The sequence below is a fragment of the Yoonia sp. SS1-5 genome, assembly GCF_038443705.2.
Classification (GTDB): Bacteria; Pseudomonadota; Alphaproteobacteria; order Rhodobacterales; family Rhodobacteraceae; genus Yoonia; species Yoonia rhodophyticola.
Map to the genome: position 1 here is coordinate 1,479,628 of NZ_CP151767.2, position 113,976 is coordinate 1,593,603.

Annotated in this window: 107 protein-coding genes, 1 tRNA gene, 1 other RNA gene and 1 pseudogene (2 of these 110 cut by a window edge); 68 read left to right on the forward strand and 42 right to left on the reverse strand. The window is 59.2% G+C overall.

From position 1 onward, the window contains the following. The 3 genes from carB to AABB31_RS09005 all read left to right on the forward strand — a co-directional run. Positions 1-1,257, forward strand: the 3' portion of a protein-coding gene (carB, locus tag AABB31_RS08995) for a carbamoyl-phosphate synthase large subunit (protein ID WP_342078465.1). The gene continues 2,061 nt to the left of window position 1, outside the view; the window shows 1,257 of its 3,318 coding nt (coding positions 2,062-3,318); its start codon lies beyond the left edge, outside the window; the stop codon is at positions 1,255-1,257. Between the two features lie 4 nt (positions 1,258-1,261). Beyond that, a complete protein-coding gene (locus AABB31_RS09000; RefSeq protein ID WP_342078464.1) occupies positions 1,262-1,993 on the forward strand; it encodes a hypothetical protein in 732 nt (243 codons plus the stop codon). A gap of 206 nt (positions 1,994-2,199) precedes the next feature. Beyond that, complete coding sequence (locus AABB31_RS09005; RefSeq protein ID WP_373635655.1) at positions 2,200-3,318, forward strand: beta-ketoacyl-ACP synthase III; 1,119 nt, start codon at positions 2,200-2,202, stop codon at positions 3,316-3,318. On the opposite strand, the gene arsH is transcribed toward AABB31_RS09005, so the two are convergent. Next, a complete protein-coding gene (gene arsH, locus AABB31_RS09010; protein WP_373635656.1) occupies positions 3,315-4,022 on the reverse strand; it encodes an arsenical resistance protein ArsH in 708 nt (235 codons plus the stop codon). The genes AABB31_RS09005 and arsH overlap by 4 nt on opposite strands. A gap of 4 nt (positions 4,023-4,026) precedes the next feature. Further along, positions 4,027-4,476, reverse strand: a complete 450-nt coding sequence (locus AABB31_RS09015; RefSeq protein WP_373635657.1) for a hypothetical protein — start codon at positions 4,474-4,476, stop codon at positions 4,027-4,029. A gap of 237 nt (positions 4,477-4,713) precedes the next feature. Between AABB31_RS09015 and AABB31_RS09020 the strand changes: the two genes are divergently transcribed. Then, positions 4,714-5,307 carry a thymidine kinase gene (locus AABB31_RS09020; protein WP_342078463.1) on the forward strand — a complete coding sequence of 198 codons (594 nt, stop codon included), beginning with the start codon at positions 4,714-4,716 and terminating at the stop codon, positions 5,305-5,307. 54 nt (positions 5,308-5,361) lie between these two features. Here the strand turns inward: AABB31_RS09020 and AABB31_RS09025 are convergent, their stop codons facing one another. Further along, positions 5,362-7,551, reverse strand: coding sequence for a primosomal protein N' (locus AABB31_RS09025; protein WP_342078462.1), 2,190 nt, complete (start codon positions 7,549-7,551; stop codon positions 5,362-5,364). A gap of 89 nt (positions 7,552-7,640) precedes the next feature. On the opposite strand from AABB31_RS09025, the gene fsa reads away from it, so the two are divergent. The 4 genes and pseudogenes from fsa (at position 7,641) to AABB31_RS09045 (ending at position 10,853) form a co-directional block, all read left to right on the forward strand. Further along, positions 7,641-8,294 (forward strand): fructose-6-phosphate aldolase, encoded by a 654-nt coding sequence (gene fsa / locus AABB31_RS09030; protein WP_373635658.1) that lies wholly within the window; start codon positions 7,641-7,643, stop codon positions 8,292-8,294. A gap of 175 nt (positions 8,295-8,469) precedes the next feature. Then, on the forward strand, positions 8,470-9,150 hold the full coding sequence (locus AABB31_RS09035; protein WP_342078460.1) for a DUF484 family protein: 681 nt from the start codon (positions 8,470-8,472) through the stop codon (positions 9,148-9,150). Between the two features lie 110 nt (positions 9,151-9,260). Beyond that, positions 9,261-10,072: pseudogene (locus tag AABB31_RS09040) on the forward strand (tyrosine recombinase XerC). Between the two features lie 82 nt (positions 10,073-10,154). Next, positions 10,155-10,853: a CDP-alcohol phosphatidyltransferase family protein gene (locus AABB31_RS09045; RefSeq protein ID WP_342078459.1), complete on the forward strand. Its 699-nt coding sequence runs from the start codon at positions 10,155-10,157 to the stop codon at positions 10,851-10,853. On the opposite strand, the gene AABB31_RS09050 is transcribed toward AABB31_RS09045, so the two are convergent. The 3 genes from AABB31_RS09050 to ileS are packed head-to-tail and all read right to left on the reverse strand — an operon-like array spanning position 10,850 to position 14,612. Then, positions 10,850-11,299 (reverse strand): methylated-DNA--[protein]-cysteine S-methyltransferase, encoded by a 450-nt coding sequence (locus AABB31_RS09050; RefSeq protein WP_342078458.1) that lies wholly within the window; start codon positions 11,297-11,299, stop codon positions 10,850-10,852. The genes AABB31_RS09045 and AABB31_RS09050 overlap by 4 nt on opposite strands. After that, the gene (locus tag AABB31_RS09055) at positions 11,296-11,733 is read right to left on the reverse strand and encodes a PaaI family thioesterase (RefSeq protein ID WP_342078457.1); all 438 of its coding nucleotides are present in this window, start codon (positions 11,731-11,733) and stop codon (positions 11,296-11,298) included. Before AABB31_RS09055 ends, AABB31_RS09050 begins: the two co-directional genes overlap by 4 nt. After that, on the reverse strand, positions 11,733-14,612 hold the full coding sequence (ileS, locus tag AABB31_RS09060) for an isoleucine--tRNA ligase (protein WP_342078456.1): 2,880 nt from the start codon (positions 14,610-14,612) through the stop codon (positions 11,733-11,735). Before ileS ends, AABB31_RS09055 begins: the two co-directional genes overlap by 1 nt. 215 nt (positions 14,613-14,827) lie before the next feature. On the opposite strand from ileS, the gene AABB31_RS09065 reads away from it, so the two are divergent. Continuing rightward, on the forward strand, positions 14,828-16,009 hold the full coding sequence (locus tag AABB31_RS09065; RefSeq protein ID WP_373635659.1) for an FAD-dependent oxidoreductase: 1,182 nt from the start codon (positions 14,828-14,830) through the stop codon (positions 16,007-16,009). 2 nt (positions 16,010-16,011) lie between these two features. Here AABB31_RS09065 and AABB31_RS09070 read toward each other — a convergent pair whose 3' ends face one another. From AABB31_RS09070 to AABB31_RS09085, 4 genes are all read right to left on the reverse strand, one after another. Continuing rightward, on the reverse strand, positions 16,012-16,290 hold the full coding sequence (locus tag AABB31_RS09070) for a zf-TFIIB domain-containing protein (protein WP_373635660.1): 279 nt from the start codon (positions 16,288-16,290) through the stop codon (positions 16,012-16,014). A gap of 67 nt (positions 16,291-16,357) precedes the next feature. Then, a complete protein-coding gene (locus AABB31_RS09075) occupies positions 16,358-17,002 on the reverse strand; it encodes a hypothetical protein (RefSeq protein ID WP_342078453.1) in 645 nt (214 codons plus the stop codon). 73 nt (positions 17,003-17,075) lie between these two features. Further along, positions 17,076-17,462 carry a Cu(I)-responsive transcriptional regulator gene (gene cueR, locus AABB31_RS09080; protein ID WP_342078452.1) on the reverse strand — a complete coding sequence of 129 codons (387 nt, stop codon included), beginning with the start codon at positions 17,460-17,462 and terminating at the stop codon, positions 17,076-17,078. Further along, the gene (locus AABB31_RS09085; protein WP_342078451.1) at positions 17,459-19,657 is read right to left on the reverse strand and encodes a heavy metal translocating P-type ATPase; all 2,199 of its coding nucleotides are present in this window, start codon (positions 19,655-19,657) and stop codon (positions 17,459-17,461) included. Before AABB31_RS09085 ends, cueR begins: the two co-directional genes overlap by 4 nt. Before the next feature lie 250 nt (positions 19,658-19,907). On the opposite strand from AABB31_RS09085, the gene AABB31_RS09090 reads away from it, so the two are divergent. The 11 genes from AABB31_RS09090 (at position 19,908) to AABB31_RS09140 (ending at position 33,075) form a co-directional block, all read left to right on the forward strand. Beyond that, entirely contained in the window at positions 19,908-21,290 is a 1,383-nt protein-coding gene (locus AABB31_RS09090; RefSeq protein WP_342078450.1) for an aminotransferase class III-fold pyridoxal phosphate-dependent enzyme, read from the forward strand. A 141-nt stretch (positions 21,291-21,431) separates the two neighbouring features. Beyond that, positions 21,432-22,919 (forward strand): PLP-dependent aminotransferase family protein, encoded by a 1,488-nt coding sequence (locus AABB31_RS09095; RefSeq protein ID WP_373635661.1) that lies wholly within the window; start codon positions 21,432-21,434, stop codon positions 22,917-22,919. A 204-nt stretch (positions 22,920-23,123) separates the two neighbouring features. Then, positions 23,124-24,896, forward strand: coding sequence for a sulfoacetaldehyde acetyltransferase (gene xsc / locus AABB31_RS09100; protein ID WP_342078448.1), 1,773 nt, complete (start codon positions 23,124-23,126; stop codon positions 24,894-24,896). Next, complete coding sequence (locus tag AABB31_RS09105) at positions 24,893-25,645, forward strand: sulfite exporter TauE/SafE family protein (RefSeq protein ID WP_342078857.1); 753 nt, start codon at positions 24,893-24,895, stop codon at positions 25,643-25,645. Before xsc ends, AABB31_RS09105 begins: the two co-directional genes overlap by 4 nt. A gap of 1 nt (position 25,646) precedes the next feature. Further along, on the forward strand, positions 25,647-26,582 hold the full coding sequence (locus tag AABB31_RS09110) for a phosphate acyltransferase (protein WP_342078447.1): 936 nt from the start codon (positions 25,647-25,649) through the stop codon (positions 26,580-26,582). Further along, positions 26,579-27,643: an acetate kinase gene (locus tag AABB31_RS09115; RefSeq protein WP_342078446.1), complete on the forward strand. Its 1,065-nt coding sequence runs from the start codon at positions 26,579-26,581 to the stop codon at positions 27,641-27,643. Before AABB31_RS09110 ends, AABB31_RS09115 begins: the two co-directional genes overlap by 4 nt. After that, entirely contained in the window at positions 27,644-28,408 is a 765-nt protein-coding gene (locus AABB31_RS09120; protein ID WP_342078445.1) for a sulfite exporter TauE/SafE family protein, read from the forward strand. It begins immediately after the preceding gene. A gap of 11 nt (positions 28,409-28,419) precedes the next feature. Then, positions 28,420-31,245: a molybdopterin oxidoreductase family protein gene (locus AABB31_RS09125; protein WP_342078444.1), complete on the forward strand. Its 2,826-nt coding sequence runs from the start codon at positions 28,420-28,422 to the stop codon at positions 31,243-31,245. After that, positions 31,242-31,445 carry a hypothetical protein gene (locus AABB31_RS09130; protein WP_342078443.1) on the forward strand — a complete coding sequence of 68 codons (204 nt, stop codon included), beginning with the start codon at positions 31,242-31,244 and terminating at the stop codon, positions 31,443-31,445. The genes AABB31_RS09125 and AABB31_RS09130 overlap by 4 nt, the downstream gene beginning before the upstream one ends. Further along, positions 31,442-32,203 (forward strand): 4Fe-4S dicluster domain-containing protein, encoded by a 762-nt coding sequence (locus tag AABB31_RS09135; protein ID WP_342078442.1) that lies wholly within the window; start codon positions 31,442-31,444, stop codon positions 32,201-32,203. The genes AABB31_RS09130 and AABB31_RS09135 overlap by 4 nt, the downstream gene beginning before the upstream one ends. Further along, a complete protein-coding gene (locus tag AABB31_RS09140; protein WP_342078441.1) occupies positions 32,203-33,075 on the forward strand; it encodes a DmsC/YnfH family molybdoenzyme membrane anchor subunit in 873 nt (290 codons plus the stop codon). Before AABB31_RS09135 ends, AABB31_RS09140 begins: the two co-directional genes overlap by 1 nt. Before the next feature lie 32 nt (positions 33,076-33,107). Here the strand turns inward: AABB31_RS09140 and AABB31_RS09145 are convergent, their stop codons facing one another. From AABB31_RS09145 to AABB31_RS09155, 3 genes are all read right to left on the reverse strand, one after another. Beyond that, positions 33,108-34,325, reverse strand: a complete 1,218-nt coding sequence (locus AABB31_RS09145; RefSeq protein WP_342078440.1) for a threonine ammonia-lyase — start codon at positions 34,323-34,325, stop codon at positions 33,108-33,110. A 70-nt stretch (positions 34,326-34,395) separates the two neighbouring features. After that, a complete protein-coding gene (locus AABB31_RS09150; protein WP_342078439.1) occupies positions 34,396-35,457 on the reverse strand; it encodes a sn-glycerol-3-phosphate ABC transporter ATP-binding protein UgpC in 1,062 nt (353 codons plus the stop codon). Positions 35,458-35,460: 3 nt separating this feature from the next. Beyond that, positions 35,461-36,264 carry an IclR family transcriptional regulator gene (locus AABB31_RS09155; protein WP_342078438.1) on the reverse strand — a complete coding sequence of 268 codons (804 nt, stop codon included), beginning with the start codon at positions 36,262-36,264 and terminating at the stop codon, positions 35,461-35,463. A 165-nt stretch (positions 36,265-36,429) separates the two neighbouring features. Between AABB31_RS09155 and AABB31_RS09160 the strand changes: the two genes are divergently transcribed. The 9 genes from AABB31_RS09160 to AABB31_RS09200 all read left to right on the forward strand — a co-directional run bounded on the left by AABB31_RS09160 (position 36,430) and on the right by AABB31_RS09200 (position 47,179). Further along, positions 36,430-37,692, forward strand: a complete 1,263-nt coding sequence (locus AABB31_RS09160; protein WP_342078437.1) for an ABC transporter substrate-binding protein — start codon at positions 36,430-36,432, stop codon at positions 37,690-37,692. Positions 37,693-37,832: 140 nt separating this feature from the next. After that, on the forward strand, positions 37,833-38,753 hold the full coding sequence (locus AABB31_RS09165; RefSeq protein ID WP_342078436.1) for a sugar ABC transporter permease: 921 nt from the start codon (positions 37,833-37,835) through the stop codon (positions 38,751-38,753). A gap of 93 nt (positions 38,754-38,846) precedes the next feature. Continuing rightward, complete coding sequence (locus AABB31_RS09170; RefSeq protein ID WP_342078435.1) at positions 38,847-39,695, forward strand: carbohydrate ABC transporter permease; 849 nt, start codon at positions 38,847-38,849, stop codon at positions 39,693-39,695. 114 nt (positions 39,696-39,809) lie between these two features. Beyond that, positions 39,810-41,891, forward strand: coding sequence for an alpha-galactosidase (locus AABB31_RS09175; protein ID WP_342078856.1), 2,082 nt, complete (start codon positions 39,810-39,812; stop codon positions 41,889-41,891). A gap of 37 nt (positions 41,892-41,928) precedes the next feature. Next, positions 41,929-42,840, forward strand: a complete 912-nt coding sequence (locus AABB31_RS09180) for a 2-dehydro-3-deoxygalactonokinase (RefSeq protein WP_342078434.1) — start codon at positions 41,929-41,931, stop codon at positions 42,838-42,840. A gap of 3 nt (positions 42,841-42,843) precedes the next feature. Beyond that, on the forward strand, positions 42,844-43,449 hold the full coding sequence (locus AABB31_RS09185) for a 2-dehydro-3-deoxy-6-phosphogalactonate aldolase (protein ID WP_342078433.1): 606 nt from the start codon (positions 42,844-42,846) through the stop codon (positions 43,447-43,449). Then, positions 43,446-44,273 carry an SMP-30/gluconolactonase/LRE family protein gene (locus AABB31_RS09190; RefSeq protein WP_342078432.1) on the forward strand — a complete coding sequence of 276 codons (828 nt, stop codon included), beginning with the start codon at positions 43,446-43,448 and terminating at the stop codon, positions 44,271-44,273. The genes AABB31_RS09185 and AABB31_RS09190 overlap by 4 nt, the downstream gene beginning before the upstream one ends. Before the next feature lie 39 nt (positions 44,274-44,312). Further along, positions 44,313-46,214: a beta-galactosidase gene (locus AABB31_RS09195; protein ID WP_373635662.1), complete on the forward strand. Its 1,902-nt coding sequence runs from the start codon at positions 44,313-44,315 to the stop codon at positions 46,212-46,214. Beyond that, positions 46,211-47,179, forward strand: coding sequence for an aldose epimerase family protein (locus AABB31_RS09200; protein ID WP_373635663.1), 969 nt, complete (start codon positions 46,211-46,213; stop codon positions 47,177-47,179). The genes AABB31_RS09195 and AABB31_RS09200 overlap by 4 nt, the downstream gene beginning before the upstream one ends. A gap of 32 nt (positions 47,180-47,211) precedes the next feature. Here the strand turns inward: AABB31_RS09200 and uraH are convergent, their stop codons facing one another. Then, positions 47,212-47,556: a hydroxyisourate hydrolase gene (gene uraH, locus AABB31_RS09205; RefSeq protein WP_342078430.1), complete on the reverse strand. Its 345-nt coding sequence runs from the start codon at positions 47,554-47,556 to the stop codon at positions 47,212-47,214. Between the two features lie 179 nt (positions 47,557-47,735). Here uraH and AABB31_RS09210 point away from each other — a divergent pair, with 179 nt between their 5' ends. The 4 genes from AABB31_RS09210 (at position 47,736) to AABB31_RS09225 (ending at position 51,801) form a co-directional block, all read left to right on the forward strand. Further along, positions 47,736-49,124 carry a cytochrome ubiquinol oxidase subunit I gene (locus tag AABB31_RS09210; RefSeq protein WP_342078429.1) on the forward strand — a complete coding sequence of 463 codons (1,389 nt, stop codon included), beginning with the start codon at positions 47,736-47,738 and terminating at the stop codon, positions 49,122-49,124. Between the two features lie 4 nt (positions 49,125-49,128). Beyond that, positions 49,129-50,139 (forward strand): cytochrome d ubiquinol oxidase subunit II, encoded by a 1,011-nt coding sequence (locus AABB31_RS09215; RefSeq protein WP_342078428.1) that lies wholly within the window; start codon positions 49,129-49,131, stop codon positions 50,137-50,139. A gap of 106 nt (positions 50,140-50,245) precedes the next feature. Further along, a tRNA-Met gene (locus AABB31_RS09220) sits at positions 50,246-50,322 on the forward strand. A 69-nt stretch (positions 50,323-50,391) separates the two neighbouring features. Beyond that, positions 50,392-51,801, forward strand: a complete 1,410-nt coding sequence (locus AABB31_RS09225) for an FAD-binding oxidoreductase (protein WP_342078427.1) — start codon at positions 50,392-50,394, stop codon at positions 51,799-51,801. Here the strand turns inward: AABB31_RS09225 and AABB31_RS09230 are convergent. Next, a complete protein-coding gene (locus tag AABB31_RS09230; RefSeq protein WP_342078426.1) occupies positions 51,798-52,175 on the reverse strand; it encodes a VOC family protein in 378 nt (125 codons plus the stop codon). The genes AABB31_RS09225 and AABB31_RS09230 overlap by 4 nt on opposite strands. Before the next feature lie 40 nt (positions 52,176-52,215). Between AABB31_RS09230 and AABB31_RS09235 the strand changes: the two genes are divergently transcribed. Beyond that, the gene (locus AABB31_RS09235; protein WP_373635664.1) at positions 52,216-52,767 is read left to right on the forward strand and encodes a winged helix-turn-helix transcriptional regulator; all 552 of its coding nucleotides are present in this window, start codon (positions 52,216-52,218) and stop codon (positions 52,765-52,767) included. Here the strand turns inward: AABB31_RS09235 and hemC are convergent. Beyond that, on the reverse strand, positions 52,764-53,705 hold the full coding sequence (hemC, locus tag AABB31_RS09240) for a hydroxymethylbilane synthase (protein WP_342078424.1): 942 nt from the start codon (positions 53,703-53,705) through the stop codon (positions 52,764-52,766). The two genes, AABB31_RS09235 and hemC, sit on opposite strands and share 4 nt — an antisense overlap. A 94-nt stretch (positions 53,706-53,799) precedes the next feature. Here hemC and hemE point away from each other — a divergent pair, with 94 nt between their 5' ends. Further along, positions 53,800-54,834 (forward strand): uroporphyrinogen decarboxylase, encoded by a 1,035-nt coding sequence (hemE, locus tag AABB31_RS09245; RefSeq protein WP_342078423.1) that lies wholly within the window; start codon positions 53,800-53,802, stop codon positions 54,832-54,834. An 89-nt stretch (positions 54,835-54,923) separates the two neighbouring features. Continuing rightward, positions 54,924-55,319, forward strand: a complete 396-nt coding sequence (locus AABB31_RS09250) for a hypothetical protein (protein ID WP_342078422.1) — start codon at positions 54,924-54,926, stop codon at positions 55,317-55,319. A 113-nt stretch (positions 55,320-55,432) separates the two neighbouring features. Here AABB31_RS09250 and hemF read toward each other — a convergent pair whose 3' ends face one another. Beyond that, a complete protein-coding gene (gene hemF, locus AABB31_RS09255) occupies positions 55,433-56,311 on the reverse strand; it encodes an oxygen-dependent coproporphyrinogen oxidase (protein WP_342078420.1) in 879 nt (292 codons plus the stop codon). A gap of 116 nt (positions 56,312-56,427) precedes the next feature. On the opposite strand from hemF, the gene AABB31_RS09260 reads away from it, so the two are divergent. Then, a complete protein-coding gene (locus AABB31_RS09260; RefSeq protein WP_342078419.1) occupies positions 56,428-56,814 on the forward strand; it encodes a hypothetical protein in 387 nt (128 codons plus the stop codon). Here AABB31_RS09260 and AABB31_RS09265 read toward each other — a convergent pair whose 3' ends face one another. Genes AABB31_RS09265 through clpS form a run of 3 tightly spaced genes read right to left on the reverse strand, consistent with a single transcriptional unit; the run spans position 56,815 to position 58,977 of the window. Beyond that, positions 56,815-57,618, reverse strand: a complete 804-nt coding sequence (locus AABB31_RS09265; protein ID WP_342078418.1) for an SDR family oxidoreductase — start codon at positions 57,616-57,618, stop codon at positions 56,815-56,817. 15 nt (positions 57,619-57,633) lie between these two features. After that, the gene (locus AABB31_RS09270; RefSeq protein WP_373635665.1) at positions 57,634-58,611 is read right to left on the reverse strand and encodes a class I SAM-dependent methyltransferase; all 978 of its coding nucleotides are present in this window, start codon (positions 58,609-58,611) and stop codon (positions 57,634-57,636) included. Positions 58,612-58,635: 24 nt separating this feature from the next. Continuing rightward, positions 58,636-58,977: an ATP-dependent Clp protease adapter ClpS gene (gene clpS, locus AABB31_RS09275; protein WP_342078416.1), complete on the reverse strand. Its 342-nt coding sequence runs from the start codon at positions 58,975-58,977 to the stop codon at positions 58,636-58,638. 390 nt (positions 58,978-59,367) lie between these two features. Between clpS and AABB31_RS09280 the strand changes: the two genes are divergently transcribed. Beyond that, a complete protein-coding gene (locus AABB31_RS09280; RefSeq protein ID WP_342078855.1) occupies positions 59,368-60,756 on the forward strand; it encodes a D-alanyl-D-alanine carboxypeptidase family protein in 1,389 nt (462 codons plus the stop codon). A gap of 285 nt (positions 60,757-61,041) precedes the next feature. On the opposite strand, the gene AABB31_RS09285 is transcribed toward AABB31_RS09280, so the two are convergent. The 5 genes from AABB31_RS09285 to AABB31_RS09305 form a co-directional block, all read right to left on the reverse strand. Next, entirely contained in the window at positions 61,042-62,637 is a 1,596-nt protein-coding gene (locus tag AABB31_RS09285; RefSeq protein ID WP_342078415.1) for an ABC transporter ATP-binding protein, read from the reverse strand. Further along, positions 62,634-63,818, reverse strand: coding sequence for an ABC transporter permease (locus AABB31_RS09290; protein ID WP_342078414.1), 1,185 nt, complete (start codon positions 63,816-63,818; stop codon positions 62,634-62,636). The genes AABB31_RS09285 and AABB31_RS09290 overlap by 4 nt, the downstream gene beginning before the upstream one ends. Continuing rightward, complete coding sequence (locus tag AABB31_RS09295; protein ID WP_373635666.1) at positions 63,815-64,894, reverse strand: microcin C ABC transporter permease YejB; 1,080 nt, start codon at positions 64,892-64,894, stop codon at positions 63,815-63,817. The genes AABB31_RS09290 and AABB31_RS09295 overlap by 4 nt, the downstream gene beginning before the upstream one ends. Before the next feature lie 8 nt (positions 64,895-64,902). Then, the gene (locus tag AABB31_RS09300) at positions 64,903-66,819 is read right to left on the reverse strand and encodes an extracellular solute-binding protein (RefSeq protein ID WP_342078413.1); all 1,917 of its coding nucleotides are present in this window, start codon (positions 66,817-66,819) and stop codon (positions 64,903-64,905) included. A 169-nt stretch (positions 66,820-66,988) separates the two neighbouring features. Beyond that, positions 66,989-67,522, reverse strand: coding sequence for a cytochrome c family protein (locus AABB31_RS09305; RefSeq protein ID WP_373635667.1), 534 nt, complete (start codon positions 67,520-67,522; stop codon positions 66,989-66,991). Between the two features lie 109 nt (positions 67,523-67,631). On the opposite strand from AABB31_RS09305, the gene AABB31_RS09310 reads away from it, so the two are divergent. Beyond that, the gene (locus AABB31_RS09310; protein ID WP_373635668.1) at positions 67,632-68,474 is read left to right on the forward strand and encodes a prephenate dehydratase; all 843 of its coding nucleotides are present in this window, start codon (positions 67,632-67,634) and stop codon (positions 68,472-68,474) included. Between the two features lie 12 nt (positions 68,475-68,486). Here the strand turns inward: AABB31_RS09310 and AABB31_RS09315 are convergent, their stop codons facing one another. Beyond that, entirely contained in the window at positions 68,487-68,951 is a 465-nt protein-coding gene (locus AABB31_RS09315) for an SRPBCC family protein (RefSeq protein WP_342078412.1), read from the reverse strand. Between the two features lie 47 nt (positions 68,952-68,998). Beyond that, on the reverse strand, positions 68,999-69,946 hold the full coding sequence (gene nudC, locus AABB31_RS09320) for an NAD(+) diphosphatase (protein ID WP_373635669.1): 948 nt from the start codon (positions 69,944-69,946) through the stop codon (positions 68,999-69,001). Positions 69,947-70,047: 101 nt separating this feature from the next. Between nudC and AABB31_RS09325 the strand changes: the two genes are divergently transcribed. The 3 genes from AABB31_RS09325 (at position 70,048) to rsgA (ending at position 73,265) form a co-directional block, all read left to right on the forward strand. Next, complete coding sequence (locus AABB31_RS09325; protein ID WP_373635797.1) at positions 70,048-71,910, forward strand: bifunctional 2',3'-cyclic-nucleotide 2'-phosphodiesterase/3'-nucleotidase; 1,863 nt, start codon at positions 70,048-70,050, stop codon at positions 71,908-71,910. 38 nt (positions 71,911-71,948) lie between these two features. Beyond that, an RNA gene (gene ffs / locus AABB31_RS09330) (signal recognition particle sRNA small type) lies at positions 71,949-72,046 on the forward strand. Positions 72,047-72,194: 148 nt separating this feature from the next. Next, the gene (gene rsgA / locus AABB31_RS09335) at positions 72,195-73,265 is read left to right on the forward strand and encodes a ribosome small subunit-dependent GTPase A (RefSeq protein WP_373635670.1); all 1,071 of its coding nucleotides are present in this window, start codon (positions 72,195-72,197) and stop codon (positions 73,263-73,265) included. 18 nt (positions 73,266-73,283) lie between these two features. Here rsgA and AABB31_RS09340 read toward each other — a convergent pair whose 3' ends face one another. The 3 genes from AABB31_RS09340 to AABB31_RS09350 form a co-directional block, all read right to left on the reverse strand. Next, the gene (locus tag AABB31_RS09340; RefSeq protein ID WP_342078408.1) at positions 73,284-73,427 is read right to left on the reverse strand and encodes a hypothetical protein; all 144 of its coding nucleotides are present in this window, start codon (positions 73,425-73,427) and stop codon (positions 73,284-73,286) included. 90 nt (positions 73,428-73,517) lie between these two features. Continuing rightward, complete coding sequence (locus AABB31_RS09345) at positions 73,518-74,006, reverse strand: protein-tyrosine phosphatase family protein (protein ID WP_342078407.1); 489 nt, start codon at positions 74,004-74,006, stop codon at positions 73,518-73,520. Continuing rightward, a complete protein-coding gene (locus AABB31_RS09350) occupies positions 73,993-75,489 on the reverse strand; it encodes a hypothetical protein (RefSeq protein WP_342078406.1) in 1,497 nt (498 codons plus the stop codon). Before AABB31_RS09350 ends, AABB31_RS09345 begins: the two co-directional genes overlap by 14 nt. Positions 75,490-75,723: 234 nt before the next feature. Between AABB31_RS09350 and AABB31_RS09355 the strand changes: the two genes are divergently transcribed. The 5 genes from AABB31_RS09355 to recR are packed head-to-tail and all read left to right on the forward strand — an operon-like array spanning position 75,724 to position 79,892. Next, on the forward strand, positions 75,724-77,469 hold the full coding sequence (locus tag AABB31_RS09355; protein WP_342078405.1) for a DNA polymerase III subunit gamma/tau: 1,746 nt from the start codon (positions 75,724-75,726) through the stop codon (positions 77,467-77,469). After that, positions 77,445-77,840: a hypothetical protein gene (locus AABB31_RS09360; protein WP_342078404.1), complete on the forward strand. Its 396-nt coding sequence runs from the start codon at positions 77,445-77,447 to the stop codon at positions 77,838-77,840. The genes AABB31_RS09355 and AABB31_RS09360 overlap by 25 nt, the downstream gene beginning before the upstream one ends. Positions 77,841-77,853: 13 nt before the next feature. Next, the gene (locus AABB31_RS09365) at positions 77,854-78,198 is read left to right on the forward strand and encodes a YbaB/EbfC family nucleoid-associated protein (protein WP_373635671.1); all 345 of its coding nucleotides are present in this window, start codon (positions 77,854-77,856) and stop codon (positions 78,196-78,198) included. A 52-nt stretch (positions 78,199-78,250) separates the two neighbouring features. Beyond that, positions 78,251-79,255, forward strand: a complete 1,005-nt coding sequence (locus AABB31_RS09370) for a hypothetical protein (protein WP_342078402.1) — start codon at positions 78,251-78,253, stop codon at positions 79,253-79,255. Between the two features lie 43 nt (positions 79,256-79,298). Continuing rightward, entirely contained in the window at positions 79,299-79,892 is a 594-nt protein-coding gene (recR, locus tag AABB31_RS09375; protein ID WP_342078400.1) for a recombination mediator RecR, read from the forward strand. Here the strand turns inward: recR and AABB31_RS09380 are convergent. Beyond that, positions 79,889-80,455, reverse strand: coding sequence for a DUF4453 domain-containing protein (locus AABB31_RS09380; protein ID WP_342078399.1), 567 nt, complete (start codon positions 80,453-80,455; stop codon positions 79,889-79,891). The genes recR and AABB31_RS09380 overlap by 4 nt on opposite strands. Before the next feature lie 119 nt (positions 80,456-80,574). After that, the gene (locus AABB31_RS09385; RefSeq protein WP_342078398.1) at positions 80,575-81,336 is read right to left on the reverse strand and encodes a cell cycle transcriptional regulator TrcR; all 762 of its coding nucleotides are present in this window, start codon (positions 81,334-81,336) and stop codon (positions 80,575-80,577) included. Positions 81,337-81,466: 130 nt separating this feature from the next. Between AABB31_RS09385 and AABB31_RS09390 the strand changes: the two genes are divergently transcribed. Both AABB31_RS09390 and ispD read left to right on the forward strand, forming a co-directional pair. Further along, positions 81,467-82,096 (forward strand): ribonuclease T2, encoded by a 630-nt coding sequence (locus AABB31_RS09390; protein WP_342078397.1) that lies wholly within the window; start codon positions 81,467-81,469, stop codon positions 82,094-82,096. Positions 82,097-82,110: 14 nt separating this feature from the next. Continuing rightward, on the forward strand, positions 82,111-82,803 hold the full coding sequence (gene ispD, locus AABB31_RS09395) for a 2-C-methyl-D-erythritol 4-phosphate cytidylyltransferase (protein WP_342078396.1): 693 nt from the start codon (positions 82,111-82,113) through the stop codon (positions 82,801-82,803). A 2-nt stretch (positions 82,804-82,805) separates the two neighbouring features. On the opposite strand, the gene AABB31_RS09400 is transcribed toward ispD, so the two are convergent. Further along, positions 82,806-83,558 carry an alpha/beta hydrolase gene (locus AABB31_RS09400; protein ID WP_342078395.1) on the reverse strand — a complete coding sequence of 251 codons (753 nt, stop codon included), beginning with the start codon at positions 83,556-83,558 and terminating at the stop codon, positions 82,806-82,808. A gap of 63 nt (positions 83,559-83,621) precedes the next feature. Between AABB31_RS09400 and AABB31_RS09405 the strand changes: the two genes are divergently transcribed. Then, positions 83,622-85,100: an NAD-dependent succinate-semialdehyde dehydrogenase gene (locus AABB31_RS09405; protein ID WP_342078394.1), complete on the forward strand. Its 1,479-nt coding sequence runs from the start codon at positions 83,622-83,624 to the stop codon at positions 85,098-85,100. Positions 85,101-85,128: 28 nt separating this feature from the next. On the opposite strand, the gene AABB31_RS09410 is transcribed toward AABB31_RS09405, so the two are convergent. Then, complete coding sequence (locus tag AABB31_RS09410; protein WP_373635672.1) at positions 85,129-86,304, reverse strand: Hint domain-containing protein; 1,176 nt, start codon at positions 86,302-86,304, stop codon at positions 85,129-85,131. Positions 86,305-86,440: 136 nt separating this feature from the next. Between AABB31_RS09410 and AABB31_RS09415 the strand changes: the two genes are divergently transcribed. Both AABB31_RS09415 and AABB31_RS09420 read left to right on the forward strand, forming a co-directional pair. Continuing rightward, on the forward strand, positions 86,441-86,977 hold the full coding sequence (locus tag AABB31_RS09415) for an RNA polymerase sigma factor (protein ID WP_342078392.1): 537 nt from the start codon (positions 86,441-86,443) through the stop codon (positions 86,975-86,977). Further along, on the forward strand, positions 86,974-88,995 hold the full coding sequence (locus AABB31_RS09420; RefSeq protein WP_342078391.1) for a von Willebrand factor type A domain-containing protein: 2,022 nt from the start codon (positions 86,974-86,976) through the stop codon (positions 88,993-88,995). Before AABB31_RS09415 ends, AABB31_RS09420 begins: the two co-directional genes overlap by 4 nt. A 16-nt stretch (positions 88,996-89,011) precedes the next feature. Here the strand turns inward: AABB31_RS09420 and AABB31_RS09425 are convergent, their stop codons facing one another. Beyond that, positions 89,012-89,770, reverse strand: a complete 759-nt coding sequence (locus AABB31_RS09425; RefSeq protein ID WP_342078390.1) for a TIM barrel protein — start codon at positions 89,768-89,770, stop codon at positions 89,012-89,014. A gap of 164 nt (positions 89,771-89,934) precedes the next feature. On the opposite strand from AABB31_RS09425, the gene AABB31_RS09430 reads away from it, so the two are divergent. Next, positions 89,935-91,125, forward strand: coding sequence for an LLM class flavin-dependent oxidoreductase (locus AABB31_RS09430; protein ID WP_342078389.1), 1,191 nt, complete (start codon positions 89,935-89,937; stop codon positions 91,123-91,125). Positions 91,126-91,259: 134 nt separating this feature from the next. Further along, the gene (locus tag AABB31_RS09435; RefSeq protein WP_342078388.1) at positions 91,260-91,721 is read left to right on the forward strand and encodes a YHS domain-containing (seleno)protein; all 462 of its coding nucleotides are present in this window, start codon (positions 91,260-91,262) and stop codon (positions 91,719-91,721) included. Positions 91,722-91,736: 15 nt separating this feature from the next. Here the strand turns inward: AABB31_RS09435 and AABB31_RS09440 are convergent, their stop codons facing one another. After that, positions 91,737-92,312, reverse strand: a complete 576-nt coding sequence (locus tag AABB31_RS09440) for a DUF1285 domain-containing protein (protein ID WP_342078387.1) — start codon at positions 92,310-92,312, stop codon at positions 91,737-91,739. 69 nt (positions 92,313-92,381) lie between these two features. On the opposite strand from AABB31_RS09440, the gene AABB31_RS09445 reads away from it, so the two are divergent. From AABB31_RS09445 to AABB31_RS09465, 5 genes are all read left to right on the forward strand, one after another. Then, positions 92,382-93,389 (forward strand): MoxR family ATPase, encoded by a 1,008-nt coding sequence (locus tag AABB31_RS09445; protein ID WP_342078386.1) that lies wholly within the window; start codon positions 92,382-92,384, stop codon positions 93,387-93,389. Beyond that, a complete protein-coding gene (locus AABB31_RS09450) occupies positions 93,386-94,255 on the forward strand; it encodes a DUF58 domain-containing protein (RefSeq protein WP_342078385.1) in 870 nt (289 codons plus the stop codon). Before AABB31_RS09445 ends, AABB31_RS09450 begins: the two co-directional genes overlap by 4 nt. A gap of 64 nt (positions 94,256-94,319) precedes the next feature. Continuing rightward, positions 94,320-97,073, forward strand: a complete 2,754-nt coding sequence (locus AABB31_RS09455) for a DUF4159 domain-containing protein (protein ID WP_373635673.1) — start codon at positions 94,320-94,322, stop codon at positions 97,071-97,073. Beyond that, positions 97,070-99,136: a hypothetical protein gene (locus AABB31_RS09460; protein ID WP_342078384.1), complete on the forward strand. Its 2,067-nt coding sequence runs from the start codon at positions 97,070-97,072 to the stop codon at positions 99,134-99,136. Before AABB31_RS09455 ends, AABB31_RS09460 begins: the two co-directional genes overlap by 4 nt. 39 nt (positions 99,137-99,175) lie before the next feature. After that, positions 99,176-99,889: an acylneuraminate cytidylyltransferase family protein gene (locus AABB31_RS09465; RefSeq protein WP_342078383.1), complete on the forward strand. Its 714-nt coding sequence runs from the start codon at positions 99,176-99,178 to the stop codon at positions 99,887-99,889. Here the strand turns inward: AABB31_RS09465 and AABB31_RS09470 are convergent. After that, the gene (locus AABB31_RS09470; RefSeq protein ID WP_342078382.1) at positions 99,886-100,593 is read right to left on the reverse strand and encodes a tyrosine-protein phosphatase; all 708 of its coding nucleotides are present in this window, start codon (positions 100,591-100,593) and stop codon (positions 99,886-99,888) included. The genes AABB31_RS09465 and AABB31_RS09470 overlap by 4 nt on opposite strands. A 121-nt stretch (positions 100,594-100,714) precedes the next feature. Between AABB31_RS09470 and AABB31_RS09475 the strand changes: the two genes are divergently transcribed. Next, positions 100,715-101,746, forward strand: a complete 1,032-nt coding sequence (locus AABB31_RS09475; protein WP_342078381.1) for an N-acetylneuraminate synthase family protein — start codon at positions 100,715-100,717, stop codon at positions 101,744-101,746. Next, positions 101,739-102,524: a glycosyltransferase family 25 protein gene (locus AABB31_RS09480; protein WP_342078380.1), complete on the forward strand. Its 786-nt coding sequence runs from the start codon at positions 101,739-101,741 to the stop codon at positions 102,522-102,524. The genes AABB31_RS09475 and AABB31_RS09480 overlap by 8 nt, the downstream gene beginning before the upstream one ends. Before the next feature lie 86 nt (positions 102,525-102,610). Here the strand turns inward: AABB31_RS09480 and AABB31_RS09485 are convergent, their stop codons facing one another. Next, positions 102,611-103,585, reverse strand: a complete 975-nt coding sequence (locus AABB31_RS09485; RefSeq protein ID WP_342078379.1) for a glycosyltransferase family 8 protein — start codon at positions 103,583-103,585, stop codon at positions 102,611-102,613. 92 nt (positions 103,586-103,677) lie between these two features. On the opposite strand from AABB31_RS09485, the gene neuC reads away from it, so the two are divergent. Genes neuC through AABB31_RS09500 form a run of 3 tightly spaced genes read left to right on the forward strand, consistent with a single transcriptional unit; the run spans position 103,678 to position 107,324 of the window. Next, complete coding sequence (gene neuC, locus AABB31_RS09490; protein ID WP_342078378.1) at positions 103,678-104,802, forward strand: UDP-N-acetylglucosamine 2-epimerase; 1,125 nt, start codon at positions 103,678-103,680, stop codon at positions 104,800-104,802. A gap of 1 nt (position 104,803) precedes the next feature. Next, positions 104,804-106,039 (forward strand): 3-deoxy-D-manno-octulosonic acid transferase, encoded by a 1,236-nt coding sequence (locus AABB31_RS09495; RefSeq protein ID WP_373635674.1) that lies wholly within the window; start codon positions 104,804-104,806, stop codon positions 106,037-106,039. Next, positions 106,029-107,324, forward strand: a complete 1,296-nt coding sequence (locus AABB31_RS09500) for a 3-deoxy-D-manno-octulosonic acid transferase (RefSeq protein ID WP_373635675.1) — start codon at positions 106,029-106,031, stop codon at positions 107,322-107,324. Before AABB31_RS09495 ends, AABB31_RS09500 begins: the two co-directional genes overlap by 11 nt. Here the strand turns inward: AABB31_RS09500 and modC are convergent. The 4 genes from modC to AABB31_RS09520 are packed head-to-tail and all read right to left on the reverse strand — an operon-like array spanning position 107,321 to position 111,008. Beyond that, entirely contained in the window at positions 107,321-108,382 is a 1,062-nt protein-coding gene (modC, locus tag AABB31_RS09505; RefSeq protein ID WP_373635676.1) for a molybdenum ABC transporter ATP-binding protein, read from the reverse strand. The two genes, AABB31_RS09500 and modC, sit on opposite strands and share 4 nt — an antisense overlap. Beyond that, on the reverse strand, positions 108,383-109,075 hold the full coding sequence (gene modB, locus AABB31_RS09510) for a molybdate ABC transporter permease subunit (RefSeq protein ID WP_373635798.1): 693 nt from the start codon (positions 109,073-109,075) through the stop codon (positions 108,383-108,385). Beyond that, positions 109,075-109,812 carry a molybdate ABC transporter substrate-binding protein gene (gene modA / locus AABB31_RS09515; RefSeq protein ID WP_342078372.1) on the reverse strand — a complete coding sequence of 246 codons (738 nt, stop codon included), beginning with the start codon at positions 109,810-109,812 and terminating at the stop codon, positions 109,075-109,077. The genes modB and modA overlap by 1 nt, the downstream gene beginning before the upstream one ends. Positions 109,813-109,850: 38 nt before the next feature. Next, positions 109,851-111,008 (reverse strand): acetoin utilization protein AcuC, encoded by a 1,158-nt coding sequence (locus AABB31_RS09520; protein ID WP_373635678.1) that lies wholly within the window; start codon positions 111,006-111,008, stop codon positions 109,851-109,853. A gap of 33 nt (positions 111,009-111,041) precedes the next feature. Here AABB31_RS09520 and AABB31_RS09525 point away from each other — a divergent pair, with 33 nt between their 5' ends. The 4 genes from AABB31_RS09525 to AABB31_RS09540 all read left to right on the forward strand — a co-directional run. Then, positions 111,042-111,551 (forward strand): NUDIX hydrolase, encoded by a 510-nt coding sequence (locus tag AABB31_RS09525; protein ID WP_342078371.1) that lies wholly within the window; start codon positions 111,042-111,044, stop codon positions 111,549-111,551. 27 nt (positions 111,552-111,578) lie between these two features. Further along, positions 111,579-111,983 carry a DUF1178 family protein gene (locus AABB31_RS09530; protein ID WP_342078370.1) on the forward strand — a complete coding sequence of 135 codons (405 nt, stop codon included), beginning with the start codon at positions 111,579-111,581 and terminating at the stop codon, positions 111,981-111,983. Then, on the forward strand, positions 111,983-112,633 hold the full coding sequence (locus AABB31_RS09535) for an SDR family oxidoreductase (protein WP_342078369.1): 651 nt from the start codon (positions 111,983-111,985) through the stop codon (positions 112,631-112,633). Before AABB31_RS09530 ends, AABB31_RS09535 begins: the two co-directional genes overlap by 1 nt. Before the next feature lie 108 nt (positions 112,634-112,741). After that, positions 112,742-113,976, forward strand: the 5' portion of a protein-coding gene (locus AABB31_RS09540) for an aspartate kinase (RefSeq protein ID WP_373635679.1). Its footprint extends 19 nt past the window's final position; the window shows 1,235 of its 1,254 coding nt (coding positions 1-1,235); the start codon lies at positions 112,742-112,744; its stop codon lies beyond the right edge, outside the window.

Genomic DNA, 113,976 nt, shown 5'->3' on the forward strand with positions numbered 1-113,976 from the left:
GATCGTGAACGTTTCCAGCAGCTTGTGCAGAAACTCGACCTCAAGCAGCCCCATAACGGCATCGCCTCAACCGACGAAGAAGCACTGAACATTGCCGAAGGCATCGGCTTCCCGCTCGTGATCCGCCCGTCCTTTGTGCTGGGTGGGCGCGCGATGGAAATCGTGCGCGATATGGATCAGTTGCGCCGCTATATCTCTGACGCCGTCGTCGTCTCTGGCGACAGCCCGGTGCTGCTCGATAGCTATCTATCTGGCGCGGTTGAGGTGGATGTGGATTGCCTGTCAGACGGCAAAGACACCCATGTGGCCGGCATCATGCAACATATCGAAGAGGCGGGCGTGCATTCCGGCGACAGCGCCTGCTCCCTGCCCCCCTATTCACTCTCCGACGCGGTGATTGCGGAAATTCGCAGCCAGACCGAAAAACTGGCCAAGGCGCTGAACGTCGTCGGCCTGATGAACATCCAGTTCGCCATCAAGGACGAGACCGTCTACCTGATCGAGGTGAACCCGCGCGCCTCGCGCACCGTGCCTTTCGTGGCCAAGGCGACTGACTCAGCCATCGCCTCCATCGCCGCGCGGCTGATGGCGGGGGAACCACTGTCAAACTTCCCGCTGCGCGACCCCTATCCGCCCGCCGAGGACCCAATGACCGTCCTGCCATTGGGCGATGCCTTCACCCTGGCCGATCCGAAAACACCGTGGTTCTCGGTGAAAGAGGCGGTTCTGCCCTTCGCCCGCTTCCCTGGCGTGGACACGATCCTTGGGCCGGAAATGCGGTCAACGGGTGAGGTCATGGGATGGGACAGGTCCTTCCCGCGCGCATTCCTCAAGGCGCAAATGGGGGCGGGGACAGCGCTGCCAACATCCGGCACCGTGTTCATCTCGATCAAGGATATGGACAAAACCGCCGAGATGTCCGCTGCCTGCAACAGCCTCATCGCGCTTGGATTTGACCTCCTGGCGACACGTGGGACGGGCGCATGGCTCAGCAAAAACGGGATCGCCTGCGAGGTGGTCAATAAAGTCTACGAAGGCGGGTTGACCATCGTTGACCGGCTCAAGGACGGGCATGTGGCGCTGGTGTTCAACACAACCGAGGGCCAGGCCGCCGTCGACGACAGCCGGTCCATCCGGGCCGTCGCGCTCTACGACAAAATCCCCTATTTCACGACCGCCGCCGCGTCACAGGCAGCCGTGCTGGCGATGCAGGCACGGGAAGAAGGGGATGTTGGGGTGAGATCGCTACAGGGGTAACGCATTGGATGACGCGGAAAGAAGGGCTGAGCAGCTCCTAGCCTCGTTCGATATTGGAACCTTTGCATATGAGCCCTTGGGACAGCGCAGCCCTGATTTTGGCCTTGATGATCGTATAGCAGTCGAAGTTACACGACTGACAAAAGAGACAAATGTAGAACGCGAGCACATCATAATTGATTCTGATGAGGTACCAATTCGCCAAATCGTCGGAACTGCAATTAGTAGTTTCGACGGCTCCGCGTGCACCAGGTCGGCTTTCGTCAACTACCGGTTTAGACGCCCGCTTCAGCGGCAGGACTTACGCACGACGCTGCGCGACTTCTTGGACAATGCGCTAAAGCACGAAATAGCGGAAACACATCCTACTCAAGTTTGCCGCGGCTTTTGGGTCGATCTCAAGCGAGGGAAACATCGACCTGGCCGACCATTCATCGAAGGTGCGTCAAACGACAGCGATAGAAGTGGCTGGCTAGTACCGGACATGCTGCGCAACGTTTCCAGAATTGCTGCGATTAAGCAGAATAAGGCTATGGATGCCCAACGTCAGTACCTCGAATGGTGGTTGTTTTTGGAGAACCGTCTCAGCTACCGACTAGACGTAGAAGCACTGAGCGAGTTTCGAGCAACCATTCGTCCAAACAGCTTTTGGACGAAGTGTGTTGCGTTCGACCCGCGCGATCCGCTGCAATACGAATTCCTATGGGATCTTTCCGATCAACATATCAGAACATAGCAGGCCGGTGCCCGGACCTCGGGGTGGGTGCGAAGCGCCCTCCCCATGGGGGAGGTTCGGGCGCTGCCCGGCTTTGCCGGGCGCAGTGCGGGATAGGCCATGGGTCTGCCCCTCCCCCCGCGTCACATTCTGCGACCACAAGCGTGCGGTGTGGACATCCCCGACCCATGCGCCATAGGGTGTCCCGGGCAGACCGGGGGTAAAATATGCACAACGTCGCCATTACCGGAACCGGGGTCTATACCCCCTCTCAGATCATCACCAATGATGAGCTTGTTGCCGCGTTCAACGCCTATGCCGACCTGTGGAATGCCGAAAATGCCGATGCCATCGCTGCAGGCACGGCAGAGGCCAAGCCCCATTCATCCTCTGATTTCATTGTTGCGGCCTCGGGCATCGAACAGCGTTATGTGCTGGACAAGGATGGCGTGCTGGACCCGTCCCGCATGTTCCCCCATCTGGCCGCCCGCGCGGATGATGAACCGGGCTATATGGCCGAAATCGGGGTTGATGCCGCGCAAAAGGCGATGGCGGTTGCCGGTGTTGATGCGGCTGACATTGATCTGGTGATTTGTGCGGCTTCGAATATGGAACGGGCCTACCCGGCGATCGGCGTCGAAATCCAACAGCTGATCGGCGCGGGTGGCTTTGCATTCGACATGAATGTCGCCTGTTCCAGCGCCACTTTCGGCATCCAGACGGCCGCTGATATGATCCGCGCAGGCTCTATCCGCCGGGCGCTTGTGATCAATCCCGAGATTTGTTCGGCCCATCTGGAATGGCGCGACCGCGATTGTCATTTCATCTTTGGCGATGTGGCCACGGCCACCCTGCTTGAACGGGACGAGGGCCTGAAGCCGGGGCATTTCAAGGTTCTCGGGACCCGTTGCGCCACGCAGTTCAGCAATAACATTCGCAACAATAACGGCTATCTGCGCCGCACCCATGACCAGATGGAAGACCGCCGCGACATGCAGTTCATGCAAAATGGGCGGAAGGTCTTCAAGGAAGTGCTGCCGCTTGTCAGCAAGCATATCGCCGCCCATATGGCGGATGCGGGCGTCGCTGCCGCCGATCTGCGCCGTCTGTGGCTGCATCAGGCCAACAAGACGATGAACGATTATATCGGGAAAAAGGTGCTGGGCCGCACCCCAGAGCCGGGTGAGCAACCCAATATCCTGCAGGATTACGCCAATACATCCTCTGCCGGGTCGATCATTGCGTTTTCGAAATACGCGGACGACCTGTCGCCGGGGGATTACGGGCTGATCTGTTCTTTCGGGGCGGGCTATTCGGTCGGATCGGTGATCGTGCAGCGCGCCTAGCTGCTGACCCGCTTGTGCACATCCTCGCGCGATTCGACCCGTTCAGAGTACCGATCTGTCAGCATCGCGCTGCGCCCCCGCGTCATGACTGTGAACCGCGCCAGTTCCTGCATCACATCCACGATCCGGTTATAGAGTGATGATGGCTTCATCCGCCCATCCTCGAACTCTTTCCACGCCATCGGCACGGATGACTGGTTGGGGATCGTGATCAGCCGCATCCACCGGCCCAGAATACGCAACTGGTTGACCGTGTTGAACGATTGCGACCCGCCTGACACCTGCATGACGGCCAATGTCTTGCCCTGTGTCGGGCGAATCCCGCCGATGGGCGACAGCGGGACCCAGTCGATCTGGTTTTTCATCACCGATGTCATGGCCCCGTGACGTTCGGGGCTGGACCAGACCATCCCCTCGCACCACAGCACCAGTTCGCGCAGGGCCACCACCTTTGGGTGCGTTTCATCCGCATCCCCGGGTGGCGGCAGGCCAGAGGGGTCAAAGAACCGTGTTTCACATCCTAGTGCGCGCAAGACCCGCGCGCCTTCTTCGGCGCATCGCCGGGAATAGCTGACATCCCGTAACGAACCGTAAAGCAGCAGAATACGGGGCGGGTGCGTCGGCCCATCCGGCCCGGCCAATGCGGCCATATCCAGGGGGGCAAGCGCGTCTGGCGCGATATTCGGCAGATCAGACAGGTCCATATGTCTAGGCGGTCTCTTCCAGATGCAGCTTCATCTCGATCAGAACCTTTTGCAGTGCTGTGGTTTCCCGCAGCAACCGCTTGGCCTCATTCACTGATATCACGCCGTCTTCCATGGATCGGTTATATTCTTCCATCAACAAAGCAAACCGTTGTGACAGCATGATGACATCGGAATTCACCCCGCCGGTACTGTTCCGGGGGCTGTCATCATATGACATGGTGATCCCACGCATTTCCGACAAGGCCCCCGTGACATGCGGATAACTTGCTTCGGCCTCAAGCGCTGCGACCGCGTCCACCGGGATGAACCTGTCCGCGTGTTCCTCGGCATCGGAATAGTACCGCCCCAGGGTTGCCTTGGACCGACCGGTCAGCAAACAGGCCTTTTCAATACCGACATCCTTGACCAGCGCCTCGGTATGCTTTTTCAGGTAACTTTCATGTCCAGCCATTACAGTTTTCCTCTATTGCAATGGGCCGCAATCGGCACCCAAATTGACGTTGCGTTAACGTTAACGATTTCGGGAACGTATGTCATTGATAAATATGTGCGTTCTCATACCCGGACCGGCGCATTTGGACAGAGCCATGTAACAAACCCATATTCCACTGGGCACAACTGCATCAAAGTCGCAAATCGGATCACGCGACGCTTGCAATGACCCGTTGCGGGGCGATAAAGATCAGCCATGGCCAAGTTGTATTTTAATTATTCCACGATGAATGCGGGCAAGTCGACTGTCTTGCTGCAAGCGTCACACAACTATATCGAACGCGGTATGAAGACCTACCTGATGATTGCCCAGCTGGACAATCGGGCCGGGGATGGCCGGATCGGCAGCCGTATCGGGATCGGCGCGAATGCAGATACTTTTGGACCGGGCGAAGATCTCTACGTCAAGGTGCAGAAACGGCTCGGGGAAGGCCCTTGCGCTTGTGTGTTTGTGGACGAGGCCCAGTTTCTAGAACGTCAGCAGGTATGGCAGCTTGCGCGCGCGGTTGATGATCTTGATGTGCCAGTGATGGCTTACGGGCTGCGGGTTGATTTCCTGGGCAAGCTGTTTCCCGGATCAGCCGCGTTGCTGGCGCTGGCGGATGAAATGCGCGAGGTCCGCACGATCTGTCGTTGCGGAAAGAAGGCCACAATGGTGGTCCGCAAGGACGAATATGGGCAGGTCCTAACAAGTGGCGAACAAATCGCCATTGGCGGCAATGACCGTTATGTCTCGCTCTGCCGCAAACACTGGCGCGAGGAAATGGGCGAACCCAAACCCGAAAGCTAGGGTCAGGACCAACGCCGAAACGCCTTCCGCGCCTGACGGGCGATTTTCAAAGCGTCAGTAGAAACTCTGCGGGTCGATATCTATCGACAGGCGCAGATTGGTGGGCAGGCGAAACTGACCAGCCCATTGCGCCAGCGCCTTTTGCAAAGGGGCCGCTTTGTCTGCCTTGACCAACAAGCGCACCCGGTGACGCCCGCGCACCCGAGCGATAGGCGCGGGTGCCGGGCCAAAAACCTGTGCCCCGATCTGCCGCAACGGCCCATCCCGGCGGGCCATGTCCGCCCCCAGATCAAAGACATCCTGCACGTTCGGACTGCTCAGGATGATGCCCGCCATACGACCATAAGGCGGGACACCTGCCGCCTTTCGCTCGGCCGCCTCGGCCGCCCAGAAGCTTTCCTCGTCACCGGCCAGAATGGCCCGAATGACCGGATGTTCGGGCTGATACGTCTGCAACATGGCTTCGCCGGGGGTTTGCGCACGCCCGGCCCGCCCGGCAACCTGCCGCATCAGTTGGAATGTGCGTTCCGCGGCCCGCAGATCGGATCCTTGCAGGCCCAGATCGGCATCTATGACACCGACAAGCGTCAACAAGGGAAAATTGTGTCCCTTGGCCACAAGCTGGGTCCCGATGATGATATCCGCCCCGCCTTCTGCAATTTCCGCAATATGCGCTTTCATCGCACGGGCCGAACCATAAAGATCCGATGACAGCACGGCGATACGGGCATCCGGGAAGAGGGTTTCAACCTCTTCCCCCATCCGTTCCACACCGGGGCCCACCGCGCTTAGCCGGTCTGCCGCCTCGCATTTCGGGCAGACGGTGGGCAAAGGCGTGGTTTCGCCGCATTGATGGCACATCAGACGTTTGAGGAACCGATGCTCGACCATCCTTGCGTCACACTGCGCGCAGCCGATTTGATGGCCGCAGGCCCGGCAAATTGTAATCGGGGCATAGCCCCGGCGATTAAGAAAAATCAGCGATTGCTCACCCCGCCCGATCCGGTCGCGCATGGCGTTCCGAAGTGTGGGCGAAATCCAGGTATTGTTGGGAATATTCTCAACGCGCATGTCAATCGCCGTCATGGTCGGCATGACCGCAGCACCAAACCGGGATGTCAGCGTGATCCGCTGGTATTTGCCCGCCTCCACATTGGCCCAGCTTTCCAGCGACGGCGTGGCCGAGGCCAGAACAACCTGCGCCCCGTTGATGGCCGCGCGCAAAACCGCCATGTCGCGGGCGTTATACAGGACCCCGTCTTCCTGCTTGTATGAGGTATCATGTTCCTCATCCACAACGATAAGGCCCAAATTCTGATAGGGCAGAAACAGCGCGGAACGCGCACCCACGACCAATTGCGCGTCGCCCTGCCCGACCATCCGCCAGCAGCGTCGCCGCTCGGTCATTGTCACCCCGGAATGCCATTCGGCGGGCCGCATCCCGAAACGGGCCTCCACCCGGGTGATGAACTCGCCCGACAGCGCGATCTCGGGCAACAGGACCAGCGCCTGCCGCCCCATGCGCAGGCATTCTGCAACGGCCTCCAGATAGACTTCGGTCTTGCCGGACCCGGTCACCCCTTTCAACAAGGTGGTCCCATAGGCATCGCTGCGCAGGGCCGCCCGCAACGCCTCGGCCCCTGCCGTCTGATCCGGGCTCAGCGTCTTACCGCCATAATCAGGATCAAGGGCCGGATAGGGGCTGTCGCGCGGCGCCTCTTGTTCGAGGATCGCATTCTGCCCGACCAGCCCCTTGATCACAGAGGTTCCCACATCCGCCATCTCGGCCAGCTCCCTTAAGGTAAAGGACAGCCCCCCGTAATCCCGCAAAACGGTGAGGACCTTCTGACGGGCCTTTGTCATCCGATCAGGCTCTGCCGCGCCGAGCCGGTAGATCTTGCGCATGGCGGGCGGATCGCCAAGGCCCGGGGAACGGGTTCCCAGACGCAGCATGGCCGACAACGGGGTCAGCGTGTATTCGGCCGCTCTGGTCAGAAAACTGCGCATTTCTTCGCGCATCGGGGCCACATCAAGAACCCGAAAGACCGGTCTGATCTTGGCCCGATCATAGTCGCCAACCCCCGGCCCCCAGATGACGCCCAGCACCTTGCGCGGCCCAAGCGGGACCTCCACAAATGCGCCCAGATGGCAGCCACCTTCGGGGGCTTTGTAGTCCAACAGGCGATCAAGCGGTTGGGTTGTCAGAACCGCAACCAGATCACCATGGTGGAAAAAATCGCTCATGTTAGCGCCAACGCTTTTGGGTTTCCGCCGTCTTCCCCTTGAGGTAAACGAGGCCCGAGCAAACGCCAACCCATCCCCGGAGGACTGTGATGAAGTTTTTTGTAGACACTGCCGAAATTGATCAAATCAAAGAGCTGCATGAATTGGGCATGGTGGACGGTGTCACCACCAATCCGTCGCTGATTGCAAAATCAGGCCGGGATATTCTTGAGGTCACCAAGGAGATTTGCGACATCGTGGACGGCCCGGTATCCGCAGAAGTGGTCGCACTCGACGCCGACACCATGTTGGCCGAGGGGCGCAAGCTGGCAAAGATTGCGCCAAATATCGCGGTAAAGGTCCCGCTGACATGGGCCGGGTTGCAGACCTGCAAGGCCTTGTCTGACGAAGGCACGATGGTCAACGTGACCTTGTGCTTTTCGGCCAATCAGGCACTTTTGGCTGCAAAGGCAGGTGCGACATTCATCAGCCCGTTTATCGGACGTCTGGACGATCTGAACCTTGACGGGCTGGAACTGATTGAAGACATTCGGACCATCTACGACAATTACGGGTTCGAGACGCAAATCCTTGCCGCCTCGATCCGGTCGGCAAACCATATGAGCGATTGCGCAAAGATCGGCGCCGATGTGGCAACAGCCCCGCCCGCCGTGATCAAAGCCATGGCCAATCACGTGCTGACGGACAAGGGGCTGGCTGGTTTCATGGCTGATGTCGAGAAGGCAGGCATCAAGATACTCTAGCTGCGACGGCGTAGGATGGATTTAAATCCATCTTACGACCTGACCGCCAACAATAAGGCGTCGGGCAAAAAAGCAACGCCCGACGCCCCCATCCAAAATAGTTGAAGAAATGGTCACAAGCCCCTGTTAGTCTGTCACAAAACAACAGTTGAGCAGGCAAATGACCAAACATCAGATGGAGAAAGATCTCCGCACGGCGATTATCGAAAACCCTTCGGTACTACTCGAAGATCATGACGTGATGCGCGCCCTTGTCGGGGCAAACGAAAATGACGCGGGCAACAATGTCGTTGACCTGCGTTCCGTCGCGATGGAACGGCTCGAGGCGCGCTTTGACCGGCTGGAAGACACCCACCGCAATGTCATCGCAGCGGCCTACGACAATCTGGCAGGCACCAATCAGGTTCACCGCGCCATCCTGCGCATGATGGATGCAACCGACTTTGATGCTTTCATGCGCGATCTGGCCACCGATGTTGCCGATACCCTGCGCGTTGATAATATCCGGCTGGTGCTCGAAAGCACGACCGAGACCGTTTCAGATGGCATGGGTCCTGTCGTCACTTTGGCGCCGCAGGGATTTGTCGATGACTATATTACCGCCGGTCGCAATACGCCGGTTCGGAAAATCACACTCCGCCCCTGCATCAACGGTGCAGCTGACCTGCATGCTGACAAAAGTGTCGACATCCAGTCAGAGGCCTGCCTGAAACTGGACCTCGGCCCCGACCGCCTTCCCGGGCTGCTCGTTCTGGGCAGCACGGATGCGGCACAGTTCACGGCCCAGCAAGGCACCGATCTGTTGACCTTCTTTGCCGGCGTGTTCGAACGGGTCATGCGCCGCTGGCTGGCGTGACCACCGCGATCTCACCCGCATTGACGCAGGCGCTGGCCACGTGGCTGGACCAGCAGCGCGCGTTGGCGGGGGCTGCGCAAAATACGATTGTCGCGTATCAGACGGACCTTCTGGGCTTTCTGGCCTTCATGACGCAGCACCATGGCCAACCAACCGGCTTGACCCCGATTGCACGGATTGGCACCCGCGACATGCGTGCATGGATGGCACATGAACGCGGACGCGGGATCAGCGCCCGGTCACTTGCCCGCGCGCTGTCGGCAGTCAAATCCTTCTATCGGTGGCTCGCTGCCAAAGAAGGGTTCGAACCGACCGCAGTCCTTTCAACGCGCGCGCCCAAGTTTCAGAACAAGCTGCCGCGCCCCCTTGCACCGGACAATGCGGCTGCAATTATCGACACGGTCGGACTGCAGACCAATGAACCATGGGTCGGGACCCGCGACATGGCTGTTCTTACACTTCTCTATGGCTGCGGCTTACGCATATCCGAGGCGCTCAGCCTGACGGGCAAGGACAATCCGCTGAAAGAGGTGCTGCGGATCACCGGCAAGGGCGGCAAGGAGCGGATCGTCCCTGTTATTCCGGTCGCCCGGAATGCGGTTGCCGCTTATGTCAAGCAATGCCCCTATGACTGCGCCCCGGATGAGCCGTTATTTCGCGCCATCCGTGGGGGAAGCTATCCCCGCGCGCGATCCAGAAAGTCATGGCGCAAGCCCGCATGCAACTTGGACTGCCCGCGACAGCAACCCCACACGCGATGCGACATTCTTTCGCGACACATCTGTTGTCGGCGGGCGGGGATTTGCGAACTATTCAGGAACTGCTGGGCCATGCATCCCTTTCCACCACGCAGGCGTACACGGCCGTCGATGCGGCCCGTTTGATGGAAGTCTACGACAAAGCCCATCCCAAGGCGCATTGACACATGCCCGCCCCGAAAAATTGCATGCATACCGGCCAAGCCCGGCATTGCCTCCCATCGGATTATACATCATGAAAGCGCAATGACCCTTCGTGCCAAAGCCCTATTCGTGCATCTGCTGACCGCAACAGGTGCGGTATTTGCCATGCTTGCGATGCTCGCCGCGGTCGAGGAAAAATGGGACCTGATGTTTCTTTGGCTGGTCGTGGCCTTCGCGGTCGACGGGATCGATGGACCGCTTGCCCGCAAATACGATGTCAAAACCAATGCCCCGGCATTTGATGGCGTATTGCTCGATCTGATCATCGACTATCTGACCTATGTCTTTGTGCCCGCCTATGCCCTGTTCAAATCGGGGCTTTTGCCCGGGTGGACCGGCTGGTTTGCGATTATCATCATTACCTTTGCGTCCGCCCTGTATTTTGCCGACACCCGGATGAAGACCAAGGATAACTCTTTTTCCGGTTTCCCGGGATGTTGGAACATGGTTGTGCTGGTGATCTTCGCGTTAGAGCCCAATTTCTGGGTCTCACTGATCCTGGTGGCAACGCTGGCGGTTGCGATGTTCGTGCCGGTAAAATTCGTCCACCCCGTCCGGACAGAAAAATGGCGTGCCGTCACATTGCCGATGGCCTTGGCCTGGACGATCATCGCCGGATGGGCCGCCTGGGTCGATTTCCACCCCGAAAGCTGGGCGCATTGGGGTCTGGTGGTGACATCGGTCTATCTGCTGTTTGCCGGTGCCGCACAGCAGGTTCTGGCAGGCGGCAAAGCCGGCTAGATCAAGAGACCCGCCGCACCTTCCAGCCGCAACAGCGCGACTTTCGCCTCGATCCCGCCATGGCCGGAATACCCCCCAAGCCCATTTGCGGCCAAAACCCGGTGGCAGGGGATGAAAATGGCAATCGGATTGGCTCCACATGCCTGACCAATCGCCTGCGCAGATACGTCCAGATCGCCAGCCAGATCGCCATATGTCCGGGTCTCGCCAAATGGGATGGCACATAATGCGGCGTAAAACGCTTGCTGAAAGGCCGAACCGCGCGGCCGCAACGGCAGATCAAATGACTTGAGCTGTCCTGCGAAATAGGCCGCCAATTGCTGCTGTGCTTTTTCAAAAAGCGGCCCGTCCTGCAATGTCCCCGCATGCCCCCAGATCAGCCGCGTAATCGCGCCATCCTCTGCATCCGCGCCAAGCGGGCCGACCGGCGATGTTGGGCAGATCATCCGGTCTTGCCACGAACTGCCATCATCGTGGCTGTCATGGTCGCGACAGTTTTTTGCGTCCCGTCATCCAGTGCAATTGCGCGGCCTTGGGTAAAGGTAAGGGTCCGGCCCGCCTTGATCACCTCGCCCTCGAACCGGAAAGACTGGCCTGCGGCGGGCGACATGAAGTTCGATTTGAATTCCACGGTCAGCACTTCGGCGTCAGCGTCCATCAAGGTGAAGGCCGCAAAGCCGCAGGCGCTGTCCATAGCGGTCGTGATCACGCCCGCATGCATGAAACCGTGATGCTGGGTGAACGCAGCACTGAATGGCATGGTCAACACAACCCGGCCCGGCGTCACATCGGCAACCGAAATCCCCATTGAGGCCATCGCACCCTGCCGATCAAAATCGGCTTTCAGTCGCGCAACGGCCTCGGGGTTTCGAAACTGCATCAGCTGAGCGCGGCGTCGCAGCGGCTGCAGACGCCGTCATGGCTGTGGCTGCCGACATCTGGCAGGATCTTCCAGCAGCGCTGACATTTATCACCTGTTGCGGGTGCAAACACGACAGCGACATCCGCCACATCATCCAGCGTGAAGGCCGTTGCGGGCCCGGCATCGGTGCTGACGGTGATGCCGGACGTGATGCAGAGATCGTCAAAGCTGACGGTTTGCAACACCGCTGCGGTGTCAGCGTCAACATAGACGGTCGGGGCTGCCTCAAGTGATGCACCGATGACCTTGTTCGTGCGTTCGACTTCCAACGCGCCGGTCACCACCCGGCGCACCTTGCGCACCGCGGCCCATTTCGCGGCCAAGGCATCGTTGCGCCATGCGGCGGGCGTCTCGGCGAAGTCTTCCAGATGCACCGAACTATCATCCCCGGGGAACCGCTCCAGCCAGACCTCTTCCATCGTGAAGACAAGCACAGGCGCCAGCCATTTTGTGATCCGATGGAACAGGATATCCAGCAGCGTGCGCGCCGCCCGACGGCGCAGCGTGTCACCGTCACAATAAAGCGCGTCTTTGCGGATATCGAAGTAGAAGGCCGACAGATCAAGCGTGGCAAAGTTGAACACAGCCTGCACCACACCTTGGAAATCATAAGCCGCATAGCCTTTGCGCACGACCTCATCCAGCTCAGCCAGCCGGTGCAGCATCACCTGTTCAAGCTCAGGCATATCTGCCGGATCAACACGGTCGGCTTCGCTGAAATCATTCAGCGATCCCAGCATGAAACGCAGCGTGTTGCGCAACCGGCGATAGCTATCGGCCACGCCTTTGAGGATTTCATCCCCGATCCGCTGATCGTTTTCATAGTCCACCTGCGCCACCCACAGACGCAGGATATCCGCCCCATATTGGTCAGCGATCTTCTTGGGTGCGATGATATTGCCCAGCGATTTGGACATCTTCATGCCCTTGGCATCCAGTGTGAAGCCGCAAGTCATCACACCCCGGTAAGGCGCGCGGCCAATCGTGCCGCAGCCTTGCAACATCGACGAATGGAACCAGCCGCGATGCTGGTCGGTGCCTTCCAGATAAAGATCGGCCAACCCATCGTCCGACCCATCAGGCCGGTCGCGCAGGGTAAAGGCATGGGTCGACCCGCTGTCGAACCAGACGTCCAGCACATCCATCACCTGATCGTAGTGATCGGGGTTCACATCATCGCCCAGGAACCGGGCCTTGGCCCCATCGGCATACCAGGCGTCCGCGCCTTCGGCCTCGAAGGCCGCAAGAATGCGGGCGTTGACGGCGTCGTTTTGCAGCAGGTAATCGGGATCGTCGTAGCTGGCCCCTTTCTTGACAAAGCAGGTCAGCGGCACGCCCCAGGCGCGCTGGCGTGACAACACCCAGTCAGGGCGCGCCTCGATCATGGAATAGAGCCGGTTGCGCCCCTTTTGCGGGGTCCAGGTGACCAATTCGTCGATGGATGTCAGCGCACGTTCCCGGATCGTCGTGCCGTATTGGTCGTTGCCGTCACCCACGGGCTTGTCGATCGCGACAAACCATTGCGGCCGGTTCAGACGGATCACCGGCGCCTTCGACCGCCAGGAATGCGCGTCCGAAATCGTGATGCGCTTGGTTGCGATCAGGGCCGAGACCTCTTTCAGCTTTTCAATGACGACCTTGTTTGCACCGCCGGGTTTGCCATTGGGTTTCAGTATCGCCTGCCCGCCAAAGAACGGTAAATCCGCGCGATACGAACTGTCATCAAGGATGTTATAGGTCATCGGCAGATCATATTTGACGCCAATGGCATAGTCGTCGTCCCCGTGCGACGGCGCTGTATGCACAAGGCCCGTACCCGCATCACTTGTCACGTGATCACCGGGCAGCAATGGGACATCAAAATCCCATTCGGGATCAGCACCAGCCAGTGGATGCGCACAGACAATCTGTTCCAGCTCCGCCACTGGCACATCCCCGGCACGCGTCCACATGTCGTCTTCGAGACGCGCCATGCCCATCACCTCAACCGCCAGATCATCGGCAAGGATATAGCGATCACCCACTTGCGCCCATGAGACCTCTGGCGTGCCAGTGACCTCATAGAGGCCATATGAAATAGCCGGTCCAAAACAGACCGCGCGGTTCTGCGGGATCGTCCATGGTGTGGTTGTGAAGATCACAACCTGCGCACCGTCAAAACCGCCCGATTTCACCGGAAACTTCACCCAGATCGCGTCTGTCTGGCGGTCATGATATTCGACCTCCGCCTCGGCCAGCGCGGTCTTTTCAACCGGCGACCACATCACAGGCTTTGAGCCCTGATAAAGCGTGCCGTTCATCAGGAATTTCTGGAATTCCTCGGCAATCACCCGTTCAGCGTGGAAATCCATGGTCAGATAGGGATCGTCCCAATTGCCGGTCACGCCCAAGCGCTTGAATTCCTCGCGTTGGATATCCACCCAGCCATCGGCGAACTTGCGACATTCCTGCCGGAAGTCGACGATATCCACGTCATCCTTGTCGCGGCCCTTGGCGCGGTATTGTTCCTCGATCTTCCATTCGATGGGCAGGCCATGGCAGTCCCAGCCGGGGATATAGCGGGCGTCTTTGCCCATCATCTGCTGGCTGCGCACCACCATATCCTTCAGGATCTTGTTCAGCGCGTGGCCAATATGCAGATGGCCGTTTGCGTAAGGCGGGCCGTCATGCAGTGTGAAAGGCGGTCGGCCCTCTTTGTCGCGCAGTTTCTGGTAGACCCCGATCTGGGCCCAGCGGGCCAGCCAATCGGGTTCGCGTTTGGGCAGACCGGCACGCATCGGAAAATCCGTGCGCGGCAGGTTCAGGGTGGATTTATAGTCGGTCTTTTCGGCGCACATTTGTTGCGTCCTTATACAAGTCTTGTCGGAAGGGGATGAGGAGCGGTGCGCGCACGCTGACACCTTTTCCCGGCTGGCTTGGCATTCAAACCGCCGGGCAAGTAATGCGTATGATCATCCAAAAACTCATGCCGGGCTTATAGGCCGCTGCTGGAAGGGCGTAAAGCCCGCGTCCAAAGATTGCGTCCACCGCCATTTCCCACCAATCTGCGCGCATGAAAAAAGCGAAACATTTTGCCATTGTTGGTGCCGGGATCGGCGGGCTGACGGCGGCAGCACTACTGTCGGATCAGGGCCATCAGGTCAGTATCTATGATCAGTTTGATCGCCCCCGCCCCGTCGGCTCGGGTCTTGTGATCCAACCCGTCGGGCAGGCCGTGCTTGATCGCATCGGCGCCGGCGACAGGGCCCGGACCTTGGGCAACCCGATCCATCGGATGCTGGGGTTCGAGGCCGATGCAGGACGCAAGGTTCTCGACGTCTGGTATGACAGGTCCGGTCATGGCCAGACCGGGCTTGGCATTCATCGGGCCAGCCTGTTTGACGCCCTTTTTGCTGCCGTTCGGACCCGCGACGTGCAGTTTCACCCGGCCAGCCGTGTGATGCGCGCGGTTCCGGGTACGATCCATCTTGACGATGGTACGACCCAAGGCCCCTTTGATCTGATCATCGACGGGGCCGGGGCCACGTCCCCCTTGTCCCCGTTGCAAAGCAGGCCCCTGCCCTATGGTGCAATCTGGGGTACGGTGGACTGGCCGCAGACATCGCTGCCGCTGACCCAGCTCAGCCAGTGCTACCGGCGGGCAGACCGCATGATCGGCGCCCTGCCGATTGGCAAACTGCCCGGCGATGATCGTCAGAAGGCCGCAATTTTCTGGTCAATGCCACGCGATCAACATGACGATTGGCAAAAGGCAGGTTTGGCGGCATGGGCGGCCGAGGCGACAGCCCTATGGCCTGATTTCGCGCCATTTATCGCGCAGATCACAGATGCGGATCAGATGACCATGGCCCGTTACGGCCATGGCACAATGCGCCAGCCATGGTCGCCGGGTCTTGTGCATATCGGTGATGCCGCGCATCGCGCCAGTCCCCAATTGGGACAGGGGGCCAATATGGCCCTGCTGGATGCGATGGCGCTATCACAGGCGCTGGCGGTGGCCGAGGGCGATCAGGCGCTTGCACTTTATGCCAAGGCGCGGCGGTGGCACACATTGGCCTATCAGGTGATGAGCGCAGTTTTCACGCCGCAATACCAGTCTGACAGCAGGTGGCTGCCCGTCCTGCGTGACCGGCTGCTATTCCCGCTATCGCAATTGCCGCCCGGCCCGCGGCTATTGTCGGCCATCGTCAGCGGCACGATGCTGCGCCCGTTGGGCCGTTTCGGATACCCTTAAGGCTAGTCGAAGATATCGAAGACTTCGGACAGAAAGCCGCCCTTTTTCCGGCGCTTGCCGGCATGCGGCGCCCGATCTGCATAACCATCATCATAATCACCGTAATCCGCCGCGGCAGAGGGGGGCGGTGGCGGTGGTGCCATCTCGACCTGCGACCGCTCGATTATCTTGTCCAACTCGCCGCGATCCAGCCACACACCCCGACATTGCGGACAATAGTCAATTTCGATTCCACTGCGATCGGCAATCATCAAAGTTGTCCCGTCGATTGGGCATTTCATGGTCTGGCGCTCCTTGTTTGGGTCACCATTCAATATGGATGCTGGATCGCCGACATCAAGGCAGTGATCAGGATGTCGCGCCCGTCCGCCCTAGGCCCAGCAGGATGACATTGCCCTCTTTCCACATGCCCTTGATCAGGAACCCCTTTTCACCCACCTTCGGGAAACGGGATTTCCAGTCAAGAAACCGGTCATTGGTCACAACGCGCAAACCATCATCATGCGCATGGGCCAGCAGCACCTCATCCGCAGGTGTCTTGCTGGGGGCCAGCATGACCTGATCGGCCCCAAGCCCCAGTTTCTTTGCAAGGGCCGCCGCGCTGACATGTTTGTTGAACAATTTGTAGCCCACATTGGCATCGAAATAGACCAGCGGGGCAAAGCCACGCTTTTGCAATTCCTGCAAGACACGGTGCAACACTTTTTCGGATGGATCACCGCCCCAGTGCATCACGTTAGAGCCGTCCACCAATACCCGACGCTGTCCTGGTTTGCGGGGCGCCTCGTCCGGTTGGGGCGCACTGCGCCGGCGCCCACGAAACCACGCCACAGCCCGCAAGATGCTGCCCAGCGCATAAAGGCCGAAACTGGCAAAGACCCCCTTGCCCAGCCCATCCAGCACGCGTACCTTATCGGGTCCTTCCTGCAGAACACCTGCACTGAGTACCATCAGCACGACCAGCCAAATTGTCAGCCCTTTGATAAACCGCATGAACCTTACCATCCTCTATCCAGGATGGCTTCACACGCAAAGATTGCAACGACAAGGCAAGAACGCGGAGATTTTATGACCCCTCCAATCCCCTCAGAATGGGACAGTCAGGGCGGGCATCCCCGGCGCAATCGCGCACAAGATCCGACAGTGTATCGCGCATCGCCTGCAGACCACTGATCTTGCGTTCGATCTGTGCCAGGTGATCACGCGCGATGGCGCGCACATCCGCACTGGCCCGCCCGCGATCTTCCCACAGCGCCAGCAGGCTGCGGCAATCGTCGATGGAAAAGCCCAACGCCCGCGCCCGGCCAAGGAATGTCAGCTTGTGGATATCCGCATCTGCAAAAACCCTGTATCCGTTGGCGCCGCGACCGGGCGTCATCAGGCCGATATCTTCGTAATATCGGATCGTCTTGGCAGGCAGGCCTGATGCCGTTGCTGCATCGCGGATATTCATGACATGCCCCCCACCCATTTGAGCCGAAGCGCGTTTGACACGACCAGAACGCTGGATAGCGCCATCGCACCCGCCGCAAGACCGGGTGACAAAAGCCCAAATGCGGCGACCGGGATCAGCAATATGTTATATCCAAAGGCCCACCCCAGATTTTGCTTGATGTTGCGCAACGTGGCCCGGCTGACCGCAATGCCGTTCAGAACCTGTGCAGGATCACCCGACATCAAAACCACATCGGCGCTTTCAATCGCCACATCCGTTCCGGCCCCCATGGCGACCCCCACATCGGCGACAGCCAGCGCAGGCGCGTCGTTGATCCCATCACCGACAAACGCCACCTTGCCCTGCTGTTGCAGTGTGCGGACAGCATCGACCTTTTCGGCGGGCATCACCTCTTCAATGACCTGATCAATCCCAAGCTGCGCGGCGACGGATGCCGCCGTCTCGGACCGGTCCCCGCTGATCATGACCACCCGCTTGCCCTGATGATGGAGCGCCTGCACCACCTGTTCGGCACCCGGACGCACCGTATCCGCGACCGCGATCACCCCGGCGGGCTGTCCGTTTTTGGCGACGAGCATCGGTGTCTTTCCATCAGCCGCCAAGCTTGCGGCCTGCTGTTGCAAACCCGCTGTATCCACATGGGCCTCTTCCAGAAAGCGCGCTGTACCAATGACCAGAAGATCGCCGTTCACCACCGCCCGTAGCCCTGCACCCGGAACGGCCCGGAAATCAGTGGCAGAGGGCAAGGGCCCTTCAACAGCCTCCAGGATCGGGGCGGCAAGCGGATGTTCGGACATCGCCTCGACCGCCGCAACCTGCCGCAGCAGGGCCTGCCGGTCACCATCCTGCGCAATCACATCCGTCAGAACAGGGCATCCCATGGTCAGGGTCCCCGTCTTGTCAAAGGCGACGACGTCGACATCCTGCAATATCTGCAGGGCGGTCCCCCGCCGAAACAGGACCCCAAGTTCGGCGGCACGTCCGGTTCCCACCATAATGGATGTGGGCGTGGCCAGCCCCATCGCACAAGGGCAGGCGATGATCAGAACCGAAACCCCTGCAACCAGCGCCAGTGGCAATGCAGGATCCGGCCCCCAGATCAGCCAGCAGATCACCGTCACTGCGGCAATCACCATCACCGCCGGGACAAACCACGCGGCGATGCGATTGACCAGCGCCTGCACCGGCAGACGCATATCCTGCGCCTCTTGCACCATCCGGATAATCCCTGACAGGACCGTTGCCGCACCAACCGCACTGACCTGCATCTGCAAAGCGCCATCACCGTTGATCGTGCCGCCGATCAGGGCATCACCCGCGCCCTTTTCGGCCGGTATGGGTTCGCCTGTCACCATGCTTTCATCAACAAACGATGCGCCGGTTTCGATCTGCCCGTCGGTCGGCACACGTTCGCCCGGGCGGATGATGACCACATCGCCGATTGCCAGGTCCGCAATCGGCACCTCGGCCTCGCCATCCGCGCGCAAGACCCGCGCGGTCTGGGGACGCAGCCCGACTAGTCGCTGGATTGCCGCACCGGTTTGGCCCTTTGCCCGTGCCTCTAGCCATCTGCCCATCAGGATCAGGGTGACAATGACGCTCGCCGCCTCGAAATACACCGCGGGCGATCCGGGCGGCAGCAGCGCGGGGGCAAACAGGGCAATGGTCGAAAACGCCCAGGCCGCCCCCGTTCCCAGCACCACAAGCGCATCCATATCAGGCGCGCCGCGCAGCAGGGATGGCACACCGCGGGTAAAAAAGCCGCGCCCAGGCCACGCAAGAACCGCGGTGCAAAGCACGAATTGAACCGCCCAGCTGTTGTATTGCCCGATATTCTGCATCACCCAGTGATGAAAGGCGGGGATCAGGTGCCCGCCCATTTCCAGCACAAAGACCGGCAAGGTCAGCGCGGCAGCAATGACAAATTGTCGGATCCCGGCCGCGTCAGTCCCGCCCGCGACCATCGGATCGTCGGCGGCTTTGCGCATCGTCGCGGCATAACCTGCGCCCGCAATTACCTGCCGCACCGCATCTGCATCGGTTGTCGCCATGATCCGGGCCGCACCGGTTGTCAGATTGACATGGGCGTCGACCACACCTGGCGCGCTGTGCAAGGCACGCTCCACCCTAGCCACGCACGAGCCGCAATGCATGCCGTCAACATCAAAGCGAAACTCTCTTACCGCATCCATGCCTGATCCTTTCAGCCCTCGATATGGGTTCTATAAGGGTTCCAGCAACAGGAAGGTCAAGCGCTGAATGCATATGATTGAACGGCTTCAACAGCTCTTTGACCCGACGCAGAGCACCGTTTTTGGACTTAAGCATGCGCGGCATTTGGACCTATCGAAATATGGCATATCCACGGCATGATATGAACAGACACGCAGTGCGACATGCGGATTCGCATTGCCCCTTTCACCTATCGCTGGAGGCGCCAATATGGATACCCTGTCATTTTCCAATGATCCCGAACATGTGGTTGAGGCCGATCGCGCCCATGTGTGGCATCACCTGAGCCAACACAAACCCTACGAAACGGTTGATCCACGCATCATCGTCGAAGGTAAGGGCCTGCGCGTGTGGGACATCAAGGGCAAGGAACATATCGACGCGGTCTCAGGCGGTGTCTGGACCGTCAATGTCGGATACGGGCGCGAGCGGATTGGCAAGGCCATTGCCGATCAGGTGACCAAGATGTGCTTTTTCGGCGGGACCATGGGGACCATCCCGGGCGCACAATTCTCTGAAATGCTGATCGACAAGATGCCGGGGCTCGACCGGGTTTACTACGCCAACTCCGGGTCCGAGGCGAATGAGAAGGCGTTCAAGATGGTGCGCCAGATCAGCCACAAGCATCATGGCGGCAAAAAGCATAAAATCCTCTATCGCGAACGCGACTATCACGGCACAACCATTGCAACCCTGTCTGCTGGCGGGCAGGAAGAGCGGAACGCGCAATATGGCCCGTTCACACCTGGCTTTGTTGCCGTGCCGCATTGTCTGGAATATCGCAGCCAGGATGGATCCGTCGGCGAGGAATACGCAGAAAAAGCCGCCCAAGCCATCGAAGATGTGATCCTGGCCGAAGGCGCTGACACTATCGGTTCGCTCTGCCTTGAGCCGATCACTGCGGGCGGCGGCATCATTGTCCCGCCAAAGGGGTACTGGGACCGGGTTCAGGAGATCTGCAAGAAATACGACATCCTGCTGCATATCGACGAGGTTGTTTGTGGTGTGGGCCGGACCGGCACATGGTTCGGATACCAGCAGTTCGGCGTCCAGCCTGATATTGTCACAATGGCCAAAGGTGTTGCCTCCGGCTATGCGGCAATCTCGTGCTGCGTGACCACAAATGCCGTTTTCGAGATGTTCAAGGACGACACTGACCGGATGTCCTATTTCCGCGATATTTCGACATTTGGTGGCTGCACGGCCGGGCCAGCAGCCGCAATCGAAAACATGAAGATCATCGAGGAAGAAGGCCTTTTGGCGAACTCCACCGCCATGGGTGTGCATCTGAAAGACAACCTTCACGGCTTGATGGAAAAGCATCGTTGGATTGGTGATGTGCGCGGCATGGGTCTGTTTGCCGGTGCGGAACTGGTGACCGACCGCCAGACCAAGGAACCGGTTGACGAAAAACAGGTTGCAGCCATTGTTGCCGACTGCATGGCGCAGGGCATTGTCATCGGCGCCACCAACCGGTCACTGCCGGGCTTCAACAACACGCTGCTGTTTGCACCTGCACTGATCGCAACCAAGGATGATCTGGATCAGGTCACCGACGCGGTTGATCAGGCCATCACGCGGGTTCTGGGTTAAAAACGCAGGCGCCGCCCACACGGCAAACCTTCCAGAATGCGAGCGCCGGCGGTGCTCGCATTTTCCGATCTCTCACATCGCACCAGCCTCTTGCGCTGCGCAAGCGATAGGTCCAGTCTGCGCCAAACATAAGGCCAGCGCATGTCAATTTCTGTCGAGACTTTCTTTCTGGATCCCGCGACCGAGGGCACCTTGCAGTCGCGTATCCAACAGATGGTCGCCCAAGGCATTCTGCAGGGGCGCTTTCGGCGGGGCGAAAGACTGCCGTCGTCACGGCAGATGGCACAGCATCTTGGCGTCAGCCGGATTACCGTCACATTGGCCTATACCGAACTTGTCGCCGATGATTATCTGACCTCGCGCGGGCGATCCGGTTATTTCGTGTCCGACAATGCGCCGGAACCACCCGCATTTCCCGCCAGACGCTTTGGGACCGGAACCGTCGATTGGAACAAGGCCATCGGGCAGCGTTTCAGTCCGGGGCTTAGCATGGACAAACCGGCCGATTGGGCCAGCTACCGCTATCCGTTCATCTATGGGCAAGCCGACAAGACCCTGTTTGACAGCGCCAATTGGCGGCTATGCGCCTTGCAGGCCCTCGGCATGCGGGATTTTTCGGCCCTGACAACCGACTATTACGATGCCGACGACCCCAAGCTGGTTGAATTCATCGCGCGCCAAACCCTGCCCCGGCGCGGCATATTGGCCAATAGCGACGAAATCCTGGTGACCATGGGCGCGCAAAATGCGCTTTGGCTGTCGGCGCAGGTCTTGCTGAACAGACGGCGGCGGGCCGTGATCGAAGATCCATGTTATCCGGCGCTGCGCGACATCCTGGTGCAATCAAACTGCCACCTCAGTACTGTCGCGGTCGATGCGGATGGACTGCCACCAGACGCCTTGCCCGACGACACCGACGTCGTTTTCACAACACCCAGCCATCAATGCCCCACCAGTGCGACCATGCCCTTGGCCCGGCGCAAGACCCTGTTGGCAAAGGCCGAGGCAGAGGATTTCATCATCGTCGAGGATGATTACGAATTCGAGATGTCGTTTCTGAAATCCCCCTCGCCCTCGCTTAAGTCATTGGATCAGAACGGGCGGGTTGTCTATGTCGGGTCCTTCTCGAAATCCCTCTTTCCGGGATTGCGTCTTGGGTATCTGGTGGGCCCTGCCCCGTTTATCCGCGAGGCCCGCGCCTTGCGCGCAACCGTCTTGCGGCACCCGCCCGGGCATATTCAGCGCACTGTCAGCTACTATCTGTCCCTTGGGCATTACGACGCGCTGGTCCGCCGGATGAGCAAGGCCTATCAGGCCCGCCGCAATGTGATGGACGCAGCATTGCTGGATTTTCAACTGACCGTTGCAGGAAAGGGGGTTTATGGTGGCTCTTCCATTTGGCTTGAGGCACCGGGGGGCGTTGATGCGCGCAAACTGGCCGCCGAATTGCGTCAGGATCGCGTCCTGATCGAACCGGGCGCACCTTTCTTTGCCGATCCCGAGGCATCACCCAGTCACTTTCGTTTGGCCTATTCCTCGATCCCGGCCAGCCGGATTCGCGAAGGTGTCGCGTTGATCGCGCAATGCGCCCAGCGCCTGCGCGGGACCGGGAACACCCATGCCAAATGATCAAGACCATTGCGCCGTGGGTCGATTGTGATAGAAGAATGAAGTCTTATTTTTGAGACATATGGTCTCATTTTTGATTTAACTGGCAATACCGAGCCGTTTCAACTGGACCTACTGCGGCGAACCACTAAACAATACAGTCGCCAAAGATTTTCAGGCCATTGGCCACTGAACGAACCTTACACAACGGGAAGGACCCTCCTCATGAAGATGACCACCGAAGAAGCCTTTGTAAAAACGCTGCAAGCGCATGGCATCAGACATGCTTTCGGGATCATCGGCTCTGCGATGATGCCGATTTCCGATATCTTCCCTGCTGCAGGCATCACATTCTGGGACTGCGCGCATGAGATGACTGCCGGTATGATGGCAGACGGCTACACCCGCGCCACTGGTGAGATGTCGATGATGATCGCCCAGAACGGCCCCGGAATCACGAACTTCGTGACGTCCGTGAAGACCGCGTACTGGAACCACACCCCATGTCTGCTGGTCACACCGCAGGCCGCCAACAAGACCATCGGTCAGGGTGGTTTTCAGGAAATGGAACAGATGAACCTGTTTGCCGATTGTGTGGCCTATCAGGAAGAAGTCCGCGACCCGACCCGCATCTGCGAAGTGCTGGCCCGCGTGATTTCCAAGGCGCACCGCCTGTCCGGCCCGGCCCAGATCAACATTCCGCGTGATTTCTGGACCCAGGTCGTTGATATCGAAATCCCCGAGCCGATCAATTTCGAAGTCTCGCCCGGTGGCTCTGACAGCATCGCCAAAGCGGCTGAGCTGCTGTCCACTGCCAAGTTCCCGGTGATCCTGAACGGTGCTGGCGTTGTTCTGGCCGAGGGCGGCATCGAAGCCTCCCGCGTGCTGGCTGAAAAGCTGGATGCACCTGTATGCGTTGGTTACCAGCATAATGACGCGTTTCCGGGCAACCACCCGCTGTTTGCAGGTCCTTTGGGCTATAACGGGTCCAAGGCCGGGATGGAGCTGATCAGCAAGGCTGACGTTGTATTGGCCCTTGGCACACGCCTTAACCCGTTCTCGACCCTGCCCGGCTATGGCATTGATTACTGGCCCAAGGACGCAAAGGTCATTCAGGTTGACATCAACCCTGACCGCATCGGCCTGACCAAGAAAGTGACTGTTGGTATCGTCGGCGACGCGACCAAGGTTGCCAATGGCATCACAGCCGCACTGGCCGATGATGCAGGTGATGCAGGCCGTGAGGATCGCAAGAACCTGATCGCCACGACCAAATCCGCATGGGCGCAGGAACTGACCTCGCTTGATCACGAGCAGGACGATCCCGGCACCACATGGAACGAGCGTGCCCGTGCCGCCCGTCCTGACTGGATGTCACCCCGCATGGCATGGCGCGCGATCCAGTCTGCGATGCCGGAGGATGCGATCATTTCGTCCGATATCGGCAACAACTGCGCGATTGGTAACGCTTACCCAAGCTTCCCAACGGGTCGTAAGTATCTGGCACCAGGCCTGTTTGGCCCATGTGGTTACGGTCTGCCGTCCATCATTGGTGCCAAGATTGGCCAGAAAGACACGCCGGTAATCGGTTTCGCTGGTGACGGTGCGTTTGGTATCTCGGTCAACGAGCTGACTGCAATTGGTCGTGACGAATGGCCAGCCATCACACAGATCGTGTTCCGGAACTACCAGTGGGGTGCGGAAAAGCGGAACTCCACCCTGTGGTTTGACGACAACTTTGTCGGCACCGAGCTGGACATGAAAGTGTCTTACGCCGGGATCGCCAATGCCTGTGGTCTGAAAGGTGTGCAGGTTCGCACCATGGAAGAAACCACTGCGGCCCTGAAGGAAGCGATCAAGGATCAGATGGAAAACAACACAACCACCCTGATCGAGGTCATCCTGAACCAGGAACTGGGCGAGCCGTTCCGCCGTGACGCGATGAAGAAGCCCGTCAAAGTGGCCGGCATCAGCGCATCCGACATGGCAGCTGAATAAGCTTGCCATTTGACCTAGGCCCCGGACAGGCGGCCGCGTTGGGAGTAGCACTCTTTGGCGCGGCCTTTGTCCGGGGCTATTCGGGTTTTGGGTTCTCGGCGATCTTCATTGCCTTTGCGGCCCTGATCACAAACCCGCTTCCCCTTATTCCGGTGGTGTTTTCATGCGAAATGCTCATGACAGTCTTTCAGGCACGCGGGATCCGCGGCCATGTGGACTGGCGGCGCGTTTTCGCACTGCTTGCCGGGGCGGCGATTGTGCTGCCATTTTCGGTCTGGGCCATTCTTTCGCTGGGCGAAAGCACGGTCAGGCTATCCGTTTCCTTGATCGTCTTGACGATGTCGCTGGTCTTGCTGTCCGGCTGGACGTTGCAACGCACGATCAAAGCCCCCGGTCATATGGGCGTCGGTATGGTGTCGGGCCTATGCAACAGCGCCGGGATCGGCGGATTACCCGTCGCCGCCTTCATGACCGCGCAACCGATGCAGGCAGCCACGTTTCGCGCCACGATGATCGTCTATCTGACGGGGCTCGACCTGATCACCATGCCCCTGCTTTGGGCCGGTGGGTTAGTCACGTGGGAGACCGCGTTGGGCGTCGCCCTTGCCTTTCCGCTGCTGGGGCTGGGCGTCTGGCTGGGCGGGCGTCAGTTTCTGGCCGCTTCGCCTTCGACATTTCGTCGTTTTGCGGTGATGCTGCTTTTGGCGCTGTCCCTGCTGGGACTGGCGCGTGCAATGATGGGAATTTGACATGACATCACCGTTTATTTCCAATCGCGAGGCTGTGGCCCCGCAAGACCTGATTGACCGGGCAAAACGCTTTGGCGCACCCCGCGTGGCAATTGCCCGCGCCGGCTCACCCTTGCCGATGGAAGCCGCAGAAGACGCGACCAGGGCAGGCATCATGGTGCCTGTATTTGTCGGCGAGGCGGATATGATCCGCGCCGAGGCCGCAAAGCTGGATTGGGATATCTCCGGCTACGCCCTGCATGACACAACGGGCGAGGAAGAGGCGGGCAAAACCGCGGCCGCCCTGTGCGGCGCGGGTGAGGCTGACGTTTTGATGAAGGGCCAGCTGCACACGGATGTCTTCATGAAATCCGCCGTATCCCGCGATGCGGGTCTGCGCACCGGCGCCCGGTTCGTCCATATTTTCCACATCACCCATCCTGACGGCGGCAAGCCTGTCCTGATTTCGGATGCGGCGGTGAACGTGGCCCCCGATCTGACAACCCGCCAATCATCCATTGTTGAGGTCAAGAAACTGCTCAACCGGCTGGGCAATGATCGTCCCAAAATCGCGATCCTGTCCGCGACAGAGAGTGCTATTCCATCGGTGCCCTCGTCCATGGACGGCCAGGCGCTGGCCGAATGGGCCCGCGAGAATGTCGAAGATATTGACGTGTCCGGCCCATTGGCGTTTGACCTGATCATGTCGCCCCAGGCCGTCGCCACGAAGAAGATGACGGATGATCCTGTGGCGGGCAACGCAGACGCAATCATCGTGCCGGATATTGTGTCAGGCAATGCGTTGTTCAAGGCGTTTGTCTATCTGACCGGCGGCTGCGCGGCGGGTGTGGTGACAGGGGCCAAGGTGCCGATCCTGCTGACCTCGCGCGCTGATCCACCTGCGGCCCGCATGGCGTCCGCCGCATTGGCCGCAATCAGCTGTGGTTTGCCAAAATGATTCTTGTTCTCAACGCAGGTTCATCCTCGTTGAAGATCGAGGTGTTTGATGCCGCACTCAGATCCCTGATCGCGGGCAGCGTGACGAATTTGGGTACGGCTGGTGCGTTGAAACTGGGTGAGGCATCGACTGCCATTGAAACCCGCGATCACGCCCATGCTTTGGCGCTGATGCTGGCGGCACTGGCCGAGGCGGGTTATCCGCTGGCATCCTTCACGGCTGCCGCCCACCGTGTGGTGCATGGTGGCGCGATCCTGACCCAACCGGCCCGGGTGACCGACCCAATCATCAAGACAATCCAAAGCGTGATCCCGCTGGCGCCGCTGCACAATCCCAATAATCTTGCGGGTATCGACGCCTTGCGGGCGACCGCACCGGAGATGCCGCAATATTGCAGCTTTGGAACGGCCTTTCACGCAACCAACCCCGATGTCGCGATCCGCTATGCAATCCCCAAGACCCAACATGATGCCGGTATCCGGCGCTATGGGTTCCACGGGCTGTCATATGCCAACATGGTCGCCGATTTTGGCGATGCGTTGCCCGCTCGGCTGTTGGCATTTCATCTGGGCAATGGCGCCAGCCTCTGTGCCATCCGTGAAGGGCAGTCGATTGCGACCTCGATGGGGTATTCGCCGCTGTCGGGTCTGACAATGGGCACCCGGTCCGGCGATATTGACGGCGCAGCCGTCTTGCGGATGTCAAAGTCATTGGGCGAGGACGAAACCGACCGGATGCTAAATAAAAATAGCGGCCTCAAGGCGCTGGCGGGCGACAATAACATGAAAACCCTGCTAGAGCGTGATGACCCCGAGGCCCGTTTTGCGGTCGAACATTTCTGCTATTGGGCGGCCCGCAACGCGGGGTCCGCCATTGTGGCAATGGGCGAGGTGGATGCGGTCGCCTTTACGGGCGGAATTGGCGAAAACGCCGCCCCCATCCGGGACCGGATCATGGACCTGCTGGGCTGCTTTGGCGAACTGCCCGTGCATGTGATCACCGCTGACGAGGAAAAGCAAATCGCGCGGGATGCACTGACCCTGATGGCAGGAGGGCACTGAGTGATCGACCGGCTGCTGGATATCGTCAACCTGACCGGGCAGGAATTTGCGCTGTTGGCCGTGATCGTGCTTGTGGCGGGTATTGTCCGTGGGTTTTCAGGTTTTGCGCTGTCGGCCCTGATCATGGCCAGCGCCGTGATCATCCTGCCGCCTGTGGAACTGATCCCGATGCTGTGGTGGCTGGAACTTAGCGCCTCTGTCCTGATGCTGAAAGGCGGATGGGCTGACGCGGACCGGACCGCAGCAATCGGGCTTGTCATCGGGTCAACTGCAGGATGGCCGCTGGGTCTATGGCTGACACTCAGCCTGCCGGTCGAGACCTCCAAGATCATCGCGCTTGCGGTGATCATCACGCTTGCCGTGTCGCAGCTTTCCAAGCTGAAACTGCCGTTTCTGGCGACCAAGCCGGGCCTTTACGGCACCGGCATCCTGGCCGGGATCGTCAGCGGGCTGGCGCATGTGGGCGGCATGGTCGTGGCGCTATACGTGCTGGCCAGTGATGCGCCGGCCCGGCAAATGCGCGGATCGCTTGTATTGTTTCTGTTTCTGGGGTCGATCACCTCCATGGTGACCCTTCTGGCCTTTGGGGTGATGGATTTTTCCGGCGTCAGCCGTGGTCTGGTCTTTGCCTTGCCCACCCTGCTTGGGGTGTATCTGGGTCAAAAACTGTTCACCCCGGGTCTTGCCCAGTATTATCGGCCCTTCTGTCTGGTTCTTCTCTGCGCCCTTGCGGGTGCCGGACTGATCCGCACCACGCTTTCTTGAAAGGTAGCTAAATGTCACTTGATCAACCAAAGCTCGAGACATCCCCGAAAGTTTCCGACGAGGTGCGCAAGACGACCTGTTACATGTGCGCCTGCCGGTGCGGGATCAATGTGCATATGAAAGACGGCAAGGTCGCCTATATCGAGGGCAACAAGGACCACCCGGTGAACCGTGGCGTGCTCTGCGCCAAGGGATCTGCCGGGATCATGCAGCACAACGCCCCCTCACGGCTGCGCGCCCCACTGAAACGGGTCGGGCCACGTGGATCGGGTGAGTTCGAAGAAATCTCGTGGGATGAGGCGCTGACGCTTGCGACCGAATGGCTGGCCCCGGTACGGGAAAAACATCCTGAAAAGCTGGCCTTCTTTACCGGGCGTGATCAGTCGCAGTCATTCACATCCTTCTGGGCGCAAGGCTTTGGCACGCCGAACTATGCGGCCCATGGGGGGTTCTGTTCGGTCAACATGGCTGCAGCAGGCATCTACACGATGGGCGGGGCCTTCTGGGAGTTCGGCCAACCCGATTGGGAACGCACAAAGCTGTTCATGCTGTTTGGCGTTGCCGAAGACCATGACAGCAACCCGATCAAGATCGGCATTGGTAAGATCAAGGCACGCGGCGCGCGGATGATCGGGGTGAACCCGATCAGAACCGGGTATAACGCCGTCGCCGACGATTGGGTCGGCATCACGCCGGGAACCGATGGGCAGTTCATTCTGGCCCTGATCCACTGTCTGATGAAAGCGGGCAAGGTCGATCTGGACTATCTGGCGCGCTTTACCAACGCCTCCGTTCTGGTCAACGAAGACCCTGACAGCCCGCAATTCGGCCTGTTCCTGCGCGATGCGGATGGGCAACCACAGGTGATTGACCGCAATACAGGCCAGCTTGCACCATGGAATGGCCAAGGGGTCGAACCCGATCTGTCCGCCAGCTACCGCGATGCCGGGATCACGCACCGCCCCGTGTTTCACCAGATGGCAGATCGCTACCTGTCCGATGACTACGCCCCCGAGGCTGTGGCCGACAGTTGCGGCATCCCCGCCCAGCGGATCCGCGCCATTGCGGCCGACCTGGCCCGCGTCGCCTTTGACAAAGCCATCGAGGTTGATCAGTCATGGACCGATTTCCGTGGCAAGAAACACGACAAGATGGTTGGCCGGCCCGTCAGCTTTCACGCAATGCGTGGCATTTCGGCGCATTCAAACGGATTTCAGACCTGCCGCGCGTTGCATACGCTGCAGATCATCCTCGGCTCGGTTGAGGTTCCGGGCGGCATGCGCTTCAAGCCGCCCTATCCCAAACCTGCAACCGCACATCCCAAACCACATGGCAAGGTCACACCCGGTGCAGCACTGGATGGCCCGCATCTGGGCTATACGCAGGGGCCAGAGGATCTTTTGCTGCAAGAGGACGGGACCCCGACCCGGATCGACAAGGCCTATACCTGGGAAAACCCGATGTCGGCCCATGGCCTGATGCATATGGTGATCTCCAACGCGCATGCAGGTGTGCCTTACAAGATCGACACCTTGTTCATGTATATGGCCAACATGTCCTGGAACTCGTCGATGAATGTCGGCGGGGTTCACAAGATGCTCACCGACAAGGATGAAGACGGCAACTACGTCATCCCACATATCATCTATTCAGATGCCTACTCCTCCGAAATGGTCGCCTATGCCGATCTGATCTTCCCCGATACTACATATCTGGAACGGCATGATTGCATCTCTCTTCTGGATCGCCCCATCTGCGAGGCCGACGGGGTCGCAGACGCCATTCGTTGGCCGGTGGTTGAACCGGACAGGGATGTGCGCGGCTTTCAATCCGTGCTCTGCGAACTGGGCGCGCGCCTGCAACTCCCGGGTTTCATCAATGAGGACGGCAGCCAGAAATACGCGGATTATGCGGACTACATCACCAACCACATCCGACGCCCCGGCGTTGGCCCCCTTGCGGGCTTCCGGAACAGCGATGGCAGCGGCAAAGGGCGGGGCGAGGTCAATCCAGACCAGATCCAGAATTATATCGACAATGGCGGCTTCTGGCTGGAACACGTGCCGGACGAGGCAGCCTTCTACAAGCCGTTCAATGCGGCCTATCAGGACTGGGCCGTCAAAATGGGGTTCTACGACGCAGTACAGCCCTATATCTTCCAGCTTTATGTGGAACCATTGCGGAAATTTCAGGCCGCCGCAGAAGGGATCGGGACAATCCAGCCGCCCGAGCATCTGCGCGGTCAGCTGAAAGTCACAATGGATCCGTTACCTATCTGGTATCCACCCTTTGAGGATGCGCATGTCGATCCGGTTGAATACCCGGTGCATGCGCTGACCCAGCGGCCCATGGCAATGTATCATTCATGGGGAACCCAGAACGCGTGGCTGCGGCAAATCCACGGGCATAACCCGCTTTATGTCCCAACCAAGATCTGGGAGGCCAACGGGTTCAAGGAAGGCGACTGGGCCAAGGTCTCCTCGGTCCACGGATCCATCACCGTCCCGGTGGCGCATCAGGCGGCGCTGAACGAAAACACGGTCTGGACCTGGAACGCCATTGGCAAACGCAAAGGGGCATGGGCGCTGGATGAAGGGGCGACAGAGGCAACCAAGGGCTTCCTGCTGAACCACCTGATCCACGAACTGTTGCCGCCCAAGGGCGACGGGCTGCGATGGGCCAATTCAGACCCGGTCACAGGTCAGGCTGCCTGGTTCGATCTGCGGGTAAAAATCGAAAAATCCGCCATCCCGAACGAGGCGCAGCCGGCGATGCCAGCCATCAAATCGCCGGTTGGCCAGGGACCGGGCGAGTTGGATTGGAAGGTGGGCAAGTGAGCAACGCACAAGTCCTCCTGCTGATCGCGGCGTTTGTGACACTGACATTGGGCAGCTTCATCTGGTTCATCGTCACATGGGACGCAGACAACGAAAAATCCATCAGTCAGGCCGCCAGTCCAGCGACCCAATTCACTATCATCTCGCCAAAAATACTCGCGCCGCAGGCGATCCCAACGTTTGAAAGGGCCACCACATGACCCAACTGCCACCGAAATCCAGCAAAAAGCTGGGACTGGTCATTGATCTGGACACATGCGTCGGCTGCCACGCCTGCGTTGTCTCCTGCAAAGGATGGAACACCGAAAATTACGGCGCGCCGCTCTCTGATCAGCAAGCCTATGGGGCAAACCCATCGGGGACATTCCTTAACCGGGTCCATTCCTACGAGGTGCAGCCGGAACAGGGTGCCGCGCAGCTGATCCACTTCCCTAAATCCTGCCTGCATTGCGAAGACGCGCCCTGCGTCACGGTTTGCCCCACCGGGGCCAGCTACAAACGGGCCGAGGACGGGATCGTTCTGGTCAATGAAAGCGACTGCATCGGCTGCGGGCTTTGCGCCTGGGCCTGTCCTTACGGCGCGCGGGAACTGGACGCCAAGGAAGGGGTGATGAAGAAATGCACACTCTGCGTGGACCGGATCTACAACGAAAACCTCCCCGAAGAAGACCGACAGCCCGCCTGCGTGCGCACCTGCCCGGCCGGTGCACGGCATTTTGGCGATCTGGGTGATGCCAATAGCGATGTCTCGCAACTGGTGGCCGAACGCGGCGGCTTTGATCTGATGCCAGAGCAAGGGACAAAGCCGGTCAATAAATACCTGCCACCCCGTCCAAAGGACGAGATGCCGGAATTTGATGTCCTCGCCCCTTATCTTGAACCTGTGGCCAGTGACGGCAAAGGCTTTGTCGGCTGGCTCGATAAAACGCTGTCAGCCCTACCCGGAGGGACCGAATAATGCATCCCGCACCGTCCGTCATTATCTTCACCACCTTTTCCGGCATCGGTTTCGGGCTCTTGTTCTGGCTGGGGCTTGGGGCCATTGTACCAACCGGGTTTGGCGCATTCATCTGGTTTGCAATCGCCTATCTGTTTGCTGTCGGGGGGCTGCTGGCCTCGACCTTCCACCTTGGGCATCCTGAACGGGCGATCAAGGCATTCAGCCAATGGCAGACAAGCTGGCTTAGCCGGGAAGGGATTTGCGCGGTTGCAACCCTACTCATCATGGCGATCTACGGGGCCGGCCTTGTCTTTGCGGGTACGCGCATCGGCATTCTGGGCTTTCTGGGGGCGTTGGGGGCCGTCGGAACCGTCTTTACCACCTCGATGATCTACGCCCAGCTCAAGACAGTACCACGCTGGAAACACTGGACGACACCGGCCCTGTTTCTGGTCCTGTCCATCGGCGGCGGGGCACTGATGACGGGACAGATCTGGCTGGCCATCATCCTGCTGCTTGGGGCTGCTGCGTTGCAGTTCTATGCCTGGCAAACAGGTGATGGACGCCTGGCCGCATCCGGCACCAATATGGCATCGGCAACGGGTCTGGGCCATATCGGTCAGGTCCGGGCGTTTGAGCCGCCGCATACCGGCACCAACTACCTGCTGCGCGAATTCGTGCATCAGGTGGGGCGCAAACATGCGGCACAATTGCGGTTGATTGCGCTTGGGCTCGGGTTTGTGCTGCCGGTGGTCCTGCTGCTGCTGCCATTCAATCATGTCTTCGGGGTCTTGGCGGTTCTCAGCCATATCGCAGGGGTGCTTGCATTGCGGTGGCTGTTCTTTGCCCAGGCCGAACATGTGGTCGGGCTATATTACGGCAAGCGCTAAGGGCGTAGGATGGGTTTCAACCCATCCTGACCCTAGATATCCTGCGGGACACGCACGGTCAGCCCATTGCCCCGCAGCAGGGCCACGATTTCATCAACATGGGTTTGATCGCGGGCCTCGATGACAATCTCCAACTCAGCCTGTTTCAGCGACACGCTTTGCATCATGCGCTGGTGGATCACCTCAATCACATTGGCCCCGGCATCACCGATGATGGCTGAGATCTTGGACAATTGGCCCGGTGTGTCATCAATTTCAAAAATCAGCCGGGTGATGCGCCCATCACGCATCAATCCGCGCAGAATCAGCGTGGACAGCAGACGGCTGTCAATATTCCCACCACACACCACCAAACCAACCTTCTTGTCGCGATATGTGTCAAGATGCTTTTCAATCACCGCCAAGCCCGCCCCGGCGGCCCCCTCGGCCACAAGCTTTTCGTAAGAAAGCAAATCAAACACGGCCGTCTCGATCTCGGCCTCCGAGGCGCTGTCGACGCGGGCGACATGCGCGCGGATCACGGCCAGATTGGCCGCGGCCGGTTTGCGCACGGCAATGCCTTCGGCCAGCGTGCCACCCACAAAACTGGGGGCATCGCCACCTTCAAGATGGGCCTTTGCGGCGCCAAACAGATCAGCCTGCGCGCCGATGATTTCGATACCGGGTTTGATCGCCTTGGCCGCAATGGCCATCCCCGCGATCAACCCACCCCCGCCGATGGGCACGACAATCGCATCAAGATCAGGCTGCTGTTCCAGCATCTCTATCGCCACAGTGCCCTGCCCTGCCGCAACGACCGGGTCATCAAAGGGATGGATGAATGTCATTCCCTTCTGGGCCGCCAGATCCAGGGTGAATTGCACACTATCATCAAAGCCGGTGCCGTGAATGACGACCTCTGCCCCCAGATCACTGGTGCGCTTGATTTTATTGAACGGTGTGCCCTCGGGCATCACGATAACAGATTTCATCCCCAGGCGGGTCGCGTGATAGGCCACCCCTTGCGCATGATTGCCGGCACTGCAGGCGATCACGCCGCTGGCGCGGGCATCCGCTGACAAGGTCAACAGCTTGGCCAGGGCACCGCGGGCCTTGAACGCGTTGGTATGCTGCAAATTCTCCAGCTTGAGAAACAGATCAATGCCCAAATGGCGCGAGAGGCGGGTTGCCGGGACCACAGGCGTGCGAATGGTCGCCGGCCTGATTGCCGCATAGGTCGATGCAATCAGGTCAGCGTTCAAGACTACCATTGCGCCCTCTTGTCGCGGCGCCTCATGATGAGCGCCGCAATCACTGTTCTCAAAATTGCAGATCGCAGGCTTAGCTGCGGATGCGCTGCTCCGTTTCGGCGTCGAACAGATAGATCCGGGATTTGTCGATGCTGACGCCGACCTTTGCGCCCTCTTCCGAGCGGTTGTCGCCGCGCTCTTCGATCACGATCCGCTCGCCGGTGGCACCGGACAAGTAGACGAAGGACACACCGCCAAGGCTTTCGGTCATCTCGACAGTATGCGTGTCGCCAGCCGGATCGACCTCCAGATGTTCGGCGCGCATACCAACAATCAGCTTCTTGCCGCTATAGGCCGGTGCAACGACACCTTCGAATGCAGCCTTCATGCTGGGCACCGTGACCGTCCCGTCATTGGCAATTCCTTCGACGAAATTCATCGCAGGCGATCCGATAAAGCCTGCCACGAACTTGTTGTCAGGGTCGCGGTACAGTTCCATCGGGGCGCCGACCTGTTCGATATTCCCAGCGCGCAACACAACGATCTTGTCGGCCAATGTCATCGCCTCGACCTGATCATGGGTCACGTAGATCATCGTGGCGCCGATTTCCTTGTGCAGGCGCGCGATCTCGACCCGCATTTCAACCCGCAATTCCGCGTCAAGGTTCGACAATGGTTCGTCAAACAAGAACACTTCGGGGCCACGCACAATGGCCCGCCCGATCGAGACACGCTGCCGCTGACCACCCGACAGGGCCGATGGCTTGCGGTCAAGATATTGTTCCAGTTTCAGAATCCGGGTCGCCTCGGCCACCTTTTCCTGGATTTCGGATTTGGGGTGGCCATTCATCTTCAGGCCGAACCCCATGTTATCCTTTACCGTCATATGCGGATAAAGCGCATAGGTCTGGAAAACCATCGCCACGCCACGCATGGACGGGTCCATCCGGGTCACATCGCGGGTTCCGATATTGATCTGGCCTTCGGTCGTCTCCTCAAGACCCGCGACCATGCGCAGCAATGTGGACTTACCGCAGCCCGACGGGCCGACGAAGACACAGAACTCGCCATCTTTGATTTCAAGATCCACACCGTGGATCACCTGCACGTCGCCGTAGCGTTTGATGACTTTGTTGAGCGTCACACCTGACATGGCTTACATCCCTGCTGTTTCTTTTCGGTCGTAATGGGGGAAGCTCCAATTTTGAGCCTCTGTCGAAATCTTTTCGACGGTGTCCCGCAGGATTGGCACGTAGCCCTCTAACCCTGCGAGGTTCGTTCGTCTGGTTGTACTGGTCACCGATAGCGCGCCCAGCACCCGGCCTGTCTCGGACCGGATCGGCATCGCCACGCAAATAATGCCCGGCTCATGTTCTTCACGGTCGAACCCGTAACCATTGGCGCGGATATCGGCCAGTTCGGCGCGCAACTCTTCGGGGCCGGTCAAGGTGTTCGGGGTGAAAACGTGAAAGGATTGCTGGGCGATGATAGCGTCAATGACATCAGGATCCGAGAAGGCCAGCATGACCTTTCCAACCCCGGTGCAATAGGCGGGTCCGACCTTGCCGGCCTGACTGTACATGCGCACAGGCTGGCCTGCATTGCGCTTGTCGACATAAAGAACCTGCGCGTGATCAAGCTGGGCCAGGTGAACGGTTTCATCGACCGCCCTGCTCAGCGCCTCGACATGCGGGCGCGCTATCGGGGCCAATGTGGATTGTTCCCAGGCCGCATGCGCAAGGCGCACGAGCCGCAAGCCGGGCGCATAAGTCTGCCGGTCGGGATCAAAGGCCAGCATCTGCTGGTTGGTCAGCGCCTGCACCAATCTGTAAAGCGTGGGTTTAGGGAAAGGGGATTGCGACAGCAATTCACTAAAGCGCACAGGACGCCCGAAATCAGCAACCTGATCAAGCACTTCAAGTGCTTTCCCGACTGTGCCGTCACCGGTCACCCGTCCCATTAATCCTCCCCCGTCCGAAAGGCAGTCTTTGACACCGGTCTCCTCTCCGGTGCAGCCTTGGACTGTTGACAACGGTAGCCGAGTCGCGGTTTAGTATCAATATCCAAAACAAAGTTTCATATATTGAGACTTGTTTTGACCACGGAAGCATACTGGGAGGACACCATGCATTCCATTTTGAAATCGTCGTTCGCGGCGATCGTTACTGCTGGCATTGCCGCAACTTCCGCGATGGCCGATGGCCACGCAGCCTTGTCAGGCGATCTGAAAATCACATCCGACATGTCGAACCCGGCCCCGCGCGCCGTGATGGAAGGGCTTGTCGCAGATTTCCAGGAACTGCATCCTGATCTGAACATCGAACTGACCATTGTTGACCGCGAAGCGTGGAAAACACAGATCCGGAATGCGCTGGGTGCGAACCCGCCGGACGTTGTGAACTGGTATGCCGCCAACCGCATGGGCCCCTATGTCGAGGCTGGTCTGTTCGAAGATATCTCTGACATGTACGAGAACGGCGATCTGCCGGGTCTGGACAGCGTCAAGGGTGCGATGACACTGGACGGCAAGCAGTGGGGTGTTCCCTACACATACTACCAGTGGGGTATCTACTACCGCGAAGACATCTTTGACGAGCTGGGCCTGAGCGAGCCGACAACATTTGACGAAGAACTGGCCAACTGCCAGAAAATCGTCGACAGCGGCCGCTCCTGCTATGCAATCGGCACAAAGTTCCTTTGGACGGCCGGTGGCTGGTTCGATTACCTGAACATGCGGACCAATGGCTTTGATTTCCACATGCAGCTTGCCCGTGGCGAAGTTGAGTGGACCGATGACCGCGTGCGTGAAACCTTCGCCAACTGGCGCAAGATCATCGACATGGGCGGCTACATTCCAGATCACCAGTCCTATAGCTGGCAGGAAGCGCTGAACTTCATGACCGATGGCGAAGCTGCAGCTTACCTGATCGGTAACTTTGCGGTGCCACCACTGCGCGAGGCCGGCCTGACAGACGAGCAGATCGACTTCTACCAGTTCCCGAAGATTGCGGATGTCGAGATGGGTGAAGACGCCCCGACCGATACATTCCACATCCCATCCGGTGCCGAGAACAAGGACAACGCCCGTGCGTTCCTGCAGTTCGTCACATCAGCCGATGTTCAGACCAAGATCAACGCAGGTGACGCGCTTGGTCAGCTTCCGGTCAATGCGGACTCCGGCGTCGACAAGGATGAGTTCCTCGAGCAGGGCTTTGAGATGCTGTCCAGCAATGCCACCGGCGGCGTTGCGCAGTTCTTTGACCGCGACTTCCCGGCAGAGATGGCAAGTGTCGGCATGGAAGGCCTGCAGGAGTTCATGGTGTTCCCAGACAACCTGGATGACATCCTGGCCCGCCTGGAAGACGCGCGTCAGCGGATCTACCAGTAAGCCAAATGATCTGGGCGGGTAACCACACCCGCCCTTACCTGCCCTCTCCCTTTGCACGGGGTGAGGGCGATCCGCCAACCCATCCGCAAGCCCACAACAAGCCGGGCTTTCGCATGTGTTAGCTGAGGGGAGGCAAAGACATGACAGCCGTTACCGATACGGGCGTCCAACGAAGCTGGTACAAACGCAACGAGATTGCGGTGACCCCGTGGTTGTTCCTGTTGCCTGCCATCCTGTTTTTCAGCGTCTATGTTATCATTCCGATTGCGCAGAGTTTCTGGATCAGTTTCCACCAATGGGATGGTCTGGGCGAGGCGACATGGGTTGGGACAGCCAACTATGAACGCCTGCTATTTGACGACCGGAAATTCTCGGTTTCCTTCTGGAACAATATCAAATGGCTGATCCTGTATCTGCTGGCCATTCCGGCGGGCCTGTTCATCGCTTTGTTCCTGAACCAGACGGTGCGGGGCATCCGGCTTTACAAGTCGCTCTTCTTCTTCCCGTTCGTTATCTCGCAAGTTGTTGTGGGCCTTGTATTCTCGTGGTTCTACCTGCCGCGTGAAGGGCTGCTGAACGCGATCCTGGCGATCTTTGGCACGGGGCCTGTGAACATCCTCGGCGATCCTACGCTGGCAACATACGGGATCATTGCCGCGGGCCTTTGGCCGCAGACGGCCTATTGCATGATCCTTTATCTGACCGGCCTGAACGCGGTTGACCCCGAGCAGGTCGAGGCCGCACGGCTGGATGGCGCCAAGGGCTACAAGATGCTCTGGTACGTGATCCTGCCGCAGCTGAAACCGGCCACATTCATCGCGTTCGTTGTGACAATCATCGGTGCGCTGCGGTCCTTTGACCTGATCAGCGTGATGACCAATGGTGGTCCTTTCGGATCAACCCGGGTGCTGTCCTTCTACATGTTCGAGGAATCGCTGTCCGAGTTCGGGTTCCGCATGGGCTATGGCGCCGCGATTGCAGTGGTCCTGTTCTTCATCATGCTCGGGTTCATCGTCTACTTCCTGTACTCGATGTGGCGCGACGATCAGGGGGGACGCTGATGACCAATGCATGCATGACACCGGTTTGGGGCGCGGCCCCGAACCTGACAGAATACACCGCCACAGGTCTCAGCGGACGGGGGGAAAACTAAGATGTTTCCAACACCAATTGAAAAAACCTCGCGCCAGTGGCAGCTGACCTACCAGGCCATCCTGCCCTTTGCGCTGATTGTCTGGCTATTGCCGCTGATCGCTGTGGCCATGTTCTCGATCAAGCCGGATGCGGATTTCACCAATGGCAACTATTGGGGGCTGCCAAGCAGCTTTGAAGCCTTCAACAACTATGGGCGGGTCTTCTTTGAATCGAATATGCCGCGCTATCTGGTCAACTCGCTGTTGATCACGATCCCAACGGTGATCGGGGCTGTGGCCCTATCCTGCATGGCGGGTTTTGCGCTGGGGGTTTACCGGTTCAAGGGCAACCTTTTCATCTTCTTCATGTTCATCGCGGGCAATTTCGTCCCATTCCAGATTTTGATGGTCCCTGTGCGCGACATGACCATCAACATGAACCTGTATGATACCAAGACCGGGCTGGTCCTGTTCCATGTGGCGTTTCAGGCCGGGTTCTGCACCCTGTTCATGCGGAACTTCATTCGCGCCCTGCCCTTCCCACTGATCGAGGCCGCGCGCGTCGAAGGTGTGGCAGAGTGGCGGATCTTCTGGTTTGTGGTGCTTCCGCTGATGAAACCTGCATTGGCCGCGCTGGCCGTGCTGATCTTTACCTTCATCTGGAACGACTATTTCTGGGCTGTCGTATTGACCCAAGGGCCGGACGCGCAGCCCGTGACTGCGGGGATTACGGAATTCAACTCGCAATTCCGTGCTGCCTATCATTTGATGAGTGCCGGTTCCATCGTGGCTGCTTTGCCACCTGTGGCCATGTTCTTCTTGATGCAAAAACACTTTATTGCCGGGCTCACATTGGGTGCCGTCAAGTAATACCGGGTCGGAGCCCAGTACATGACTTCCACGACTGAAAACATTGGGGGCGGCAATGATGTCGCCCTCGCGACTGGTTTGCCGTTGGGCGAAATCAACCGCAAAGAAGCCCGGATGCGCCACGCCTGGCGCATTGACGACGGACGCCAGACGCTTGTTCTGACCGCATCCAATCAGCGGCTGCCGCAGGTGGTCTATTGGGGGGCCACGTTGCCCGCCGATGAGGATCTCGAAACCATGCACGCCGCCGCCATCATTGATGTGACCGGCGGGATGCTTGACGAGAATCCGGATCTGTCGATCAGCCCAGAGGCAACACGCAGCTTTCCCGGTCAGCCCGGCCTGATTGTCCGGGACACGGACGGCACCCCGCTGCTGCCCAAGTTCTGCTTTGAAAGCGCCGAGCAGAACGGCACGCTGGAACTGACTTACGTGGATGAAGGCAACGGCCTGACGCTGGTGTTCCACTTTGCCTGCGATCACGACACCCGGATCATCACCTGCCAGACCACGTTGAATGCGACCCGGCCCGTGCATCTGCACTGGCTGGCCGCGCCGGTCCTGCCCGGCCCGCAGCAATCGGACGAGATGATTGATGTCTCTGGCCGCTGGTGTGGTGAATTCCAGCTGTCCCGCACCGCCTGGGCCCCCGGCATGCGCTACCGCGAGAACCGCACCGGCCGGACCGGGCACGAACATTTCCCCGGTCTGATTGTCCCCTGCCGGGGTGCCACGAATACAGAGGGCGAGGTCTACGCCTTTCACTACGGATGGTCTGGCGGACACAAGATGATCGCCGAGGAACTCCAGGACGGGCGCCGCCAGATCCAATGGGGCCATGCCGCCCGGATGGAAACCGAGGCCGCAACCCAGTTCAAGACAGCCCCCTTGTACATCGCCTATTCTGATCGTGGGATGAACGGATGTGCCGTGGCATTCCAGCGCCATTTGCGGGACCGGATCATCACCTGGCCAAAACCCGACGCCCCGCGACCCGTGCACTACAACTGCTGGGAGGCCGTCTATTTCGATCACAAACTGCATGTGCTGCAGGACATTGCCGATCGGGCCGCCGCATTGGGCGCCGAACGTTTCGTGCTGGATGATGGCTGGTTCGGCAATCGCGATGACGACACCCGCAGCCTGTCAGATTGGGAGGTTGATCCGCGGAAATACCCCGACGGGCTGACCCCGCTGATCCAGCATGTTCACAAGCAGGGCATGACCTTTGGCATCTGGTTCGAACCCGAGATGATCAACGAGGATAGTGATATCCACCGCGCCCATCCGGACTGGGCGCTTGGCAGCGAGGACCAGACCCTTGGGCGGCAGCAAAAAGCGTTGAACATGGCGCTCCCCGAGGTGCGCGATTTTCTCTATAGCCGCATGTCCGCGATCCTGCGGGACAATGATATCGACTATATCAAGTGGGATCATAACCGCGTGCTGCCCATGCCAGACGCGGCCCAGACCCGGGGATCCTACGCTCTGATCGACCGGCTGCGGACAGATTTCCCTCATGTAGAGATTGAGACCTGCGCCTCTGGCGGCGGGCGCATTGATTTCGGCATTCTGCAACGCACCCAACGGGTCTGGTTGTCCGACAGCAATGACGCGCTGGAACGGCTGCGTATCCAGCATGATGCGGCCTTGTTCCTTCCGCTGTCAGTCACCGGCAGCCATGTTGGCCCGCGCCATTGCCATACATCCGGCCGGACGCTGGATATCAGCTTTCGGGCCTGGGTCGCTGCCCAGCGCCATATGGGGTTCGAGATGGATCCGCGCGAGCTGACCGAGCATGAAACCGCCGTGCTGACAGAAGTCACCAGTTGGTGGAAACATCATCGCGACTGGTTGCAAACCGCCGATATCCTGCGCCTGGACAGTGCGGATCCCGCGGTGATCGCCGAACAGCAGCTGGCCCGTGACAAGGATCGCTTTGTGGTGTTTGCGGGCAAAGCCGCCACCAGCGCGCAAATCGCCCCGCGCCCGCTGCGTCTGACGGCACTGGACCCGGACGCGACCTACCGGGTGCGCCTGATCAACCGCGATACCGCGCCCACATTGTCGCGCGGCGCCACCGCGCTCAAGGACAAGGCGCTGGACCTGTCGGGCACCTACCTGATGCGCTCGGGTCTGGTTTTGCCGTGGTCATTTCCGGAACGGATGTGGGTTCTTGAGGGAGAAAAGCTGTGACAATCGCTGATATGCGTTTGGCGATTGGCACCAATGGATGACTGAGAATATGGAACGGATCAAGGCAGACTGGATCGCAGTCGATTGGGGCACGTCGAACATGCGCGCATGGGCGATGCGCAGTTCCGGCACGATCCTGGCAGAGGACCGGTCCGACCTCGGTATGGGCAAACTGACACCGGAAGGTTTTGAACCAGCCCTGCTGGGTGTGATCGACGCATGGATCGACGGACCCACGACCGTTGTCGCCTGCGGCATGGTCGGATCGCGGCAAGGCTGGACAGAGGCCCCTTATGCCACCGTCCCCTGTCCCGCACTTCCCGACGGGTTTGCCACCGCCCCAACCAAGAAGGACGGGCTGACCGTCCGGATCATACCGGGGATCAAACAGGATGCCCCTGCCGACGTGATGCGCGGCGAAGAAACGCAGATCGCGGGCTATCTTGCCCGCAACCCGAACTGGGACGGCGTGATCTGCCTGCCCGGCACACATACGAAATGGGTGCATGTCAGCGCCGGCGAGATCGTCAGTTTCCAGACCTTCATGACCGGGGAGCTTTTTGCCACGATTTCCACCCATACCGTGCTGCGCCATTCGATCCCTGCAGAGGGCTGGGATGAAGCCGCCTTTCTTGAAGGCCTGTCAGATGCCGTCGCCCGCCCTGAACGTATCGGCGCGCGGCTGTTTTCCCTTCGCGCCGAAGGGCTGGTCAATGGCATGTCCGGCGATACCGCCCGCGCGCGCTTGTCGGGGCTATTGATCGGCACGGAACTGGCCGCCGCAAAACCCTACTGGCTGGGTCAGCAAATCGCCGTCATCGGCGCTGGAAATATCGCCAGGCTATACGTCGATGCGCTGGCAACGTTGTCAGCCCCGGCCACCCAGGTCAAAGCAGACGCAATCACCATTGCCGGCCTCACGGCGGCTTATGGACGCTTGAAAGGATAAAATATGAGCCGCCCGCTGATCGCAATTCTGCGTGGAGTCACCCCTGATGAGGCCGTCCCAATGTGCGCGGCCCTGATTGAGGCCGGGATCACCCGGATCGAAGTTCCGCTGAACTCGCCCAACCCGTTTGACAGCATCAAGACCATGGCTGACGCATTCGGGAACGACGCGCTGATCGGGGCAGGCACGGTCTTGTCCACGGATGATGTCGGACGGGTCGCTCAGGCTGGCGGAAAGCTGATCGTCTCACCCAATTGCGACCAGCGTGTCATTGCCGCCACCAAGGCCGCAGAGATGCAAAGCTGGCCGGGTGTGATGACCCCGACCGAATGTTTCGCGGCCCTCAAGGCCGGCGCGGATGGGTTAAAGATTTTCCCCGCCAGTCTGCTGGGCCCCGAAGGGATCAAGGCCATCCGGGCGATCCTGCCTGCTGGCACACAAGTCTATGCAGTGGGTGGCGCAGGTGCTGATAACTTTGCGGAATGGATGGCGGCCTCGGCTGATGGGTTCGGCATTGGGTCTGCCCTGTTCAAACCCGGCCTGTCCGTCGCCGATGTCGCCGCGCGCGCGCGTGATATGGTGGCGGCCTATGACGCAGCTGCGGCATGATCTACGATGCGACCCCTTGTGCGCTGGGTGAAGGTCCGCTCTGGCATCCGGGCCGCAAGGCCTTTTTCTGGTTCGACATTCTGGGCAAGCGGTTGTTTGGGCCGGGCCAACACTGGCAGTTTGACGAATATGTGTCGGCTGCGGGCTGGGTGGACAATGATACGTTGATGATCGCCTCGCAAACAGCACTCAGCCGCTTTGATATCGCCACCGGCCAGCACGAAAAAATCTGCGGGCTTGAGGCGGATAACCCTGTGACACGGTCCAACGACGGTCGCGCGGACCCGCAGGGCGGTTTCTGGATCGGGACGATGGGGATCAATGCCGAAGAAAAGGCCGGGTCCATCTGGCGCTATTTCAGGGGCGAGCTGCGCAAGATCATCCCCGATATCACCGTGTCCAACGCGATCTGCTTCGCCCCTGATGGGCAGACGGCCTATTACACCGACACAAGAACCGGCAAGATCATGGCCGTTGGACTGGATCAGGATGGCTGGCCCAAGGGGCAGGCGCGGGTGCATATCGACGTCACCGGCGCGGATTTTGGGGCCGACGGGGCAGTTGTGGATGCGGCCGGATGCCTGTGGAACGCCCAATGGGGGGCCTCGCGGGTGGCGCAATATGCGCCGGACGGGACATTCATGCAGGCGATCGCCTTCCCGGCCCGGCAGACATCTTGCCCGGCATTTGGCGGCCCGGATCTGAAAACGCTCTACTGCACCTCGGCCGCTGTGGGGCTGGACCCTGCTGGTCCGGATGACGGAAAAACCTTTGCAGTCGAAACCGAAACGATTGGCCAGGCCGAGCATCAAGTCATTCTGTGATCTTTCGTCAACCTGCCCAGATATCCCGATAGGCACCTCATGAAACGCACACTTGGCGTCTGCTACTATCCAGAACACTGGCCCGAAACCCAATGGGCCGATGATGCGGCCCGCATGGTTGCAACCGGCCTGTCATGGGTCCGTATCGGTGAATTTGCCTGGTCCCGGATGGAGCCAAGCCCCGGCACGCTGACATGGGACTGGCTTGACCGGGCCATCGCGGTATTGGGCGAGGCAGGATTGAAGGTGGTTCTTGGAACGCCCACCGCAACCCCGCCCCGCTGGATGATCGACAAGCATCCCGACATGCTGCCGGTTGACGCCAACGGGCATGTCCGCAAATTCGGGTCCCGCAGACATTATGATTTCAGCCATCTGGGATACCGCGAGGAATGCCGCAGGATCGCCCGACTGATGGGCGAACGCTATGGCCGGAACCCGCATGTGGCCGCCTGGCAGATTGATAACGAATATGATTGCCACGACACGACGTTAAGCTATTCCGACGACGCAAAGCGCGGATTTCAGGACTGGTTGGCACAGCGGTACCAATCGACCGATGCGTTGAACCGGGCCTGGGGCAACGTCTTCTGGTCGATGGACTATGACACCTTCGATCAAATCGAACTTCCGAACCTGACGGTGACCGAACCCAATCACCCCCACCAGCTGGCATTTCGCCGTTACAGTTCCGATCAGGTTGTGGCCTTTAACAAGGTTCAGGTTGATGAGCTGCGAAAGCATACGGATGCAGCTTTGATCCATAACTATATGGGCCGCATCACAACTTTTGATCACTGGAAGGTCGGCAATGATCTGGATATTGCCTCATGGGATAGTTACCCTATTGGCTTCCTTTCGGATCGGATCGAAGGAACGCCCAAGGAAAAGCAAGCCTTTCTGCGGCAAGGCCATCCGGACAATCAGGCGTTTCACCACGACCTCTACCGCGCGGTTGGCAAAGGCCGTTTGTGGGTGATGGAACAGCAACCCGGCCCGGTGAACTGGGCGCCCTATAATCCGGCCCCGCTTCCCGGCATGGCCCGTCTCTGGGCGTGGGAGGCCTTTGCCCACGGTGCCGAAACCGTCTGCTATTTTCGCTGGCGGCAGGCCCCATTTGCGCAGGAACAGATGCATGCCGGATTGCTGCGCCCTGATAGCGAAGCTGCCCCTGCACTGGCCGAGGCACGGCAAGTCGCCGATGAGATTGCGACCATGCCACCGGTGGGTACGGCGCAGGCGGATGTTGCCCTGATCTTTGACTATGAAAGCGCCTGGGCCTGGGACATCCAACCGCAGGGCGCGGATTTTGATATGTTCCGCCTGGCCTTCGCCGCCTACCGCGCCCTGCGCCGCGCGGGGTTGAATATTGATATCCTGCCCCCCGACGCATCGGACCTGTCCGGCTATAAACTTGTTCTGGCGCCGGGCATCATGAAATTGAGTGACAGGCTCAAGGCCGCGCTGCGTGCCTTTCAAGGCCTCGCCCTGATTGGGCCCCGTACCGATACCAAGACAGACGAGCTGAGCATTCCTGTCCCGCTTGGCCCTGACCTGCCTGGTCTGGATACCAAGGTTGCATTGACAGAAAGCCTGCCACCGCTGGCCAAGGTCAAGCTGCAAGACAAAGGCCAGTTCCGGCACTGGTTTGAGCATCTTGAGGGGGAAGACACCGTCTATCTGACAACGACAGATGGGCGGCCAGCGATCATGGGCGGCAAGAATCTGCGCTATCTTGCTGGATGGCCTGACGACAAAAGCTTTGATCAGATCATTACAGATCTCTGCAAAGAGCAGGACATCGAAACACATGTCCTGCCCAAGGGCCTACGCATTCGCGACACTGATACGCATCGTTTTGTCTTTAACTATGCGGCCAAATCATTGCCGTGGAAAGATATCACCATCCCCCCCGCCGGGGTGCATTGGGAAAGCCGATGAAACCGTTCGGGGCCAGTGCCAAAGGCGAAGATGTCCACCAGATCAGCCTTTCGGGCGGGGATCTGTCGCTGAACCTGCTGACATGGGGGGCCGTCGTTCAGGGGCTGCATCTGAAGGGGGTCGATCATCCGCTGACCCTTGGGTCGTCCCATCTGTCGGATTACGAGGGCACCCTGCGCTATCATGGCAGCCTGATCGGCCCCATCGCAAACCGGATCAGCAATGCGCGCGTGCGGCTGGACGGGATCATGTACGAGCTTGAACGGAACGAACATGGCCAGATCCATCTTCATTCCGGCGCACAGGCAACCCAGCTTCAGGTCTGGGACCTGATTGATCGGGCCGATGATGCCGTCACGCTTGGCCTGCATCTGCCGGACGGCATGTGTGGTCTGCCGGGCAATCGCGATATCCGGGTGACCTTCAAGATCACCGCCCGCGCCACGCTGCAAATGACCGTGACCGGTACCACCGATGCCAAGACCTGTATGAATTTTGCCAATCACAGTTACTGGAACCTGGACGGGTCCGACACCTGGGCCGGGCATCACTTGCGCGTCGCGGCGGATCATGTCCTGCCGGGGACGACACACGACTATCCAACCGGCGAGATTGCAGATGTCACTGACACGCCGATGGATTTCCGCACCGGGCAGGTCGTCAACCCGGAAACACATGTCTTCAACCAGAACTTTTGCGTCAGCGACAAGCGGGGCCCTTTGCAGGATGTGTTGTGGCTGACCGGGAAATCCGGTCTGCAAATGATCCTGAGCACCACGGAACCGGGCGTTCAAATCTACGACGGGCGGGTCCCCAACCGGCCGGGGCGCGGCACATATGAGGGGTTGGCAATCGAGGCACAGTGTTGGCCCGACGCGCCGAACAACCCAAACTTTCCATCCATTATCGTGACGCCTGACGCCCCCTACGAACAGATCACGACCTGGCGGTTCCGGACGACCTGAGGCAACGGTCTGCGGGCCCTGCCAATGGTGCCTCAGCTTCCCCTGTAAGTGGAAAAGCTGAAGGGCGAGACAAGCAGCGGAACATGGTAATGCGAGGCCGGATCACTGATCCCAAACCGGATCGGAATATCATCCAGAAATGCCGGGCTTTCGGATAGGCCGAAATAGGCACCAGCCTGGAAAATCAGCTCGTAACGGCCCACTGCAAAACTGGGCTGTGGCAGAATCGGCGTATCGGTGCGCCCGTCCGCATTCGTCACCATCCGGACAACATGTTCGCGGCTGTCAGCAACGATGCGATACAGATCCACCCGCATACCCGCTGCGGGAATGCCGTTTGCTGTATCCAGCACATGGGTGGTCAAGAACCCCGTCATCTGTCCGTCTCCTCTTTTGCAGGCCTGATGCGTCAATTCACAATCCGCCCGGTATGCTGTAGCAGTTTAGAGAGGTTCTAAGAACCGCGCTCTGCTGTCGCACCCCCCCTGACGTTAAGGCTTCGGCAGCTATATCAGCGGTAACACGGAAAGAATCGTACAGAAAGGCCACGGCCGTTATGGACACTCTCATTCTATCCCGCATGCAGTTTGCGGCAAATATTTCGTTTCATATCCTGTTCCCGACGATCACCATCGCTTTGGGCTGGGTATTGTTGTTCTTCAAGATCCGGTTCAACCAAACCGGCCAGGAACGCTGGATGGAAGCCTACCGCTTCTGGGTCAAGATATTCGCCCTGTCATTCGCAATGGGTGTGGTATCAGGGATCACAATGTCCTTTCAGTTCGGCACGAACTGGCCCGGCTTCATGGAAACCGTCGGGAATATCGCGGGACCGCTTCTGGCCTATGAAATCATGACCGCCTTCTTTCTGGAGGCCGTGTTCCTGGGCATCATGCTATTCGGCTTCAGCCGGGTTCCAAACTGGCTGCATACGATAGCAACATTCCTTGTTGCATTCGGCACCATGATGTCGGCCTTCTGGATCATCGTGCTGAACTCTTGGATGCATACGCCGCAAGGCTTTGAAATGATTGACGGGGTTGCCCATGCAACCGATTGGTCGGCGATCATTTTCAACCCATCCATGCCCTACCGATTTGCGCATATGGTGCTGGCCAGCTTCCTGACATGTAGCTTCCTGATCGCCGGGATCAGCGCATTCCGCTGGCTGATCGGGGGCCGGACCGCAGGCGTGCGTGTCGCGATGAAAACCGCAATTGTTGCAGCCGCTTTGCTGATCCCTGTCCAGATCCTCGTTGGCGACATGCACGGGCTGAACACAAAGGAATACCAGCCTGCGAAAGTGGCCGCGATGGAAGGGCATTGGGAGACCGCAAGTGGCGTCCCCCTGATCCTCTTTGCCATTCCTGATGACGAAGCGCGCGAAAACCGGTTCGAGATCGGGATTCCGAAACTCGCATCTTTCATCCTGACCCATGATTGGGACGGTGAATTGAAAGGGCTGAATGATTTTGTGACCGAGGATGGCGAGATTCTGCATCCACGTGTGGCACCGGTCTTCTGGTCATTCCGGGTGATGGTTGGGACTGGCGTGCTGATGCTGGTCGTCAGCTGGGCCGCGATTGGCATGATGATGTGGCGCAAGCGTGGGGTCGAAGGACTGCCCAAGCCCATGCTCTACGCGCTGGTGGGCATGAGCTTTAGCGGCTGGCTTGCAACGCTTGCGGGTTGGTACACCACCGAAATCGGCCGACAACCATGGTTGGTGCAGGGCGTGATGACAACCAAACAGGCTGTGGCTGATGTGCCCGCGCCGATGGTGCTGTCGACGCTGATTGCTTATCTGGCGGTCTATGTTGCGCTGTTGGCAGCCTACATTTTTGTCATCTTCTATCTGGCCCGCAAGATGTCGCGCGGCGAAGATATCGGGACACGTGTCGCCCCATCACCTGCGGCACAGCCCCGCGCAATTCCGGCGGAGTAGTCAGATGAATTATTTTGGCGATCCGGCCGTCTGGCTGCCCTTCGTTTTTGCAGGGCTGATGGGCCTGTCGATCCTGATCTACGTTGTGCTCGACGGGTTCGATCTGGGTGTCGGCGTCCTGTTTCCCTTCGCAGATGACGAAGAAAAAGACCGGATGATCGCCTCTATCGGGCCGTTCTGGGACGCCAATGAAACATGGTTGGTGCTGGCCGTCGGCCTGATGCTCGTCGCGTTTCCGGCGGCCCATGGGGAAATCCTCACCGCACTCTACCTGCCGGTTGCGATCATGCTGATCGGGCTGATCCTGCGCGGGGTTGCGTTCGAATTCAGGGCCAAGGCGCCCGCCCCGCAAAAGACCCTGTGGAACAACCTGTTCTTTGCGGGGTCCCTGATGACAGCGCTGTCACAGGGGTTCATGCTGGGCATGTACGTCATGGGGCTGGACTGGACCTGGGCGCATGCGGGTTTTGGGGTGTTGACGGCGGCTTTCCTCACAGTTGGATACAGTTTCATCGGGGCCACCTGGGTGATTCACAAGACCGACGAATATCTACAGCGCAAGGCGGTCGATTGGGCCAAGGGCGGCATCTGGGGGCTGGTTCTGGGCATCGGCGCGATTTCGGTGGCCACGCCCTTTGTCAGCGCGCGCATTTTCGACAAATGGTTCAGTTGGCCCGAGGCGGTTTACCTCGCCCCCCTACCAATCCTGTCGGGACTGTTGGTCGTGTGGCTGTGGGTGATGTTGCGCAAGATGCCCTTTGCGGGCGACCGGCTATCATGGCTCCCCTTTGCCGCGGCAACGGCGCTATGGGTGATGGCATTCGGGGGGATGGCCTATAGCTTCTACCCCTATGTTGTCCCTGAAAAACTGACGATTTACGCGGCTGCAAGCGCGCCGGAAAGCCTGTTCATCATCCTGATCGGCACTTGCATCGTGCTGCCAACGATCATCGGCTACACGATCCTTGCCTACACGATTTTCCGGGGCAAGGCGACAGAGTTGCGGTACGATTAAGTCAGGCGATCGGGCGTAGGATGGATTTCAATCCATCTTGCGGGCAAGAAGGGCAGAAACGGTTTGACAGCCCTGCCCCCATTGCTTAAGCGGACCGTCGTGGTTCGGCGCGGTAGCTCAGTTGGTTAGAGCGAACGACTCATAATCGTTAGGTCGGGAGTTCAAATCTCCCCCACGCCACCACCACCCACATCTTTCGCCGGATAAAAAAAGTCGCTAGCGTCACGCAGGGACGATCCGGGGGAGTGATCATTGACAATATTGACCGAAATCGCGGCCATCATCGGCGACAAATTTGTGCTCACCGGACAGGACGCCGCCCCTTTTGCCACTGACTGGACAGGCGCCTATACAGCAACACCGCGCGCGGTGTTGCGCCCCGCTGACACTGGCGAGGTTGCGGCCATTCTCAAGATTGCGCACCGAACCGCGACACCTGTCGTGCCTGTGTCCGGGCATACCGGGCTGACGGGCGGAACACTGGCCGATGACGCGCTGATGCTCAGCGTCGACAGACTGAACACGATCACCGCAATTGATGTCAAAGGGCGCACGGCGACAGTTGGGGCCGGTGTTATCCTGTCATCCCTGCATGCAGCTGCCGATGAGCATGACCTGATCTTCCCGCTGACATTTGGCGCCCGGGGGTCGGCCATGATCGGTGGGGTCCTGTCCACTAATGCGGGCGGGTCCAATGTGCTGAAATACGGCAATACCCGCGAGCTGTGCCTTGGGCTAGAGGTTGTCACCGCGGATGGCCGGATCATGAATTTGATGTCAGCACTGCACAAGGACAATTCAGGACTGAACCTGCGCCAACTGATGATCGGCGCAGAGGGGACTTTGGGCATCATCACCGCCGCCGTCATGAAACTGCAACCCAAGCCCCGCGCCTATGCAACGGCGATGGTCGCTGTCCAGAACCTAGATGATGCGTTGATGCTGCTCAACATTTTGCAGGACGATACCGGCGGGGCGGTTGAGGCCTTTGAATACATGCCGCGCAACTATATTGACCGGCATCTGGCGCTCGCCAGCGGGGCAGAGCCACCCTTTGCGACGGCCTATGACGTCAACATTATGGTCGAAGTCGGGGCCACATCACAACGCGACGCCGCACCCGACGCGCATGGCCAGATCCCTGTTGTTGCAGCACTTGAGGATATTCTTGGGCGCATGATGGAAGACGGGCAGGTCCTGGACGCTGTCATCGCCCAGAACGAGGCGCAGCGACGCAAAATGTGGGAACGGCGCGAGGATGCCGGCGAAATCGCATTTCAGGGCGGCCCCTTCGTGAACACAGACGTTGCCGTGCCGCTTGACAAGATCAGCCAGTTCGAGGCCGCCGTCACCCCCAAGATCAAGGCGATTGATCCGGACGCAACCGAGCTGATCGTCGCACATCTGGGCGATGGCAACATCCATCACACCACCTATGTCAGCCGCAATGACCCCGATATCATGGGCCGCATGGTCGAGGCTGTTGAAGACGTGGTGCAGTCGCTAGGCGGAACATTCAGTGCCGAACACGGGATCGGGGTGTCAAAGCTTGACACGATGCGGAGGCGCAAGGACCCCGTGGCGCTGGATGCGATGCGCGCAGTCAAGAATGCACTGGACCCAAAAGGCATCCTGAACCCGGGCAAGGTGATACCGGACTAGCCTTCCCCCGACAGGTCCTGCGCAAGCATCAATGCGTTGCCATCCGGATCAAAGAAAGTCGCGGTGCTGACCATGCCCTCAATGGTTTCGGTCGGACCGTCAAAGCGCACATTTGCGGCCTCAAGATCACGGCGGGCGGTTGCGATATCGGCTATCCCGAAAACCGGGACAGTATTGCCCGGGGCCGGCTCTGCCTGCTCTCCGAACCCCAAGGTTACACCCTTGGTCAGCGTCTGCATCTCGCTCCAGCCCGCATCATCAAGGTGATACAACAGGGTAAAGCCAAGCTTTTCCTGATACCACGCCACACTTGCGTGGCGATCCTTGACTGACATTGCAATCGTGATCGTGTCTTGCAGGGAAACAATGGGCATGATGCTTTTCTCCGGACATATTTTATATTAAATATACTTTATGGACATAAATCTGCTTGTCAAGATAACTGCCCGCGCCTGGTCGCTGCACATTCTCGCGCTTCTGCATGACGGGGTTCCGGGACGGCAGGCCGCTTTACTGTCGCAAATGCCCGCCGGTCGCACCGCCTTTGCCGCAAGCATGTCGCATCTTGTTGACCTGAAACTGGTGGAGCGTAACCCCGGCCATGGCCATCCGTTACGGCCCGAGTTCCGGCTGACCCCCGGCGGCGTGCAGGCGGCAAGAGTTGCAAAACGTATCGTCTCCGCTGTGGGGAACCCGGATGGTGCAGCTTTTTCATTGCTGCGACGGCGTTGGTCGGTGCCAATCCTGTCCATCACCAATGCACCGACACGGTTCTCAGATATCAAGGCCGCGCTGCCATCCATCACCGACCGGGCATTGTCGCAGTCGCTTTACCGGCTCGAGGAACAAGCATGGCTACGGCGGAGTTTCGATACCTCGCGCCGGTCGCCCCGCCCGATCTATCAGGCCGCAAATACCGGTGCCGCGATCAGCACGATCCTAAGACCTCAGAACAACTGGGCCTAAGCGTCGAAAAAATCGGTGCCGGCTTTGGACAGAAGGCGCGCTGCCATAGCGGCGCCCGCTGCGGCCCCCTCGCCCACGGGAACGCGTAACTGATCGGTCAACACCAGCGACCCGTCAGGTCGCAAGATCTCGCCACGCAGGAAAAGCGTCTCCCCGTCAATTTCTGCCAAGCCACCAATCGGGGTCTCACATGACCCGTCTAGTCCACCCAGAAAGGCCCGTTCCGCAGCCAACCGATGCCCCGTTTCCGCATCATGGATCGCGGCCAGCATTTCAGCGGCCCGGTCATCAGCGATGCGCCGTTCAATCCCGATGGCCCCCTGCGCAATGGCGGGCAACATATCGTCGGGTGATATGGGCGCATATGGCACATCATCCATGTTCAATCGGCGCAAGCCCGCAGTCGCCAGAAATGTGGCATCCGCGACGCCATCAGCCAGCTTTTTCAAACGGGTCTGAACATTGCCCCGAAATTCAACGACTTGCAGCTTTGGGTATCGGGCAGCCAATTGCGCCCGTCTGCGCGTGGATGACGTGCCCACCACGGCGCCGTCAGGTAGTGCCGCAAGTGATTTATATTTCAGCGACACAAAGGCATCGCGAACATCCTCGCGGGGCAGGAATGTATCCAGAATCAGCCCGCCGGGCTGTTCAACGGGCATGTCCTTGGTCGAATGCACAGCGATGTCGATATTGTGGTCAAGCAGCGCTTCTTCGATCTCGCGGGTGAACAGGCCCTTCCCGTCGATTTCACGCAATGGTTTGTCAAGGATCTGGTCACCAGTGACCTTGATCACACAAATCTTGAAAGCCTCCTGCGGCAAATCAAAGGCCGCCATCAGCCGCGATCTGGTTTCATGCGCTTGCGCCAATGCAAGCGGGGATCCACGTGTGCCAATATTGAAAGAGGCGGCGGGGGTCGGCAAATTCACTGTCATGATCAGATTGTTAGACGTGTCAACTTGGCCTGACAACTCCCTTGACAAGCAGATCGGCAATTGGGACCACAAGACCCAGATAAAAGGACAGTTCATGACGCAGAAAAAGACCATCCTTCGGGCCCTTGCGGGCGAAACACTTCCGACCCCTCCGATCTGGATGATGCGTCAGGCCGGGCGCTACCTGCCCGAATACAAAGCGACCCGTGCGCAGGCCGGTGACTTTCTTTCATTGTGCTACAATCCCGAACTTGCCGCCGAGGTGACGCTGCAACCCATCCGTCGCTATGGTTTTGATGCCGCGATCCTATTTGCCGATATTCTGCTGCTGCCGCAGGCGCTGGGGGCTGACCTGTGGTTCGTGACCGGCGAAGGCCCCCGGTTGTCGACCATCACCACCGCTGACGAACTGGCACAGCTCAAGCCAACCGATGCGATCCATGACACGCTGAACCCGGTTTACGAGACTGTCAAAATTCTATCCGCCGAATTGCCCAAGGAAACAACGCTGATCGGCTTTGCCGGTGCCCCCTGGACCGTCGCCACCTATATGATCGCCGGGCAAGGCACACCGGATCAGGGTCCGGCCCATGCCCTGAAGGCCGAGAACCGGCCCGTCTTTGAAGGGATCATCAACCGGATCACCGAAGGCACTATTGCCTATCTGTCCAAGCAAATCGACGCAGGCGCCGAATGTGTCAAACTCTTCGATAGCTGGGCAGGGTCGCTGGAGGGTGATGATTTCCTGAACTTCTCGATCAAGCCCATGCAGCAGATCACTGCCGCCCTCAAGGCGCGCCACCCGGGTATTCCCGTCATCGCGTTTCCGCGCGGCGCAGGTGAAAGATATGCGGGTGTTCACGCGGCCACCGGTGCCGATTGTGTTGCCGTTGATGACGGCGTGGACGCGGCCTGGGTTGCGGACCATGTGCAGAAAGACGGCTGTGTGCAGGGAAACCTGAAGTCATCGCATATGGTGACGGGCGGTGATGCGTTGGTCGCCGAGACCCGGCGCATCTGCGATCAGCTGCGCGGTGGTCCACATATTTTCAATCTGGGCCATGGCATCACGCCGGACGCCGATCCTGAGAATGTGCAGTTGATGATTGATACGGTCCGTCAATCGTAAAACCACCGACCCAAGCTTTGGCATCTGGGCGCCATAGAAGTGTCGCAAAGCGCGTCTAGCGTTCAGTGATACCATAGCGGAGCAACACCTTGCGGTTCCCACTGACCCTGCGCCTGATTTTCTACAGCCTGCGAAGCCTTTCGCTGGCGGTCGCCATCACCTTGATCGGCTGGCTTGCGCTTGTGCCGGCCAGCGGTGCGGAACGCACGGCGTTGAACGCACCGCTCTCTGGCCCCGATCCGCTTGACCTGACAGCGATGCGGGTGGCGCGTGCAATGGTTCATTTTGCACCCGACCGTGCCGCGCGCATGCTGAGCCGCTCGACCGATGGCGAGATTTCCGTCGCATTGGCGGGCATGATCCTGCGTGATCTTGCGGCGGGCAACCGATCGTCAGGACGCACTGCGGCTGCTGTCCCACCAGAAGACGCAAGCGCCCCGACCCGCAGCACAGGCGGGGCCAAGTTCGTCCGCGTCGACCGCTGATCAGCCGTAATACCAATCTTCGGACGTGATGGCGCCGCAGCCTTCGACCACCCGCATATGCACAGCCTGCCGACATTCGCGCACTTTGGCGACGTCAGGGGCGCGTGGGTCGCTCAGAACCACTTGGCCAGGGGCGGCAAACTCATCAGGACTGCATTTGCATCATGTCCGGTGGTCAGGCCGAACTTGGTCCCGCGGTCGTAGACAAGGTTATATTCGGCATAAAGCCCGCGATGGACCAATTGCGTATCCTTGTCGGCGTCATCCCAGGGTGTGTTGCGGCGTTTTTCGACAAGCGGCAGATAGGCCGGCAGGAAGGCGCGCCCGATATCTTGGGTCAGCGCAAAGTCGGATGACCAATCGCCGGTGCAATAATCATCCATAAAGATGCCCCCGACACCCCGGGCGCGGTTGCGATGCGGGATATAGAAATATTCATCCGCCCATGCCTTGAGCTTGGGATAGTGGTCAGCCCCGTGCGGGTCGAGATGTGCTTTTTGGGTGTCGTGAAAATGGGCGGTATCTTCGGAATACTCGATGCAGGGGTTCAGGTCTGACCCACCACCAAACCACCAGGCATGCGGCGTCCAGAACATGCGGGTGTTCATATGAACCGCCGGGACATGGGGGTTTTGCATATGGGCGACCAGCGAGATGCCCGAGGCCCAGAAACGCGGATCATCGGCCATCCCCGGCACGCCGCGGGCGGCCATTGCCTTTTGCGCGGCATCGCCCAATTGGCCATAAACGGTCGAGATATTCACGCCGACCTTTTCAAAAACGCGCCCACCGCGCATGACCGACATCAGACCGCCACCTGCGTCACTTCCGTCATCGGCGCTGCGTTTGGTTTCCGTCACCTCGAACCGGCCGGCACTGCCGATGCCTTGGTGGCTGTCCTCCATCCCTTCGAAGGCGCTGACGATATCGTCGCGCAACTGGCGGAACCATGCTGATGCTGTTGCCTTTTCGGCCTCAAACCCGTCGGACATTCCTGTCTTGAACCCCTGATATTGAATAACACGATGTGTTAGCGTTCTTGCACCATACCCATCGGCGGGCGATGATCCAGATCAATCGCCTTCCGGTTCACCGAACGGAGACTGTTATGCGGACCGCCCTTATCATCCTGCCACTGGCAGCCCTTGCCGCCTGTGCAACACCCCGCGAAGAATGCATTGATGTCGCGCTACGCGATACCCGTGTCATCAACGCGCTGGTGACCGAAACACAGCGGAACCTGCAGCGCGGTTATGCGATTGAGCAAAAACAAGAGGTCAGAACAGTCCGCGAGACCTGCCGTGGTCGCAACGAAGATGGCACGACATTTCGGTTCCGATGCGATGAAACGCGCACCATCACCACAAATGTGCCGGTCGCCATCGACCTGAACGAAGAACAGAAAAAACTCGATTCGCTGCTAGAACGGCAGGCGCTGAGCCAATCCCGTTCCAATCAGGCGATTGCGCAATGCATCGCCGTGCATCCGGAATAATCAGTGTGCCGACACGGCGGCCGGATCAATCAAGGTGCGGCCACCATCAACGGTAATGATCTGGCCGGTCACAAAACCGGCTGCATCCGACGCAAGATATTGCACCGCGTCTGACACCTCGCCCGGGCTTGCAATCCGGTGCAGCGGCGTGTTTTCGACGATGGTTTCGCGCATTGTGTCATGATCCTTAAGGGAGCCCTTCAGGCTTGCGCTCATCACGCTGCCAAAGGCCACCGCATTAACCCGGATCCGGTGCGGCGCAAGCGTCACGGCAAAGGACCTTGTCATCTGTTCCAGCGCTGCGGTGCTGACCGAATAGGCCAAAAGATCCGGATGTGTCCGGCGGGCGGCGATGGAGCTGATATTGACGATGGATCCAATCGGCCCTTCGCTTTCCTCACCGGCTTGCTTGATCATCCGCCTTGCTGTGGCCTGCGACATGCGAAACGCCGTCAGCGTGTTCTGCTGCAACAACTCTTCCAGCGTGTTGTCTTGCGGATCCAGCGGATCGGTTGTCATCACCTGACGGGATGCATTCACAAGGATATCAACCCGTTCGAACGCATCCACGGTCGCTGATAGCAGGTTGGCGATGGTCAGTTTCTTGCGCAAATCGCCTGCAAAGATACGAATATTGTCTTCCTTATCCGCCTCATCCCCCATCTGATGGACAAGCGTCTTTTCGTCCATATCCGCAAAGACGACATTGGCGCCCATTGCGGTGAAGTGCCGCCCGATGGCCAACCCCACACCGTTGGCGGCGCCTGTGACAATGGCTGTCTTGCCGGCAATAGAAAAGGACATCTGCGGCCTCCTTGCTCAGGATTTGGTTTGCGGCTTTGTCGCGTGAAAGACTTTGAATGCAGCGTCGCCTGCAATGATGTCCACATTGCGGAAGCATTCCGACAATGTTGTTTCATATGGCAAATGCTTGTTGGCCACCATCCACAGTTTCCCGTTCGGCGTCAGCATACGGCTTGCCGATTGAATGAACGCCCGCCCCAAGCCCGGATCAGCCGTCCGCGAAACGTGAAAGGGCGGGTTCATCACAATCCCATCATAGGGGGCGTCAGGCCGGAATTGGGTGGCGTCGGCCCAATGGAATTGGGCGCGCGGGTCTGACACATTCAGCCGCGCGCATGCCAGCGACAGGGCCTCGGCCTCGATCAGATCAAGGGCCGCAACACCGTCGCGCTGCAAGACGGGTGCGGCCAGATATCCCCAGCCTGCGCCCAGATCCGCCATCCGCCCGGGCAACTTCGATGGCAGCGCATCTGCAAGCAAGGCAGAGCCGCGATCAATCGCGCCGTCGGAAAACACGCCCGCCGTGGTGAAATAGCCATGTGCGCCTTTTTCCGGGGGCGGCGCGGCCCAATCCTGAAAATCGGTTGTGGCAGGAAACCAAAAGATACGGCCATGCCCCTTGGTGATCGCGGGCAGATCCCCCAGCACCTTGCGACATTGCTTGAACAGGCTGTCGACGCCATCGGTTTTTTGCCCGTCCACGATCACCAGATCGGCATATTGGCAGGCGGCAGCAATCATCGACCGGGCCAGCGCCTTGGCACGGGGCACCACGACAATGGCGGCACTGACCTTTGTATGTTCCTGCGTCACCGGATAGCCAGCGGCATCCCAGGCCGCGCAATCGGGATAGTAACTGTGGACGATCTGCACGCTATCGCGCGGCAATGCCCCAATATCGTAGCCCGGCGGCGGCCGCATCACGGCGACAGTACCCGCACCGGGATCAAACCCACCTTCGTCGATGGCCGTGCGGAGGCGGGATTGGGACATCAGATCACGAACAGCGCGGCCGCGCTATTCTTTCTCCATGGTGCATTGCAGAGGATGCTGGTGGCGTTGGGCGAAATCCATCACCTGTGCGACCTTGGTTTCCGCAATCTCGTGACTGAACACGCCTACAACGGCCACGCCTTTTTTGTGCACGGTCAGCATCAATTCAAAGGCCTGCGCATGCGACAGGCCAAAGAACCGTTCCAGAACATGAACGACAAATTCCATCGGCGTGAAATCATCATTCAGGATCAGCACCTTGTACATCGGTGGGCGTTTGGTCTTCGGCTTGGTTTCCAGCGCAACGCCGATGTCGCCATCATCGTTACCTTCCCGTTCCGCCATCATGTAGAAATCTTCTGACATCCAGTCGCCCTGTTTGGTCAGCGCTATATATAAGACAAGATGGACACATGAAAAGACCAAGGTTTTGTTAACCTGCGGCGAGCAGATTTTCCGCAAACCCCGAGTATGTTGCCATCACGGTCGCCACACACACAACATCTTGCGCGTGTGACCTTATGATCACCCCAAAAACCTTTGAAATTAGGGTGTTTTCTGATTTTCAAACATGTGCTAGCGTCTTGCCATAACAATAAGACCACCGGAAAAATCCGGGGTCAGAGGCAGAAAAAAGAGGCAAGCGACGTGGCAAGTCGTCCGGGACTGTTGGCCCTCAACGGGCTATTTTCATTATTTCTATTGGCCTTTTCGCTATTGGCACCCGTTTCTGCGGTAGCGGCACCTTACGCAGCGATGGTGATGGATGCGCGCACGGGCGAGGTCTTGCATTCGCGCAATGCCGACACCCGATTGCATCCGGCCTCGCTGACCAAGATGATGACGCTCTATATCGCGTTCCAGGCGATTGAACGTGGCGAGATTTCGCTGGACACGCCGGTGACTGTGACACGGCTGGCCGCGGCAGAGCCCCCTTCAAAGCTGGGTCTGCGCGAGGGTCAGAAAATTCGCCTGCGCTATCTGTTGCGCGCTGCCGCTGTGAAATCGGCAAATGACGCCGCGACGGCCATTGGCGTCGCAATTTCCGGATCGGAGGCTGCGTTTGCCACCCGGATGAACCGCACAGCCACCGCGATGGGCATGCGCAACACAACCTTTCGCAATGCGCACGGGCTGACCCAGAACGGTCACATGTCTACGGCGCGGGACATGTCGATCCTGGGCCGTCACGTCATTTATGACTTTCCGCAATATTATAACCTGTTTTCGCGCAGAACAGCGGATGCCGGCATTGCCACCGTGCGGCACACCAACCGTCGCTGGTTGAACAATTACGCCGGCGGTGACGGGATCAAGACCGGATATACCCGCGCGGCTGGCTTCAACCTTGTGGCCTCTGCCCAGCGGGGGCAGGAGCGTATCATCGCAACCGTCTTTGGCGGATCGTCCACTGCCGCCCGCAACGCCCGTATCACCGAATTGATGGATATGGGCTTTAACCGCGCGCCGTCACGCGCCCGCGTGCGCCAACCCAACCCGCCTGCAGCAATGCTGTCGGCCGAGGCTAATCCAGCGCGCGCCAGCAATGGCGGGGCCGGCAAGATCATTCGGGTCAGCGGGCTGATCACGCGCAGTATCCGCCCCCGCGCCCGGCCTGGTGCCGCAGCACCCGCGACCACCCAACTGGTTGCCAGCGTGGACCAACAGGTCATTGACGAGGTTGTCGCCAGCGCCGTTGATGCGGCCGTTGCCGAGGCGCTTGCTGCCGCCGTTGCCGAACCAGCCCCCGCCGCGCCAGCAGAACAAGTTCAGCAGGTGGCACAGACCCCTGCCGTGACACCGCGCCAGCGCCCGGCCCAACAACAGGTCGTCGTGGCCGCCGCAGCGCCTGCGCCGGTGGTGGATGCCGAACCAGAGGTCGTGACCCGCATTTCGACATCCGGTGGGCGTCACTGGGGTGTGAACGTGGGCAGATACAACTCGCGCTATGACGCAGAACGCGTTCTGTTGCGCGTTGCCCTGAACGAGATGAGCACACTTGACGGGTCCTTGCGGCGGGTCATTCAGCGATCCGGTGGCTTTGATGCCAATTTCATGGGCCTGACCCGCGAAGGGGCCGATCTGGCCTGCCGACGCTTGCAGGCGCGTGGAACCACCTGTTTCATGATCGGCGCGGAAAGCTAGAGCACATTCGAGCGCAGGCAATCATGTGTCGTGACAGCCACGCCATTGGTTCAGCTGGGCATGTGGTAAAACCTCAAGCCGTTTGGTTGTTATACGAATGGTCCAGACCAGTCTCGAAGCGTCGATCAGACGCTTCGCGATGATCATCTACCCCATCATGCCCAGCCTCAAAATCCTCGACCAAGTCACCACCGTTGCAAGGTGCGACGGCCAACGCGCAAGACCGCTGATGTCAACAATACTGCGGCCGGATTTCAGTGCTTTGTCTCTGTCTGCAAACCGGCGCTAGGCCACTTCGCCCTCGAAGGCCGCCATCATCAGCGCACGGGTATAGTCATCCCGCGGCGCATCAAAGATCTCGTTTGCGGGCCCCGCCTCAACCACATCACCCTGCTTCATCACCATCACCTTGTGCGACAAGGCGCGCACGACCTTCAGGTCGTGGCTGATAAACAGATAGGCCAACCCGTATTTCACCTGCAATTCACGCAGCAAATGCACGATCTGCACCTGCACCGTCATATCAAGGGCCGAGGTCGGCTCGTCCAGGATCAATAGCTTGGGCCGCAGGATCATGGCGCGCGCGATGGCGATCCGCTGTCGCTGACCGCCCGAAAACTCATGCGGGTAGCGGTCCATCAGATCGGGATCCAGCCCGACCTCTTGCAGGATTTCGGCCACCATATCGCGCCGGTTCCGACCGGGGTCAACATCATGAATGGTCAAGCCTTCGGCGATAATCTCGGCCACGGTCATCCGCGGACTAAGCGAGCCGTAGGGATCCTGAAAGACGATCTGCATATCGCTGCGCAAGGGGCGCATCTGCCGTTGGTTCAGGTGATGGATATCGGTGCCTTGAAACGCGATCCGCCCCTCGGACCGGATCAACCGCATCACCGCCAGCGCAAGCGTGGTTTTGCCCGAACCGCTTTCGCCGACCACACCCAACGTCTCGCCCGCGCGGACGGTCAGGGTTGCGTCATTTACGGCCTTGATATGGCCAACTGTGCGCTTTAGCAGGCCGGCCTGAACAGGAAACCAGATTTTGGCGTTGCTGGTTTCAAGGACCACAGGCGCGTCCGCATCCACGGGGGCCGGCACGCCGGTGGATTCGGCAGCCAGCAATGTGCGGGTATAGGGATGCTGCGGGTTTGCGAAAATGTCGGCGGTCGGCCCTGTTTCGACGATCTCACCGTCTTTCATCACGCAGACGCGGTCCGCGATCTTGCGCACGATGGTCAGATCATGCGTGATGAACAGCATCGACATGCGTTCGCGATCTTTCAGCTCGGCCAGCAAATCCAGAATTTGCGCCTGAATTGTCACATCGAGGGCGGTGGTCGGTTCGTCGGCTATCAAAAGTTCCGGCCCATTGGCCAGCGCCATCGCAATCATAACACGCTGCCGCTGCCCGCCGGACAGTTGGTGAGGATAGGAATTCAACCGGCTTTCAGGGTCCCGGATACCAACCCGGTTCAGCAATTCGATTATCCGGTCGCGCACCGCCGGACCGCGCAGGCCCTGATGCAGTTCAATGCTTTCGGCAAGCTGCTTTTCCAGCGTGTGAAGCGGGTTCAGCGATGTCATCGGCTCTTGAAAGATGAAACTGATATCGTTGCCCCGGACCCGGCGCAAATCAGCCTCGCTTGCGCCGACCATTTCGGTGCCAGCATAACGGATTGACCCGGACATTGCGGCGTTGTCACCCAGCAATTGTACCGTGGACAACGCCGTGACGGACTTGCCCGATCCGCTTTCGCCGACCAGCGCGACGGTCTCGCCCCGATGCACCTGAAACGACACGCCCCGCACGGCGTGAACAATTGTTCCGTCCTGCCGAAACCCAACGCGCAGGTCGCGCACATCCAATACCGTGCTCATCTTGCGTCAATCCCGGATATGTTGGCGTCAGCAATGGGATCGGCCCCGCCCAATTCGGTTTTGGTATCCACGACAAAGGTCTTGCGCGGATCAAACGCATCGCGCACCCCTTCGAAGATAAAGACCAGCAGCGACAGCATGATTGCAAAGACAAAGAACGCGGTGAAACCAAGCCATGGCGCTTGCAGGTTCTGTTTGGCCTGCAAGGTCATTTCGCCCAGCGAGGGTGCGGATGATGGCAGCCCGAAGCCCAGAAAATCAAGCGAAGCAAGCGTTGCAATCGCGCCGGTCACCAGGAATGGCAGCATCGTCACCGTCGCAACCATCGCATTTGGCAGCATGTGCCGGAACATGATGGTTCGGTCACGCACGCCCAGCGCCTTGGCCGCACGCACATATTCCAGATTGCGCGCACGCAGGAATTCCGCCCGGACAACGCCAACAAGCGCAGGCCAGCCGAACAGCACAGTCAAAAACACAAGGAGCCAGAAACTTCGCCCCAGGATCGCGAAGACAATAATGATCACGTAAAGCGACGGGGTCCCGTTCCAGATTTCAATGAAACGTTGAAAGATCAGATCCGTCCAGCCACCAAAATACCCCTGCACAGCACCCGCAGTGATCCCGATGATGGATGATGCAACGGTCACAAGCAGCGCAAACATCACCGACAGGCGGAACCCGTAGATCACGCGCGCGACCACGTCGCGTTTGGTATCGTCAGTGCCCAGCCAATTGTCGGGGCTTGGGGGGGACGGGGCGACGCCTGCAACATCCACGATTGTATTGTAGGAATAAGGAATGATCGGCCACAGCATCCACCCCTTCTCAAAACCTTCAATATCGACCGCAGCACCGCCATCAATCGTTTCGATCAACTCCTCGGGGGTATCAAAGCAGTCTTCCAGACCGCCGGTCCTGATCAGGCATTGGACTTCGACATCCTGATAGGCGGCTTCTGTGGGGAAATCGCCACCGAAGTCACGCTCGGAATAAAAGCTGAAGATCGGCATCCGCAGCTCGCCCCGGTAGTTGACCATGATCGGTTTGTCATTGGCGATGAATTCGGCGAATAACGACAATCCGAACAGCACCAGAAAGATCGTCAGCGACCATGTTGCCCGCCGATTGCGTTTGAAATTGCGCCAGCGGCGCTGGTTGAGAGGGGATAGCCGCATCATCCGCGCGCCTCAAAATCAATGCGTGGGTCGATGAACACATAGGTGATATCGGTCAGAATCCCCACGATCAGCCCGATCAGCGAAAACGCAAAGAGCGTCCCGAACACAACCGGATAATCACGGGCCACGGCGGCCTCGAACCCCAGCCGGCCCAGCCCATCAAGCGAGAAAAGCGTTTCGATGATCAGTGATCCGCCGAAAAAGACCCCGATGAACAATGCGGGAAACCCCGAGATCACGATCAGCATCGCGTTGCGGAAGACATGGCCATAAAGCACGCGCGCCTCGGTCAACCCCTTGGCCTTGGCTGTGATGACATATTGCTTATTGATCTCGTCCAGAAAGCTGTTCTTGGTCAGCAATGTCAGCGTCGCAAAGGCGGATATGGTTGATGCAAAGACCGGCAGCGCGATATGCCACAGATAGTCCAGAATCTTTCCAATCAGGCTGAGGTCATCGAAATTCGCCGATGTCAGGCCGCGCAGCGGGAATACCCGCCAATAGGATCCGCCCGCGAACAGGACGATCAACAATATCGCGAACAGAAAGCCTGGGATCGCATAACCGATTATGATGGCCCCCGACGTCCATGTATCAAAGGGCGACCCGTCGCGGACCGCCTTCTTGATCCCCAACGGGATGGACACCAGATAGGCAATCAGCGTCGACCAAAGCCCCAGCGTGATCGACACCGGCATCTTTTCCATGACCAGATCAAACACGCTGATCGACCGGAAGTAGCTTTCACCAAAATCGAACCGGATATAGTTCCACATCATGTTCAGAAACCGCTCGAGCGGGGGTTTGTCGAACCCAAACTCGCGCTCCAACTCGGCGATGAATTCAGGCGGCAAACCGCGCCCGCCGATATAGTCGCTGTCACCCTCACTACCGATATCCGCGTCGCCAGAGCCACCGGCAATGCCTTCGAACACGTCGCCGCCGCCTTCCAGCTCGGCCAATATCTGTTCAATCGGCCCGCCCGGCACAAACTGGATCAGGCTGAAATTGATGATCATGATCCCCAACAAGGTGGGGATCACCAGCAACATCCGTCGAAGAATATAGGCGCCCATGAATGATACTACTGAAAAGCGCCGGCCGCTTGCAGCGCGTCAGCTTTTTCCTGGTTGAACCACCAGTAGTCCAGATGACCCAGCCCAAATTCCGGCAGGTTTTCGGGGTATTCATACATATCGTAATAGGCCACCCAGTTAGAGGAACGGGTCCAGACCGGCACCACGAAGTAGTCGTAGCGCATGATGCGATCAATGGCGCGCACGGCGGCTGACATCTCGTCGTAGTTTGCCGCGTTACTGACCAATTCGCCCAGCGCATCAACAGCTGGCGAACAATAGGCCGACCGATTGAAAATATCGTCCTTGTCCTCGCAACCGTAGCGCTGAAGAAGGCCCGTGCCTTCCTGCAACCCATTGACCCAGAAGCTAAAGATCATGTCATAATCCTTCGCCTGCACGCGGGCCTGATATTGCGACGCATCGACCCGGTTATAGGTCACATTCACGCCCAGCCGTTCAAGATTGTCGATATAGGGCGTCAGCACCCGGTCAAAGCTTTGGCGGGTTTCCAGAAACTCCACGTCAAGCGTCTGGCCATCTGCATTGCGTAGCAAACCATCGTCACCGGTGACATATCCGGCCTCTTCCATCAGGGCCAAGGCACGTCGCAGATTACCCCGGTCAAGCGGGCGTTCGCCACTTTCATGCGGCAGATAGGCAGGTTCGGTGAATATCTCTTCGGGAAGCATATCGCGGACCGTTTCCAGCATGTCCAGTTCCAGCCCCTCGGGCAGGCCCGTTGCTTTCAACCGGTCATTTTCCCAAAAACTTTCGCGCTGTTCGAACAGGCCATATTGCAGGTTTGTGTTCGTCCAGTTGAAATTATACATCAGCCCCAGTGCCAGACGCACCCGGCGATCCTGCAATTTCTCGCGACCAAGGTTAAACACAAACCCGGTTGCCGCGGCCAATGTCCCGTCATCCAGAACATCCTTGGTCACCCAGTCATTTTCGATGGCCGGAAAGTCATAGGATGTCGCCCAGTTCAGCGAACTTGTCTCTTGCCGGAAGGTGAATTCGCCCGCCTTGAACGCCTCGAATGCGGCGGACGAATCTGCGAAATATTCGATCCGGATGCTGTCGTAGTTTCCGCGCCCGACATTGATCGGTACGTCCTGCCCCCAATAGTCGGGGTTGCGTTCGTAAATGATCTGACGTCCCGGGTCGACCTTGCCGATCACATATTCACCCGTACCCGGCGACACCTCCAAACCCGGCTCATCCAGCCGCGCGCCGGTTTCTTCAAACCATGCCTTGGACATCGCTAGCGCAGACCCCATTTGCGAAATCCGGCTGCGGAATGGGGAGTCTTCGTTGAACGTGAATTTCACAGTCAGATCATCCAAGGCCTCATAGCCGGTGACAAGTTCGGTGATCCCCGCCCGGAACGACGGTGTCCCCTGCTCGCGGAACAATTTGTGCGTGTGAACAATGTCATGGGCCGTAAACGGCGTGCCGTCAGAAAAGGTCACATCGTCGCGCAGGTTAAAAATGACCCAGGACCGGTCCTCGGGATATTCCAGTGTCCTGCAGAGCACACAATAGATTGACCCGACCTCGTCCGAGGTTGCCGCCATGATCCGCTCATAAATGGTCGAGGCCAATGCGCCGGGCGTTCCGGACAAGGTCGCAAACGGGTTCATGCTGTCAAACGTGCCGGTCGTCGATACCGAAATTTGACCACCCAACGGGGCATCCGGGTTCACATAGTCCAGATGCGGAAAATCCGGCCCATATTTCAATTCGCCATATTCGTTAAAGCCATGGCTTTCGATGATCGTCTGATGGCTGTCCGCCCATAGCGGTTCTGCCGCAAACACAGCACCTACGCCAAAGACCGATCCCAACACCCAGTGTTTCAATCGCGTCTGCTGGCGATCTTTGGTTATGGCGGCCGCTTTGGACAGGGGGCGATGATGCATCAGTCTCTCCGGTATTTGTGTCGCTACTGTACTCATAGATGAGGCTACGAGACAGCACGGCAAACATTCAAGTTGAGAATGCGTGATCCAAGGGTGATAGAACTGTAACAATCATGAAAAAGGCCGCCCATAGCGGACGGCCTGTTCATAACTTGCAAGGGACGCTGTCTTACTGCGCCACGCTTTCGAGATAGGCGATCAGATTTGCCCGATCCTCGATCTTGCGCATGCCGTTATAGCCCATGGCCGTGCCCGGGGCGTAACCCTTTGGGTTTTCAAGGAAAGCATTCAGGTTCTCGGGTGTCCACGTCTCTGCGACGGCGACCAAGGCGCCCGAATAGTTGAAGTCGTCATAAAATGCGACTTCGCGGTTCACCACACCAAGCAGTGCCGGCCCAGTGCCATGCACACCCGATTCCAGCGCGTGACAAGACCGGCAGTTCCGCCACAATGTTTCGCCATCCTCGACACTGGCCGATGCCATGACAACGGCAAAATCAACCTCTTCCTCGGGCGCGCCCTCGTCCGCATCTTCGGCGCTTGCGACCTCGATCTCGTAAGCCTGGGCATGATCCCCATGTCCGCCACCGCTGTGATAAATCAGCTCCGCACCCCAGCCACCCAGAAGATAGACGAGGAACGTGCCGCATAGGGCTCCTACCACTTTGGTCATTGTCATTGTGTCGAACATGTCGCGTTCCATTCCGTTCACAGTTTTGCGGGTATCTATCCGCTTCCCACACCGGGTTGCAAGGTATACTGCCGCGACCAAACGCCCAAAATTGGTCGGTCAGAGGGGGAGGACCACAATCATGTCCCGGAAAATCGCTTTTCAGGGGGAACTTGGCGCTTATGGGCACGAGGCTTGCGTGCAAAGTCGCCCGGATTTCACCCCCCATCCCTGCCCGACTTTCGACAGCGCCATTGAGGCCGTGCGCAAGGGAGATGCCGATCTGGGCATGATCGCGGTCGAAAATTCGACCTATGGCCGTGTGGCCGACGTGCACTCCCTGCTGCCTGAAAGCGGGCTGCATATCGTTGATGAAAGCTTTGTGCGCGTCCATATCAACCTGCTGGGCAAGAAAGGCGCCAAGCTGGACGGGATCACGGATGCCTATGGGCATGTTGTCATACTGCCGCAATGCGCAGGCTTTCTGCGTGAAAACGGAATCAGGGGGCGCGTCAGTTCGGACAACGCCAAGGCCGCGCGCGACGTGGCCGCAGGCGATGATCAAAGCCGCGGCGCGCTGGCCTCGGAATTGGCCGCAAAAATTTACGACCTCGATATCCTGGCCCGGCATATCGAGGATACAGACAATAACACCACCCGTTTCCTCGTCATGGCCCGCGAGCCTGACTACAAAAGGCGCGGCAAGCATGGCATGATGACCAGCTTTGTCTTTCGGGTGCGCAACATTCCTGCAGCACTTTACAAGGCAATGGGCGGCTTTGCGACCAATGGGGTGAATATGACCAAGCTGGAAAGCTACATGGTTGGGGGGTCCTTTCAGGCCACACAGTTCTACGCCGAAATCGAAGGGCATCCTGACGATCGCAACGTGCAGCTGGCAATGGAAGAATTGCGCTACTTCACCGACCATTTGCATGTGATGGGGGTTTATCCGGCCGCTGGCAGACGCCATACCAAGACCTAGGGCCAGGCCCCGTCAGCTGCCCTTGCGGTAGGCGTCTTCGATGTCTTCGGCGAATTCCAGCACGCGGGCCTTGAACCGCTTGGTCAGCTTTGTCTTGGCCAGCTTCATGGATTGCAGCAAAAGCCGGGCGGTCAGAGATTTCGCGCGCAGGTCCATGGATACGGCCACCCGGGTGCGCCCACGCGACAGGGCAACCAACTGCACCTCTGTCGTGATGTTCATGCCGTCCGAGCTGGTGTAAACCTGATACATATTGGGCGGGTCAATCTCGGTCAGTTCGCCATGCATCCGCCGTTCGCGGCCCCGAAACGTGAAACTGACATCCCAGCCAGACCCGACCTGATAAGCCCCGTCATCAAGCCGGACGATATCCGCACCATGCCGCAGCGCGCGCCGCTCGAAACTTGCGAAATCGCTGACCCGTTCAAAAACATGCTCAATCGGCGCTTCGATATCTTCGCGAGTGCTGAATTTCATCCGTGCGTACCAAACCTTATTGGGGGCAACCTATCTTTCACCAAAGGCTATTCAAGCCTGTCTGCCAACCAGTTTTCCAGCAGGAAATGCGCGATTGCCCCTTTTCGGGCAGGCAGGATATCCGGATGCTGACCGGTAACGGCCTTTGCCAGTTCTTCCCGGCTGACCCAGCGGGCATCTTCGATCTCGGCAGGGTCAATATGCAGATCAGTGCTCAGCGCCTCGCCCAGACAGCCAAACATCAACGATGCGGGAAAGGGCCATGGCTGACTGGACAGATATGAAACCCGCCCGACGGCCACCCCCGCCTCTTCGAATGTCTCGCGGCGTACGGCCGCCTCGATGGTCTCGCCCGGTTCCACAAATCCTGCCAGACAGGAATACATCCCCTCGGGCCAACCGGGCGACCGGCCCAAAAGCACATCATTCCCGTGCGTGATCAGCATGATCACAACCGGATCGGTCCGCGGAAAATGGTGACCGCCGCAAGCCGCGCAATCGCGCTGCCAGCCGGCCATGGCCATCGTGCTTTCCTGTCCGCAGCGCGCGCAAAAACGATGCGACCGATGCCAGCCCATGATGGCCTTGGCGGTCGCCGCGACTTCGGCATCATGCCGGTCAAGGCCGGTCATGATCCCGCGCAATTCCCGAAATGCAGCGTCCGGCAGGGCAGGATGCACCTGTTCGGTTGGGTCAAGAAAGGTATCAAGCGTTGTAAGGTCCAGATCCTGCGGCACCCATCCCGAGATATCGGCAGCAAAAAGCGGCGCGCCCTCGGATCGGCCAAGCAGGATCATTTCATCAGCGGCATCCGCCAATAGGGGATGATCAAGTGGGATTTTGACCAGCGCATCCGCCTGCACAAGCGGCTTGCCACGCCACAAAACGACCGCTTTGGCGTCGGGCCGGTTGCGCAAATTGACCGAATCCGCACGCCATTCAGCGGCCCGATCCAGCCCACCATTCCCAAAAGTGACCAATTCTGCATTTTTCATATGCTCGAAATGACATGTGAGTATATGGAGTTCAAATTATTATGTGCTAAAAGTGTGCGACTTCGCGAGTTGCAATTTAAGGTTGATTACCGTCAATGGGAATGCCCGGTTCAGGCGCATCAAGCAAACAAGGACATATTCCGACCGCACGGCTTCGCATTTTGGAAACAACCGATTTGCACATGCAGCTGCTTGGCTACGACTATTTCAGCGAACAAGATGTGGTGATGCGCGGTCTGATCCCGCTGACAGCCCTGATAGAAGACCTGCGCGCAGACAAAACCATAACATCGTTGCTATTTGACAACGGTGACTTTTTGCAGGGCAATCCGCTCGCCGATTACCTCAGCGCGGCAGAGAATACAGACACGCCGCATCCCATGATCGGCGCGTTTAATGCGCTGGATTATGATGCGGTGACACTGGGCAATCACGAATTCAACTATGGGCTGCCCTTTCTGCGCAAAATATTACGGGATGCCGAATTTCCGGTGACCTGCGCGAATATTCATCTGTGCAAGGGCACCGCCTTTTTCGCCCCCTTCCTGATTCTGGAACGCGATCTTGCCTGCGATGACGGCCATGTTCGCAAGATAAATATCGGCGTGATCGGGTTCGTCCCGCCCCAAATCACCAAATGGGACAAAGTCGCGCTGGATGGTGCGGTCTGTGCCTCTGACATGGTCAAATCGGCGCAAGCGACGATACCGCTGATGCGCGATGCGGGGGCTGATATCATTGTGGGCCTGTGTCACACCGGGATCGGCGCCGAGGCGCATCACCCTGGTATGGAAAATGCAGCCGTCCCGCTGGCTGCAGTATCGGGCTTGGATATTCTGCTGACCGGCCACACCCACGAAGAATTCCCAGGGGCCCACCGGCAACGCACAGGCATCATTGATCCAGTGCGCGGCACCCTGCATGGAAAACCGACGGTGATGGCCGGATCCTATGGCAGTTGTCTGGGCGTGATTGATCTGGACCTGCGCTGGACGGATGATCAATGGCTGTGGGATATCGGCAATATCGGCCTGCGGCGCGCCGTGGCGACCAATGGCAGCGGCACAAGGCTGCAGCAGAAACTGACCCAGGATGTGAAAAACGCCCATCATGCCACCTTGCGCCATATCCGGCGCCCTGTGGCCCGCACCAAGGTTGATCTGCACAGCTATTTTGGCACGATTGACCACGATCTAAGCCAGCAATTGCTGGCACAGGCAAAACAGGCATATGTGGCCCGTGTTCTGACCGATACCAGTTTCAGGGACCTGCCGGTTCTTGCGGCCACCGCACCATTTCGGGCCGGCGGCCATGGCGGGGCCAGCCACTACACCCATATCCCGCCCGGCCCATTGACGTTGCGCGATGCGTCGGCAATCTATCCGTTTGCAAATACGCTTTGCGCGGTCCGCCGCAGTGGTGCCGCATTGCGGTTGTGGCTGGAACAAAGCGCTGTGCATTTTGCGCAAATGATTGTCGGACAGGCCGATCAGGACCTGCTGAACCCCGGCAGCCCATCTTATAATTGCGATACGATTTACGGGCTGGAATATGAATTTGATCTCAGCCAGCCCAGCCATTTTGATACCGAAGGACTGGTCGCCGACCCCGCCGCGCGCAGGGTACGATGGTTGCGCTATGACGGCGAGGACGTGCGCGATGATGACCAGTTCATCGTCGCGGCCAATACCTACCGCACCAATGGCGGCGGCGGCTTTCCCGGGGTCGAGGCCGACGATATCCTTTATCGGTCGGTCGAGACGGTGCGCGACATTCTGATCAATTATGTGGCGGATCGGCGCGTTGTGGATATCACGCCGCAAACCGGGCGCAGCTTTACGGCATTGCCGGATACCAGTGCGATCTTTTTGTCGGCACCGGCGGCCCAACGCTTTGCCAGCGGTGCCATCACACATTTGGGCGCGGCAGAGCACGGCTTTGACAAATTCAGGCTGACCTTCTGAACGCTTGCACCGTCGCGTTCCCCACCTTATATGACAGGTGAGAGGTTGGCGCGGGCGAGCGCCTCGCCAACCTGGTCAGGTCCGGAAGGAAGCAGCCATAACGAGCCCCGCTTGGGTCGTTGTCAGCCTCTCACCTTAGTTAATATGCGGCAGTCGGAACCGATGCGCCGCAACAGATGTTCAGCCAAGGAGGGCATTCATGATTGTTGTATTGACCATCCTCCCGGCCAGGGTGCGCTGAACTTATTTCCGTCCCCTCGTCCGGTGCATTTTGCGCATGACCAATGCGCAAGGATTTTTCTTCCTTTGACGAGGATATCGCATTGACTGACCTCACCCTTGCCACGCTTGGCTGGCAGCCTTTTTTCATGTCACAGCTTGAGATCGAAGAGCTGGAGACACTGACCCCCACACGGATTGCAACTGTCCATCGCGACCGGGTTGTTGGGCTAAGTACCGATGGCCCGCTGGAACTGACGCTTGATCCCGGACTGACGACCGGGGCTGTTGCCGTGGGCGACTGGGCGCTGGCCGCGCCCGAACAACACCGGCTGGTCCGCCTGCTGGAACGTAAAACCGAACTAAGCCGCGGAACTGAATATCACAGCGGCGAACGGCAGCTGATTGCCGCCAATCTTGATACGCTTTTTATCACGACGTCCTGCAATAACGACTTCAACGTGGCCCGGCTGGAACGTTATCTGGCCCTTGCCCATGATGCGCTGATCACACCTGTCATTCTGATTACCAAAGCGGATCAGGCCGATGATCCGGATCACTACCGCGATCAGGCCCGCAGTCTTGGGCGTGATCTTGATGTGCTGACGATCAACGCAAAATCCGATGAGGTTGCCGGTCACTTGCAGCCCTGGTGTGGTGTAGGCCAAACCGTTGCCCTGGCCGGATCCTCGGGTGTGGGCAAAACCACGCTGGCCAATGCCTTAACGGGCGGGCATGCCCTGACGCAGGACATCCGCGAGGATGATGCGCGCGGCCGGCACACCACGACAGGCCGATCCCTGCATCAGATACCCACCGGCGGCTGGCTGATCGACACGCCGGGGATGCGCGGCCTGGGTGTCGCCGAGGTCGCATTTGGGATTGATGCGACTTTCCCGGAGATCTCGGAACTGGCAGATCAATGCAAATTTCGCGATTGCGGACATGAAACCGAACCGGGCTGCGCCGTGCAGGCCGCGATCAAGCGGGGCGACATTGATGCCGACCGCCTGAAACGTTTCAAGAAGCTGAAACGCGAGAACCAGCACGCAACCGAAACCATCGCCGAGGCCCGCGACCGGTATCGCAAGCTGGGCAAGATGTATAAATCCGCACAGTCCCGCAAGAAACGCTGATCAGCCGGGCCTGCGCGCCTATCCCAGAATTGACAATGGGGTGGTGACGCAGGTCCCGCTATTCCCGATGCCCCCATCCTGCCCTTCGGCACATGGGGCGATCACGGCCACACATCCCGTCAGCCCCAACAGGGCTGCGATCAGACAAAGACGATGGATCATATTTGTTCCCTTCTTTTGGTTCTTTGGCAGCCACAGCATTATTAAAAACTGACGGGCGCCGCCGCCCGGTGGGATGGATCAAGATCCATCCTACGCCGTCGCGTCCTGACGCGCCCATGCCATCTGTTCATCCGTTTCGATCGCGCATGGCCGCGCCCCGCGCAACCGTTCCAGCGCCATATCCGGTGCCTCGCCCGCCGCAATCATCAGCCGCAATGCCAGCATCCCCGATCGTCCGCAGCCGCCATAGCAATGGACCAGTACGCGCCCCTTGTTTTGCAGTAATCCGCAGACCCGGTCCCGCAGATCTGGCCAGTCAAAACGGTCCGGCACCCCCATATCGGCGATGGGCAAATGCATCCAGCTGATCCCCGCATTCGCCAGATCCTGCCCAAGCGAACCCGCCCCCTTGCGTTGCAATTCCGCCGTTGTCGTCAAGCTGATCACGCAAGCGGGGTTCCATGCCAGCAACCTGTCCCAATCGGCCTGATAATGTCGGCTACGGCCCGGAATAGGGCTGATGGCGAGAACACCACCACCAACCCCAAGACTGTGGATTGTGAAGTCAGGCAATGCCATGTTCCACCACCTGTCCCGGATGGGCCGCCGCCCACGCGGCCAGTAAATCCGCAACCTCGGGCGCACCTGCCAGTTCAATAGCCCGCCGCGGCAAAGCCACGCCCTCAGCGAGTACAAGCCGCAGGCAACCGAGATAATCCCGTCCCGACCGGTTGGGATTGTTTTCGGACCCATGAATGATGGTCGACAGCAACGTACCGCCAAACCCGTTCACATGCGACAGGTCGGGTTTGAGTGACAAGAAATACGCCAGAACGGGGACAAGCCCCTCCCAACCCGCGATCTGTACGGGCGTCAGCCCCGCCCCGTTTGGCGCATCCCAGGGAATGCCAATCGCAACCAGCGCCTTGGTATGGGCCAAGTCGTCATCCTTGTGCAGGATGTCATGCAACAGATGGCGGTAGATCTCGGGGATCGTGGCGGGATCAATGAATGTGCACGCGGGGGTCACGCCTTCAGCGGCTTGCGCCAGCAGATGCTCGGCCTCGCCAAGCGGTTGCGGGGTCAACATATCCGTCAGTTCCGCCCCGACCCCGTAGACCCGCGCCATGCTATAGGCCGTGACACCTTGCCGGCGGATGGTTTCATCCGCACCCGCGTCCAGCAGGCGCTGGACCATCGCAGGCGGCACCCTGCGCACCATCGCGTGATGCAGCGCGGTCATCCCATGGTCTTCGTTCGGACCTGCACCCGCATCCAGCAGCAGATCCACCATTTCGGCATTGTGGAAATCCATCGCGCGTTTCAGGGCATTCGTCCGTGCAGGCGATGCGCCGGCAGCCAGCAGCATCCGCACCCCATCCGCATGGCCAAGCTCTGTCGCGTGATAAAGGCTTTCGTCATCATTGGGGTCAGCCCCCTGATCCAGCAACCATTGCCCAAGCGCCATGTTGCCCGCGTGCCCGATCGCCCCGTAAAGCGCCGAAAGCAGATGCGTGCTGCCCGGCTCAGCCGGGTAGCCGTCATTCACATCGGCCCCGTGTTCAACCAGCAGCGCCGCAATGGCCAGCATGTCGGCTTGACGCTCGGGCCAGATCTGCAGAACCTTGGAAAAGGCCAGATGCAGGATCGGACGCCGTGGCCCGATCTGGCGGGTGGCCGCAGCAGGGTCATCGGCCAACACAGACCTGACGGCATCAAGGTCAAACAGACCAACCTGCAGGCCAAATGCCCCATCTGCCAGATCGGGCATGTCTGTCATCAACCGCTGCACCACATGGCCCTGCCCGTGATACAACGCGATTTTCAGCCGCTGCTGGCGGGCGGCCCGGTCCATACCATGGGTTTCCACCGCCGCTTTCAGTTCCGGCCAACTTGCAAAGTTGTTTTCCTGTGCGACCACATGCAGGAAATCCGCCCGTTTCAGCACCCCGGTGCGGGGTTTGATCAGGTCAACACGTGCGATCGCAGCACGGTCGCCAGCCTCATAGGTTTTCTGCAGAGTTTTGGCCTGCCGGCGCAGGTCATCAAGTGTCTTTGTCATTGGCTTCCTCACGTAAATTGCCCGCCGGTTCGCTGATCGGGGCGAATGAGAAAGACCACGATATGGGTCATTCAAGATCGTATTTGGGTGCGTCTCGCTTTCCGCGAACCTGGTGGCCGCCCAATCGGCCTGTCTGAAAGGTAGCGTGTGACGCGATAGGGCGCAAGGCAATCCGGTGGACGTTGCCCGACCCGACGCATAGGCTTGCGACCGACCCGAATCCGAAAGATGCAGATGACCGACCAACCCACCTATCAAGTCCTCGCGCGCAAGTACCGGCCCGAGACCTTTGCCGATCTGGTCGGGCAGGATGCGATGGTGCGGACCTTGCGTAACGCCTTTGCAGCCGACCGTATCGCGCAGGCATTCATCATGACGGGCATTCGCGGAACCGGTAAGACAACAACCGCCCGGATCATTGCCAAGGGCATGAACTGTATTGGCCCGGATGGCACAAGTGGGCCAACCACGGACCCTTGTGGCCAGTGCGAGCATTGCACCGCCATCATGGATGGCAGCCATGTGGATGTGATGGAAATGGATGCCGCATCCCGCACCGGTGTGGGCGATATTCGCGAGATTATCGACAGCGTGCATTACCGGGCCGCCTCTGCCCGTTACAAGATCTATATCATCGACGAAGTCCACATGCTGTCCAAGAACGCGTTCAACGCGCTTTTGAAGACGCTGGAAGAACCGCCCGCGCATGTGAAATTCATTTTTGCGACAACAGAGATCAGGCAGGTTCCTGTGACGGTGTTGTCCCGGTGTCAGCGCTTTGATTTGCGCCGCATCGAGCCCGAGGCCCAGATTGCCCTGCTGCGCAAAATCGCGACATCCGAAAACGCGCAGATAACGGATGAGGCCCTGGCGCTGATCACCCGCGCGGCGGAAGGGTCCGCGCGCGATGCGCAATCATTGCTGGATCAGGCCATCAGCCATGGTGCAGGTGAAACGACGGCCGATCAGGTGCGCGCGATGCTGGGTTTGGCTGATCGCGGTCGCGTGCTGGACCTGTTTGACATGATCCTGCGTGGTGAAGCCGCCGCCGCGCTGACGGAACTGTCTGCCCAATATGCCGATGGGGCCGATCCGGTGGCCGTTCTGCGCGACCTGGCCGAAGTCTGTCATTGGGTCAGCGTCGTCAAGATTACCCCCGAGGCCGCCGAGGATCCCACGATCAGCCCCGATGAGCGCAGCCGCGGGCAGGCCATGGCCGAGAGCCTGCCAATGCGGGTCTTGTCCCGGATGTGGCAGATGCTGCTGAAAGCTCTTGAAGAGGTCGCAATGGCCCCCAATGCGATGATGGCGGCGGAAATGGCGGTGATCCGGCTGACCCATGTGGCTGATCTGCCCAGCCCGGACGAGCTTGTGCGCAAATTGCAGGATGCCTCGCCCCCGACTGGCCCGGCCCCAACTGGGCGGCCCGCGCCGACGGGCGGCGGTGCAACGGCCATGGCCAGCGCGCCAGCCCCAACGCATGCCTCGCCCGCGGGGCCGTCCGCATCGGGCGCGCAAACGGCCGTCGCGCTAAGTACAGACGCGCTGGAGCATTATGCCCGGTTTGAGGATGTCGTTGACCTGATCCGGGCGCACAGGGATGTCAAACTGCTGGTCGAGGTGGAAACGGGCCTGCGCCTGGTCAGCTACCAGCCCGGCCGGATCGAGGTGAACCCAACCGCCGATGCCGCCCCGGACCTGATCGGGCGCCTGGGGTCGCGTTTGCAAGCCTGGACGGGAAATCGCTGGGCCATCAGCGTCGCCGAAGGCGACGCCCCCACGATTGCCGAGGTCCGCGATGCCGCTGAAAACGCAATCAGGGCCGAAGCCGAAGCGCATCCGCTGGTGCAGGCCGTCATCGCCGCCTTTCCCAAGGCCCGGATCACGGATATCCGCACCGAGGCCGAAAAGGAACATGACGCGTTTGCGGATGCCCTGCCCGAGGTGGACGAGGAATGGGACCCATTCGACGAGGACTAACCCTGAGCCTGAGCGCAGTTGTTGTGTGGCCGCAAATGGCCATGGCCGCGGTTTGCGACAAAGAAAGGCCCGACTGGGATGGTGCCGCATTCACCAGCCTTGATGAGCTGATCTATCTGCTGCAAACGCCTATCATTCTGTTGATGATCCTGACCACCGCCCTGGCCGTCCGGTTTCGCAGCGAATGGGGTGGCCTTGTCGTTGTCGTCGGCTGGAGCGCGATCTGCTACATCCTGCTGGGTGATGACATCAAGCAGCAGGCCATGATCGAAGGCTGCGTCGGCAGCCCTGCCCTCTTCATTGCGGTTGTGACAATCCTATGTATCGGTGTAGTGCTCTATACAGCGCCGTTGCCCCGGCGCTCAAAATGACAGGAGAATTCATATGCTCAAAGGCTTAGGCGGTCTTGGCGACATGGCCAAGATGATGAAGCAGGCGCAGGAAATGCAGGGCAAGATGGCCCAGATGCAGGAAGACATGGAAAATATCATGGTCGAGGGCGTCAGCGGGGCCGGTCTGGTCAAGGCGACAGCGACAGCCAAGGGCGAGCTGAAAGGGCTTGATATTGATCCGTCGATCTTCAATGGCGATGACAAGGAAGTCGTCGAAGACCTGATCCTTGCCGCGATCAAGGATGCGCAGACCAAGGCAGCCGAACGGGCACAGGAAGAAATGGCCAAGATCACCGAAGGTCTGGGACTGCCCCCCGGGATGAACTTGCCCTTTTAAGGCGTTGGCTGTCTAATTCGGTCGATCACCGCAGGGCCGGAGTGACACAAGGATGGCAGAAAAACCGCAAGGCGCAGAACCGGATACCGGCCATCTTGGCCTGTGGCGGCTGATAAGCTGGATTTCGATTGGAACCGCCATTCTGGTCGGCCTGGCATATGTGGCGGCACAGATCGCTTTTTTCGGCCGTGTTGCGGACCCGCTTTTTGTCTTCATCATCGCGCTGAATACCTGCATCGGCGCGATTTTCGGCTTTCAGTTCGAGACGCGGTTGCGCGCGCTGATTGTCGCCTTCAATGCACAGGAAGAGGACGCCGCCCGAAAAATGGAAATCGGGCGGGCCTTCCGCAACATATTCAACGACATTTTTGCGATCCCTGCCGCGATCTGCTTTGCGTGTTTTATCGCTGGCTGGGTGTATCTGCTCGCCCCATGGGCGGGGACGGGCACGCCGGACCAAGCGCGTGCGCTGAACTGGCTGCTGACCGTGTTTTTGTTCTGCGGCAACCTGATGATCGGATATGGGCTATATTGCATCTTGCGCTTCTGGCTGTTGTCGGCGCGGCGGATCAGCAAGATCAAACTGAACATCTTTAACCCAACCCGGCCGGACATTGCGATCTATCAGGACATCACCAAACGGATCGTGATCCTTGTGGCAGTTGTCGCAACGCTGGCCGTCATCAGCCTGCCACTATCCGTGATCACTGTGGGGGTGACTGCATTCCTGTTTTCGCTGTCAGCGCTGGCAACCGTCATGGCCACATATCTGGTTCCCATGCTGCCACTGACGGCAAAGTTTCAGGAAACACGGGTGACAGAACTGAACAGGGTCGAGAAACATATTGATGCCGTCTACGAACAGATGGTGGATGCGGACGACCCCGGTGCATATCGCGGCAAGATGGACGAGCTTGTCGCCCTGCGCGAGCAGGTCCGCAAAATCAAGACGCTGCCACCTGGCGGCGAGTTCTCAATTTTCACAGCGGTTGGTGTCAGCATCCTGACATTCCTGCCAACAATTTTCGAACATCTGCTGGGGCTGGTATCGTTCTAGAAATTCCGCAATATGCGACGGCAGACTATGACCGGACCCAACCATGTCAAATGGCAACGAAGACCTTGATCACCTGATTGCACTGATGGCGAAGCTCCCCGGGCTTGGCCCCCGCTCGGCCCGGCGGGCGGTGCTGCATCTGATCAAGAAACGCAGCCTTGTACTGCTACCACTTGCCGATGCGATGCACAAAGTCGGCTCAACTGTCCGCGAATGTCTGAATTGCGGCAATGTCTGTACGGCTGATATCTGCGATATCTGCCTGTCGGAAAAGCGGCGAACAGGCCAGATCTGCGTGGTTGAGGATGTCGCCGATCTGTGGGCGATGGAACGGTCCGCAGTCTTTCACGGGCGCTATCACGTGCTGGGCGGGACATTATCTGCCCTTGATGCCGTGGGTCCGGACGAGTTGCGCATACCCAAGCTGCTGGACCGGATCACCGCGGAAGATATCACAGAAGTTATTCTGGCCCTTGGCGCAACAATCGACGGCCAGACAACGGCGCATTACATCGCCGATCAGTTGCCCGATGTGACCGTCACGTCACTGGCGCAAGGGGTGCCTGTTGGTGGGGAACTGGATTACCTGGACGACGGCACAATTACCGCCGCACTCAACGCCCGCAAGGCGCTTTAGCCAACCCACTGGGCGCAGCTGTCCTCGGATATCGGCGCAAGCATGACCCAGCCGGCCTGACCGTCATCGGGACCATCATAGATTGTCACGTAACTCCAATCGCCTTCCGGCTCATGCGCGAAGGACACGGAATCACCGTCGTTCAGGGTTCCGATCTGGGCCGCATCGGCATCGTGCCCGGCGCGCAATGCACGCGCCCCGCCCTGCCATCCGACACAGCCGCCTTCGATCCGGTCAGGCACCGGCAAATCCAGAAGGCGCTGCAATTCCGCGGTGGCCGAAAAGTTCAGCCGCGTGCTGCCCGTATTGACCGAACACATCATTTCGTCTTCCACATCACGGATCCGCGCGACCTTGCGCGCATCCGCCGATGACAGCGCTGGAGATCCGGTGGTGCAACCGGTGTTATCAAACACCGACTGGCCCAGTTCCGACCCAAAGCAATAGCCGGTGCGATCAACGATCAGGTTTCGGGTGTACCACAATTCGTGACAGAAATCGTCAGAGGCCTGCGCGGCGGGCGCCGCGATCAGGAAGGTCAGACATAAACATATAAATCGCATAGCCTCAGCTTGCCCCCGAACCAGACCAAAATCAACTGATACCCAGCGTAATAGAAAGCCCCGCCAGAACCAGTCTGCGGGGCTTCACAATTCAGTGCGTTGGCGCAAGGGCCGCGTGATCAATCGTCCTTTTGGTCGTCGTCATCATCGGGCAGGTTGAAAAAGCTGTCCGCATCGCTGACGTCACGATCATCGGCCTTGTCATCTTCGTCATCTTCGCGCGGATCAGACAGGCTGAAGGTTTCAAGGCCAGCCATCGCCGCAGGCATTTTTGGCTCTGGCTCCATGCCCAGCGATTGTTCGGTGCTGACCAGCTTGCGCCGTTCGTCATCCGACATCACTGTGCCTTCCTTGGCCTTCTTGGCATTCGCCTTCTGGACGGCTGTATCAAGCTCGGATTGTTTGCAAAGGCCCAGTGCTACCGGATCAATGGGATCAATATTGTTGATATTCCAATGGGTTCTGTCGCGGATCGCCTGAATGGTTGGTTTGGTCGTACCGACAAGTTTCGAAATCTGACCGTCGGACAATTCAGGATGGAACTTGACCAGCCAATAGATTGATGCAGGACGATCCTGACGCTTGGACAAGGGGGTATAGCGGGGGCCGCGACGCTTTTCCTCACCCGCAGAGGCGGGGTTATAGAGCAGCTTGAGCTTATGCATCGGGTTGGCTTCTGCCTTGCTGATCTCGTCCTGGGTCAGCTGCTTGTTTGCAATCGGGTCAAACCCCTTGACCCCGGTGGCCACGTCGCCATCGGCGATGCCCTGAACCTCCAATTCATGCAGGCCGCAAAAATCGGCAATCTGCTTGAATGTAATGGTCGTATTGTCGCAGAGCCACACAGCGGTCGCCTTGGCCATGATCGGTGTATTGGACATGTCTCATCTCCTGAACATCTGACAAAGCTGTTCCACGCCCTTGAGGGGCAGACCGTTTCCGGCCGGGTTCGCATTGTCGGGGAACTTGACTGCTATATAAGGGGATCAAAGCCCGGATGAAAGATCAAAAATGCGCCTGCTGACGACCCTGCTGACCATTGCCGCATCACAGGCGGCCGCGAATGATACCGCTGGCGAGTTCGACTATTACGTCCTGTCCCTGTCATGGTCCGCCAACTGGTGCGCACTGGAAGGGGATGCGCGCAATTCGCCGCAATGCGATCCGTCCGAGGATCATGGCTGGATCCTGCACGGTCTGTGGCCCCAATATGAAAGCGGCTATCCAGAGTTCTGCCCCAGCGGCTTTGCCCCGCCGACACGGGGCGACACGGCCGCAATGACCGACATCATGGGCACGTCCGGCTTGGCCTGGCATCAATGGCGCAAGCACGGGGTCTGCACGGGCCTGTCGCCGGATGACTATTTTGCCCTGTCGCGCGCGGCTTATGGCCAGATCACCCGCCCCGCCGTGTTCCGCAAGCTGGAAGACGCCATCACCCTGCCAGCCTCGGTCGTGGAGGAAGCTTTCCTGAGGGACAACCCTGAACTGCAACCCGATCAGATCACCATCACCTGCAAGCAAGGCTATATCCAAGAGGCGCGCATCTGCCTTGACCGTGACCTTAGCCCGCGTCTCTGCGGCAATGACGTGATCCGCGATTGCACGCTGGACAACGCGCAATTTGCGCCGATGCGCTGATAAAGGGCCAAGGCGTGATAGATCAGACCTCAAGAACAGCCGTCCTGATCGTCGCGGCCGGGCGCGGACGCAGGTTGGGCGGCACGATCCCAAAGCAGTATATCCCAATTGAAGGCCTGTGCGCCTTGCGCCGCACCGTCGATCTGTTTTTGTCCTTGCCGCAAATCAACAGCATCACCACCGTCATCCATCCCGACGACAAGGCGTTATATGACGCCGCCGTGGATGGGCTGGTCGACCACAAACTGCGCGAACCGGTCCCAGGCGGCGAAACCCGCGCGGCATCGGTCAGAAATGGCCTGACATCGCTTGATCACATGGCCCCGGATTTGGTGTTGATTCACGATGCCGCCCGCCCGTTCATTGCCCCCGTCATCGTCGAAAACACGATCAAGGCGCTTGGGTCGCACCAAGGGGCATGTGTTGCGTTGCCGGTGGTCGATGCGCTTTGGCGCAGCGATGGTGACCTTGCCGCATCCAGCATCCCGCGCGACGGGCTGTGGCGGGCGCAAACGCCGCAGGGGTTTCACTTTGCGGCCATCCGCGCCGCACATGCAGATCACGATGGCACCGGGGCGGATGATGTCTTTGTCGCGCGGGCGGCCGGTATTCCGGTGGCCTTTGTGTTGGGTGATGAGGCGAATTACAAAATCACGACCGCCGCTGATCTGGAACGGGCCAAGCGGGATATCAGACAGCAATCCTGACCCTAGCCAACAAGGGTCTGCGTCAGGGGTGATTGTGGATCGGCCAAGGCCTCAATGACGTTGAAATGATGTGCGCCCGGGGCCACGACATGCGTGCAATTCCACGCCTCTGCCAACCACTTGGCCTGATCAAGAAACGCAGGGCGCTCCGCCCCACCCACCCAGACGGTCACAGGTGTCGCAGGCGGCGGCAGATGCACCGGGCTTTCGGTGCGGGCCTCTGCGGCATCAATGCGCAGGTCTGCATTCATGCGCGTCCGCTGTAACGGCGCCAGGTCCGATACCGGCGACACAGACACGACATTCTCGACCCGCGCTGCATTGGCATGCCGGGCCACCAACTGTCCGCCTGCGGAATGACCGCATAGGCGGACCGGCCCTGCAACACGGGCGCCGATGACGGCAATGGCCCGGCCGATTTGTTCCCCGATCTGACTGATCCGCACATCAGGGCACAGATCATAGGACGGCATTGCGACGCTCCATCCATCCGCCAGCGGGCCAGCGGCCAGATGCGACCAGTAGGATTTGTCAAACCGCAGCCAATAGCCCCCATGCACAAAGATGATCAGTCCTTTGGACAGACGGCTGGGATGGAACAGATCAAATCGCTGGCGGGGCGTCTCGCCATATGGCAAATCCAATTCGCACAAGGCATTGTCGCGAAAGGCCTGTGCAAGCGCTGCCCATTTCGCGGGATAGTCTGCACCGCCCGGAATATGGGTTGCATTCGCATACGCGTCATCTAATTCCATGGCTGCCCCTTTACCTTGCGCGCGCCGCGCGCTCTGATGTCGCAAATCCAACAGGAGCCTAACATGCTTGACGAGACCACCAACCTCAAATCCATGCTGTCGCGGGCTGACCTTGTTTGCGACACGGCCTATATCGGCGGGGCGTGGATCGCCGCGCAAAGCGGCAAGACGTTTGATGTGACCAACCCCGCCCGCGGCGATGTAATTGCGACCGTTCCCGATCTTGGCAGGTCCGAAGTTGCCGCCGCGATTGATGCCGCACAGACAGCGCAAAAGCCGTGGGCTGCAAGGGCTGCGAAAGAACGCGCACAGATATTGCGCAAATGGTTCGATCTGCTGATGGCACATCAGGAAGATCTTGCAATCATCATGACCGCCGAACAGGGCAAACCCCTGGCAGAAGCGCGGGGCGAGATTGCCTATGGCGCCTCATTCGTCGAGTGGTTTGGCGAAGAGGCCAAGCGGATTTACGGCGAAACAATCCCCGGCCATATGGCGGACAAGCGGATCACGGTGATCAAACAACCAATTGGCGTAGCGGCTGGCATCACGCCGTGGAATTTTCCCAACGCGATGATCGCCCGCAAGGTCGCCCCGGCATTGGCCGCTGGCTGCGCGTTTGTGATCAAACCCTCTGAATTGACCCCGCTTTCCGCCCTCGCCATGGCGAAACTGGCGGAAGAGGCCGGGGTGCCTGCGGGCCTGTTTTCTGTTGTGACCTCAAGCTCATCTTCTGACATCGGCAAGGAATTCTGCGAAAATCCGGTGGTCCGCAAGCTGACCTTTACCGGGTCAACACAAGTGGGGCGCATCCTGCTGGCACAGGCGGCCGATCAGGTGATGAAATGCAGCATGGAACTGGGTGGCAACGCCCCCTTCATCGTGTTTGACGATGCCGATCTGGACGAGGCCGTCACAGGGGCCATCGCCTGCAAGTTCCGCAATAACGGGCAAACCTGCGTTTGCGCGAACCGCATCTACGTTCAGGCAGGCGTTTACGACGCCTTCGCGGCCAAATTCAAAGCCGCCGTCGAGGCCCTGCAGGTCGGGGACGGCATGCAGGATGGCACCACATTGGGACCCCTGATCGAGCCCAAGGCCGTGGACAAAGTACAATCCCATCTGGACGACGCACTGTCCAAAGGCGGCCAGGTTCTGACCGGCGGGAAGCCGCATGACCTGGGTGGGCTGTTTTTTGAGCCGACAATCATCACGCAGGCCAGCAAAGACATGATTGTCTGCACCGATGAGACATTTGGCCCCTTTGCCCCGCTTTTTAAATTCGAGGACGAGGATGACGTCATCGCGCAAGCCAATGACACGATCTTTGGCCTCGCCGCATATTTTTATGCCAAGGATATCAGTCGGGTGACAAAGGTATCCGAAGCGCTGGAATACGGGATCGTCGGGGTGAATACGGGCATCATCTCGACCGAAGTGGCGCCCTTTGGCGGGATCAAGCAATCAGGCCTCGGGCGTGAAGGGTCGTCCCATGGGATCGAAGAGTTTCTGGAAATGAAATATATCTGCACGGGTATTTAGCGGGCCGTAGAAACCTAGGGTCAGGAACCTAGGCAGCCAGATCGGCTGCCTTCACACATCGCAATCCGCGATCAAGTAGCACCCGCGCTTCAAACGCCTTCAGCACGGTGCGGGCGCGGGCGTCATGTGTGATGTCTTCTGGTCTGCGGCCCTCCTCGGTCTCCCATTCCTGCACCGCCCGCAGCGCGGCATGTGCCAAATCGCCCATATAGAGGCTTTCGGTCCATGCGCCGTCACTGCAAATCACCTCATGACGATCAAAAAGCAGATGACAATAGGTGACCGGCTGGTTGCCGGGAACCCGCCCGATCCCTGCCAGGCCAACAAAATGATGCACCGGAACAAAGGCTTCGGGCGCGTCGCAGATAAGCTCCACATCAGCGCCCTGCACCAACACGCAATGCGCTGGTGACAGCATCATCTGCCGATCATTCCCCAGCGCGCCTGCAGGTATTGTTACGGCACGCAAATCCGGGTGCCACTGCAAGACCGCCCGGGCGATCTCGGCGGCGCGGATCGCACGCAGCGGCACATATCCATTGTCACGGCTTTTGACCCGCATGCCCGGCCTTAGCGCAGCGACCGGCACATCGCCCTGATCTGTCGCGATCATCGTACCGGGGGTGAAGCACGGGGTGCCCGGCACGCCGGGGGTTGGCGTACCCTCGACAAAGTTTCCATCGGCATCGCGCACAAACGACGTCCCGTTCGGCGCGCCGCTATTGATCGTCTCACCGGTGCCTTGCAAACTTCCGCCCGTCGGAAAATCAGTGGGCAGGGTCGTCGGCACGTTTGGTGGCTGGCCATAGGACAGGCGGATGTAATCGCCATTGGGTGCGACAAGATATATGGTGTCGTCCTTGTTGCCCTCGCCATCTTCCAGAAATCCGCCCTGCGCATTGCCGGAAGATGAATTGTTGCTGGCCCCGAAATAATCGGTGCGGCTGCCGGTGTATTCCCCGATTACAGCCGCGGTCTGACCCGCCAGAATGGTGCTGCCGGCGATGAACTCGTGCAGCAAGCCACGCTCTTGTGACCAGACCGCATAACCTTCCAGATCAATATCCGCATTTGTGTTGTTCTGAAATTCGACAAATTCGTCCTGTTTGTTGGTCGTGCCATTCCCGTTGACATCCACGGCGGCCCCGCCTGCGTTGTCTGCCAGAATCTCGCTGATGAGTATGCCATTCAGAAAGTCAGCCATGTAAATGCCTATCTTTTTGCTGCGTCACCCCAAACCTGATGGACCGCCTTTACCACTATTCAGCAGAAAATTCGAAAAAAATCCAAGCCGCAGCCAAGGATTGACCTATTGGCTGCGTCAAATCACCGTGATGCGCATGATGACAAGCGATGAGGACCTCGCGGCAGCGGCCGCAAATGGTGACGGACAGGCCTTTGCAAGCCTGCTTGATCGCCATTACGACCGCTTGTTTGCGTTCTGCTTTCGGCTGACCGGCGCGCGGGCCGAAGCCGAAGATCTGTGTCAGGATATCTGCCTGGCCCTGCCGGCCAAGCTTGCCAGCTACCAAAAGCGGGCCAAGGTCACGACCTGGCTATACCGCGTGGCGGTGAACGCCGCCCATGACCGACGGCGCAAACGCGCCACCTACGTAAAAGCGTCCGAAGGATGGGGCGATTGGGAAACTAACCGCACTGCCGCCAACCATGATACCAACGACCAAATCGACTGGCTGACCCAGGCGATGAACCAACTCAGCGATGATCTGCGCGACACGCTCGCCCTTGTGCTGGATGAGATGACACACGCCCAAGCCGCCGAGATACTTGGCGTCTCGGAAGGGACAATCAGCTGGCGGATCTCGGAAGCCAAAAAGGCCCTGCGCGCGATCAAGGAAAAAGAGGACGTGGCATGAATGACGACCTGAGCGACCTCAAGGCAATGATGGATGATGCAACGCCCCGGCCCGATGCGGCACGGCGGGCAGAAAATCTGGCATTGGCGCAGAAAAATTTTGACGCGCTCCAAGGATCGCGGACACAGCCGCGTCCCACTTCTGCAACCGAGGCAAAGGGCCTCTGGACAGGAGTAAAGACCATGCTGACTACTTTTACATCCAAACCGGCACTGACAACGACAACAGCCATTGTGGCGGTTGGTTTCCTTTATTTATCGCCGCAGATCATGGATAGCGGTGTCAGGAACTTCGGGGACTTTACTGGGGATCAATTGCTCAGCGAGTCGCCGCAAACGACTAACGACGTGCCCGTCGAGATCGCACCAGTGACCGCCTCGGAACCCGCGCCAACAGCGCCCGTCGCACCCAGCGTTCTTGCCGAACAAGTGGATGACAGCGCCAAGGCCGCGCCAGCGATTGCGGAGATGTTGTCGTCAAATAGTGGGCGCGCACGTCTGGAAAACAGCACAGATCTGCAGCCCAGGGATCTATCACGCGCGCTAGACGATACCGGTATAGAGGCCGGTACTGTCGTGTCACCGAATCGCATGTCGCAAGCTGACATTTCGGCCAATCCCGCACCCAACACCGAAACCTTTCCAACAGAAGCCCCCAACACCCTCAAGGTCACGGCAGAAGAACCAGTCTCGACCTTTTCCATCGACGTGGACACGGCCTCTTATGCATTTGTCCGATCTTCTCTTGCACGCGGGCAGATGCCGCCTGCAAATGCTGTGCGGATCGAAGAGATGATCAACTATTTCCCGTATGACTACGCTGCCCCCGACGCAGATGATGCCCCGTTTCGGCCAACCATCAATACGTTTCAGACCCCCTGGAACCCTGATACGCGCATTGTCCATATCGGCCTGCAGGGGGAAATGCCCAGCGACGCAATGCGTCCGCCGCTTAATCTGGTCTTTTTGATCGACACGTCCGGATCAATGGATGCCGCCGCCAAACTGCCGCTGCTCAAACAATCGTTCCGCCTGATGCTGGATCAATTGCGGCCAGAGGATGAGGTTGCCATCGTCACCTATGCCGGCAGCGCCGGGCAGGTCCTCGCACCGACCAAGGCGCGTGAGCGGTCAACGATCCTTGCCGCCCTTGATCAATTGCGCGCCGGCGGCGGCACAAATGGCCAGGGCGGGCTGCAGCAGGCCTATGCCACCGCTGACGGGATGGCCGAAGATGGCGAGGTCAGCCGGATCATTCTGGCAACTGACGGGGATTTCAACGTGGGCCTCAGCGACCCTGAAGCTTTGAAAGACTATATCGCAGACAAGCGCGAGACCGGCACCTACCTGTCCGTGCTGGGCTTTGGGCGGGGTAATCTGGACGACGCCACCATGCAGGCGCTCGCCCAGAACGGCAACGGCATCGCGGCCTATATCGACACGCTGTCCGAGGCGCAGAAAGTGCTGGTTGATCAGGTCAGCGGTGCGCTGTTTCCCATCGCGGGTGACGTCAAGGTGCAGGTCGAATTCAACCCCGCGCAGATCGCCGAATATCGGCTGATCGGCTATGAGACCCGCGCGTTGCGCCGCGAGGACTTCAACAATGATCGCGTGGATGCGGGCGAGTTGGGCGCAGGTCACGCAGTGACCGCACTCTACGAGGTCACGCCCGTCGGCTCACCCGCGCAACTGAGCGATCCGTTGCGCTATGGCGCCGGCACCGTGGCCGCTGGTTCGGACGAAATCGGGTTTCTCAAACTGCGCTACAAAGAACCCGGCGCGGATACGAGCGAGCTGATCGAGACCCCGATAATCGGCGAGAGTGTTCCGGGAACAGAGGCCAATTTTGCAACCGCAATTGCGGGTTTCGGCCAGTTGTTGCAAGGCGGCCAGTATCTGGGTGACTGGGGGTACGATGAGGCCATTGCGCTGGCAAACGCCAGTCGGGGCGATGACCCTTTTGGCTACCGGACAGAGGCCGTGCAATTGATGCGGCTGGCACAAAGCCTGGCCCGGTAAATCGCCAATAAGCGGATCAGGACACCCAGGCCAACCCGGCCTGGGTCGTGATCTTTGGGTGATATGCCCCGCTGACCCAGCCATCATACCCGTCCGCATCGAGCATCGCAAAGAAGGCAGGGTAGTCGATTTCGCCCTTGTCCGGCTCTGTCTCGTCAGGAAGTTGCGCAACCTGCACATGGGCCACCAGATCGGCGACATCTTTCCACACCGTGATCGGATCGCCCTGAAGGCGTGCTGCCTCATACACGCTGAACTGCAGTCTGACATTATCCGCACCAACCGCTGCCAGCACCTCGCGCGCCAGATCGAAACCTGACAGGAAATCGTCGCCCGCAACGGGCTTGATTGTCAAAATCTGCTTTGGTGCCTCTGCGGCGGCCCAGCGCAGATTTTCGACGAAGACCGCATGTGCAGCATCCCCCGTCGCCACGCCCGGCGCCACCTGAACATGGGAAGCGCCCAAGGTCTTGGCATAACGCAATGCGCGTTTGAAATCTCGTTGAAACCGTTGTTGCAAGTCCGGAACCGCGGCCCAACCACGCTCGCCCCCGGTGTAGTTTGGCGGTGGGCTGCTGATGAGCGCCATCTGCAATTCATATCTGGCCATCTCATTGACCACATCCTGCGCGTTCACGTCGTAGGGTTCGAGCACCTCGACCGCATCAAAACCCGCCTCCTTGGCGGCCGTAAACCGTTCCATGAACGGGATTTCCTGAAACAGATAGGTCAGGTTGGCACAGAATTTCGGCATCAGACCTCGCGTGTTTTTCACCCATACCATCCTACCCAAATCCTTGGTTCGCAATAGAAAAATGGGTGCCACAGGCGTCACCAGGCAGCAATCATTTCGAAAAAGCTTCCTAACGCGCAAGGTGTTCGCATAGCCTGACCTAGCGTCACCTGCCTTTCGCAGGCGACCTAATGGGAGGAACAATCATGAATAATCGAATGAGATTTGGCATTTTTCTGGCCCCTTTTCACAAGCCGGGCATCAATCCGACCTTGGCACTGGAACAGGATCTGGAGCTGGTTCAATGGCTCGACCGATGCGACTATGACGAGGTCTGGTTTGGCGAACACCATTCGGCGGGGTCCGAAATTTCTGCAAGCCCCGAGATCATGATCGCAACCGCAGCACCCCGAACCCGGCATATCAAGCTTGGCACCGGCGTTGTGTCTGTCAGCTACCACAATCCGCTATGGGTCGCCGAAAAGATCGTGCAACTTGATCACCTGACCCGGGGCCGCGTGATGCTGGGGCTTGGGCCTGGATCGCTGCCCACCGACGCCGCGATGATCGGGCTTAGCCAAAAGGACACGCGCGGTCTGCTGGCTGATGGGCTTGACGTCATCACCCGCCTGCTGCGCAGTGACGCGCCGGTTAACTTCGAGAATGACCGCTGGGTGCTGAAAGACGCCCGGCTGCATCTGCGCCCCTATTCGAACTTTGATCTGGCCACTGCGGCGGTTGCCTCACCCACGGGGCCAAAGCTCGCCGGTAAATACGGGACCGGCCTGATTTCCATCGGCGCCACGACAGCGGCCGGTTTTGACGCGCTTGCCCTGCATTGGGACGTGATCGAGGAAGAGGCCCGACACCACAAACAGCAGGTGGACCGGGCAAAATGGCGATTGGTCGGCCTTTGCCACATCGCCGAGACGGCCGAACAGGCCCGGCGCGACGTCGAATACGGTATCGAGCACTGGTTCAACTATTTCCAGGAAATCGCCGCATTCCCGCAGATGTCCATGCCCGGCCAAAACGCCAAAGAGATGATCGACTTCATCAATGACAGCGGCTTTGGCGCCATCGGCACACCCGAGATGTGCCGCGCCCAGATCGACCGGCTGTGGAAACAGTCCAACGGCGGATTTGGCGCCTATCTGATGTTGGCCCATAACTGGGCGAATTTCGAGGCGACCAAGAAATCCTACGAGCTGATCGCCCGCGAGGTGTTCCCGCATTTCCAGGGACAACATCTGTCGACGATGAATGCGGCCATGTGCGCGCAAAAAATGCGCCCGGAACTTGCGGAAATCCACGCCAAGGCAGTCGAGACAGCGCAGAACAACTATGAAACTGAAAAAGAAAGCCGTGGCGCAAAGGCAACCGAGCCTGCCGAGTAACACTGGCTGAACCGGTGCGGGGGCGCCGTTCAGCGGCCCCGCGCAACATCGCATGACATTTCGGTGAGCCTGGTTTTGCCGCAACGCAGGCGCGGCTATCTTTATGACCAACCAGTCTAGCCGGAGTATTGTCCATGCACCCGACCCGCCGCAACGTTCTGACCTTGTGTGCAACGCTGCCTTTGACGGCGACGCTCGCCAATATTGCCGTCGCCCAATCCACGCCGACATTCTACGCCGAAGGTGGGATCGCCATCGACGGCACAGATCCTGTTGCCTATTTCAAACAAGGCGCGCCAGTCGCGGGCGATCCGACCATTACACATGACTGGGAAGGCGCGACATGGCAGTTCAGCAGCGCCGAAAACCGCGATCTTTTTGCGGCAGATCCGGCCGCATACGCGCCGCAATATGGTGGCTATTGTGCCTATGCGGTCAGCGAGGGCTATACCGCCTCGACCGTCCCAGAGGCTTGGCGCATCGTGGATGGCAAGCTTTACCTGAACTACTCGCGTCGCATCCAACGCCGTTGGGAACGGGATATCCCCGGGCGGATCGCTGCAGGCGACCGCAACTGGCCCACGGTTCTGAACTAAGCTAGGGTCAGGACCCTAAGCCAGCTCTGCGGCTGGGATGATCGGAAAAAACACGCCCGCGGACCGCACACCAAACCACCGGGCGCCCTCATGCGCATCCTCTTCGCCCAGCTCGACCAGGCGGTAGAATGATTTACGATCAATCAACGCCTCAAGGTTGGCTCTGACCCGCACATAGGGGCTGGGTTCACCGGTTTCGGGGTCGCGGGTGACGCGGATCGGATGATCCGGGCCGGCGATCATGCGGTCGCCCACATTGGTCTCAAACTCCAACCCGTCGCCCACCGGGTTGAAATCAACCGCGACAAATGGCGCATCGTCAACGGTAATCCCTACCTTTTCGACCGGAGTGACAAGCACATAATCATCCCCATCCCGGCGCAGAATCGTTGAAAACAGCTTCACCAACTCAAACCGTCCAATCGGGGTGCCCATGTAATACCATGTGCCGTCGCGCGCGATGCGCATGTCGATATGCCCGCAATGCGGCGGATTCCACAGATGAACGGGCGGCAAACCGCCCTTTTGGGCAGCGCGGGCGCTAGATGCGAGGCTTTCCGCCGAGGGTGTCACAATCTTTTGTGTGTTCATTGTTTTTGCCATTGGGCTTGATGGGATTATCTGTTCGAATGAAAGATATAGTTCAACCGGAGGAATGTCATGGCCCACGACGCCGATCTTGTCGCCGATATCGAAGCGCTCGGCGCAAAGCTTGAGGCAGCGCGCACCAGTATTGCCGCCCGCTTCATCGGCCAGCCCCGGGTTGTGGACCTGACCCTGACCGCATTGATCTGCGGCGGGCACGCGGTGCTGATCGGCCTGCCGGGCCTTGGAAAGACGCGGCTGGTCGACACGCTGTCAACGGTGATGGGGTTGAACGGGAACCGCATTCAGTTCACGCCCGATCTGATGCCTGCCGACATTCTGGGATCAGAAGTGCTGGAAACCTCTGATGACGGGCAGCGCAACTTTCGCTTTATCGAAGGGCCGATTTTCTGCCAGCTTCTGATGGCCGACGAGATCAACCGCGCCTCGCCCCGGACCCAATCAGCGCTTTTGCAAGCCATGCAGGAAAAAGAAGTCACCATTGCGGGGCAACATCGCGCGCTTGGGATACCTTTTCATGTTCTGGCAACGCAGAACCCCATCGAACAGGAAGGCACCTACCCCCTGCCCGAGGCACAGCTTGACCGCTTTCTGGTGCAAATTGACGTCCCCTACCCCGACCGGGGCACTGAAAAGGACATCCTGATCGCCACAACCGGCGTTGAAGAGGCGCAATCGAGTGCCGTCTTTACTGCGCAAGAGCTGTTGGATGCACAATTGCTTCTGCGCCGGATGCCTGTGGGCGACAATATCGTGGAAATGATCCTTGATCTGGTGCGGTCCTGCCGACCCGACGATGCCGCCGCCCCCGAGGCGATCAAGGCCAATGTCAGCTGGGGTCCCGGCCCGCGTGCGGCACAGGCCCTGATGCTGACTGTGCGCGCCGCGGCCCTTTTAAACGGCAGGCTTGCCCCATCAGCTGATGATGTGCGCAGTATGGCCGTGCCAGTGCTGGAACATCGAATGGCACTTTCCTTTGCGGCGCGCGCCCGTGGCGAAAGTATCCATCAGATCATCAATGCCGCCGCTGATCGGGTCACCTCCGTATCTGCCGCCGCATGATCCAACCGCTCGCCCTACGCTCAGCCGCCGAGGATATCGCCGCGCCGCTGCCTGCCCTGCTTGCAGGGGCAGAGCATCTGGCGGCGGCTGTCCTTCTGGGCGATCACGGGCGCAGGCGCGCTGGAACGGGGGACACCTTCTGGCAATACCGGCCCGCGCAACCGCATGATGAGGCCCGCAGCATCGACTGGCGGCGGTCCGCCCGATCCGACAGTAATTTTGTGCAGGACAAGGAATGGCAAATTGCCCAATCCATCATCCTGTGGGTGGATCAGGCGGCATCCATGTCCTTTGCTTCAGAAAACCACCCGACCAAGGCAGAACGGGCGCGCACTCTCGCCCTTGCCATGGCGATCCTGCTGATCCGCGGTGGCGAACGGGTTGGCCTGACCGGCCTCCGGCTACCCCCGCGTCGGGGCGAGGCGCAATTGATGCAAATGGCGCAATTGCTCAGTGAAGACGATGCAATCGACTATGGGGCGCCCGAGGCACAAGGCATGTTGCCCCATTCCCGCGCGCTGTTCATCAGCGATTTTCTTGGCGATATCGGGCCGGTCGAAGAGGCATTGCTACGCGCCGCCGACCGCGACGTGCGCGGCACGCTTCTGCAAGTCCTCGATCCCCAAGAAGAAGCCTTCCCCTTCGATGGGCGCACCATCTTCCAGTCCATGACCGGCGCGCTGGAACATGAAACGCTGAAAGCGGGTGACCTGAAACAGCGCTATCTCGACCGGCTTGCCCAGCGCAAAGATCGGCTTGCTCATCTGGCGCGGATTACCGGCTGGCAATTCAGCACGCACCATACCGGCCAAAGTGCCACAAACGCGCTTCTGTGGCTCTACGGCGCGATGGAGCGGCGCGCATGATCCATCATCTCGCCCAAAATACTCAAAAAATCAACGCCACCCCAGGTGCTGAGGCCTGCATCTGATGTGGTCCATCGGCCCCATAGGTTTTGCGGCACCATGGCTGCTGCTGGGGCTTATCGCCCTGCCGATCCTGTGGATTTTGCTGCGCGCCGTGCCGCCTGCACCGATCCGGCGGCGGTTTCCGGGCGTTGCCCTTTTGCTCGGGCTGACAGACAATGAGACACAATCTGACCGGACCCCGTGGTGGCTGCTGCTATTGCGACTGCTGGCCGTCGCTGCCATGATCATCGGCTTTGCCGGTCCGGTTCTCAATCCGCAAGCCGCGCGTGATGGGACTGGCGATCTGGTGATTGTGCTGGATGGATCCTGGGCCGGGGCAGCCAGCTGGCAGGCAAAAATCGACAGGGTCGACAGCCTGCTGGATGAGGCTGCCGTGGCCGACAGGCGGGTGGCCGTTGTCTCGCTGACCGACCTGCCGAATGATGATTTGCCCTTCACCGCACCGCTTGAATGGCAAAACAGGCTGCCCAATCTGCAACCGAACCCGTGGCAACCCGCTGACCCCGCCGCCTATTTCGCCAGCCAGTCGGGATCATTCGAAACCTACTGGATCTCTGACGGGCTGGACTACGCCTCGCGCACCGACCTGCTTGAAACACTTGAAGGTTTCGGCACTGTCCGGGTTTTTCAAACACCCCGACAGACGACCGGATTGCGCCCCGCCCGGTTTGAGGACGGGCAGGTCCTGGTCTCGGCCACGCGGACACCGGTTGGCAACCTGACCGAAACCACCATTTCGGCCATCGGGCTGGACCCTGCCGGGGTAGAACGACAACTGGCAACCGTGCCCATGACATTCGACGCGGGCGAGGCCGTTGCCGAAACAGCCATGGTGTTGCCGCCTGAATTGCGCAACAGGATTACCCGGTTCGAGATCACCGGCACCCGGTCCGCTGCCGCAGTCAGCTTGACCGATGATGCGCTGAAACGGCGCGAAGTTGCCCTGATCGCAGGCCGGGACGACCGCGAAGGGCTGGAACTGCTGTCCCCGCTTTACTATCTGCGCGAAGCATTGGAGCCGACGGCAGACCTGATTGATGGCGCGCTCACGGATATCCTGCAGGCCAATCCGGATGTGATCATCCTCGCCGATGTGGCGATCCTGACCGATATCGAGGCATCCGGGGTCGAAGACTGGGTCAATCAGGGTGGTATGCTTTTGCGGTTTGCCGGGCCGCGTCTGGCCGCCTCTGATCTGGGGCGCAACAGTGAGGATCCGCTTTTGCCCGTTCGTCTGCGCTCCGGCGGGCGCAGCGTGGGCGGCGCGATGAGTTGGGGCGAGCCAAAGTCACTGGCGCCATTCACCGAAGACAGCCCCTTCTTCGGCCTTGCGGTGCCGACCGATGTGGCCGTGACGTCGCAAGTGATGGCGCAACCTGATCCCACGCTGGCTGACCGGGTGATCGCGCAGCTTGCTGACGGCACCCCGCTTGTGACCCGCAAGATCAGCGGTGAAGGTCAGGTGGTCCTTGTGCATGTGACCGCAAATGCCGAATGGTCAACGCTGCCTTTGTCGGGATTGTTTGTGCAAATGCTGGAACGGCTGGCCGTCTCGACCCGGCCCGCATCGCCCGATGCCACCGAACTGGAAGGCACCACATGGACGGCTGGCAAGATACTTGACGCCTACGGCCGTTTTGCAGATGCCAGCAATCTGCCGGGCATACCGGGCGAAGAATTGGCCACGGCCCAGCCTGGGCCAAGCCTGCCACCCGGCCTATATGCCAATGATGACCGTCAGATCGCAATCAATGTCATCGGAAAGGATACGATGCTGAGTTCTGCACAATGGCCGCCCAGGATCGTCGTCGAAGGCATGGCCGTCATGCGCGAAACCGCCCTGAAAGGCTGGTTGCTGGGCATCGCCATTTGCCTACTGCTGATGGATGTCGTGGCCTCATTGGCAGTGGGTGGTCGCCTGCGCGGGCCGCGCGCAGATGTTGCGGCAGGGCTGATGCTGCTGCTGTTGGCCGCGCCGCAGGCGGATGCGCAGACCCCGGATGAGTTCGCAACCACGGCCACGTCGGAGGTCGTGCTGGGCCATATATTGACCGGCGACCCCGAGACGGACGAGGTCGCCGCTGCGGGCCTTCTGGGCCTGTCGCAGACATTGTTCCGCCGTACCTCTATCGAACCGGCAGCCCCTTTGGGGGTCGATCTGGAACAGGACGAACTGGCCTTTTTCCCGTTCCTTTACTGGCCGATTACGGCGGATCAACCACTGCCATCCCGGACGGCCTATGGCAAATTGAACCGCTATCTGCGTTCGGGGGGGATGATCCTGTTTGACACCAGCGACGCAAACACCGCGCGGTTTGGATCAAGCTCGCCCGAGGGGCGCAAGCTACAGGCAATCGCCCGGTCACTGGATATCCCGCCGCTGGAACCGATCCCGTCCGATCACGTCCTGACCCGGACATTCTATCTGCTGCAGGACTTCCCCGGCCGCTATGCAAGCCGCGACGTCTGGGTCGAGGCCGCGCCACCGGATGCGGAACTGATCGAAGGCATGCCCTTTCGCAATCTCAATGACGGCGTCACGCCGGTAATCATCGGCGGCAATGACTGGGCGCGGGCCTGGGCCGTATCGCCCAGCGGCGCCCGGATGTTCCCGGTCGGGCGCGGCATGGCGGGCGAACGGCAACGCGAAATCGCCCTGCGCTTTGGCGTTAATGTCATCATGCACGTGCTGACAGGGAATTATAAATCCGATCAGGTCCATGTGCCTGATCTTCTGGACAGGTTGGGTCAATGACGGGTTCCCTGCTGCTTGACCCCTTATTGCCCCTGCCCATCCTGTGGATCGCGGCGGGCATTGCGGCGGTTGCAGTCGCGCTGGCAATCTGGCGCAGGCTGCCGGGGTGGTGGCTGCGCGGGCTTGCAGGGCTGGCCCTGCTATTGGCGCTGGCCAATCCGTCGATCCAGCGCGAGGACCGTGAGCCCCTGTCAGACATCGTGATGTTGGTTGTGGACGAAAGCGCCAGTCAGCGCATCGCGGATCGGCCGGATCAGAACGCCGCCGCCATCGCCAATATCGAGGCCGAGATCGCCCGCAAGCCCAACACCGAATTGCGCAAAGTCACGCTGGGCGACGGCGAAGGCGACATCGGGACCGCATTGATGGGCGCATTATCAGAAGCGCTTGCCACCGAACCCCAGGGCCGCATTGCGGGGATTATTCTGGTCACGGACGGGCGGGTGCATGATATTGAAAATGCACCCCGATTGCCTGCACCATTGCACACATTGCTGACCGGCCAACCTGCGGATTGGGACCGCCGGCTGGTCGTCGCCAACGCCCCTGCCTTTGCGATCCTGGGCGAGCAGGTCAACCTGACCCTGCGGGTAGAAGACCAGGGTGCGGCCCCGCCGGATACTTCGGTCGACCTGTCTATTTCCATTGATGGGGCGCCCCCGACAACGCTGCCCATTCCCATTGGGCGGGACATCGAATTGCCGATCGAACTGCCCCACGGCGGGATGAACGTTCTTCAATTCACCATACCCGATGCAGAAGGCGAGCTGACCAACCGCAACAATGCGGCCGTCGTTCAGATCAACGGGGTGCGCGACCGCCTTCGGGTGCTGTTGGTTTCTGGCGAACCGCATCCTGGCGAACGGACATGGCGCAATCTGCTGAAATCCGACAGTTCGGTTGATCTGGTGCATTTCACCATTCTGCGCCCACCCAACAAGCAGGACGGTGTGCCCGTCAACGAGTTATCCTTGATCGCCTTTCCGACCCGGGAACTGTTCCTTGAAAAGATCAATGATTTTGACCTGATCATCTTTGACCGCTACCGGCGCCGGGGCATTCTGCCGAGCGAATATCTCGACAATATCCGTCAATATGTTGAACAGGGCGGCGCTGTTTTGATCTCCTCCGGGCCTGAATACGGCTCTGCCGAAAGTATCTACCGGTCACCGCTGGGGCAAATCCTGCCCGGCGCCCCCACCGCGCGCGTGTTCGAGGAAGGGTTCACCCCCCAAATCACCGATATCGGCGCCCGTCACCCGGTCACCGAGGGGCTTGTCACATTTGCGCCCGACCCAACAAACGAAGCCGCCCCCTGGGGCCGTTGGTTTCGCCTGATTGATGTGCTGGTTCAGCAAGAGGCTACGACGGTGATGTCAGGTCTCGATGATCGCCCCCTGTTGATCCTGAACCGCATCGGCGAAGGGCGCGTGTCGCTGATGACCTCCGATCAAAGCTGGCTGTGGGATCGCGGCTATGAAGGCGGCGGGCCGCAACTGGAATTGCTGCGCCGTCTTGCCCATTGGATGATGAAGGAACCCGAACTCGAGGAAGAAGCCCTCTGGGCGGAACCCAACGGGCAAACCATGCGGATCATTCGCCGCACTCTTGATCTGGAAACACCAGACGTCACCGTCACCCACCCCGATGGCAGCGAGACCCAGCTGACGCTGGAAGAGGTCTCACCCGGTCGGTTCGAGACCTTGTGGGACGCGCCGGAAATTGGCCTGTATCGTCTGGATGACGGCGAGGAAACCAGTGTCATCGCCCTTGGCCCGTCTGCCCCGCGCGAATTCGAGCGGACCATCGCATCAGCCGAGGTTTTGCAGCCCATTATCGACAGCACCAACGGGGGTGTCATGCAGATCGTCGATGGCGATATTGATATCCGCAATGTACGCGAGGGCCGGCCCGCCGCTGGGCGCGGCTGGATCGGGATTACGCCGCGCGGCGCCTACCAGACAGCCGATATCAGCATCACTGCGTTATTGCCGGCATGGGCGTTTCTGTTGCTGGCCGCCCTGCTGATTGTTGCGGCCTGGTTGCGCGAAGGGCGTCGCTAGGCTAGCTGATCCCGATACGGTTGCAGATGGGGATTTGGGATGATTATCGGTCATATCGGGGCGCGTGCTGGCAGCAAAGGCGTGCCAAACAAGAATTTCCGCATGCTGCATGGCAAGCATCTGATCGACTGGTCGCTTGACCAGCTATTTGCCTGTGACCGGGTCGATCACGTTGTTGTCTCGACCGATTCACCCGAGATTTACGCCCATGCCGTCGCCCGCGGCTGCATGGAAATCGGACTGCGGCCTGCCGAACTTGCAACGGATACAGCGGCAAAATGGCATGTCTGGCAGCACGCATTGGGCGAGGTTGAAAAGCAGACCGGCCCCGCCAGCGCATTTCTGGACCTTGACTGCACCTCGCCGCTGCGGCTGCCGCAGGATATCGAGGCCGGGCTTGATCTTTATGCGACCGCACAGCCTGACATGGTGATGTCCTGCTGCGAAAGCCGCAAGAACCCCTATTTCAATATGTTAGAGACGGATGACACAGGCGGGCTGCATGTATCAAAGCCCTTGCCACACGGGGTCGTGGCCCGGCAGCAGGCGCCAATGGTCTATGATCATGTTGGTCTGGTTTACGTGGTGAAACCCGACTATCTGCGCCGCGCGCAAAGCCTATTTGACGGTCACGTGATCCCCTTGGTCGTCCCGAATGAGCGTGGACTGGACGTGGACAGCCCGTTTGACTGGGATGTCATCGACTATCTGCTGGGGCGCCAGATTGCGGATGGGCTGCGATCACCCGCTTAACGCCAGCCTTGCCAGAACCATTGTGAACGGCGCATCTCGGCAAAGCTCGCCGTTAGTGCGGCCGGGTCGTATTCTGTTCTGATCCATGTGTCGATGGCAATCGGGGCCTGCGCATTCCGGACCGCATAAACATCCAAAAAGTGATCCAGGATGCCGGTTTCCGTTTTGCGGATGTGAATATACCGGAAACTCAGCTGCTTGCGTGCCTCGTCCAATGCTGCATCGTGATACATCATCAGATAGATCGCCGCCGCCAGCCCGGTGCGATCAGCGCCCGATTTGCAATGCATCAGAAACGGACGGTCCATCGTTTCAAACGCATGCAACAGCTTTTTAAGTTCGGTGACATTCGGGGCCCGGCGGGCCGCCATCTGCACATTGACCAATGTCAGTCCAAGGGCGGCACAGCTTTCCACTTCGAACAGATGGTGTGGCTGTTTGGCCACCCCGCGCAGGTTCAGCACCGTCTTGATCCCGCGTGCGGCGTAGTCGGCAAAACGCTTGTGGTCTGGATGGTTAGAACGGAATGCGCCGGGCGCGAACTCTTCGAAATTGTGCCATTTCTTTCGCAGAACCCCGTGATCCAGCCAATTCAGATGCCATTGCGACCTGCGCCGCTCTTTGGGATCAACAATGTCGTGGCCGAACGAATTGCGCCAGTCGCGTTCCAACTTCTCAAGTATTTGCAGCAAACCGCGGATCATAATCGCCCTGTCTTCGACCAACGGTCTTCACTTGGCGCATTGGCAGCGGTATTGCAATGGGCGGCACCCATTTGCAGAGGCGTTTGATCATGTCATCAAAAAGTGCGCAGGAGAGAATTTGATGGAAATTTCAGGTCGCAAAATCGGACCATCCCATCCCCCCTTGGTGATCGCCGAAATCGGCATCAACCACGGTGGTGACCTGGATGTCGCCAAACAGATGGTGCGGCTGGCTGCTGGCGCCGGATGTGAAATGATCAAGCATCAGACCCATATCATCGAAGATGAGATGACAGACGAGGCCAAACAGATTTTCCCGCCCAATGCGGACAAGTCGATCTGGGATGTGATGGCCGAATGCGCCCTGTCGCAAGAGGACGAGGCCGAGTTGAAACGCTATAGCGAAGAGTTGGGGATCATCTGGATTTCCACCCCGTTTTCGCGCGCCGCTGCCGATTTTCTCGAAACGCTTGACGTACCTGCCTACAAGATCGGGTCGGGCGAGGCCGATAACCTGCCGCTGATCCGCCACATTGCCCGCAAAGGAAAGCCCGTGATCATGTCTACGGGCATGCAAAGCATCGAGACGATCCGCGATTCCGTCAAAATTCTGGATGACGCCGGGGTGGAATATGCCTTGCTGGAATGCACCAATCTCTACCCATCGCCACCTGAAATCGTATCGCTGCAGGGCGTCACCGACCTCAGGAACGCGTTTCCGGGGGCCGTTGTGGGCTTTTCAGACCATTCCATCGGGCCTGAGATGGCGCTTGCCTCTGTGGCCCTTGGCTCCTGTATCCTCGAGCGGCACTACACGGACACCCGCTATCGCAAGGGTCCGGATATCATCAACTCGATGGACCCTGCCGAGCTGCGCCTGCTGATTGACCGGTCGCGGGAGATCCACACCGCATTGATGAACCCCAAACAACGCACCGACGCCGAAGAGGACGTGTATCGCTTTGCGCGGGCCTCGGTTGTTGCGGACCGCGATCTGTCTGCGGGGCATGTGATCACCGAGGCTGATATCTGGGCACGCCGTCCGGGGTCAGGCGAGATTGCCGGATATGACTTTGACACGGTGGTCGGAATGACATTGACCCGCGACGTGACCCGGAACACCCAGCTGAAATGGAGCGATCTGGATGAATGATCCGGATCCGATCCGCGCTGATCTCGGTATTTGGCTGATCAACCTCGACAAGGATCAGGAACGGCGCGAAAAGATGCAAGCCCAGCTGGATGCATTGGGGCTTCGCTATCAACGGTTTGCGGCAATCAATGGCAAAGAGCAGGCCGAAACTTTGAGCAAACGCGCTGACGCACAAGCATATGCACGCAATATGGGAAGTCCGATTCTTCCTGGAAAGATGGGCTGCTATGCCAGCCACATAGCCGTATGGGAGGCTTTCCTCGCCTCCACATACAAATTTGCACTGATACTGGAGGATGACGTCGTTTTTCACGACGATTTTCTGACAAGCCTCGGTTTGGCACTTGAAGCCGAAGATCACTGGGACACATTGCGGTTCAATTGCATTCGGGCCAAGCTACCGGTCCGGCAACGATCTATCGGCGCCTACCAGCTCAATGCGTATATCGGGCCCTTTACCGGCAACGCGACCTATTTGTTGAAACGCGATGTGGCAGAACGTTTACTTCCGAACTTGTGGCCACAGACCCGCGCGTTCGACCACGAGCTCAATAGATTTTTCAAACATAACTATCGGCAACTTGGGATGGAACCGTTTTCAAGCCATGTCGACGACGGCAATGTCAGTTCGATTACCGGCACGCAGTTCGCCTTGGTCAATAAATTCAAATGGTACAAGCGGCTACCGCATTATCGGCTGAAGGCGGGGAACTATCTGCGCCGGTTATTTTGGCTCTGGCGCAACGGGATGTGGCCTTCAAAAACAAGCGGCGCCTAGCGTTAGGCCCCCTTAGTTTTGTAGCCCAGTTTACTGACTTTGGGCCATCATGCAGCATAGTGCCATAAAATCGCGGAGGCCTCACCCTAATCTGTCGGATCGGCGATCACCTTGCGGATGTCACCGCCGTGAAGATTGAAACGATAAACAAACGCTGGCACGCGGGTCATGTGTTTGAACAGCCCGGCAATTATTTTTCCTTTGCGCAGTGCAGTTGCAGCGGGTGCAATATTTAATGCAAGCTCGGGATAGTATTTGGCAAAGAAGCGACGTGCCAAAGCACGGTAGCGTATTGGAAGGTCACCCTTGATATCCGACCATGGTTTAGTCGTGGTAATAAAATGGACAAGCTGTACATCAACAAAAAACTCAAATAGCGGGCGCACGACCGGCCATTGCCAATTCCAACCTGGATGCAGGCTGGCCCATTTACCTTCCAGCGCTAAATTCAAAACAGTCTGATCGAAATAAATCTTTTCGTGATCATACCGCGTTGTGACGTCTATGCAGGCCTGCCGGATTTGTTCGCCGATATAAGTCTTGCAATCCATCAGTAATACCCCGGAATTGAAATAGGGACCATTCAGACCCAATTTCTCTTGATCCGAGGTCGCCTTTTTTGGGCGTTTCCATTTCACATTGTCAGCGACCGCGCCAACGGGTTTGCCGTGAAGGTCGAGCTTGAAAAGCTCGCCCAGTGCGCCACCAACCGCAAAAACATCGCAATCAACATACAAAATACGATCGTAGTCCGCTACAAACGCCTCTGGCAGGACAATCCGCAAATAGGCCGCCATTGAAAACCGTTCCGATGTCGGGAAGCCGGCGAACGCGTCACCGACATCAATCTGGCACATGCGAACGCCATGATTTGTCAGCGCAGGCGGTGTGTCCAACGCTTGTTCCGACGCAATACAAATGTCGAATTCACGGTCAGGGTTTGTGGCCACAATGGTACTGATTGTCAAAGCCGCGAAAGGTAAGTATCTGGCATCACAGCACAAGATGATGGCATGCCGATACTCTGCTTGCCTGCTCGCGGTTTGCAATGTAATTTCCATAGGCTTACCTTAACCGTTATGCCTGACGGCAAACGTCACTTACCCGTTCGGAACACAGGTGTAAAAGGCCAAAACGTGATGCATAACGCCCGATGGTAAAATCAGTTCTGTTCGTCACCGGCACCCGGGCTGATTTTGGAAAGCTTGAGCCCTTGGCTATCGCCGCACGCGATAGCGGCTTTGATGTATCTTTTTTCGTCACAGGTATGCATATGCTTGACCGCTATGGGCTGACCAAGCTTGAGGTCCACCGCACACAAGGCGTCAAGGTACATGAATTCCTCAACCAGCGCCCCGGTGACCCGCAGGATATGGTGCTGGCGAAAACAGTGATCGGTTTTTCCGATTTCGTCACGGAACATCACCCGGATCTGGTTGTTATCCATGGCGACCGGGTTGAGGCGCTGGCCTGCGCCCTTGTCTGCGCCACGAATTACATCCGCTGTGCGCATATCGAAGGTGGCGAAGTATCGGGAACGATTGACGAGATCTACCGACACTGCAACAGCAAGCTGGCGAGCACGCATTTCGTCTCGTCCGAGGACGCCGCCCGCCGGGTGCGCGCGTTGGGGGAACCGGCCGAACATATTCATGCCATCGGCTCGCCAGAGCTGGATTTCCACGCGGGCCCATCCGGCGTCACCATTGATGCAGTCAAGGCCCGTTACGCCATCCCCTTTGACACATTTGGCATCTGCGTGTTCCACCCGGTCACCTCGGAGGCCGCGACGATGGGCGTGCAGGCCCAATCCCTGTTTGATGCCTTGAAGGCATCCACGCGGAGCTTTGTTCTGATTGCGCCCAATAACGACCCCGGCTCTGCCGATATTTTCGCCCAGATCGACACCCTGCCGGCCGACAGGTTCCGCGTTTTGCCTTCCATGCGCTTTGCCCATTTCTCGGAGCTGATGAAAAACGCGGCCGTCATGATCGGCAACTCATCCGCCGGGGTCAGAGAGGCACCCTTTGTCGGCCTGCCGTCACTCGATATTGGCACACGCCAAACCAACCGCGCGAAATCCCCCTCTGTGTTCTTTGCCGATGCAACCGACGAGACAGCCATCGCGACATTTCTAAAGACGCAATGGGGGAAATCCTATCCGCGCCATGATGCCTTTGGCGGGGGCAGCGCCGCTGACCGCTTTCTCAACGTGCTGAATGATCCGACTTTCTGGTCGGCGCCGCTGCAGAAAACCTTCGATGATGCCCACGGGTGACATGACCCGCGGATGGCCGCTACGGCTATACCTGCTTGCATCATACGGGTTGGCCCTGCTGGCCCCACTGATCTTGCGCAAACGCCTGGCGCGGGGGAAAGAAACAGCAGGCAGCGTCAGAGCCAAGCGCGGGCTGGATTTGCCGCCGCGCCCCCGGGGCAGGCTGATCTGGATCCATGCGGTTGGATTGGGCGAGGTCATGTCCCTGCGCGGTTTGATTGACTTTATGGCTGCCGATGATCCAAAGGCACATTTTCTTGTGACCTCCAGTACTAAGGCCTCGGCTGCTGTCTTTGCCAGAAATTTGCCACCCCGTACGACACATCACTTTCTGCCCATCGACGCCCCACCTTACAGGGGTCGTTTTCTGGATCATTTCCAACCCAACCTATGTGTCTGGGCGGAACAGGACCTGTGGCCGGGTTTTGTCAGCGACCTTGCAAAGCGGCGCATTCCACAGGCCGTTATTGCCGCCCGCATGAATGCAGCCTCGTTTCGCAAGCACCAAAAGGCACGTGGCCTTTATGCGAACCTTTATCAGGCAATGGCGCTGATCACGGCGCAAGATCAACGCACGGCCGATCACCTGCAAATGCTGGGTGGCACGGGCGAGGTCGCAGTCACCGGTTCCCTGAAACCCAGCGCGCCCGCATTGCACTGTGAGGCGGCGGAACTGACCGCCGTCAGGCAGGGCATTGGCGACCGCTTCGTTTGGGCTGTTGCACCCGCCCATCCGGCTGATCAGACGGTTGCGGTCGAGGCCCATGAACGGTTATGCGCACACCAGCCCGACGCGTTGCTGATCATCGCGCCGCGTTTTCCGGATCGGGCGCAAGGCGCCTACCCGCGCCGGTCAAAGGGGCAAATGCCCGGGCCAGCCGATAAGACATGGCTTTGCGATACCTACGGCGAACTTGGCCTGATCTATCGTCTGTCAAAGGCTGTGTTGATCGGTGGGACCTTCTCGGACATCGAGGGGCATAACCCGTGGGAGGCTGTCAATCTGGACAATGCAATCCTGCACGGCCCGCATACGGACAATTTCGCCACTGATTTTGCCATGCTGGATGCTGCAGATGGCGCCCTTTCGGTGGCCGACGCCACCGATATTGTGGCCGCGCTACAAAATACCGGGTTGCAGGCGGTCGCCCGGAATGCGCGCACGGTCGCGGAAAACGCACGTGCGCAAACACAAACCCTTGCCCGACAGCTTCTGGATATCTGTGATGATGGATAAAGCCGCAGACTTTCCGCCATTCAAGCTGCGCTTGGGCCTATGGGCCTATGCGGTGCTGTGGTGGCTGATGCTGCCGGTCATACTGCTCTATCTGCGCCGTCGCGGACGCAAGGACCCGGCCTACCGGATGCATCTGCGCGAGCGTTTCGGCGTCTGCGCGCCCAGCCGGGGCGATGTCGTCTGGATACATGCGGTATCACTGGGCGAGATGCGATCCGCGACGCCGCTGATCCGGGCATTGCTTGGCAGGGGCGAACGTATTGTGACAACCCATTTCACACCCGCCGGCCGACGCGAGGCAGAGCGTGAATTTGCCGCCGAAATACGCGATGGTCAGGTGCAGGTCGTCTGGGTTCCGTTTGAATTCGGCTTTGCATATCGCCGCTTCCTGCGCCACTTCACCCCGAAATATGGTCTGGTGATGGAGATCGAGGTTTGGCCACGCATGATCATGGCCTGCCGGCGCCACGGCACAAATCTGTTCATGTGCAACGCACAATATCCGCAGAGGAGTTTTGAAAAGGACCAGAGGGGGTTTGGCCTTCGTGCCGCACTTATGGCTGGTTTTTCTGGCGGATTTGTCAAATCAGAACAGCAAAAGTCTCGTTTTGCACATGCGGGCATGCGCAATATCAACGTCACGGGCGAGTTGCGGTTTGAACAACCTATCCCGCAAGCGCAACTGGATGCGGGTGCCGCATTGCGCCCGCGATTGGCCGCTGATCGCCCGATTTTCACATTGACCAGCGTGGTAGAGGGCGAAGACGCGCTCTACCTAGATATGATCGCCGCCACACCAGATGCCCTGTTTGTCTATGTTCCGCGCGCGCCGGAACGTTTTGACGAAGTTGCCGACATGCTGGCGGCCAAAGGTCTGCGATTTGCGCGCCGATCCACGCTGCTTGGTCCTGACCTTGCCCTGACGGGTGAGGCCCCCGAAGTCGACGTGTTGCTGGGTGACAGCATGGGCGAGATGTATTTCTACCTGTCTTTGTGTGATCGGGCGATTGTGGGTGGCGGCTTTGTCGAAAAAGGCGCCCATAACATCATCGAACCATTGGCCCTGCGAAAGCCGGTCATTGTCGGGCCACATATCTGGACAATCGCTTATCCCGCGACCGAGGCGATTGCCGCAGGTGTCTGCCACATGGTGGAAAGCCCCGGCGCCCTTAAATCCATTGTCGCTGACCCGCCGATGGTCACCGATGCGCAAATCGCGGCCTTTTATGCCGACCATGCGGGCAGTGTCCGCCGGACCTTGGCGGCGATTGATGCGCTGACCTAGTGCCCGACATCTTCCGGGCGGACGGCGGTCGCCTTGATGATCGCGAAAACCTGTTGCCCCACGGACAGGCCCATGCGTTGTGCGCTGCGCCGGGTAACGCGCGCCAGCAACGGATCCTCACCAGCCAGCAGCCGCACGGCAACCCCCGGCCCCCGGCCCTGTTCCATCGCGGTGATCGTCACAGGCAGCACATTCAGCGCGCTGATGCCCGCAGGGCGCGTCGTCGCCAAAATGACGTCTTGTGCCGCAATGCGCAGCCTGACCCTGTCCCCTAGCTTGCCGAATTGCCCGGGCAACATGAGCCGCCCCCCAGAAAACGCCAGTTCCGTCAGCCCGTCATCCTGGAGGCGCCCGGCGATCTTGGTCTGGATCACCGCGCCGGCCTCGCGCACACCAAGAAGCGGCACAGTGCCGGGCTGCGAAAGGACCTCGCCCAGCGGCCCGTTTGCGACGACCCGCCCGGCGTCCAGAATGACCAGTGTTGTGGCCAGTCTGGCGACCTCGGATACATCGTGGCTGACATAGATGATCGGGATCTGGACCTCGTCCCGCAACCGTTCGAGATAGGGCAGGATCTCGGCCTTGCGGGGGGCGTCAAGTGCGGCCAGCGGTTCATCCATCAACAGTATTTGTGGGTCAGACGCCAAGGCCCGCCCCAGTGCCACCCGCTGTTTTTCCCCGCCCGACAGACCCGCGGGCCGTCGATCCAGCAGGCTTTCAAGGCCCAGGGTCGCAATGATCCGGTCCCAATCATGACGCCCGCCATAGGCAAGGTTCTGACGCACACTCATGTGGGGGAACAAGCGGGCATCCTGAAACACGTAGCCTGTCCTGCGCTTTTGCGGGCGCAGGTTGATCCGGTTTTTGGTGTCAAACAGCACCTGTTCACCGATGGCAATCCGCCCCGCATCGGGCAAGCTCAGCCCGGCAATCGCATTGACCACCGATGTCTTACCTGATCCCGACCGTCCGAAAATCGCCGTGACGCCCGCAGGCGCATCAAAGGTCACGTCCAGATGGAAATCCCCCAGCTGTTTGGTGATGCGCAGGTCCAACATCTACTGGCCCATCCGTTTGGTCACCCGCCGGGCCAGCCATTCTGATACCAGCAAAGCGCCCATCGCTAAGATGATGGAAACCACCACAAGCCCCAGAACAGCCGGTTCAGCGCCGGGCACCTGCAAAAGCCCATAGATCGCGGTCGGGATCGTCTGGGTCTGTCCGGGGATGGCCGCGACAAAGGTGATGGTCGCACCAAATTCACCCAGCGCTTTGGCAAAACCCAATATGCCCCCGGCCAGAATGCCCGGCAGGATCAGCGGCAAAGTGACTGTCACAAAAATGCGCATCCGCGAGGCCCCCAGCGTTGCGGCAGCGTCTTCCAACCCGGGCGAGATCGCCTCGATCGCCAGTCTGATCGCCCGCACCATCAGCGGGAACGCCATAATTGCAGCGGCCAGTGCGGCCCCGGTCCAACGAAAAGCAAGCGTGATGCCAAACGCATCATATAGAAATGCACCAACCGCACCCTGCCGCCCGAAAACGATCAGCAGAAGGTATCCGGTGACAACAGGCGGCAGGACCAGCGGCAAATGTACCAGACCATTCAACAGGTGGCGGCCCGGAAAACGCTTGCGCGCCAAAAGATAGGCCACCCCAATCGCAATTGGCAGGGCTGCAAGCATCGCCACCCCCGCAACCCAAAGCGATAGCCGAATGGCGGCCCATTCTTCCGGACCTAACTGGTCCATCATGGGCGTCGAATGGGCGGTAAAAACCCTGCCTCTTGCAAGGTGGCCTGCCCTGCTGCCCCGGTCAGAAAGTCCAGAAAGGCGGATGCCTGCGGGTCCGCCCCCGCGGTCACCGCACCCACATATCGGATCGGCGGATAGCTATCTGTTGGAAAGCGCGCGACAATGCGGACCGCATCCGTCACACCCGCATCCGTCTGGTAAACAACACCCAGCGGTGTCTCGCCTCGGGCAACAAGGTTCAAGGCCGCGCGCACGCTGTCCACTTCGGCAAGCCGATGGGATAGCGGCTCCCACATATTCAGCGAGGTCAGTGCGGCCTTGGCGTAGATACCCGCAGGCACAGCATCGGTCAGCCCGACGGCCAGCCGCCCATCGCCAAGTGCAGATGCCATCCCATAGCCGTGCAGCAAAACGTCGCCCGCATCCCGGGGGCCGATCAGCACCAATGCGTTGCTTGCGATATCAGCCACGCTGTCAGGTTCCAAAGCGTTGGTTTCGACCAAAACGTCCATCCAATCCGCATTGGCCAGCAGCACCAGATCGGCTGGCGCCCCCTGCCCGACCTGCCGGGCAATCTTGCCGCTTCCGGCATAGGACACGGACACATCCCCGAATTCTGCCGCCAGCGCATCTATCGGTTCTTTCAGGCTGGCCGCCGCAAATACCACGATCTCCGCAGTTGCGGCGATGGGACACAAGAGCATGACAAGCAACATGAAAAGGCGGGTCAACATGGGCCGACTATCGGGCGGTTCGACCGGGTTCGCAAGGGTCAGACCCAAGCACGATTGCGCGCGATCAACTGGGCGACCCGATTGCGTATTTCGCCACTGATCGCCCCCTCGCGCGGTGGGTCGCGCAAAGTGGTCAGCCAGTGCGGCTGCGGTTGGTAGGTTTTTGTCGGCCGCGCCCACTGCAGGGCGCGCAAGATATCGGCGGCAGCTGTCGGCAATTGGTCCGGTATCTCGGCCCCGGTCAGGGTGGCCCAGACGCCGGTCCATAAACGCCCGACAGACCAGGGGTTATATCCGCCACCGCCCAGCACCAGATATCGGGGCGCCAATTCACGCAGCGCGGCAACGATTGCCCAATGGGCATTGTTGGACAGGGCCAGCCGCGATTGAGGGTCCTCGAGCACCGCGTCAGCACCGCATTGCAAAACGATAGCATCGGGGCGAAATGCAGCCACTGCCGGCAAGATCAACTGATCCCTGATCAAGGCCATCTCGGTATCATGCAAACCGGCGGGAACTGGCAGGTTATAGACCTGTCCCGCCCCCTGATCGGTCAGCGCCCCTGTACGGGGCCAGCGGTTTTCCTCATGCACCGAGATCAGCAATATGTCCGGATCATGCGCGAAAGCATGTTCGACCCCGTCGGGATGATGTGCGTCAATATCCACATAGGCGATCTTGGCTGCACCGTTTCGCCGCAGCGACTGAATCGCCAGAACAGGATCGTTGAGGTAGCAGAACCCGTTTGCCCGATCGGGCATGCCATGATGAGTGCCGCCAGCGGGGGTATAAATCACCCCCGGCTTGGCCAGCAGTTCGCCGGCCAGCATTGACGCACCAGCCGAAGTTGCGGGACGGCGATACATCTCGGGGAAGATCGGATTGGACGGTGACCCAAGCGCATGGCGCTGCTTGACCCGGTCGCTGACCTCTTGGGTTTGCTCTGCCGCCTGCAAGGCGGCGATGTAGCGCGGCGTGTGAAACCCGGTCAGTGCCGCCGGTTTGGCGCGGGGCGACGTGATAAATTGCGCCCTTGGCAGCCAGCCCAATGCGCGTGACAGGTCCATCACCGTCGAGACGCGGGGGATACGCAGCGGATGCCAGGCCCCATAGCTGGAGTGCCGATATATCTCAGACCCGATAAATCGGGGTTTGGGGGGTGTGACGGCAGCCGGGCCATGACGTATGAATGCCATAACAGGCATTTAACTCTTTTCGCGGTCAGAGCCATGACAAATTCTTCCGGCCGGCAGCTGCCGCTACGTTTCAAGACCGGGCGCAAAACCGATATCAGGGCGCAATTTGCGGCCCTCTGCTGGCGCTACAAAAACGGCAAGTTGCAGATCTGCCTTGTCACCAGCAGGACCCGCAAACGCTGGATCATTCCCAAGGGCTGGCCCATGCACAAGCAAACCCCCGCAGACGCCGCCGCAACCGAAGCCTGGGAAGAGGCCGGTGTCACCGGCATCGCGGGTGAGCAATGTCTGGGCCTTTTCAGCTATGTCAAACCCCTGCGCGACCAGATGACGCCGACCATCGCGATGGTCTATCCGCTTGAGGTCAAGAAAGTGCATAGCAAATGGCCCGAAAGACAGCAGCGTAAACGCAAATGGTTCAGCCCCAAGAAGGCGGCCAAGAAACTGACCGAGCCAGAGCTGAAACTGATTGTCGCATCCTTCACCCCAAGTAAATCACCACCCAAAAGCAAGCTTGCTTCGGCAAAGAAAACACCTATTTAACAGGTTCCTCGTAGAAAACTGGTTGTCATGATCCGCTTTACTTTGAAATGTGACCAAGACCATGCGTTTGAAAGCTGGTTTCAGTCAGGCGCAGCCTTTGACAAGCTGGTGGCCGCCAACATGCTGGCCTGTACTTCCTGCGGTTCGACCAATGTCAGCAAGTCCATCATGGCCCCGGCGGTCAGCACATCCACCGAGGTGACCGCCCCAAGGCCACAACAGCCAGACCTGCAGGATCTGCGCAAAAAGGTCGAAGAAACCTCTGACTATGTGGGTGACGCCTTCCCGGCAGAGGCGCGGGCAATGCATGATGGGACCAAGCCCGAACGACCGATCTACGGGCAGGCCAATCTGGCAGAGGCGAAAAAACTTGTGGATGATGGCATCCCCGTGATGCCCCTGCCGTTCATCCCGACCAAGAAGACGAACTGATGACCGTTCTGATTACCGGTGCAAATCGCGGGATTGGCAAGGCATTGGCGGAAAATTACGCCGCGCGCGGCACGCATGTTATCGGCACCGCCCGCACACCGTCTGACGACAAACACCTGCCATTGGATGTCACCATTCCTGCATCCCATCAGGCACTTGCCACCACCCTGGGCGATGCGCCCCTTGATTTGCTGATCTGCAATGCAGGTATCTATCCTGACAAGGGTCAGCCGCTTGACGATGGCTACCCCGCCGATATGTGGGCCGACGCATTTGCCACAAATGTGACCGGTGTGTTTTTGACCGTCCAACACCTTCTGCCGCATCTGGCGCGCGGCCAGACACCGCGTATTGCGATCATCTCGTCTCAAATGGCCTCGCATACGCGGGCGCCAGGTGGCAGCTATATTTACAGGGCCAGCAAGGCTGCGGTGTTAAATCTGGGGCGCAATCTGGCGGCAGATCTGAAACCGCGCGGTATTGCCGTAGGCATCTACCATCCCGGCTGGGTTCAGACGGATATGGGCGGGCAGACCGCTGAAATCACGGTCGCAGAAGCAGCCGCTGGGCTTGTGGCGCGATGCGATGCGTTGTCGCTGGACAGCACCGGGTGTTTCGAAACCTGGGATGGGCGCGCGCACCCCTATTAGGGCCATGACCCCACGCCACATTTTGACCACGCGTTGAAACGGTTTGCGCTTCACCACCGCTGCGCTTAAAGGGGACGCGGACAAAATCTCGTCCGTAGAGGAAGTGCTATGCCGACGCTTGTGATGAAATTTGGCGGAACATCCGTTGCCAACCTTGACCGCATTGCACGTGCGGCCAAACGCGTGGCCGTAGAGGTCGCCAATGGCTATGATGTGATCGTGATCGTGTCGGCCATGTCGGGCAAGACCAACGAGCTGGTTGGCTGGGTTGATGAAACCTCGCCGCTTTATGATGCCCGTGAATATGACGCCATCGTCTCGTCGGGCGAGAATGTGACCGCCGGCCTGATGGCGCTGCGCTTGCAGGAAATGGATATTCCCGCCCGCAGTTGGCAGGGGTGGCAGGTGCCGTTGAAAACCAATTCCTCACATTCCAGCGCGCGGATCGAGGAAATTCCGACCGACAATATCAACGAAAAATTTGGCGAAGGCATGCGGGTTGCGGTGGTCGCGGGCTTTCAGGGCATCAGCCCCGAAGGCCGGATTACGACGCTGGGGCGCGGTGGGTCAGATACAACCGCAGTTGCCTTCGCCGCCGCATTTGATGCGGAACGCTGCGACATCTACACCGATGTCGATGGTGTCTACACCACCGATCCGCGCATCACATCCAAGGCACGCAAGCTGGACAAGATCGCGTTTGAGGAAATGCTGGAACTTGCCTCGCTTGGCGCCAAGGTCCTGCAGACCCGATCAGTCGAATTGGCCATGCGCTATAAGGTCCGGCTGCGGGTCCTGTCATCATTCGAAGAACCATCAGACAGTGCAGGCACGCTGGTCTGTGACGAGGAGGAAATCATGGAATCCAATGTTGTTGCCGGTGTGGCCTATTCCCGGGACGAGGCCAAAATGACGCTGATTTCCGTGGCTGACCGACCGGGCATCGCGGCTGCTATTTTCGGGCCACTGTCCGAGGCGGGCGTGAATGTGGACATGATCGTTCAGAACATTTCTGAAGAGGGGCGGACAGACATGACGTTTTCCTGCCCCGTTGATCAGGTCCTGCGCGCGCGCAAGGCGGTCGAGGATGCCAAGAGCAATGGCAGCATCAATTTCCACGATCTGGTGACCGATGATGGGGTCGCCAAGGTTTCGGTCGTCGGTATCGGCATGCGCAGCCATGCGGGTGTTGCGGCGCAGATGTTCAAGGCGCTGCATGACGAAGGCATCAACATCAAGGTCATCACAACATCCGAAATCAAGATTTCGGTGCTGATTGACCGCAAATATATGGAACTGGCGGTGCAGGCCCTGCATGACGTCTTCAAACTGGAGCAGGCAGC

What these genes read in the sequence shown, in the direction of transcription:
- AABB31_RS09195 (WP_373635662.1), top strand. Translation starts at nt 44,313, where the DNA reads ATGAAACGCACACTTGGCGTCTGCTACTATCCAGAACACTGGCCCGAA.
- AABB31_RS09440 (WP_342078387.1), bottom strand. Translation starts at nt 92,312, where the DNA reads ATGAACACACAAAAGATTGTGACACCCTCGGCGGAAAGCCTCGCATCT.
- AABB31_RS09200 (WP_373635663.1), top strand. Translation starts at nt 46,211, where the DNA reads ATGAAACCGTTCGGGGCCAGTGCCAAAGGCGAAGATGTCCACCAGATC.
- clpS (WP_342078416.1), bottom strand. Translation starts at nt 58,977, where the DNA reads ATGTCAGAAGATTTCTACATGATGGCGGAACGGGAAGGTAACGATGAT.
- AABB31_RS09325 (WP_373635797.1), top strand. Translation starts at nt 70,048, where the DNA reads ATGCCCGGTTCAGGCGCATCAAGCAAACAAGGACATATTCCGACCGCA.
- AABB31_RS09530 (WP_342078370.1), top strand. Translation starts at nt 111,579, where the DNA reads ATGATCCGCTTTACTTTGAAATGTGACCAAGACCATGCGTTTGAAAGC.
- AABB31_RS09095 (WP_373635661.1), top strand. Translation starts at nt 21,432, where the DNA reads ATGTCAATTTCTGTCGAGACTTTCTTTCTGGATCCCGCGACCGAGGGC.
- AABB31_RS09230 (WP_342078426.1), bottom strand. Translation starts at nt 52,175, where the DNA reads ATGCCCATTGTTTCCCTGCAAGACACGATCACGATTGCAATGTCAGTC.
- AABB31_RS09415 (WP_342078392.1), top strand. Translation starts at nt 86,441, where the DNA reads ATGATGACAAGCGATGAGGACCTCGCGGCAGCGGCCGCAAATGGTGAC.
- uraH (WP_342078430.1), bottom strand. Translation starts at nt 47,556, where the DNA reads ATGACGGGGTTCTTGACCACCCATGTGCTGGATACAGCAAACGGCATT.
- AABB31_RS09315 (WP_342078412.1), bottom strand. Translation starts at nt 68,951, where the DNA reads ATGAAATTCAGCACTCGCGAAGATATCGAAGCGCCGATTGAGCATGTT.
- arsH (WP_373635656.1), bottom strand. Translation starts at nt 4,022, where the DNA reads ATGGACCTGTCTGATCTGCCGAATATCGCGCCAGACGCGCTTGCCCCC.
- AABB31_RS09500 (WP_373635675.1), top strand. Translation starts at nt 106,029, where the DNA reads ATGATGGATAAAGCCGCAGACTTTCCGCCATTCAAGCTGCGCTTGGGC.
- AABB31_RS09475 (WP_342078381.1), top strand. Translation starts at nt 100,715, where the DNA reads ATGGAAATTTCAGGTCGCAAAATCGGACCATCCCATCCCCCCTTGGTG.
- AABB31_RS09265 (WP_342078418.1), bottom strand. Translation starts at nt 57,618, where the DNA reads ATGTCCTTTTCTATTGCCGGCAAGACAGCCATTGTCACAGGCGCCGCC.
- AABB31_RS09460 (WP_342078384.1), top strand. Translation starts at nt 97,070, where the DNA reads ATGACGGGTTCCCTGCTGCTTGACCCCTTATTGCCCCTGCCCATCCTG.
- AABB31_RS09055 (WP_342078457.1), bottom strand. Translation starts at nt 11,733, where the DNA reads ATGCAGTTTCGAAACCCCGAGGCCGTTGCGCGACTGAAAGCCGATTTT.
- AABB31_RS09535 (WP_342078369.1), top strand. Translation starts at nt 111,983, where the DNA reads ATGACCGTTCTGATTACCGGTGCAAATCGCGGGATTGGCAAGGCATTG.
- AABB31_RS09300 (WP_342078413.1), bottom strand. Translation starts at nt 66,819, where the DNA reads ATGCATCATCGCCCCCTGTCCAAAGCGGCCGCCATAACCAAAGATCGC.
- AABB31_RS09235 (WP_373635664.1), top strand. Translation starts at nt 52,216, where the DNA reads ATGGACATAAATCTGCTTGTCAAGATAACTGCCCGCGCCTGGTCGCTG.
- AABB31_RS09270 (WP_373635665.1), bottom strand. Translation starts at nt 58,611, where the DNA reads ATGTCCCAATCCCGCCTCCGCACGGCCATCGACGAAGGTGGGTTTGAT.
- neuC (WP_342078378.1), top strand. Translation starts at nt 103,678, where the DNA reads ATGGTAAAATCAGTTCTGTTCGTCACCGGCACCCGGGCTGATTTTGGA.
- AABB31_RS09435 (WP_342078388.1), top strand. Translation starts at nt 91,260, where the DNA reads ATGCACCCGACCCGCCGCAACGTTCTGACCTTGTGTGCAACGCTGCCT.
- fsa (WP_373635658.1), top strand. Translation starts at nt 7,641, where the DNA reads ATGAAGTTTTTTGTAGACACTGCCGAAATTGATCAAATCAAAGAGCTG.
- AABB31_RS09520 (WP_373635678.1), bottom strand. Translation starts at nt 111,008, where the DNA reads ATGGCATTCATACGTCATGGCCCGGCTGCCGTCACACCCCCCAAACCC.
- AABB31_RS09185 (WP_342078433.1), top strand. Translation starts at nt 42,844, where the DNA reads ATGAGCCGCCCGCTGATCGCAATTCTGCGTGGAGTCACCCCTGATGAG.
- AABB31_RS09115 (WP_342078446.1), top strand. Translation starts at nt 26,579, where the DNA reads ATGATTCTTGTTCTCAACGCAGGTTCATCCTCGTTGAAGATCGAGGTG.
- recR (WP_342078400.1), top strand. Translation starts at nt 79,299, where the DNA reads ATGTCAAATGGCAACGAAGACCTTGATCACCTGATTGCACTGATGGCG.
- AABB31_RS09085 (WP_342078451.1), bottom strand. Translation starts at nt 19,657, where the DNA reads ATGGATGCGGTAAGAGAGTTTCGCTTTGATGTTGACGGCATGCATTGC.
- AABB31_RS09405 (WP_342078394.1), top strand. Translation starts at nt 83,622, where the DNA reads ATGCTTGACGAGACCACCAACCTCAAATCCATGCTGTCGCGGGCTGAC.
- AABB31_RS09260 (WP_342078419.1), top strand. Translation starts at nt 56,428, where the DNA reads ATGCGGACCGCCCTTATCATCCTGCCACTGGCAGCCCTTGCCGCCTGT.
- AABB31_RS09365 (WP_373635671.1), top strand. Translation starts at nt 77,854, where the DNA reads ATGCTCAAAGGCTTAGGCGGTCTTGGCGACATGGCCAAGATGATGAAG.
- AABB31_RS09340 (WP_342078408.1), bottom strand. Translation starts at nt 73,427, where the DNA reads ATGATCCATCGTCTTTGTCTGATCGCAGCCCTGTTGGGGCTGACGGGA.
- AABB31_RS09125 (WP_342078444.1), top strand. Translation starts at nt 28,420, where the DNA reads ATGTCACTTGATCAACCAAAGCTCGAGACATCCCCGAAAGTTTCCGAC.
- AABB31_RS09455 (WP_373635673.1), top strand. Translation starts at nt 94,320, where the DNA reads ATGTGGTCCATCGGCCCCATAGGTTTTGCGGCACCATGGCTGCTGCTG.
- AABB31_RS09280 (WP_342078855.1), top strand. Translation starts at nt 59,368, where the DNA reads ATGGTGATGGATGCGCGCACGGGCGAGGTCTTGCATTCGCGCAATGCC.
- AABB31_RS09025 (WP_342078462.1), bottom strand. Translation starts at nt 7,551, where the DNA reads ATGAGCGATTTTTTCCACCATGGTGATCTGGTTGCGGTTCTGACAACC.
- AABB31_RS09355 (WP_342078405.1), top strand. Translation starts at nt 75,724, where the DNA reads ATGACCGACCAACCCACCTATCAAGTCCTCGCGCGCAAGTACCGGCCC.
- AABB31_RS09390 (WP_342078397.1), top strand. Translation starts at nt 81,467, where the DNA reads ATGCGCCTGCTGACGACCCTGCTGACCATTGCCGCATCACAGGCGGCC.
- hemE (WP_342078423.1), top strand. Translation starts at nt 53,800, where the DNA reads ATGACGCAGAAAAAGACCATCCTTCGGGCCCTTGCGGGCGAAACACTT.
- AABB31_RS09140 (WP_342078441.1), top strand. Translation starts at nt 32,203, where the DNA reads ATGCATCCCGCACCGTCCGTCATTATCTTCACCACCTTTTCCGGCATC.
- AABB31_RS09020 (WP_342078463.1), top strand. Translation starts at nt 4,714, where the DNA reads ATGGCCAAGTTGTATTTTAATTATTCCACGATGAATGCGGGCAAGTCG.
- AABB31_RS09090 (WP_342078450.1), top strand. Translation starts at nt 19,908, where the DNA reads ATGGATACCCTGTCATTTTCCAATGATCCCGAACATGTGGTTGAGGCC.
- AABB31_RS09285 (WP_342078415.1), bottom strand. Translation starts at nt 62,637, where the DNA reads ATGAGCACGGTATTGGATGTGCGCGACCTGCGCGTTGGGTTTCGGCAG.
- AABB31_RS09420 (WP_342078391.1), top strand. Translation starts at nt 86,974, where the DNA reads ATGAATGACGACCTGAGCGACCTCAAGGCAATGATGGATGATGCAACG.
- ileS (WP_342078456.1), bottom strand. Translation starts at nt 14,612, where the DNA reads ATGTGCGCCGAAAAGACCGACTATAAATCCACCCTGAACCTGCCGCGC.
- AABB31_RS09445 (WP_342078386.1), top strand. Translation starts at nt 92,382, where the DNA reads ATGGCCCACGACGCCGATCTTGTCGCCGATATCGAAGCGCTCGGCGCA.
- AABB31_RS09165 (WP_342078436.1), top strand. Translation starts at nt 37,833, where the DNA reads ATGACAGCCGTTACCGATACGGGCGTCCAACGAAGCTGGTACAAACGC.
- AABB31_RS09380 (WP_342078399.1), bottom strand. Translation starts at nt 80,455, where the DNA reads ATGCGATTTATATGTTTATGTCTGACCTTCCTGATCGCGGCGCCCGCC.
- AABB31_RS09290 (WP_342078414.1), bottom strand. Translation starts at nt 63,818, where the DNA reads ATGATGCGGCTATCCCCTCTCAACCAGCGCCGCTGGCGCAATTTCAAA.
- cueR (WP_342078452.1), bottom strand. Translation starts at nt 17,462, where the DNA reads ATGAATATCCGCGATGCAGCAACGGCATCAGGCCTGCCTGCCAAGACG.
- xsc (WP_342078448.1), top strand. Translation starts at nt 23,124, where the DNA reads ATGAAGATGACCACCGAAGAAGCCTTTGTAAAAACGCTGCAAGCGCAT.
- AABB31_RS09215 (WP_342078428.1), top strand. Translation starts at nt 49,129, where the DNA reads ATGAATTATTTTGGCGATCCGGCCGTCTGGCTGCCCTTCGTTTTTGCA.
- rsgA (WP_373635670.1), top strand. Translation starts at nt 72,195, where the DNA reads ATGCGCAAGGATTTTTCTTCCTTTGACGAGGATATCGCATTGACTGAC.
- AABB31_RS09470 (WP_342078382.1), bottom strand. Translation starts at nt 100,593, where the DNA reads ATGATCCGCGGTTTGCTGCAAATACTTGAGAAGTTGGAACGCGACTGG.
- nudC (WP_373635669.1), bottom strand. Translation starts at nt 69,946, where the DNA reads ATGAAAAATGCAGAATTGGTCACTTTTGGGAATGGTGGGCTGGATCGG.
- AABB31_RS09160 (WP_342078437.1), top strand. Translation starts at nt 36,430, where the DNA reads ATGCATTCCATTTTGAAATCGTCGTTCGCGGCGATCGTTACTGCTGGC.
- AABB31_RS09175 (WP_342078856.1), top strand. Translation starts at nt 39,810, where the DNA reads ATGCGCCACGCCTGGCGCATTGACGACGGACGCCAGACGCTTGTTCTG.
- AABB31_RS09170 (WP_342078435.1), top strand. Translation starts at nt 38,847, where the DNA reads ATGTTTCCAACACCAATTGAAAAAACCTCGCGCCAGTGGCAGCTGACC.
- modC (WP_373635676.1), bottom strand. Translation starts at nt 108,382, where the DNA reads ATGTTGGACCTGCGCATCACCAAACAGCTGGGGGATTTCCATCTGGAC.
- modB (WP_373635798.1), bottom strand. Translation starts at nt 109,075, where the DNA reads ATGGACCAGTTAGGTCCGGAAGAATGGGCCGCCATTCGGCTATCGCTT.
- AABB31_RS09450 (WP_342078385.1), top strand. Translation starts at nt 93,386, where the DNA reads ATGATCCAACCGCTCGCCCTACGCTCAGCCGCCGAGGATATCGCCGCG.
- AABB31_RS09070 (WP_373635660.1), bottom strand. Translation starts at nt 16,290, where the DNA reads ATGAAATGCCCAATCGACGGGACAACTTTGATGATTGCCGATCGCAGT.
- AABB31_RS09035 (WP_342078460.1), top strand. Translation starts at nt 8,470, where the DNA reads ATGGAGAAAGATCTCCGCACGGCGATTATCGAAAACCCTTCGGTACTA.
- AABB31_RS09150 (WP_342078439.1), bottom strand. Translation starts at nt 35,457, where the DNA reads ATGTCAGGTGTGACGCTCAACAAAGTCATCAAACGCTACGGCGACGTG.
- AABB31_RS09480 (WP_342078380.1), top strand. Translation starts at nt 101,739, where the DNA reads ATGAATGATCCGGATCCGATCCGCGCTGATCTCGGTATTTGGCTGATC.
- AABB31_RS09465 (WP_342078383.1), top strand. Translation starts at nt 99,176, where the DNA reads ATGATTATCGGTCATATCGGGGCGCGTGCTGGCAGCAAAGGCGTGCCA.
- AABB31_RS09190 (WP_342078432.1), top strand. Translation starts at nt 43,446, where the DNA reads ATGATCTACGATGCGACCCCTTGTGCGCTGGGTGAAGGTCCGCTCTGG.
- AABB31_RS09145 (WP_342078440.1), bottom strand. Translation starts at nt 34,325, where the DNA reads ATGGTAGTCTTGAACGCTGACCTGATTGCATCGACCTATGCGGCAATC.
- AABB31_RS09050 (WP_342078458.1), bottom strand. Translation starts at nt 11,299, where the DNA reads ATGATCTGCCCAACATCGCCGGTCGGCCCGCTTGGCGCGGATGCAGAG.
- AABB31_RS09210 (WP_342078429.1), top strand. Translation starts at nt 47,736, where the DNA reads ATGGACACTCTCATTCTATCCCGCATGCAGTTTGCGGCAAATATTTCG.
- AABB31_RS09485 (WP_342078379.1), bottom strand. Translation starts at nt 103,585, where the DNA reads ATGGAAATTACATTGCAAACCGCGAGCAGGCAAGCAGAGTATCGGCAT.
- AABB31_RS09495 (WP_373635674.1), top strand. Translation starts at nt 104,804, where the DNA reads ATGACCCGCGGATGGCCGCTACGGCTATACCTGCTTGCATCATACGGG.
- AABB31_RS09180 (WP_342078434.1), top strand. Translation starts at nt 41,929, where the DNA reads ATGACTGAGAATATGGAACGGATCAAGGCAGACTGGATCGCAGTCGAT.
- AABB31_RS09385 (WP_342078398.1), bottom strand. Translation starts at nt 81,336, where the DNA reads ATGTCCAATACACCGATCATGGCCAAGGCGACCGCTGTGTGGCTCTGC.
- hemF (WP_342078420.1), bottom strand. Translation starts at nt 56,311, where the DNA reads ATGTCCGACGGGTTTGAGGCCGAAAAGGCAACAGCATCAGCATGGTTC.
- AABB31_RS09305 (WP_373635667.1), bottom strand. Translation starts at nt 67,522, where the DNA reads ATGGAACGCGACATGTTCGACACAATGACAATGACCAAAGTGGTAGGA.
- AABB31_RS09525 (WP_342078371.1), top strand. Translation starts at nt 111,042, where the DNA reads ATGACAAATTCTTCCGGCCGGCAGCTGCCGCTACGTTTCAAGACCGGG.
- AABB31_RS09345 (WP_342078407.1), bottom strand. Translation starts at nt 74,006, where the DNA reads ATGGCATTGCCTGACTTCACAATCCACAGTCTTGGGGTTGGTGGTGGT.
- AABB31_RS09430 (WP_342078389.1), top strand. Translation starts at nt 89,935, where the DNA reads ATGAATAATCGAATGAGATTTGGCATTTTTCTGGCCCCTTTTCACAAG.
- modA (WP_342078372.1), bottom strand. Translation starts at nt 109,812, where the DNA reads ATGTTGACCCGCCTTTTCATGTTGCTTGTCATGCTCTTGTGTCCCATC.
- AABB31_RS09410 (WP_373635672.1), bottom strand. Translation starts at nt 86,304, where the DNA reads ATGGCTGACTTTCTGAATGGCATACTCATCAGCGAGATTCTGGCAGAC.
- AABB31_RS09295 (WP_373635666.1), bottom strand. Translation starts at nt 64,894, where the DNA reads ATGGGCGCCTATATTCTTCGACGGATGTTGCTGGTGATCCCCACCTTG.
- AABB31_RS09015 (WP_373635657.1), bottom strand. Translation starts at nt 4,476, where the DNA reads ATGGCTGGACATGAAAGTTACCTGAAAAAGCATACCGAGGCGCTGGTC.
- AABB31_RS09360 (WP_342078404.1), top strand. Translation starts at nt 77,445, where the DNA reads ATGGGACCCATTCGACGAGGACTAACCCTGAGCCTGAGCGCAGTTGTT.
- AABB31_RS09065 (WP_373635659.1), top strand. Translation starts at nt 14,828, where the DNA reads ATGAAAAAAGCGAAACATTTTGCCATTGTTGGTGCCGGGATCGGCGGG.
- AABB31_RS09310 (WP_373635668.1), top strand. Translation starts at nt 67,632, where the DNA reads ATGTCCCGGAAAATCGCTTTTCAGGGGGAACTTGGCGCTTATGGGCAC.
- AABB31_RS09155 (WP_342078438.1), bottom strand. Translation starts at nt 36,264, where the DNA reads ATGGGACGGGTGACCGGTGACGGCACAGTCGGGAAAGCACTTGAAGTG.
- AABB31_RS09350 (WP_342078406.1), bottom strand. Translation starts at nt 75,489, where the DNA reads ATGACAAAGACACTTGATGACCTGCGCCGGCAGGCCAAAACTCTGCAG.
- AABB31_RS09075 (WP_342078453.1), bottom strand. Translation starts at nt 17,002, where the DNA reads ATGCGGTTTATCAAAGGGCTGACAATTTGGCTGGTCGTGCTGATGGTA.
- AABB31_RS09045 (WP_342078459.1), top strand. Translation starts at nt 10,155, where the DNA reads ATGACCCTTCGTGCCAAAGCCCTATTCGTGCATCTGCTGACCGCAACA.
- AABB31_RS09135 (WP_342078442.1), top strand. Translation starts at nt 31,442, where the DNA reads ATGACCCAACTGCCACCGAAATCCAGCAAAAAGCTGGGACTGGTCATT.
- AABB31_RS09400 (WP_342078395.1), bottom strand. Translation starts at nt 83,558, where the DNA reads ATGGAATTAGATGACGCGTATGCGAATGCAACCCATATTCCGGGCGGT.
- AABB31_RS09110 (WP_342078447.1), top strand. Translation starts at nt 25,647, where the DNA reads ATGACATCACCGTTTATTTCCAATCGCGAGGCTGTGGCCCCGCAAGAC.
- hemC (WP_342078424.1), bottom strand. Translation starts at nt 53,705, where the DNA reads ATGACAGTGAATTTGCCGACCCCCGCCGCCTCTTTCAATATTGGCACA.
- AABB31_RS09370 (WP_342078402.1), top strand. Translation starts at nt 78,251, where the DNA reads ATGGCAGAAAAACCGCAAGGCGCAGAACCGGATACCGGCCATCTTGGC.
- AABB31_RS09005 (WP_373635655.1), top strand. Translation starts at nt 2,200, where the DNA reads ATGCACAACGTCGCCATTACCGGAACCGGGGTCTATACCCCCTCTCAG.